At 62.4% G+C, this 114276-nt stretch carries 94 protein-coding genes and 1 other RNA gene (1 of these 95 cut by a window edge); 54 read left to right on the forward strand and 41 right to left on the reverse strand.

What is annotated here, in order from left to right:
• Both GWQ44_RS04045 and GWQ44_RS04050 read right to left on the reverse strand, forming a co-directional pair.
• Positions 1-580 carry the beginning of an inactive transglutaminase family protein gene (locus tag GWQ44_RS04045; RefSeq protein ID WP_047302878.1) on the reverse strand. 953 nt of this gene lie to the left of the window's left edge, so only the first 580 of its 1533 coding nucleotides appear in the window; its start codon is at positions 578-580; its stop codon lies beyond the left edge, outside the window.
• A gap of 5 nt (positions 581-585) precedes the next feature.
• Positions 586-1122: an ATP-dependent zinc protease gene (locus tag GWQ44_RS04050; RefSeq protein ID WP_047302880.1), complete on the reverse strand. Its 537-nt coding sequence runs from the start codon at positions 1120-1122 to the stop codon at positions 586-588.
• 267 nt (positions 1123-1389) lie between these two features.
• On the opposite strand from GWQ44_RS04050, the gene GWQ44_RS04055 reads away from it, so the two are divergent.
• The 6 genes from GWQ44_RS04055 (at position 1390) to prpD (ending at position 10107) form a co-directional block, all read left to right on the forward strand.
• On the forward strand, positions 1390-2112 hold the full coding sequence (locus tag GWQ44_RS04055) for a GntR family transcriptional regulator (RefSeq protein WP_016964348.1): 723 nt from the start codon (positions 1390-1392) through the stop codon (positions 2110-2112).
• Positions 2109-3002 (forward strand): methylisocitrate lyase, encoded by an 894-nt coding sequence (gene prpB, locus GWQ44_RS04060; RefSeq protein WP_011060181.1) that lies wholly within the window; start codon positions 2109-2111, stop codon positions 3000-3002. The genes GWQ44_RS04055 and prpB overlap by 4 nt, the downstream gene beginning before the upstream one ends.
• Positions 3003-3153: 151 nt before the next feature.
• On the forward strand, positions 3154-4281 hold the full coding sequence (prpC, locus tag GWQ44_RS04065) for a 2-methylcitrate synthase (RefSeq protein ID WP_199009532.1): 1128 nt from the start codon (positions 3154-3156) through the stop codon (positions 4279-4281).
• Positions 4282-4482: 201 nt separating this feature from the next.
• Positions 4483-7077, forward strand: coding sequence for a Fe/S-dependent 2-methylisocitrate dehydratase AcnD (gene acnD / locus GWQ44_RS04070; RefSeq protein ID WP_275926681.1), 2595 nt, complete (start codon positions 4483-4485; stop codon positions 7075-7077).
• A gap of 61 nt (positions 7078-7138) precedes the next feature.
• Positions 7139-8329, forward strand: coding sequence for a 2-methylaconitate cis-trans isomerase PrpF (prpF, locus tag GWQ44_RS04075; protein ID WP_275926682.1), 1191 nt, complete (start codon positions 7139-7141; stop codon positions 8327-8329).
• A 293-nt stretch (positions 8330-8622) separates the two neighbouring features.
• Positions 8623-10107 (forward strand): 2-methylcitrate dehydratase, encoded by a 1485-nt coding sequence (gene prpD / locus GWQ44_RS04080; protein ID WP_275926683.1) that lies wholly within the window; start codon positions 8623-8625, stop codon positions 10105-10107.
• 118 nt (positions 10108-10225) lie between these two features.
• Here prpD and GWQ44_RS04085 read toward each other — a convergent pair whose 3' ends face one another.
• Positions 10226-11182, reverse strand: a complete 957-nt coding sequence (locus GWQ44_RS04085; protein WP_275926684.1) for an EamA family transporter — start codon at positions 11180-11182, stop codon at positions 10226-10228.
• Positions 11183-11275: 93 nt separating this feature from the next.
• Here GWQ44_RS04085 and GWQ44_RS04090 point away from each other — a divergent pair, with 93 nt between their 5' ends.
• The gene (locus GWQ44_RS04090) at positions 11276-12700 is read left to right on the forward strand and encodes a PLP-dependent aminotransferase family protein (RefSeq protein WP_275926685.1); all 1425 of its coding nucleotides are present in this window, start codon (positions 11276-11278) and stop codon (positions 12698-12700) included.
• A gap of 83 nt (positions 12701-12783) precedes the next feature.
• On the opposite strand, the gene GWQ44_RS04095 is transcribed toward GWQ44_RS04090, so the two are convergent.
• Positions 12784-13602, reverse strand: coding sequence for a pyruvate, water dikinase regulatory protein (locus tag GWQ44_RS04095; protein ID WP_016964354.1), 819 nt, complete (start codon positions 13600-13602; stop codon positions 12784-12786).
• 173 nt (positions 13603-13775) lie between these two features.
• On the opposite strand from GWQ44_RS04095, the gene ppsA reads away from it, so the two are divergent.
• The 9 genes from ppsA to GWQ44_RS04140 all read left to right on the forward strand — a co-directional run bounded on the left by ppsA (position 13776) and on the right by GWQ44_RS04140 (position 23233).
• On the forward strand, positions 13776-16151 hold the full coding sequence (gene ppsA / locus GWQ44_RS04100; protein ID WP_275926686.1) for a phosphoenolpyruvate synthase: 2376 nt from the start codon (positions 13776-13778) through the stop codon (positions 16149-16151).
• Positions 16152-16252: 101 nt separating this feature from the next.
• Complete coding sequence (locus GWQ44_RS04105; protein WP_103741230.1) at positions 16253-17242, forward strand: alpha/beta fold hydrolase; 990 nt, start codon at positions 16253-16255, stop codon at positions 17240-17242.
• A gap of 253 nt (positions 17243-17495) precedes the next feature.
• Positions 17496-17987, forward strand: a complete 492-nt coding sequence (rraA, locus tag GWQ44_RS04110) for a ribonuclease E activity regulator RraA (protein ID WP_009042919.1) — start codon at positions 17496-17498, stop codon at positions 17985-17987.
• Positions 17988-18012: 25 nt separating this feature from the next.
• Positions 18013-19008, forward strand: a complete 996-nt coding sequence (locus tag GWQ44_RS04115) for a zinc transporter ZntB (protein WP_016964356.1) — start codon at positions 18013-18015, stop codon at positions 19006-19008.
• Between the two features lie 63 nt (positions 19009-19071).
• Positions 19072-19317, forward strand: a complete 246-nt coding sequence (locus tag GWQ44_RS04120) for a hypothetical protein (protein WP_011060193.1) — start codon at positions 19072-19074, stop codon at positions 19315-19317.
• A 2-nt stretch (positions 19318-19319) separates the two neighbouring features.
• A complete protein-coding gene (locus GWQ44_RS04125; protein ID WP_016964357.1) occupies positions 19320-20144 on the forward strand; it encodes a mechanosensitive ion channel domain-containing protein in 825 nt (274 codons plus the stop codon).
• Positions 20145-20231: 87 nt separating this feature from the next.
• On the forward strand, positions 20232-20822 hold the full coding sequence (sigX, locus tag GWQ44_RS04130) for an RNA polymerase sigma factor SigX (protein WP_011060195.1): 591 nt from the start codon (positions 20232-20234) through the stop codon (positions 20820-20822).
• 107 nt (positions 20823-20929) lie between these two features.
• A complete protein-coding gene (locus GWQ44_RS04135) occupies positions 20930-21910 on the forward strand; it encodes an OmpA family protein (RefSeq protein WP_047302895.1) in 981 nt (326 codons plus the stop codon).
• A 300-nt stretch (positions 21911-22210) separates the two neighbouring features.
• Complete coding sequence (locus tag GWQ44_RS04140) at positions 22211-23233, forward strand: quinone-dependent dihydroorotate dehydrogenase (RefSeq protein ID WP_179597372.1); 1023 nt, start codon at positions 22211-22213, stop codon at positions 23231-23233.
• Positions 23234-23364: 131 nt separating this feature from the next.
• On the opposite strand, the gene GWQ44_RS04145 is transcribed toward GWQ44_RS04140, so the two are convergent.
• On the reverse strand, positions 23365-23580 hold the full coding sequence (locus tag GWQ44_RS04145; protein WP_016965693.1) for a ribosome modulation factor: 216 nt from the start codon (positions 23578-23580) through the stop codon (positions 23365-23367).
• Positions 23581-24124: 544 nt separating this feature from the next.
• Between GWQ44_RS04145 and rlmKL the strand changes: the two genes are divergently transcribed.
• Together rlmKL and GWQ44_RS04155 are read left to right on the forward strand one after the other, a co-directional pair.
• Positions 24125-26389 (forward strand): bifunctional 23S rRNA (guanine(2069)-N(7))-methyltransferase RlmK/23S rRNA (guanine(2445)-N(2))-methyltransferase RlmL, encoded by a 2265-nt coding sequence (gene rlmKL, locus GWQ44_RS04150; RefSeq protein ID WP_047302899.1) that lies wholly within the window; start codon positions 24125-24127, stop codon positions 26387-26389.
• A gap of 136 nt (positions 26390-26525) precedes the next feature.
• Positions 26526-28925 (forward strand): diguanylate cyclase, encoded by a 2400-nt coding sequence (locus GWQ44_RS04155; protein ID WP_275926687.1) that lies wholly within the window; start codon positions 26526-26528, stop codon positions 28923-28925.
• 45 nt (positions 28926-28970) lie between these two features.
• Here the strand turns inward: GWQ44_RS04155 and dacB are convergent, their stop codons facing one another.
• Positions 28971-30431 (reverse strand): D-alanyl-D-alanine carboxypeptidase/D-alanyl-D-alanine-endopeptidase, encoded by a 1461-nt coding sequence (dacB, locus tag GWQ44_RS04160; RefSeq protein WP_016965691.1) that lies wholly within the window; start codon positions 30429-30431, stop codon positions 28971-28973.
• Positions 30432-30665: 234 nt separating this feature from the next.
• Between dacB and GWQ44_RS04165 the strand changes: the two genes are divergently transcribed.
• Positions 30666-31010 (forward strand): YggL family protein, encoded by a 345-nt coding sequence (locus GWQ44_RS04165; RefSeq protein WP_047302902.1) that lies wholly within the window; start codon positions 30666-30668, stop codon positions 31008-31010.
• 150 nt (positions 31011-31160) lie between these two features.
• On the opposite strand, the gene GWQ44_RS04170 is transcribed toward GWQ44_RS04165, so the two are convergent.
• On the reverse strand, positions 31161-32351 hold the full coding sequence (locus GWQ44_RS04170; RefSeq protein ID WP_016965711.1) for a benzoate/H(+) symporter BenE family transporter: 1191 nt from the start codon (positions 32349-32351) through the stop codon (positions 31161-31163).
• Between the two features lie 318 nt (positions 32352-32669).
• On the opposite strand from GWQ44_RS04170, the gene GWQ44_RS04175 reads away from it, so the two are divergent.
• The 3 genes from GWQ44_RS04175 (at position 32670) to GWQ44_RS04185 (ending at position 35545) form a co-directional block, all read left to right on the forward strand.
• Complete coding sequence (locus GWQ44_RS04175; RefSeq protein ID WP_011060203.1) at positions 32670-33434, forward strand: GntR family transcriptional regulator; 765 nt, start codon at positions 32670-32672, stop codon at positions 33432-33434.
• A 179-nt stretch (positions 33435-33613) separates the two neighbouring features.
• Complete coding sequence (locus GWQ44_RS04180; protein WP_275926688.1) at positions 33614-34564, forward strand: LysR family transcriptional regulator; 951 nt, start codon at positions 33614-33616, stop codon at positions 34562-34564.
• Between the two features lie 147 nt (positions 34565-34711).
• Positions 34712-35545, forward strand: a complete 834-nt coding sequence (locus tag GWQ44_RS04185; protein ID WP_016965709.1) for a hypothetical protein — start codon at positions 34712-34714, stop codon at positions 35543-35545.
• Positions 35546-35627: 82 nt separating this feature from the next.
• On the opposite strand, the gene guaD is transcribed toward GWQ44_RS04185, so the two are convergent.
• The 4 genes from guaD to xdhA are packed head-to-tail and all read right to left on the reverse strand — an operon-like array spanning position 35628 to position 41691.
• Positions 35628-36932 (reverse strand): guanine deaminase, encoded by a 1305-nt coding sequence (gene guaD, locus GWQ44_RS04190; RefSeq protein ID WP_275926689.1) that lies wholly within the window; start codon positions 36930-36932, stop codon positions 35628-35630.
• 23 nt (positions 36933-36955) lie between these two features.
• The gene (gene xdhC, locus GWQ44_RS04195; RefSeq protein ID WP_275926690.1) at positions 36956-37798 is read right to left on the reverse strand and encodes a xanthine dehydrogenase accessory protein XdhC; all 843 of its coding nucleotides are present in this window, start codon (positions 37796-37798) and stop codon (positions 36956-36958) included.
• A 46-nt stretch (positions 37799-37844) separates the two neighbouring features.
• Positions 37845-40244, reverse strand: a complete 2400-nt coding sequence (xdhB, locus tag GWQ44_RS04200) for a xanthine dehydrogenase molybdopterin binding subunit (RefSeq protein WP_047302908.1) — start codon at positions 40242-40244, stop codon at positions 37845-37847.
• Positions 40237-41691, reverse strand: coding sequence for a xanthine dehydrogenase small subunit (xdhA, locus tag GWQ44_RS04205; protein WP_275926691.1), 1455 nt, complete (start codon positions 41689-41691; stop codon positions 40237-40239). Before xdhA ends, xdhB begins: the two co-directional genes overlap by 8 nt.
• A 266-nt stretch (positions 41692-41957) precedes the next feature.
• Between xdhA and GWQ44_RS04210 the strand changes: the two genes are divergently transcribed.
• The 8 genes from GWQ44_RS04210 to GWQ44_RS04245 all read left to right on the forward strand — a co-directional run bounded on the left by GWQ44_RS04210 (position 41958) and on the right by GWQ44_RS04245 (position 53354).
• Entirely contained in the window at positions 41958-42617 is a 660-nt protein-coding gene (locus GWQ44_RS04210) for a GntR family transcriptional regulator (protein ID WP_016968380.1), read from the forward strand.
• A gap of 2 nt (positions 42618-42619) precedes the next feature.
• The gene (gene smc / locus GWQ44_RS04215) at positions 42620-46108 is read left to right on the forward strand and encodes a chromosome segregation protein SMC (RefSeq protein ID WP_016968381.1); all 3489 of its coding nucleotides are present in this window, start codon (positions 42620-42622) and stop codon (positions 46106-46108) included.
• 256 nt (positions 46109-46364) lie between these two features.
• A complete protein-coding gene (gene zipA, locus GWQ44_RS04220; protein WP_103741238.1) occupies positions 46365-47222 on the forward strand; it encodes a cell division protein ZipA in 858 nt (285 codons plus the stop codon).
• 126 nt (positions 47223-47348) lie between these two features.
• On the forward strand, positions 47349-49721 hold the full coding sequence (gene ligA / locus GWQ44_RS04225) for an NAD-dependent DNA ligase LigA (RefSeq protein ID WP_275926692.1): 2373 nt from the start codon (positions 47349-47351) through the stop codon (positions 49719-49721).
• A 117-nt stretch (positions 49722-49838) separates the two neighbouring features.
• On the forward strand, positions 49839-51008 hold the full coding sequence (locus GWQ44_RS04230) for a putative zinc-binding metallopeptidase (protein WP_016968385.1): 1170 nt from the start codon (positions 49839-49841) through the stop codon (positions 51006-51008).
• A gap of 249 nt (positions 51009-51257) precedes the next feature.
• Positions 51258-51354, forward strand: an RNA gene (gene ffs, locus GWQ44_RS04235) — signal recognition particle sRNA small type.
• 451 nt (positions 51355-51805) lie between these two features.
• Positions 51806-52747 (forward strand): class I SAM-dependent methyltransferase, encoded by a 942-nt coding sequence (locus GWQ44_RS04240; RefSeq protein ID WP_275926693.1) that lies wholly within the window; start codon positions 51806-51808, stop codon positions 52745-52747.
• 106 nt (positions 52748-52853) lie between these two features.
• On the forward strand, positions 52854-53354 hold the full coding sequence (locus GWQ44_RS04245; RefSeq protein ID WP_275926694.1) for a GrpB family protein: 501 nt from the start codon (positions 52854-52856) through the stop codon (positions 53352-53354).
• Here GWQ44_RS04245 and GWQ44_RS04250 read toward each other — a convergent pair.
• The 3 genes from GWQ44_RS04250 to GWQ44_RS04260 form a co-directional block, all read right to left on the reverse strand.
• A complete protein-coding gene (locus GWQ44_RS04250) occupies positions 53351-54169 on the reverse strand; it encodes a helix-turn-helix transcriptional regulator (protein ID WP_199010240.1) in 819 nt (272 codons plus the stop codon). The two genes, GWQ44_RS04245 and GWQ44_RS04250, sit on opposite strands and share 4 nt — an antisense overlap.
• Positions 54170-54171: 2 nt before the next feature.
• Positions 54172-54723, reverse strand: coding sequence for a kinase inhibitor (locus tag GWQ44_RS04255; protein WP_275926695.1), 552 nt, complete (start codon positions 54721-54723; stop codon positions 54172-54174).
• Positions 54724-54841: 118 nt separating this feature from the next.
• A complete protein-coding gene (locus GWQ44_RS04260) occupies positions 54842-55708 on the reverse strand; it encodes a LysR family transcriptional regulator (protein ID WP_275926696.1) in 867 nt (288 codons plus the stop codon).
• Positions 55709-55820: 112 nt separating this feature from the next.
• Between GWQ44_RS04260 and GWQ44_RS04265 the strand changes: the two genes are divergently transcribed.
• Entirely contained in the window at positions 55821-56768 is a 948-nt protein-coding gene (locus tag GWQ44_RS04265) for a DMT family transporter (protein ID WP_275926697.1), read from the forward strand.
• Between the two features lie 40 nt (positions 56769-56808).
• Here GWQ44_RS04265 and GWQ44_RS04270 read toward each other — a convergent pair whose 3' ends face one another.
• The 3 genes from GWQ44_RS04270 to GWQ44_RS04280 form a co-directional block, all read right to left on the reverse strand.
• Positions 56809-57702: a DUF2167 domain-containing protein gene (locus GWQ44_RS04270; RefSeq protein WP_016966458.1), complete on the reverse strand. Its 894-nt coding sequence runs from the start codon at positions 57700-57702 to the stop codon at positions 56809-56811.
• Between the two features lie 151 nt (positions 57703-57853).
• Entirely contained in the window at positions 57854-58225 is a 372-nt protein-coding gene (locus tag GWQ44_RS04275; protein ID WP_016966459.1) for a VOC family protein, read from the reverse strand.
• A 141-nt stretch (positions 58226-58366) separates the two neighbouring features.
• On the reverse strand, positions 58367-58681 hold the full coding sequence (locus GWQ44_RS04280; protein WP_011060220.1) for a helix-turn-helix transcriptional regulator: 315 nt from the start codon (positions 58679-58681) through the stop codon (positions 58367-58369).
• 444 nt (positions 58682-59125) lie between these two features.
• On the opposite strand from GWQ44_RS04280, the gene GWQ44_RS04285 reads away from it, so the two are divergent.
• Together GWQ44_RS04285 and GWQ44_RS04290 are read left to right on the forward strand one after the other, a co-directional pair.
• Entirely contained in the window at positions 59126-60691 is a 1566-nt protein-coding gene (locus tag GWQ44_RS04285; protein ID WP_047302929.1) for a PAS domain-containing methyl-accepting chemotaxis protein, read from the forward strand.
• 18 nt (positions 60692-60709) lie between these two features.
• Positions 60710-62452, forward strand: a complete 1743-nt coding sequence (locus tag GWQ44_RS04290; RefSeq protein WP_103741246.1) for an EAL domain-containing protein — start codon at positions 60710-60712, stop codon at positions 62450-62452.
• Here the strand turns inward: GWQ44_RS04290 and GWQ44_RS04295 are convergent.
• Positions 62401-63171, reverse strand: a complete 771-nt coding sequence (locus GWQ44_RS04295) for a transporter substrate-binding domain-containing protein (protein ID WP_275926698.1) — start codon at positions 63169-63171, stop codon at positions 62401-62403. The genes GWQ44_RS04290 and GWQ44_RS04295 overlap by 52 nt on opposite strands.
• Positions 63172-63311: 140 nt before the next feature.
• On the opposite strand from GWQ44_RS04295, the gene dnaX reads away from it, so the two are divergent.
• The 5 genes from dnaX (at position 63312) to GWQ44_RS04320 (ending at position 68940) form a co-directional block, all read left to right on the forward strand.
• Entirely contained in the window at positions 63312-65399 is a 2088-nt protein-coding gene (gene dnaX, locus GWQ44_RS04300) for a DNA polymerase III subunit gamma/tau (protein ID WP_275926699.1), read from the forward strand.
• Positions 65400-65465: 66 nt separating this feature from the next.
• Positions 65466-65804: a YbaB/EbfC family nucleoid-associated protein gene (locus tag GWQ44_RS04305; protein ID WP_015634779.1), complete on the forward strand. Its 339-nt coding sequence runs from the start codon at positions 65466-65468 to the stop codon at positions 65802-65804.
• Positions 65805-65980: 176 nt separating this feature from the next.
• Positions 65981-67024: an NADP-dependent oxidoreductase gene (locus GWQ44_RS04310; protein ID WP_179597338.1), complete on the forward strand. Its 1044-nt coding sequence runs from the start codon at positions 65981-65983 to the stop codon at positions 67022-67024.
• A 57-nt stretch (positions 67025-67081) separates the two neighbouring features.
• Positions 67082-67684, forward strand: a complete 603-nt coding sequence (gene recR, locus GWQ44_RS04315; protein ID WP_016966588.1) for a recombination mediator RecR — start codon at positions 67082-67084, stop codon at positions 67682-67684.
• 107 nt (positions 67685-67791) lie between these two features.
• A complete protein-coding gene (locus GWQ44_RS04320; RefSeq protein WP_275926700.1) occupies positions 67792-68940 on the forward strand; it encodes an acyl-CoA dehydrogenase family protein in 1149 nt (382 codons plus the stop codon).
• 95 nt (positions 68941-69035) lie between these two features.
• Here GWQ44_RS04320 and GWQ44_RS04325 read toward each other — a convergent pair whose 3' ends face one another.
• Positions 69036-69584 carry an adenine phosphoribosyltransferase gene (locus GWQ44_RS04325; protein WP_016966592.1) on the reverse strand — a complete coding sequence of 183 codons (549 nt, stop codon included), beginning with the start codon at positions 69582-69584 and terminating at the stop codon, positions 69036-69038.
• Positions 69585-69666: 82 nt separating this feature from the next.
• Entirely contained in the window at positions 69667-70401 is a 735-nt protein-coding gene (gene fnrA / locus GWQ44_RS04330; RefSeq protein ID WP_011060230.1) for a Crp/Fnr family transcriptional regulator FnrA, read from the reverse strand.
• Positions 70402-70554: 153 nt separating this feature from the next.
• Here fnrA and GWQ44_RS04335 point away from each other — a divergent pair, with 153 nt between their 5' ends.
• The gene (locus GWQ44_RS04335; protein ID WP_016966595.1) at positions 70555-71034 is read left to right on the forward strand and encodes a hypothetical protein; all 480 of its coding nucleotides are present in this window, start codon (positions 70555-70557) and stop codon (positions 71032-71034) included.
• Here the strand turns inward: GWQ44_RS04335 and hemN are convergent.
• From hemN to ccoN (GWQ44_RS04405), 14 genes are all read right to left on the reverse strand, one after another.
• Complete coding sequence (gene hemN / locus GWQ44_RS04340; RefSeq protein WP_016966597.1) at positions 71031-72413, reverse strand: oxygen-independent coproporphyrinogen III oxidase; 1383 nt, start codon at positions 72411-72413, stop codon at positions 71031-71033. The two genes, GWQ44_RS04335 and hemN, sit on opposite strands and share 4 nt — an antisense overlap.
• A 149-nt stretch (positions 72414-72562) precedes the next feature.
• A complete protein-coding gene (locus tag GWQ44_RS04345; protein WP_275926701.1) occupies positions 72563-73246 on the reverse strand; it encodes a sulfite exporter TauE/SafE family protein in 684 nt (227 codons plus the stop codon).
• Positions 73239-73469 carry a cbb3-type cytochrome oxidase assembly protein CcoS gene (ccoS, locus tag GWQ44_RS04350; RefSeq protein ID WP_016966600.1) on the reverse strand — a complete coding sequence of 77 codons (231 nt, stop codon included), beginning with the start codon at positions 73467-73469 and terminating at the stop codon, positions 73239-73241. Before ccoS ends, GWQ44_RS04345 begins: the two co-directional genes overlap by 8 nt.
• A 21-nt stretch (positions 73470-73490) precedes the next feature.
• The gene (locus GWQ44_RS04355; protein ID WP_275926702.1) at positions 73491-75941 is read right to left on the reverse strand and encodes a heavy metal translocating P-type ATPase; all 2451 of its coding nucleotides are present in this window, start codon (positions 75939-75941) and stop codon (positions 73491-73493) included.
• Positions 75942-76040: 99 nt separating this feature from the next.
• Positions 76041-76577, reverse strand: a complete 537-nt coding sequence (locus GWQ44_RS04360) for a FixH family protein (protein ID WP_016966603.1) — start codon at positions 76575-76577, stop codon at positions 76041-76043.
• 18 nt (positions 76578-76595) lie between these two features.
• Complete coding sequence (gene ccoG, locus GWQ44_RS04365) at positions 76596-78011, reverse strand: cytochrome c oxidase accessory protein CcoG (RefSeq protein WP_016966605.1); 1416 nt, start codon at positions 78009-78011, stop codon at positions 76596-76598.
• Between the two features lie 393 nt (positions 78012-78404).
• Positions 78405-79382, reverse strand: coding sequence for a cytochrome-c oxidase, cbb3-type subunit III (ccoP, locus tag GWQ44_RS04370; protein ID WP_016966607.1), 978 nt, complete (start codon positions 79380-79382; stop codon positions 78405-78407).
• Entirely contained in the window at positions 79379-79564 is a 186-nt protein-coding gene (locus GWQ44_RS04375) for a CcoQ/FixQ family Cbb3-type cytochrome c oxidase assembly chaperone (RefSeq protein ID WP_011060239.1), read from the reverse strand. Before GWQ44_RS04375 ends, ccoP (GWQ44_RS04370) begins: the two co-directional genes overlap by 4 nt.
• A gap of 5 nt (positions 79565-79569) precedes the next feature.
• Complete coding sequence (gene ccoO / locus GWQ44_RS04380; protein ID WP_016966609.1) at positions 79570-80178, reverse strand: cytochrome-c oxidase, cbb3-type subunit II; 609 nt, start codon at positions 80176-80178, stop codon at positions 79570-79572.
• Entirely contained in the window at positions 80178-81620 is a 1443-nt protein-coding gene (ccoN, locus tag GWQ44_RS04385) for a cytochrome-c oxidase, cbb3-type subunit I (protein WP_011060241.1), read from the reverse strand. Before ccoN (GWQ44_RS04385) ends, ccoO (GWQ44_RS04380) begins: the two co-directional genes overlap by 1 nt.
• A 495-nt stretch (positions 81621-82115) precedes the next feature.
• A complete protein-coding gene (gene ccoP, locus GWQ44_RS04390; protein WP_179597328.1) occupies positions 82116-83063 on the reverse strand; it encodes a cytochrome-c oxidase, cbb3-type subunit III in 948 nt (315 codons plus the stop codon).
• Positions 83060-83290, reverse strand: coding sequence for a cbb3-type cytochrome c oxidase subunit 3 (locus GWQ44_RS04395; RefSeq protein WP_016967269.1), 231 nt, complete (start codon positions 83288-83290; stop codon positions 83060-83062). The genes ccoP (GWQ44_RS04390) and GWQ44_RS04395 overlap by 4 nt, the downstream gene beginning before the upstream one ends.
• Before the next feature lie 3 nt (positions 83291-83293).
• Entirely contained in the window at positions 83294-83902 is a 609-nt protein-coding gene (ccoO, locus tag GWQ44_RS04400) for a cytochrome-c oxidase, cbb3-type subunit II (RefSeq protein ID WP_016967270.1), read from the reverse strand.
• Between the two features lie 10 nt (positions 83903-83912).
• Positions 83913-85337, reverse strand: coding sequence for a cytochrome-c oxidase, cbb3-type subunit I (gene ccoN, locus GWQ44_RS04405; protein ID WP_047302957.1), 1425 nt, complete (start codon positions 85335-85337; stop codon positions 83913-83915).
• A gap of 99 nt (positions 85338-85436) precedes the next feature.
• On the opposite strand from ccoN (GWQ44_RS04405), the gene GWQ44_RS04410 reads away from it, so the two are divergent.
• Positions 85437-86132 (forward strand): alpha/beta family hydrolase, encoded by a 696-nt coding sequence (locus tag GWQ44_RS04410; RefSeq protein ID WP_275926703.1) that lies wholly within the window; start codon positions 85437-85439, stop codon positions 86130-86132.
• Positions 86133-86299: 167 nt separating this feature from the next.
• On the opposite strand, the gene GWQ44_RS04415 is transcribed toward GWQ44_RS04410, so the two are convergent.
• From GWQ44_RS04415 to acnA, 3 genes are all read right to left on the reverse strand, one after another.
• Entirely contained in the window at positions 86300-87865 is a 1566-nt protein-coding gene (locus GWQ44_RS04415; protein WP_275926704.1) for a PAS domain-containing methyl-accepting chemotaxis protein, read from the reverse strand.
• A gap of 217 nt (positions 87866-88082) precedes the next feature.
• Positions 88083-88874, reverse strand: coding sequence for a CPBP family intramembrane glutamic endopeptidase (locus GWQ44_RS04420; RefSeq protein WP_275926705.1), 792 nt, complete (start codon positions 88872-88874; stop codon positions 88083-88085).
• A 176-nt stretch (positions 88875-89050) separates the two neighbouring features.
• A complete protein-coding gene (gene acnA / locus GWQ44_RS04425) occupies positions 89051-91792 on the reverse strand; it encodes an aconitate hydratase AcnA (RefSeq protein WP_275926706.1) in 2742 nt (913 codons plus the stop codon).
• A 208-nt stretch (positions 91793-92000) separates the two neighbouring features.
• Here acnA and rlmM point away from each other — a divergent pair, with 208 nt between their 5' ends.
• A complete protein-coding gene (rlmM, locus tag GWQ44_RS04430; RefSeq protein WP_103741347.1) occupies positions 92001-93074 on the forward strand; it encodes a 23S rRNA (cytidine(2498)-2'-O)-methyltransferase RlmM in 1074 nt (357 codons plus the stop codon).
• Positions 93075-93266: 192 nt separating this feature from the next.
• Positions 93267-93518 carry a sulfurtransferase TusA gene (gene tusA / locus GWQ44_RS04435; protein WP_047302965.1) on the forward strand — a complete coding sequence of 84 codons (252 nt, stop codon included), beginning with the start codon at positions 93267-93269 and terminating at the stop codon, positions 93516-93518.
• On the opposite strand, the gene GWQ44_RS04440 is transcribed toward tusA, so the two are convergent.
• Entirely contained in the window at positions 93515-94924 is a 1410-nt protein-coding gene (locus GWQ44_RS04440; protein WP_016963001.1) for an MATE family efflux transporter, read from the reverse strand. The genes tusA and GWQ44_RS04440 overlap by 4 nt on opposite strands.
• Before the next feature lie 188 nt (positions 94925-95112).
• Between GWQ44_RS04440 and pdxB the strand changes: the two genes are divergently transcribed.
• Positions 95113-96255 carry a 4-phosphoerythronate dehydrogenase PdxB gene (pdxB, locus tag GWQ44_RS04445; RefSeq protein WP_275926707.1) on the forward strand — a complete coding sequence of 381 codons (1143 nt, stop codon included), beginning with the start codon at positions 95113-95115 and terminating at the stop codon, positions 96253-96255.
• A 75-nt stretch (positions 96256-96330) separates the two neighbouring features.
• On the opposite strand, the gene GWQ44_RS04450 is transcribed toward pdxB, so the two are convergent.
• A complete protein-coding gene (locus tag GWQ44_RS04450; RefSeq protein ID WP_011060254.1) occupies positions 96331-96510 on the reverse strand; it encodes a PA1571 family protein in 180 nt (59 codons plus the stop codon).
• A 259-nt stretch (positions 96511-96769) separates the two neighbouring features.
• Between GWQ44_RS04450 and GWQ44_RS04455 the strand changes: the two genes are divergently transcribed.
• Positions 96770-98548, forward strand: a complete 1779-nt coding sequence (locus GWQ44_RS04455; RefSeq protein WP_275926708.1) for an ABC transporter transmembrane domain-containing protein — start codon at positions 96770-96772, stop codon at positions 98546-98548.
• Positions 98549-98684: 136 nt separating this feature from the next.
• Here the strand turns inward: GWQ44_RS04455 and GWQ44_RS04460 are convergent, their stop codons facing one another.
• Complete coding sequence (locus GWQ44_RS04460) at positions 98685-100613, reverse strand: transglycosylase SLT domain-containing protein (protein WP_275926709.1); 1929 nt, start codon at positions 100611-100613, stop codon at positions 98685-98687.
• Positions 100614-100826: 213 nt separating this feature from the next.
• On the opposite strand from GWQ44_RS04460, the gene GWQ44_RS04465 reads away from it, so the two are divergent.
• Positions 100827-102749, forward strand: coding sequence for an ATP-binding cassette domain-containing protein (locus GWQ44_RS04465; RefSeq protein WP_103741352.1), 1923 nt, complete (start codon positions 100827-100829; stop codon positions 102747-102749).
• Between the two features lie 86 nt (positions 102750-102835).
• Here the strand turns inward: GWQ44_RS04465 and GWQ44_RS04470 are convergent, their stop codons facing one another.
• Positions 102836-103273 carry a universal stress protein gene (locus GWQ44_RS04470; protein WP_016964862.1) on the reverse strand — a complete coding sequence of 146 codons (438 nt, stop codon included), beginning with the start codon at positions 103271-103273 and terminating at the stop codon, positions 102836-102838.
• A gap of 101 nt (positions 103274-103374) precedes the next feature.
• Here GWQ44_RS04470 and GWQ44_RS04475 point away from each other — a divergent pair, with 101 nt between their 5' ends.
• From GWQ44_RS04475 to GWQ44_RS04515, 9 genes are all read left to right on the forward strand, one after another.
• Positions 103375-103812 carry a hypothetical protein gene (locus GWQ44_RS04475; protein ID WP_047302977.1) on the forward strand — a complete coding sequence of 146 codons (438 nt, stop codon included), beginning with the start codon at positions 103375-103377 and terminating at the stop codon, positions 103810-103812.
• Between the two features lie 557 nt (positions 103813-104369).
• Positions 104370-106517: a fatty acid oxidation complex subunit alpha FadB gene (gene fadB / locus GWQ44_RS04480; protein WP_275926710.1), complete on the forward strand. Its 2148-nt coding sequence runs from the start codon at positions 104370-104372 to the stop codon at positions 106515-106517.
• A 28-nt stretch (positions 106518-106545) separates the two neighbouring features.
• Positions 106546-107721 (forward strand): acetyl-CoA C-acyltransferase FadA, encoded by a 1176-nt coding sequence (gene fadA / locus GWQ44_RS04485; RefSeq protein WP_275926711.1) that lies wholly within the window; start codon positions 106546-106548, stop codon positions 107719-107721.
• Positions 107722-107820: 99 nt separating this feature from the next.
• Positions 107821-108057, forward strand: a complete 237-nt coding sequence (locus GWQ44_RS04490) for a DUF1653 domain-containing protein (RefSeq protein ID WP_019093731.1) — start codon at positions 107821-107823, stop codon at positions 108055-108057.
• Positions 108058-108171: 114 nt separating this feature from the next.
• Positions 108172-110784 carry a type I DNA topoisomerase gene (gene topA, locus GWQ44_RS04495; RefSeq protein WP_275926712.1) on the forward strand — a complete coding sequence of 871 codons (2613 nt, stop codon included), beginning with the start codon at positions 108172-108174 and terminating at the stop codon, positions 110782-110784.
• 165 nt (positions 110785-110949) lie between these two features.
• Positions 110950-111474 carry a DUF6586 family protein gene (locus GWQ44_RS04500; protein ID WP_275926713.1) on the forward strand — a complete coding sequence of 175 codons (525 nt, stop codon included), beginning with the start codon at positions 110950-110952 and terminating at the stop codon, positions 111472-111474.
• A gap of 50 nt (positions 111475-111524) precedes the next feature.
• Positions 111525-112559, forward strand: coding sequence for a hypothetical protein (locus tag GWQ44_RS04505; RefSeq protein WP_275926714.1), 1035 nt, complete (start codon positions 111525-111527; stop codon positions 112557-112559).
• Positions 112559-113575 (forward strand): hypothetical protein, encoded by a 1017-nt coding sequence (locus tag GWQ44_RS04510; protein WP_275926715.1) that lies wholly within the window; start codon positions 112559-112561, stop codon positions 113573-113575. The genes GWQ44_RS04505 and GWQ44_RS04510 overlap by 1 nt, the downstream gene beginning before the upstream one ends.
• Positions 113576-113578: 3 nt before the next feature.
• On the forward strand, positions 113579-114136 hold the full coding sequence (locus GWQ44_RS04515) for a LemA family protein (protein WP_047302988.1): 558 nt from the start codon (positions 113579-113581) through the stop codon (positions 114134-114136).
• Positions 114137-114276 lie beyond the last annotated feature (140 nt).

Genomic DNA, 114276 nt, shown 5'->3' on the forward strand with positions numbered 1-114276 from the left:
TGGCCTTGTTGGCGCTGGACGGGTCGCCGGCCAGCAGCAGCTTGGCGTTGTCGTCACTGGCGTTGTTGACCCGTTTGATGGCCTCGCTGATGAAGGTCTCGACGTCCGCCGAGTGCTGGCGGATCGGCGCCAGCAGGGCTTCGGCGGCAATCTTCTCCGGGCCTTCCACGGCCATGCTGTCGCGGAAGGTCGGGCCCTTGATCTTGGATTTCTCGGCGCTGTAGCGCTTGGTCAGCACCAGGCGGTAGTACAGGGTCTGGTTGCCCTTGGCCCGGCGTGCCGACCAGGTGACCTTGCGGTTGCCGTCGACACGGTTCACCGACACCCCATAGTTGTTGGAAATGAAGCTCTCGTTGAGGCTCACGTAGTCGCGGCTCAGGGGCGGCACGAACATCTGGATCTTGATCGGGTCCTTGCCGTTGGCGACGAATTCGACCTTGGCGTCGATGTTCCACAGATCGTCGGTGGCGTCTTCGGTCACCGGAATGCCCAGCACGAAAATCTGATAGGCCGTGATCGAAATGCCCAGCACCACCAGGATGGCGATCAGGACTTTCAGATGAAGGGTAAGAGAACGCATGGGAATTACTCTGCGGTATGAGCGTCGGTGGCGCAGGCGGGTTTGCCAGCAGCGTATTTAAGACTGGGGTCGACCAGCGCATCGAAGCGTTTCAGGGCTTCGGAGCCGATCAGCAGCGGGAATTGGAAGGTGCTGCGGTCGGTCAAGTTCACTTCGATGCTGCGCAAGGCGCTGCCCATGCACACATCCAGGGCGATCACCGGCCGGGCGGTGTAGTTCTTGTCTTCATCGGGGTCATAGTCGCCGGCGCGGCGCTTGATCTTGCTGACCCGGGCCAGAGGCCGCTCGATGGGGTGGCTGTGGGCGGTGTCGATGGCCAGGTAGAAACGCACCCAGGATTCGCCATTGCGCTTGAAGCGCTTGATGTCGCGGGCACTCAGGGAAGCGGTCTTGGCGCCGGTGTCGAGCTTGGCCGCGACTTCCAGGTCAATGTCCGACAACCGTGCATATTCATTCAAACCGTAGACAGTCTTGCCGGCGGCGGCACTGATGCCGGGCAAGGCAAGCAGGCAGAGGAGGGGGGGGAGGGCCTTGAGTCTCATAGATCCTGATGGGCATGGGTTCTTCAATTCAAGGCGACCGGCATTGCTGCGCAAGCTCCCTCGTGTGCGTGCCATAAAAAGATGACAGGCCAATGCGGGCGGCATTCTAGCATGCTGGTTTTGCCGCGCCAGCGCTGGGGGCGGGCCTTTTGTCTCGTTCTGGTGCAACGGGTTATTAGACGATTGTCGACAATCTCAATTTTTCCTTTGACTGTCTTCCGGGTATTGGCTAGTTTTTGCCTCATTGATTTTCAAGGTGTCGACAATATGCTGGATCAACTGGAACATCCGCTGCCGGCGCAGGACGATTCTGAAACCCTGTCCGAAAACGTCTTCCGGCGCATCCAGGCCGCCATCGTCAAGGGCGAGATCGCCCCGGGCAGCAAGATCTCCGAACCGGAGCTGGCCCGAACCTACGGCATCAGTCGTGGCCCGTTGCGCGAGGCGATTCACCGCCTCGAAGGCCAGCGCCTGCTGGTGCGGGTGCCCCATGTCGGCGCCCGGGTGGTGTCCCTGAGCCACGCCGAACTGATCGAACTCTACGAAATCCGCGAATCCCTGGAAGGCATGGCCTGTCGCCTGGCGGCGCAGCGCATGACCACCGAGGAGATCGACGAGCTGCGCCGGGTGCTCGATACCCACGAGCGCGATGCAGCGTTCCAGGCCGGCGTCGGCTACTACCAGCAGGAAGGGGATTTCGACTTCCACTACCGGATCATCCAGGGCGCGGGCAATCGCACCCTTACGCAGATGCTCTGCGGCGAGCTGTACCAACTGGTGCGCATGTACCGCATCCAGTTCTCCGCGACCCCCAACCGCCCGCACCAGGCGTTTGCCGAACACCACCGGATTCTCGATGCCATTGCCGATCGCGACGGCGAACTGGCCGAGTTGTTGATGCGCCGCCACATCGGCGCCTCGAAACGCAATATTGCGCGTCACTACCAGGACAGCGCCCATCAGACAGCCACTCCACGAGGTGAGTCATGAGTTCCAACAAGAGCACTCCAGGCCAGCGTTTCCGCGATGCGGTCGCCAGCGAACAGCCGTTGCAAGTGGTCGGCGCGATCAACGCCAACCACGCCCTGCTGGCCAAGCGCGCCGGTTTCAAGGCCATCTACCTGTCTGGCGGCGGGGTCGCCGCCGGTTCCCTCGGCGTGCCTGACCTGGGCATCACCGGCCTCGACGACGTCCTCACCGACGTGCGTCGCATCACCGACGTCTGCGACCTGCCGCTGCTGGTGGACGTGGACACCGGCTTCGGTTCCTCGGCCTTCAACGTGGCGCGCACCGTCAAGTCGATGATCAAGTTCGGCGCCGCGGCGATCCATATCGAAGACCAGGTCGGCGCCAAGCGCTGCGGCCACCGCCCCAATAAAGAGATCGTTTCCCAGCAGGAAATGGTCGACCGCATCAAGGCCGCGGTGGACGCCCGCACCGACGACAGCTTCGTGATCATGGCGCGCACCGACGCCCTGGCGGTGGAAGGCCTGGAGTCGGCCCTGGAACGCGCCGCGGCGTGCATCGAGGCCGGCGCCGACATGGTGTTTCCAGAAGCCATCACCGAGCTTGAGATGTACAAGATCTTCGCCGATCGGGTGAAGGCGCCGATCCTGGCCAACATCACCGAATTCGGCGCGACTCCGCTGTACACCACCGAACAGTTGAAATCCGTGGATGTTTCCCTGGTGCTGTACCCGCTGTCGGCGTTCCGCGCCATGAACAAGGCGGCGGAAAACGTCTACACCGCAATCCGTCGCGACGGCACCCAGCAGAACGTGATCGACACCATGCAGACCCGCATGGAGCTCTACGAGCGCATCGATTACCACAGCTTCGAGCAGAAGCTCGATGCGCTGTTCGCCCAGAAGAAAGGCTGAATCAATCCTTGTGGGAGCGAGCTGGCTCGCGATGGCCGTCGACGCTAACGCGCGAGCCTGGATCGCGAGCAGGCTCGCTCCTACAGTGTCGGGGTGAGTCCCGACCAACGAAGTTGCCAAGTCCCTAACAAATTCAAGATTGGAGAGAGCAATGGCCGAAGCAAAAGTATTGAGTGGTGCAGGTCTGCGCGGCCAGGTCGCCGGGCAAACCGCGCTGTCCACCGTGGGCCAGGCCGGTGCCGGGCTGACCTACCGCGGCTATGACGTGCGCGAATTGGCGGCCGATGCGCAGTTCGAGGAAGTGGCCTACCTGCTGTTGTACGGCGACCTGCCAACCCAGGAACAACTGGCCGCCTACAGCGCCAAGCTGAGCAAGCTGCGGGATCTGCCACAGGCGCTGAAGGAAGTGCTGGAGCGGATTCCGGCCCAGGCCCATCCGATGGACGTGATGCGCACCGGTTGCTCGTTCCTCGGCAATATCGAGCCGGAGAAGGACTTCTCCCAGCAGCACGATGTCACCGACCGTCTGCTGGCGGCCTTCCCGGCGATCATGTGCTACTGGTACCGCTTCAGCCATGAAGGCGTGCGCATCAACTGCGTCAGCGACGAGCAGACCATCGGCGGCCACTTCCTGCACCTGCTGCACGGCAAGAAGCCCAGCGACTTGCACGTCAAGGTGATGAACGTGTCGCTGATCCTCTACGCCGAGCACGAGTTCAACGCCTCGACCTTCACCGCCCGGGTTTGTGCCTCGACCCTGTCGGACCTGTACTCGTGCATCACCGCCGCCATCGGTTCGCTGCGTGGCCCGCTGCACGGTGGCGCCAACGAAGCGGCCATGGAGCTGATCGAACGCTTCCACAACCCCGAAGAGGCGACCGCCGAACTGCTGCGGATGCTGGAGCGCAAGGACAAGATCATGGGCTTTGGCCACGCGATCTACAAAGACAGCGACCCGCGCAACGAGGTGATCAAGGGCTGGTCGAAGAAGCTGGCGGACGAAGTCGGTGACAAGGTGCTGTTCCCGGTGTCCGAAGCCATCGACAAGACCATGTGGGAGCAGAAGAAGCTGTTCCCCAACGCCGACTTCTACCACGCCTCGGCGTACCACTTCATGGGCATCCCGACCAAGCTGTTCACCCCGATTTTCGTCTGCTCGCGCCTGACCGGCTGGGCCGCCCACGTGTTCGAGCAGCGGGGCAACAACCGCATCATCCGTCCAAGCGCCGAGTACATCGGCGTTGAACAGCGCAAGTTCGTGCCAATCGAACGCCGCTGACCGGGAGGGCGCCAGCACTGTGGCTTGAATGCACCACACACCTGTAGGAGCGAGCTTGCTCGCGACAGCGATGGCTCAGCCGACGCGATGTCGGATCTGCTTCAGTCATCGCGAGCAAGCTCGCTCCTACAAGGGATAGAGGTCCATTCAACTCGGTGCCAGACGCTCCCTTTGAAACTACCGTGATCGAGTCCCCTGACCATGAACACTGAATTTCGCAAGACGCTGCCCGGCAGCCAGCTGGACTATTTCGACGCCCGTGCGGCGGTCGATGCGCTCCAGCCCGGCGCCTACGACAGCCTGCCCTACACCTCCCGCGTACTGGCGGAAAACCTGGTGCGGCGCTGTGATCCGGCGACCCTCAACGCCTCCCTTGGCCAGTTGATCGAACGTCGCGACGACCTGGACTTTCCCTGGTTCCCGGCCCGCGTGGTGTGCCACGACATCCTCGGCCAGACCGCGCTGGTGGACCTGGCCGGCCTGCGCGATGCCATTGCCGATCAGGGCGGTGACCCGGCCCTGGTCAACCCGGTGGTGCCGACCCAACTGATCGTCGACCACTCCCTGGCCGTGGAATGCGGCGGCTTCGACCCGGACGCTTTCGACAAGAACCGCGCGATTGAAGACCGGCGCAACGAAGACCGCTTCCACTTCATCAACTGGACCAAGAAGGCCTTCAAGAACGTCGATGTGATCCCGCCGGGCAACGGCATCATGCATCAGATCAACCTGGAGAAAATGTCCCCGGTGATCCAGGTGCGCGACGGTGTGGCTTTCCCTGATACCTGCGTCGGCACCGACAGCCACACCCCCCACGTGGACGCCCTGGGGGTGATCGCCATCGGTGTGGGCGGCCTGGAAGCCGAGAACGTCATGCTCGGCCGCGCTTCGTGGATGCGCCTGCCGGAAATCATCGGCGTCGAGCTCACCGGCAAGCTGCAACCCGGGATCACCGCCACCGACATGGTGCTGGCGCTGACCGAGTTCCTGCGCAAGCAGAAAGTGGTGGGTGCCTGGCTGGAGTTCTTCGGCGCAGGCGCTGCGGCACTGACCCTGGGCGACCGCGCCACCATTTCCAACATGGCCCCGGAATACGGCGCCACCGCGGCGATGTTCTACATCGACCAGCAGACCATCGACTACCTCAAGCTCACCGGCCGCGAAGACCAACAAGTGCGCCTGGTGGAGAGCTACGCCAAGCACACCGGCCTGTGGGCCGACAGCCTGAAGAGCGCGCGCTACGAGCGCGGTCTGCAGTTCGACCTGTCGTCGGTGGTGCGCAACATGGCCGGGCCGAGCAACCCGCACGCACGGGTCGCCACCAGCGAGCTGGCGGCCAAGGGCATTGCCGGGCAGTGGTCCGAAGTGCCGGGGCAGATGCCCGACGGCGCGGTGATCATTGCCGCCATCACCAGCTGCACCAACACCAGCAACCCGCGCAACGTGATCGCGGCGGGCCTTTTGGCGCGCAATGCCAACAAGCTGGGGTTGACCCGCAAGCCGTGGGTCAAGTCGTCCCTGGCCCCGGGTTCGAAAACCGTGGCCATGTACCTGGAAGAAGCCGGCCTGGGCCATGAATTGGAGCAGTTGGGCTTTGGCGTGGTGGCCTTTGCCTGCACCACCTGCAACGGCATGTCCGGCGCCCTGGACCCGGTGATCCAGAAAGAGATCATCGAGCGCGACCTGTACGCCACCGCCGTGCTCTCGGGTAACCGCAACTTCGACGGGCGCATCCACCCTTATGCCAAGCAGGCGTTCCTGGCTTCGCCGCCGCTGGTGGTGGCCTACGCGATTGCCGGCACCATCCGTTTCGATATCGAGAAGGATGTGCTGGGCCTGGACGCCGATGGCCGGGAAATCCGCCTCAAGGACATCTGGCCGAGCGACGAAGAAATCGACGCGGTGGTCAAGGCGGCGGTCAAGCCGGAGCAGTTCCGCAAGGTCTACATCCCGATGTTCGCCATCCACGAAGACACCGGCCCGAAAGTCGAGCCGCTGTACGACTGGCGTCCACAGAGCACCTACATCCGCCGTCCGCCGTACTGGGAAGGGGCCCTGGCCGGCGAGCGCAGCCTCAAGGGCATGCGCCCGCTGGCGGTGCTGCCGGACAACATCACCACCGACCACCTGTCGCCGTCCAACGCCATCATGCTCGACAGCGCGGCTGGCGAGTACCTGGCGAAAATGGGCCTGCCGGAAGAGGACTTCAACTCCTACGCGACCCACCGTGGCGACCACCTGACCGCCCAGCGCGCGACCTTCGCCAACCCGAAACTGTTCAACGAAATGGTTCAGGAAAACGGCAAGGTCAAGCAGGGCTCCCTGGCGCGGATCGAGCCGGAAGGCAAAGTCACGCGGATGTGGGAAGCCATCGAAACCTACATGCAGCGCAAGCAGCCGCTGATCATCATTGCCGGCGCCGACTACGGTCAGGGCTCGTCCCGCGACTGGGCGGCCAAGGGCGTGCGCCTGGCCGGTGTGGAAGCCATCGTCGCCGAAGGCTTCGAGCGCATCCATCGCACCAACCTGGTGGGCATGGGCGTGCTGCCCCTGGAGTTCCTCCCGGGCACCGACCGCAAGACCCTGGGCATCGACGGCACCGAAACCTATGACGTGATCGGCGAACGCACGCCGCGCGCGCAGTTGACCCTGGTGATCAACCGCCGCAACGGCGAGCGCTTGGAGGTGCCAGTGACCTGCCGCCTCGACACCGCCGAAGAGGTGTCGATCTACGAGGCGGGCGGCGTGCTGCAACGCTTCGCCCAGGACTTCCTGGAATCGGCAGTCGTCAGCTAAATGACTTACCGGGGGCGGGCCGCAAGGCACCGCCCCCGGTCTTTATCAGGACCTGAAATTCATGGCATTCGTAGCGCAAATCAAGATTCCCGCCACCTACATGCGTGGCGGCACCAGCAAGGGCGTGTTCTTCAATCTCAAGGACCTGCCCGAGGCGGCCCAACTGCCGGGCGCGGCCCGCGATGCCCTGCTGTTGCGGGTGATCGGCAGCCCCGATCCCTATGACAAGCAGATCGACGGCATGGGCGGCGCCACCTCCAGCACCAGCAAGACGGTGATTCTGTCCAAGAGCATCAAGGCCGATCACGACGTCGACTACCTGTTCGGTCAGGTGGCCATCGACAAGGCCTTCGTCGACTGGAGCGGCAACTGCGGCAACCTCTCGGCGGCGGTGGGCTCGTTCGCCATCAGCAGCGGCCTGGTGGACCCGGCGCGCATCCCGCAGAACGGTGTGGCGGTGGTGCGTATCTGGCAGGCCAATATCGGCAAGAGCATCATCGCCCACGTGCCGATCACCAACGGCGAGGTTCAGGAAACCGGTGATTTCGAGCTGGATGGGGTGACCTTCCCGGCGGCCGAAGTGCAGCTGGAGTTTCTCGATCCGGCGGCCGAGGAAGAGGGCGCCGGCGGTTCGATGTTCCCCACCGGCAACCTGGTGGACGACCTGGAAGTACCGGGTGTTGGCACCTTCAAGGCGACCCTGATCAACGCCGGGATTCCGACGATTTTCATCAACGCGGCGGACATCGGTTACCGCGGCACCGAGCTGCAGGGCGACATCAATGGCGACCCCAAGGCCCTGGCCATGTTCGAGAGCATCCGTGCCCACGGTGCCCTGCGCATGGGTCTGATTCAGCACCTGGAACAAGCCGCCCAGCGCCAGCACACGCCGAAAGTGGCCTTTGTCGCGCCGCCGGCGGATTACCAGGCTTCCAGCGGCAAGGCGATCAAGGCCGGGGATGTCGACCTGCTGGTGCGGGCCCTGTCCATGGGCAAGCTGCACCACGCGATGATGGGCACCGCGGCGGTGGCCATTGGCACCGCGGCGGCGATTCCCGGGACCCTGGTCAATCTGGCGGCCGGCGGCGGTGCGCGCAGCGCGGTGCGTTTTGGTCACCCTTCGGGCACCTTGCGCGTCGGCGCCGAAGCCACGCAAAACGGTGCTGACTGGACCGTGGTCAAGGCCATCATGAGCCGCAGCGCGCGGGTGCTGATGGAAGGCTGGGTGCGCGTGCCCGGCGACAGTTTCTAGGAACAGCAGCGCAGGCTTTGAGGGGGGGGCTTGCTGTGGCGAGGGAGCTTGCTCCCGCTCGGCCGGCCGGCGCGTAGCGGTCGTAAGCCTTGAACTTGCGATTGACCTGCTGCAACCCATGGGCCGCCTTTGGGGCGGCTGCGCCACCCAGCGCGAGCAAGCTCCCTCGCCACAACCGCCAGCAGTGCCGCTGTTATTGAATCGCTGAGCAGGCGCAGACCTGCGATGCCGTTATTGACCTGTACCTGAGGAATCACCGCTACCCACAACCTTGCAACAGGAGCAACGCCCCCATGAGCGCCAACGTAGACCTGAACAACCGTCCCGAGTACGACCAGGTCCTGCAGGACATCGCCGACTATGTCCTGAACTATTCCATCGACTCCCAAGAAGCCCTCGACACCGCCCGCCATTGCCTTATGGACACCCTGGGCTGCGGCCTGCTGGCCCTGCGTTTTCCCGAATGCACCAAGCACCTGGGGCCGATCGTCGAAGGCACCGTGGTGCCCTTCGGCGCCCGGGTGCCCGGCACCAGCTACCGCCTCGACCCGGTGAAGGCGGCCTGGGACATAGGCAGCATCGTGCGTTGGCTGGATTACAACGACACCTGGCTGGCGGCGGAGTGGGGGCATCCTTCGGACAACCTCGGCGGGATTCTGGCGGTGGCCGATCATCTGTCGCAAAAGCGCGTGGCCAATGGCGAGGCGCCGCTGACCCTGGGCGACGTGCTCAAGGCGATGGTCATGGCCCATGAGATCCAGGGCGTGATCGCCCTGGAAAATTCCTTCAACCGCGTCGGGCTCGATCATGTGCTGTTGGTAAAGGTTGCCTCCACAGCGGTCTGCGCCAAGTTGATGGGGGCCAATCGCGAGCAGCTGCTGGCGGCGCTGTCCCATGCCTTTGTCGACGGTCAGGCGCTGCGCACCTACCGTCATGCGCCGAATGCCGGTTCACGCAAATCCTGGGCGGCGGGGGATGCCAGCAGTCGCGGGGTGCGCCTGGCGGATATCGCAATGCGCGGCGAGATGGGCATTCCAGGGGTGCTCAGCGCGCCGCAGTGGGGCTTCTATGACGTGCTGTTCAGTCACACCAACAAGGACCTGGCGCTCAAGCCCGAGGGCCAGCGGCAGTTCAGCCTGACGCAGAAATACGCCAGCTACGTGATGGAAAACGTGCTGTTCAAGATCAGCTTCCCGGCGGAGTTCCATGCGCAGACCGCGTGTGAGGCGGCGGTGATCCTGCATCCGAAAGTGCGCAATCGCCTGCACGAAATCGACCGCATCCTGATCACCACCCATGAGTCGGCGATCCGCATCATTTCCAAGGTCGGGCCGCTGGCCAATGCCGCCGACCGCGATCACTGCCTGCAATACATGACCGCCGTGCCCCTGGCCTTCGGCACCCTGGTGGCCGAGCACTACGAGGACGACTTCCACGCCGCGCACCCGATCATCGATCAGTTGCGGGGCAAGATGCAGATCGTTGAAGACCCGCGCTATACCCGGGAATACCTGGAAGCCGACAAGCGCTCGATCGCCAACGCGATCCAGGTGTTCTTCAAGGACGGCTCCAGCACCGAACAGGTGGCGGTGGAGTACCCGATCGGCCACCGGCGGCGCCGCGCCGAAGGCATCCCGCTGCTGGAAGACAAGTTCAAGGCCAACCTGGCCACCCGCTTCAGCGCCCAGCGCTCGGCGCAGATTTTCCAGCTGTACAAGGACCCGGCGCGGTTGGAAGCAACGCCGGTGCACAGGTTCGTCGACCTGCTGGTGATCTGATACCCACCCTTGTAGGAGCGAGCTTGCTCGCGATGAACGTCAACGATGACGCGGGTTTGCCGGGCGAGCGTGGCGTTCCGAGAAGCTTCGCGAGCAAGCTCGCTCCTACCGCGTCTCTTTAGCGTCGGGCGGGCTTTCTGGTCAGCCATTTATCCAGCGGCAATTTGGTGATGGCGAAGCCGCCGAGCAGGGTCGAGGCATACAGCAGCAGGTCCCGGGACAGGCTCTGGCCTTCGTACCAGGCGCCGATGATCACCGCGAACACCGGGAAGATGATGAAAACGAAGGACAGGATCACCGGATTCAGGCGCTTGAGCAGGAAGAAGTAGACGATAAATCCGCCCACCGACGCAGCCAGCCCCAGGTACAGCAGGGCGCCCCAGGAGCGCGGGCTGATCGCGGCAAAGTCCGGGCTTTCCACGGCCAGCCCGGCCAGGCACAGCAGCAGGCCGGCGATGCCGATCGGCAGGGCGTTGTAGGTGATGACGCTGATGGCGCTGCCGTGTTTCTTGGTGACCACGTAGCACAGGGCATGCAGCAGCGCCGCGCCGAGAATCGCCAGCACCCCCGAGAGTTCGTTGTGATCGTTGAGCAGGCCCTGGCCGCGGATGATCTGGAACAGGCTGGCAAAGCCGACGGCGATGCCCAGCAGTTGCGCCAGATGAATCCTTTCTCGCAACAACAGGGCGGAAAAAATCAGGATGAACACCGGCATGCAACTGAACAGCAACGCGGTCAGCCCCGAGGACACGTGCACCTCGCCGTAGTTGAGCAGGGTATAGGGCAGGCTGAAGTAGCACAGGGTGACGAACACCAGGAAGCCCCGGCTGCCCCTGGGGAACATCAACGGCTCGCGGCGCAGCCAGGCAAAGCAGGCGAACAACGGGAAGGCAATCAGAAAGCGCAGCCCGGCGGCGGTCAGCGGGGGCACGCTTTCCACGGCGATCTTGATCCCCAGCCAGGTGGTGCCCCAGCTCAGGCAGACAATCAGGAACAGGGTGCAGGTCACCAGCGTGGCCAGCCAGTGGCGCGAAGGCACTGTTGTGGTGGGGGCTGCCGTGGTGGTCGTGGTCACGCTGACACTCCTTTCGTGATCGGTAATTGACCCCTATATTGAGCGAGTCATTTCCGGTGATTGAACCTGTAAAGCACGTTATTGGGGTAAATGATGGCTGTCAAAGTAAGTATTGACATGGTGTCAATGTTGCGTTCCGCCTTGCGCGAAGGGGCGGGGCCCAAGTACAAGCGCCTGGCCGACGCGCTGGATCAGGGCATTGACCAGGGGCTGCTGGCCCCTGGCAGCAAGTTGTTTCCCCATCGGCAACTGGCCGATCAACTGGGGGTGACCATTGGCACCATCAGTCGTGCCTATGCCGAGCTGGAGCGCGTGGGGCAGGTGGTGGCGCGGGTCGGGGATGGCACCTACGTGCGTCAGGACGGCTTGCAGCGCCCGCGCGACGCCGGGTTTCGCCACGTCGGCGATGAGTCGCCCGCGCTGTTCGACATGAGTCGCAATACCCATATTCCCGGGCCGGAGAGCCGCTTGATCGCTCAGGGCCTGCGGGCGCTGGCGGACGATCCCCAGGGGTTGCTGGACGTGGCTCGCTACAGTCCGGAGGCCGGGCTGGCGCGCTATCGCGAGGCCGGTGCCCGCTGGCTGACCCAGGAGGGGTTGCAGGTCGATGCCGCGCAGGTGCTTTGCGTCAACGGCGCCCAGCATGGCTTGCATATCGCCCTGCTGGCGCTGCTCAAGGCCGGGGATACCCTGGCCACCGAGCACCTGACTTATCCGGGCCTGATCAGTAGCGCTCGGATGCAAGGGATCAAGTTGCTGGGCTTGCCCATGGATGAGCAGGGGCTGTTGCCCGAGGCGCTGGAGGAGGCGTGCCGGCATCACCGGCTGGCGGCCCTGTATTGCACGCCGACCTTGCAGAACCCCAGCACCGCGGTGCAGTCCGCGGCGCGCCGCGAGGCGATCGCCGAGGTCTGCCGGCGGCACAACCTGTTGATTCTGGAGGATGAAACCCACGCCGTGCTGATGGCTCAGCGGCCGGCGCCGCTGGCTCATTTCGCCCCTGAGCGCACGGTGCTGATCAGCAGCCTGAGCAAGGCCGTGGCCGCGGGGTTGCGGGTCGGTTTCCTGTGCGCGCCGCCGCCACTGGTGGGACGATTGGCCGCAGCGCTGCGGGCAACCTGCTGGATGGCCACGCCGTTGGTCCTGGAGCTGGCTGCCGGTTGGATCGATAACGGCATTGCCGAACGCTTGCGTCAGCAGCAGATGGCCGAGATCATGCGGCGCAAGGGGCTGGTGGCGGGCTTGCTGCAGGGGTTGCACTGGCGCAGTCCAGAGGCCTGCCCGCATTTCTGGATCCGTGTTCCCGAGCCCTGGCGGGCTTCGGAGATCGAGGCGCACTTGAAGCAGCAGCACTATCTGGTGGCCACCGCCGAGACCTTCGCCGTGGGCCAGGCGGCGGTGCCGCAGTTCATTCGCGCCAGTGTCTGCAACACCACGGCCGATGATCGGAAACTGACCGAGGGCTTTGCTGCATTGGCGACGGCGTTACGCCAGGAGCGTGGATTGCCGGGATGGTGACGGGGGGCATGGGGTAATGCGGGCAAGCCTTGTGGCAGGGACGATTCCTTGCCACATCGGGCTGGCTGAAGCCTTGGTGCGACCTACTTGAAGCGGCGCTCCACGCCTTTTTCCACGAGGATCTTGGCGGAAATCTCTTCCACCGAGAAATGCGTGGAGTTGATATGGGGAATGTTTTCGCGGCGGAACAGGTTTTCCACTTCGCGCACTTCGAACTCGCACTGGGCGTAGCTGGAGTAGCGGCTGTTGGGCTTGCGCTCGTTGCGGATCGCGGTGAGGCGGTCCGGGTCGATGGTCAGGCCGAACAGCTTGTGCTTGTGGGCGCGCAGGGCATTGGGCAGTTGCAGGCGCTCCATGTCTTCTTCGGTCAGCGGGTAGTTGGCCGCGCGGATGCCGAATTGCATGGCCATGTACAGGCAGGTCGGGGTCTTGCCGCAGCGCGACACGCCCACCAGGATCAGGTCGGCCTTGTCGTAGTAGTGGGTGCGGGCGCCGTCGTCGTTGTCCAGGGCGAAGTTCACCGCCTCGATCCGCTCCATGTAGTTGGAGTTGTGGCCAATGGAGTGGGACTTGCCGACGGAGTAGGAGGAGTGCTCGCTGAGCTCCTGTTCCAGGGGCGCGAGGAAGGTCGAGAAGATGTCGATCATGAAACCATTGGAGGTCGCGAGAATCTCACGAATGTCCTGGTTGACGATGGTGTCGAAAATGATCGGGCGATGGCCGTCTTTTTCGGCGGCCATATTGATTTGTTGTACCATGGCCCGCGCTTTTTCCATGCTGTCGATGTACGGCCGCGTGAATTTGCTGAAGGTAATGTTTTCGAACTGCGCCAACAGGCTCTGGCCGAGGGTTTCCGCTGTGATACCGGTACCGTCGGAAATAAAGAAAGCAGATCGTTTCATTTGCGGCTTGGGCCTTAAGCTAGTGACGATTCTTGGATATGATAGGCGCGATTTGTCGGCCGGGAATGGCCCGCATTCTCACTTATTTTCCAGGTCCAGGCCATATAGCGGGCAAACGCTCCCCGAGCAGCCGGCTTCTGAGCTTTTCCAACACAGTTAGTGGAGAGATCACCTTGGTAGAGTACGTAGTTTCCCTCGATAAGCTCGGCAAACACGATGTTGAGCATGTGGGGGGCAAGAACGCATCCCTGGGCGAGATGATCAGCAACCTCGCAGGTGCGGGCGTATCGGTCCCTGGTGGCTTTGCCACGACAGCTCAGGCTTATCGTGATTTTCTTGAGTTGAGCGGTCTGAACGACCAGATCCATGCCGCCCTCGATGCGCTGGATGTCGATGACGTCAACGCCCTGGCCAAGACCGGCGCGCAGATCCGTCAATGGATCATGGAAGCCGAGTTCCCCGAGCGCCTCAACACCGAGATCCGTACCGCTTTCGCCGCCTTGTCGGCAGGCAACCCGGACATCGCGGTAGCCGTGCGTTCCTCGGCCACCGCCGAAGATTTGCCGGACGCCTCCTTCGCCGGCCAGCAGGAAACCTTCCTCAACATCCGTGGCGTGGACAACGTGATCCGTGCCGCCAAGGAAGTGTTTGCCTCTTTGTTCAACGATCGCGCCATTTCCTACCGCGTACACCAGGGTTTCGACCACAAGCTGGTGGCCCTGTCTGCCGGTGTGCAGCGCATGGTGCGTTCGGAAACCGGTACCGCCGGCGTGATGTTCACTCTCGACACCGAGTCGGGCTTCCGTGACGTGGTGTTCATCACCGGCGCCTACGGCCTGGGTGAAACCGTGGTCCAGGGCGCGGTCAATCCGGACGAGTTCTACGTCCACAAAAACACCCTTGAAGCCGGTCGTCCGGCCATCCTGCGCCGCAACCTGGGCAGCAAGGCCATCAAGATGATCTACGGCGACGAAGCCAAGGCCGGTCGTTCGGTGAAGACCGTGCACGTGGACGCAGCCGATCGCGCGCGTTTCTGCCTGACCGACGCCGAAGTCAGCGAGCTGGCCAAGCAGGCGATGATCATCGAGAAGCACTACCAGTGCCCGATGGACATCGAGTGGGCCAAAGACGGCGACGACGGCAAGCTGTACATCGTCCAGGCTCGTCCGGAAACCGTGAAGAGCCGTACCCAGGCCAACGTCATGGAGCGCTACCTGCTCAAGGAAACTGGCACCGTGCTGGTGGAAGGTCGCGCCATCGGTCAGCGCATCGGCGCCGGCAAGGTGCGGATCATCAAGGACGTTTCCGAGATGGACAAGGTCCAGGCCGGTGACGTGCTGGTGTCCGACATGACCGACCCGGACTGGGAACCGGTGATGAAGCGCGCCAGCGCCATCGTCACCAACCGTGGCGGTCGTACCTGCCACGCGGCGATCATCGCTCGCGAACTGGGGATTCCGGCGGTAGTGGGTTGCGGCAACGCCACCGAGCTGCTGAAGGATGGCCAGGGGGTGACCGTTTCCTGCGCCGAAGGCGACACCGGCTTGATCTTCGAAGGCGAACTGGGCTTCGACATCAAGCAGAACTCGGTAGACGCCATGCCGGAACTGCCGTTCAAGATCATGATGAACGTCGGTAACCCGGACCGCGCCTTCGACTTCGCCCAACTGCCAAACGCCGGCGTTGGCCTGGCCCGCCTGGAGTTCATCATCAACCGCATGATCGGCGTGCACCCCAAGGCGCTGCTGAACTACGCCGGGCTGCCGCAAGAGATCAAGGACAGCGTCGACAAGCGTATTGCCGGTTACCACGATCCTGTGGATTTCTACGTCGACAAGCTGGTTGAAGGCATCAGCACCCTGGCTGCGGCGTTCACTCCGAAGAAGGTCATCGTGCGCCTGTCGGACTTCAAGTCCAACGAATACGCCAACCTGATCGGCGGCAAGCTCTACGAGCCGGAAGAAGAGAACCCGATGCTGGGCTTCCGTGGCGCCTCGCGTTACATCAGCGAATCCTTCCGTGACTGCTTCGAGCTGGAATGCCGTGCGCTGAAACGCGTGCGCAACGAGATGGGCCTGACCAACGTCGAAATCATGGTGCCGTTCGTGCGCACCTTGGGCGAAGCCAGCCAAGTGGTTGATCTGCTGGCTGAAAATGGCCTCAAACGCGGCGAAAACGGCCTGCGCGTGATCATGATGTGCGAACTGCCGTCCAACGCCATCCTGGCCGAGGAGTTCCTCGAGTACTTCGATGGTTTCTCCATCGGCTCCAACGATCTGACCCAGCTGACCCTGGGCCTGGACCGTGACTCGGGGATCATCGCCCACCTGTTCGACGAGCGTAATCCTGCGGTCAAGAAGCTGCTGGCCAATGCCATCGCCGCCTGCAACAAGGCCGGCAAGTACATCGGCATCTGCGGCCAGGGGCCTTCGGACCACCCGGACCTGGCCAAGTGGCTGATGGAGCAGGGCATTGAAAGCGTTTCGCTGAACCCGGACTCGGTGCTGGAAACCTGGTTCTTCCTGGCCGAAGGTCAGGGCGCGGCGTAATCGGTGAACGAAGAGCCGGTTGCGCCTCGGCGGACCGGCTCTTGAAGATTCAAGCAGGGCGTGCTTCTTCTGGATGCCGCCCTTTTTTGTGCAAGAAGAATATGCAAAGCAGCAGCAACCTATTTCCCGTCGCCTTGATCAGTGCCGAGCGTCGAGGCGACCTCAGCGAAGATGTCTATCGCTTGAAACCCGGCAACAGCCCGGACCCTTCGGTCGAACTGGCAGTGACCCGGCTGGGGCTGGCGGATGAGCCGCAAGCCCGGGGCGTGCCTGTGGTTCTGCTCCACGGCAGCTTTTCCAACCGGCGCTTCTGGTATTCGCCCAAGGGCGTGGGCCTTGGCGCCTACCTGGCCCGTGCCGGTTTCGATGTATGGATTCCCGAGATGCGCGGCCATGGCTTGTCGAGGCGCAATGCCGACTACCGCAAGAACCGGGTAGCCGACTACGCGCGCTACGACCTCCCGGCGATTGCCGCCTTTGTCCGTGAGCAAAGCGCCCAGATTCCCCACTGGATCGGTCATTCACTGGGAGGCACCACGCTGGCGGCGGCGCTGGGCGGGCAGTACCTCGGGGAGGCCGGTGTGGCCTCGGCGGCGTTTTTCGGAACCCAGATCAGTCGTACCTACTGGCCGTTGAAAATCCCCATGGTGGAGTGGGGCGGGCGTCTGCTCATCAAGCGTTTTGCCCAGTTGTCCGGTTCCCGGCTCAAGCGCGGGCCGGAAGACGAGCCCATCGGCCTGGCCCTGGAAAGCATGCGCTGGCATGGCTTGTTCGGTCGCTTTGGCGATGCCGACAAGGACTGGTGGGCCGGGCTGACGGAGGTGACGGTGCCGGTGCTGGCGGTTAGTGCGGCAGGGGACCATCAGGATCCAACCTGGGCCTGTCGCAAGTTGTTCGATCAACTGGCCAGTGAGCAGAAACAATTTATCTGCCTGGGCCGTGAGCTAGGGTTCAGTAGCAATTTCGGCCATGTCGAGATGCTGGTAAGCAAGCCGGCGCAGGCCGAGGTCTGGCCGCTGGTGGCGCGCTGGCTGCACGATCAGCAGACGCCGTTGCTGGCTTCTGCTGCCGAGCAGGCGGCTGAGGTTTGAGGCGAGGGCTCTGACAAGGGCATTTCGTTGGATAGCGCTTGCGGCTAAGATATGACGCATTGCGCTGTTCTGGTCACATTCAGTTATTGAGTCGACTTTCCGTTCAGGTGGCATGGCTGCCGATTCGCGACAGGCTGACCGGTTCCTTTCAAGGGGCAGGTTAAACATCGGCTTGCCGGGCTCGTAGGTCCAGAATGGCCCCTGAAATGGCCGATACCTTCGATCGTGTTCTTTCTGCTACAGGAGTTTCTCGATGAACCATTACCTCACTCCCGACCTGTGCGACGCCTATCCCGACCTGGTGCAGGTGGTTGAACCCATGTTCAGCAACTTCGGCGGTCGCGATTCCTTTGGTGGTGAAATCGTCACCATCAAGTGCTTCGAGGACAACTCGCTGGTCAAGGAGCAAGTGGAACTCAAGGGACACGGCAAGGTGCTGGTGGTCGATGGCGGCGGCTCCCTGCGCCGCGCGCTGCTGGGTGACATGCTGGCCGAGAAGGCGGCAAAAAATGGCTGGGAAGGCCTGGTGATCTACGGCTGCATCCGGGATGTGGATGTCATTGCCCAGACCGATCTCGGGGTTCAGGCCCTGGCCAGTCATCCGATGAAGACCGACAAGCGCGGTATTGGCGATCTCAATGTGGCAGTGACCTTTGCCGGTGTGACTTTCCGTCCGGGTGAGTATGTCTACGCCGACAACAATGGCGTCATCGTGTCGCCAAGCCCACTGAAGATGCCTGAATAAACCATTGGCCTGACAAGGGATGAGGATGTTCGAGGAAGACAACGCGCAATGGGGGCTGGTGCATGCCCTGGTGCTGGATGGTGAAGGTGGTGCGCGTTCGATAGCCCGGACTGAGCTCGACGATCTGCAGCTGCAGGCCCATGAAAGCCTGTGGCTGCACTGGGATCGCAGTCATCCGCAGACCCAGACCTGGCTGCGTCGTTCCAGCGGCTTGAGCGAGTTCAGCTGTGATCTGCTGCTGGAGGAAAATACCCGGCCACGCCTGCTGTCCTTGCCCGACTCGGAGTTGCTGCTGTTTTTGCGCGGCATCAATCTCAATCCGGGGGCCGAACCTGAAGATATGGTGTCGGTGCGGATCTTCGCGTCTTCCCAGCGGGTGATTTCCCTGCGTCTGCGGCCTTTGCGCGCCACTGATGAGCTTTTGCTGCAACTGACCGAAGGCAAGGGGCCGAAAACCGCTGCCGAACTGCTTCTTTATATGGCTGAGTATCTGACGCACAAGGTGCAGCATCTGGTCAGCGACCTGTCTGAAGTGGTCGATGTCGAAGAAGAAAAACTGGATGCCGACGAACGGTATACCCCGGAGCACGGCAGCATTTTGCAGATCCGGCGCCGGGCTGCTGGCCTGAAGCGCTTCCTGGCTCCGCAACGGGATATTTTTGCCCAGTTGAGCCGGATAAAACTGCCCTGGTTCGCCGTCGACGATGGTGACTACTGGAACGAGTTACACAACAGTCTGACGCGCTACCTGGAAGAGCTGGAACTGACCCGAGAGCGCGTGGGGCTTGTGCTGGAGGCCGAAGACCGCCGCTTGAGCGTGCGCATGAATCGCACCATGTACCGCTTCGGGATCATCACCGGGATCTTCCTGCCCATGAGTTTTCTCACCGGTCTTCTGGGGATCAACGTCGGCGGGATTCCGTTCTCTGCGAGCCCCTACGGATTCATCATCGCCTGCCTGCTGCTGGTGGCGGTGGCCCTCGGACAATGGTGGTTGTTCCGCCGTTTGCGCTGGGTGTGATGATGCGTCATGTGACCCGAATAAATCTGATCGCGTCTTTTCCAGACATCACCAGAGGTGCGTATGCACGATCCGTTTGAACAGTCTTTGCGTGACATGCTCAAAGCCTCGCCATCGAGCCGCGATGATGATGCCTGCCTGGGCCGCGTACTGAAAACCGCCAACCGTCAGGTTGGGGCGGGGGATCTGTTCAGCCTGCTGGGCCGCTGGCTGCCTGCGCTGATGATCGCCTTGAATAATGGATCGGCCCATATCGCGCCGGTATCCCGTCGTAAATCTTCTGCTCGCACTGCTGATAAGGCTGATTGAATATGGAACTTGATCTCTGGACGCAGAGCCTCGTCACGGCGATGACTGCCTTGTGGACCAAGGTGGCGAACTTCATTCCGAACCTGTTCGGCGCGCTGGTGGTGCTGTTGCTGGGCTTCGTGGTGGCCAAGCTGCTCGATACCCTGTTGTCGAAATTGCTGGCCAAGCTGGGCCTGGACCGTCTGATGGGCGGTACCGGCTTGACCAAATTGCTGTCCCGCGCCGGCCTGCAAGTGCCGATCTCGACCTTGATCGGCAAGATTGTCTATTGGTTCGTGCTGCTTATTTTTCTGGTTTCTGCTGCTGAATCCCTGGGCCTTGAGCGAGTTTCGGCTACGCTCGACATGCTTGCGCTGTATTTGCCGAAGGTTTTCGGTGCTGCGCTGGTGCTGTTGGTCGGGGTCCTGCTGGCGCAACTGGCCAATGGCCTGGTGCGTGGAGCAGCAGAAGGCGTAGGTCTGGATTACGCCAGTGGCCTGGGGCGCATTGCCCAGGGGCTGGTGATCATCATCAGTATTTCGGTGGCGATCAGTCAGTTGGAGGTCAAAACCGACCTGCTCAACCATGTGATCGTGATCGTATTGATTACCGTTGGTCTGGCCGTTGCGCTGGCCATGGGTTTGGGAAGTCGGGAAATTGCCGGACAGATTCTTGCGGGAATCTATGTGCGTGAGTTGTACCAGGTTGGGCAACAAGTACGTGTTGGTGAGGTCGAAGGCCAGATCGAAGAGATCGGCACGGTTAAAACTACATTGCTGACCGAGGAGGGTGAGCTAGTCTCTCTGTCCAATCGGATCCTGCTGGAGCAGCATGTAAGTAGCCGCTAACCCGGCAAACCCTGCTAATGTATGCCGCCGCAAAATGCCCTCATCGGGCAGCGGCGGACATTGACCTGACTGTCGGCACGACTCGTTTTGAATAAAACCCAATCGCTATCCACGCGCTATGACCCCCGTGAGCTCTCTGATGAGGAGTTGGTTGCGCGCTCACATACGGAGCTGTTTCACGTAACACGCGCCTATGAAGAGTTGATGCGACGCTATCAGCGGACCCTATTTAATGTTTGTGCACGTTATCTGGGGAACGATCGTGATGCGGATGATGTCTGTCAGGAAGTGATGTTGAAGGTGCTCTATGGCCTTAAGAACTTTGAGGGTAAATCGAAGTTCAAGACATGGCTATATAGCATCACGTACAACGAATGCATCACGCAGTATCGCAAGGAGCGGCGCAAGCGTCGGTTGATGGACGCTTTAAGTCTTGACCCCCTCGAGGAGGCCTCTGAAGAGAAGGCGCCAAAACCAGAGGAAAAGGGCGGACTTGACCGCTGGTTAGTGCATGTGAACCCGATTGACCGGGAAATCCTGGTGCTACGATTTGTCGCAGAGCTGGAGTTCCAGGAGATCGCAGACATCATGCACATGGGGTTGAGTGCTACAAAAATGCGTTACAAACGTGCTCTTGATAAATTGCGTGAGAAATTTGCAGGCATTGCTGAAACTTAGTTCGGCGCAAATATCTCTTACGTCTAGGTGAGTTCTGATAGACTTACCGCCGAGTTGTCCCCCGGTATGTGGGACTGCTTTACAATCACCAGATGGGGATTTAACGGATGAAACTGAAAAACACCTTGGGCATTGCCATTGGTTCTATTGTTGCCGTGACTTCGTTCGGCGTTCTGGCGCAAGGCCAAGGCGCGGTCGAGGGTGAACTGTTTTACAAAAAACAGTACAACGACAGCGTTAAACACGTTGAAGATGGCTTCAACCCTGGCGCATCGATCGGTTACTTCCTGACCGACGATCTGTCGTTGAACGCTACCTACGACACGACCAACCACACCCGTTCTAACGACGGTACTGGTAACCAGAAGATCAAGGGCGACAACTTCGGCCTGAACGCTCAGTACCACTTTGGTACCGTGGGTGACGCTCTGCGTCCATACGTTTCCGGCGGTGTTGCTCACAAGAGCATGACCAACGTGATCGCTGACGGTCACAGCGGCCGCGACCAGTCGACTTTCCTGACTGCAGGCGCTGGTGTTAAGTACTACTTCACCGACAACCTGTTCGCCCGTGCCGGCGTTGAAGCTGACTACAAGCTGGACAACGGCAAGTGGGACTACGCTCCTACTATCGGCCTGGGTGTGAACTTCGGTGGCAGCGGCGGCAAAGTTGCTCCAGCACCTGCTCCAGCACCGGCTCCAGCTCCAGAACCAGCTCCAGAAGCTCCAGTTGCTGAAGTTGTTCGTGTTGAGCTGGACGTGAAGTTCGACTTCGACAAGTCGGTCGTCAAGCCTAACAGCTACGCTGACATTAAGAACCTCGCTGACTTCATGAAGCAGTACCCACAGACCACCACTGTTGTTGAAGGTCACACTGACTCCGTCGGTCCTGACGCTTACAACCAGAAGCTGTCTGAGCGTCGTGCAAACGCCGTTAAACAAGTTCTGGTCAACCAGTACGGCGTTGGCGCTAACCGCGTTCAATCCGTTGGTTACGGTGAGTCCCGCCCAGTTGCCGACAACGCAACTGAAGCTGGTCGCGCTATCAACCGTCGCGTAGAAGCCTCGGTTGAAGCTCAAGCTAAGTAATTAGCCTTGTAGCTTGGAAAAACCCGGCCTAGGCCGGGTTTTTCTTTGCCTGCGATTTGCCCTGCCAGAGTCCCGGCTCAGGCTTGGCCGGCATAGGCTTCAGGGCATGACGGGGCACCTTGCATAAAAAAGCGTCGCCGTTGCTCTTGAGCCCGGGACGCCATTGGCCCGGGTTTGATACCCAGAGGGGGGGCAAGGCATATGCCATTGCCGGGGATTTGCTTCTGCGCCTCGCCTGCAAGCCCCAGGCGCGGCTATAATCGGCGGCCAATTTCGCCGCCAACCGAGTTCATCCCGCCCATGTATACCCTGGCCCGCCAGCTGCTGTTCAAACTCTCCCCGGAAACCTCCCACGATCTGTCCCTGGACCTGATCGGTGCGGGCGGGCGTTTGGGGCTTAACGGTCTGCTGTGCAAGGCGCCGGCCCAGTTGCCGGTCAAGGTCATGGGCCTGGAGTTTGCCAACCCGGTGGGTCTGGCTGCCGGCCTGGACAAGAACGGCGCGGCCATCGACGGCTTTGCCCAGCTGGGCTTCGGTTTTGTCGAGATCGGCACCGTCACCCCGCGTCCGCAACCGGGCAACCCCAAGCCGCGGATCTTCCGCCTGCCCCAGGCCGAAGCCATCATCAACCGCATGGGCTTCAACAACCTGGGGGTCGACAACCTGCTGGCGCGGGTTGCGGCCTCGTCATACAAGGGCGTGCTGGGGATCAATATCGGCAAGAACTTCGACACGCCGGTGGAGCGGGCGGTGGACGACTACCTGATCTGCCTGGACAAGGTCTACGCCCATGCCAGCTATGTCACGGTCAACGTCAGTTCGCCCAACACTCCGGGCCTGCGCAGCCTGCAATTTGGCGAGTCCCTCAAGCAGCTGCTGTCGGCCCTGAGCCAGCGTCAGCAGGAGCTGGCGTCCATTCACGGCAAGCGGGTGCCGCTGGCGATCAAGATCGCGCCGGACATGAGCGACGAAGAAACCATGGAAGTGGCCCGGGCCTTGCTGGAAACCGGCATGGATGCGGTGATCGCCACCAACACCACCTTGAGCCGTGAAGGCGTCGAAGGCATGGAGCACGGTGATGAGGCTGGCGGCCTGTCCGGCGCGCCGGTGCGTGACAAGAGCACCCACACGGTCAAGGTCCTGGCCGCCGAACTGGCCGGTCGCTTGCCGATCATTGCCGTGGGCGGCATCACCGAAGGCAAGCACGCGGCTGAGAAGATCGCCGCGGGCGCCAGCCTGGTGCAGCTGTATTCGGGCTTTATCTACAAGGGGCCGGCGTTGATTCGCGAGTCGGTGGATGCTATCGCGGCCATGGGCCGGTAAGAACGGGCGCCAGCGCAGTCATAAAAAAGGGCTCCTCGAAGGAGCCCCTGGGCCGAAGCCCGCCGCCCGGATGGGGCGTGCGTGGTTAAGTCGTCATCTATTCAAGTTGTAGGTGTCGGAATGTGCCCTGATCAGCCGACAGCGCGAAGTTCGTTGAGTCTGTGGATGCCCGCAGTGCCTGTCATACCGTCCCAGTTGTCGCCGCGTCCTTCGCGCCAGCCGTTGATCCAGGCTTGGCGTACCGACGGTAGAGTAAATGGGCAAAGCTCACGGGATTTGCCATTAACGCCATACTGATATCCGCGTAAAAACGCTCTTTCCAACGGATCACGCTTTAGTCTTCTCATAGGGTGTTTCCCTCACTTGTTGACTGCTTTATGTCCCGTCGACCTTCTTCTGAGGTCGGGCAGAATGTCTCTGCCGTTGGTGCTCGCTGCCGGCGTGGCGAGCCTTGATGTTGACGCCGTTGCGGCGCCAACCTGTGGTGAGTTCTAACCAATAGGTCACAGCAAGTGAATGATCGTTTTGTCATAAGGACGTAACGATATTGCTGTCCAGGCCATAAGCCGGGGTGGTTTTGTATCCTGTTTGTCAGGCAAAGCCCGCTGTGATCAGCCTCTCACTAGATGATGGGGTTAATGCTTTAGTGAGAATGTCGAACGGTTGCACTCAACTACTATTCGACGAAGGGTCGACTTATGTCATTTTGTTGCCCTGACTTTTTATCTGTCCCGGCCTCCAAGCTCTTTTGCCCTGCAAGAAAGCCTGCCTGCCGGGGTGGGACGGCACAGTTTCGTGCCACACGAGCGCTCTTGAAGAAAAGCGCTTGACTGAAAACCGAGCGGGCGATGCGTTGCCCGTTCACTTATTGCTAAAGGCCTTGGTATTCCCATGTCGGATCGTTACGAACTCTTCCTCACCTGCCCCAAAGGCCTTGAAGGCCTGCTGATCGAGGAAGCCGTCGGGCTTGGCCTTGAGCAAGCGCGTGAGCACACTTCTGCCGTGCGCGGCATGGCCGACATGGAGACGGCCTATCGCCTGTGCCTGTGGTCGCGCCTGGCCAATCGGGTGCTGCTGGTGCTCAAGCGCTTCCCGATGAAGGATGCCGAGGACCTCTACCACGGCGTGCTGGATGTCGACTGGCAGGACCACATGCTGGCCGACGGCACCCTGGCGGTGGAATTCAGCGGCCACGGTTCGGGGATCGACAACACCCACTTCGGCGCCTTGAAGGTCAAGGACGCCATCGTCGACAAGCTGCGTACCCCGACCGGCGAGCGTCCTTCGGTGGACAAGCTCAACCCGGACCTGCGCATCCACCTGCGCCTGGATCGCGGCGAAGCCATTCTTTCCCTGGATCTGTCCGGCCACAGCCTGCACCAGCGTGGCTATCGCCTGCAGCAAGGCGCCGCGCCGCTCAAGGAAAACCTGGCGGCGGCGATCCTGATCCGTGCCGGCTGGCCGCGCATTGCCGCAGACGGCGGGGCCCTGGCCGACCCGATGTGCGGTGTCGGCACCTTCCTGGTGGAAGCGGCGATGATCGCCGCCGACATCGCGCCCAACCTCAAGCGCGAGCAGTGGGGCTTTACCGCCTGGCTCGGCCACGTACCGGCGCTGTGGCGCAAGCTGCATGATGAAGCGCTGGCCAGGGCTCAGGCCGGCCTGGCCAAGCCGCCGCTGTGGATCCGTGGTTATGAGGCCGATCCGCGCCTGATCCAGCCGGGCCGCAACAACGTCGAGCGTGCCGGGCTGAGCGATTGGATCAAGATCTACCAGGGCGAAGTCGGCACCTTCGAGCCGCGCCCGGACCAGAACCAGAAAGGCCTGGTGATCTGCAACCCACCCTACGGCGAGCGCCTGGGTGATGAGGCCAGCCTGCTGTACCTCTACCAGAATCTTGGTGAGCGCCTGCGTCAGGCCTGCCTCAACTGGGAGGCGGCGGTGTTCACCGGCGCTCCGGACCTGGGCAAGCGCATGGGCATCCGCAGCCACAAGCAGTACTCGTTCTGGAACGGCGCCTTGCCGTGCAAGCTGCTGCTGATCAAGGTGCTGCCGGATCAGTTCGTCACCGGCGAGCGGCGCACCGCCGAGCAGCGTCAGGTGGAGCGCGAGCAGGCCCAGGCCGCCGCGGACGAGGCACCCGTGCGCCAGTTCAACAAGAATGGCAACCCGATCAAGCCGGCACCGGCTCCGGCCCCGGTGGTCGAGCAGGCACGCCTGAGCGAAGGCGGGCAGATGTTCGCCAACCGCCTGCAGAAGAACCTCAAGCTGCTGGGCAAGTGGGCCAAGCGCGAAGGCGTCGAATGCTACCGCGTCTACGACGCCGACATGCCGGAATACTCCCTGGCCATCGATCTGTATCAGGACTGGGTGCATGTGCAGGAGTACGCCGCGCCCAAGTCGGTGGACCCGGAGAAGGCCCAGGCCCGTCTGTTCGATGCCCTGGCGGCGATTCCCCAGGCGCTGAACGTGGACAAGAGCCGGGTGGTGATCAAGCGTCGCGAGCGCCAGAGCGGCACCAAGCAGTACGAGCGCCAGAGTGCCCAGGGCCAGTTCACCGAAGTCCGCGAAGGCGGGGTCAAGCTGCTGGTGAACCTCACCGACTACCTGGATACCGGGCTGTTCCTCGATCACCGGCCGATGCGCATGCGGATTCAGAAAGAGGCCGCCGGCAAGCGCTTCCTCAACCTGTTCTGCTACACCGCCACCGCCAGCGTGCATGCGGCCAAGGGCGGCGCCCGCAGCACCACCAGTGTCGACCTGTCAAAGACCTACCTGGACTGGGCGCGACGCAACTTCTCCCTCAACGGTTTCTCCGACAAGAACCGCCTGGAGCAGGGCGACGTGATGGCCTGGCTGGACAGTTGCCGCGATGAGTTCGACCTGATCTTCATCGACCCGCCGACCTTCTCCAACTCCAAGCGCATGGAAGGGGTGTTCGACGTGCAGCGCGACCAGGTGCAGTTGCTGGACCTGGCCATGGCGCGCCTGGCTCCGGGCGGCGTGCTGTACTTCTCCAACAACTTCCGCAAGTTCCAGTTGGATGAGAACCTGGCGACGCGCTATCAGGTCGAGGAGATCACGGCAAAGACCATCGACCCGGATTTTGCCCGTAACAGCAAGATTCACCGGGCCTGGAAAATCACTGCCCGCTGATGGCCGGATAAGTCCCCAAGGCCCGATTATTCGGGCTTTGGGGCCTGTATAGCGCTGGTCAAATTAATGGCTAATGGCTATAACTCTCACTTGATCCGGATGACACCCAAACTCGCTGGCGTGATGAGTTCTACTTATGCCGTTGCATGTGGTACGCCCGAAAATCCTGGGTTTCATTAGTGAAGAGGTTTCGGCCTGGCTGGTGGCGGTGCTGGTGTTGCTCGCGGGCAGCATTCTCACCGGACTCTTGGCCTGGTCCACCTACAACCTGAACCAGCAGCAGTTGCGCCAGCGCTTTCAATTGCTGGCCAGCGAACGCTATAGCCGCATCGAAGAGCGCTTTCAAGACCAGGAGCAACGCCTGGACGGCTTGCGGCGTTTCTTTGTCAATTCCGATCATGTGACTCGCCACGACTTCGAGGGTTACGCCAAGCCGCTGCTGCGTCGTACCCAGGCCTATGCCTTTGCGCCGCTGATCAGTCGTGCCCAGCGGGCGGCCTTCGAGCAGGCGGTGCGCCGTGAGGGACAGCCCGGTTTCGCCATCGTGCAGTTGAACGCGGCGGGGCAGATGGAGCCGGCCGCTGACCAGGATGACTACGCGCCGGTGCTCTACAGCCAGACCCAGAGCCCGTTGGGCTCGCCCCTGGGGTATGACCTGCTGGCCCAGCCGCTGCGTCGGGCCACGCTGGAGCGTGCCCGGGCACTCAACGGCCTGGCGGTTTCGCCGCCCATGCATCTGGTGGCGGTAGACCCGGGTTATGCCCGCGGGGTGCTGCTAGCGGCGCCGGTCAGGCGCCCCCAGGATGGTTCTTCGCCAGAGGCCAGGCCTTATGGCTATGTGCTGGCGGTGATCAGCCTGCGGCAACTGGTGGCGGACGGCTTGCCGACCGCGGCCAGCGACAACCTGTCGGTGCGGATTCTCGATCTGTCCGTCGAGGGCCAGCATGAAGTGCTGTATGAATCGAGCAACCCGCCGGTCACCAGTCACCTGAGCGCCAGCCGTTTGCTGCGTCTGGCGGACCGGGATTATCAAGTGCAAATCCGCCCCAGCGCGGCGTTCCTGCATGCCAATCATTCTTCATTGACCAGCCTTGTGATCCTCGGCAGCTTGCTCAGCCTGCTGCTCAGCGCCTTGCTCTACGTGCTGGTGAGTCAGCGGCAACGGGCCCTGGCCCTGGTCGAACAGCGCACCCGTGAGCTGCGCAGTCGCGAGCAGGAGCTGCGCGGGACCCACAGCCAGTTGCGCAGCGTGCTCAATGCCGCGACCCAGGTGGCGATCATCGCCACCGACTTGCGCGGGGTCATCAGCACCTTCAACGCCGGCGCCGAGCAAATGCTGGGTTACCGCAGCAGCGAAGCGGTGGGCCACCTGACCCTGGAAAGCCTGCACCTGCCCCAGGAGCTGGAAAGTTGGGCCCACAGCCTCAGTCAGCGCTATGGCAAGCCCATCGAGGTGTCCCAGGCGATGCTGGTGGAAGAGGGCATGGCCGGTGGGCATGAGGCCCGGGAATGGACCCTGGTACGACGCGACGGCAGCCACCTGCAAGTGAACATGCTGGCCACCCCGGTGCTGGACGATCAGGGGCTGTGGATCGGCCACCTGGCCATCTGCATCGACATCACCGAGCGCAAGCGGGTGCATGAAGCCCTGGCGGCCAGGGACCGCTTGTTGAACAGGCTCAGTGCCCATGTTCCCGGTGGCATCTACCAGTTCAAGCTGGACGCCGATGGCCATGCCAGCTTTACCTACGCCAGCGATGGCATTCGCGAGATCTACGAGATCGAGCCGCAGTTGCTGCAGGAGGATGCCGGGGCGGTGTTCGAGCGCATCCATCCCGAGGACGTGCAGCGGGTACGCGAGTCGATCCGCATTTCCGCACAGCAATTGAGTCCATGGCGCGAGGAATACCGGGTCTGCCTGCCGCAACGCGGGTTGCGCTGGATGCGTGGGGCGGCGACCCCGGAAAGCCTGAGTGGCGGCGGTGTTCTATGGCACGGCTATATCTCGGACATCTCCGATCTCAAGCGGGTCGAGGAAGAACTGCGGGCCTTGTCGGTCACCGACTCGCTGACCGGGATCCACAACCGGCGCTATTTCCAGGAGCAGTTGCAGAGCGAAATGCAGCGCCTGGAGCGCGGCGGAGGCCAAATGGCGGTGATCATGCTGGATGTCGACCATTTCAAGCGGATCAACGACCAGCACGGTCACGGCGTGGGGGACCAGGTGCTGCGCGGGCTGTGCGAGCGCATTGGCCGGCGCTTGCGACGCACCGATGTGTTCTGCCGTCTGGGAGGCGAGGAGTTCATGGTCCTGTGTCCGGACACCAGTGCTGAACAGGCGCTGATCCTGGCCCAGGAGCTGTGGCAAGGCTTGCGCAGTTCGCCCATCGCGCCGGTGGGCAGGGTCACCGCCAGTTTCGGTATCGCCAGCTGGCGCGAGGGCGAGGGGGCGGATGGCCTGCTGCTGCGGGCCGACTCCGGGGTCTATGCGGCCAAGCAGGCCGGTCGCGACCGGGTCCAGGCCGAGTTCCCCTGAACGGCGACGGCGGCGCAGGGCATCCGCCGCCGTCGGGCCGGGGCGTTACAGCGGCGAAGCGCTGCTGGCCAGTTTGGGCTGGCGATACAGATCCAGTAGCACCTGATCCAGCACCGAAGAGGCACCGAACGGCCGTGGATCGTTGAGGATGGCGACCACTGCCCAGGTGTTGCCGTTGTCATCGCGGCTGTAGCCGGCGATGGCGCGGACGGTGTTCAGGGTGCCGGTCTTGATGTGGGCTTCACCGGACATGGCGGTGCGCTTGAGGCGCTTGCGCATGGTGCCGTCCATGCCGGCAATCGGCATCGAACTGATGAACTCGGCGGCGTAGGGGCTCTTCCACGCGGCTTGCAGCAGGCCGGCCATTTCCCGGGCGCTGACCCGTTCGGCGCGGGACAGGCCGGAGCCGTTCTCCATCACCAGGTGCGGCGCGGTGATGCCTTTCTTCGCCAGCCACTGGCGCACCACGCGCTGGGCGGCCTTGGCGTCATCGCCGTCGGCTTCATTGCGGTACTTGGCTCCCAGGCTCAGGAACAACTGCTGGGCCATGGTGTTGTTACTGTACTTGTTGATGTCGCGGATGATTTCCGCCAGGTCCGGAGAGAAGGCCCGGGCCAGGACCTTGGCGTCCTTGGGCACTGCCGCCAGGCGATCCTGGCCCTGGATGCTGCCGCCCAGTTCGCTCCAGATCGCCCGCACCGCGCCGGCGGTATAGGTGGCGTGGTCCAGCAGCGACAGGTAAGTCTGGGAGCTGCAGCCGTCACCCAGCTGGCCACCCACAGTGACGAGCACGCTGCCGTCGGCCTGGGGCACCGGGTTGTAGCGCACATCGCCGGTGCACTGCTTGGTGTTGACCGCCTTGACCTGATTGTCGATGCGGATCTTGGCGATCGGCGGTTCCACCGACACCAGCACGCGCCCGGAATCGTTGCGAGCGACGAAACGCAGGGCCTTGAGGTTGACCATCAGCGCATCGGGCTTGACCAGGAACGGTTTGTTCTCGTCGTTGCCGTCGTCGTTGAATTCCGGCAGTTGCGGTTGCACGAAGTAGTTGCGATCCAGCACCAGGTCGCCGGTGACTTGCTGTACGCCATTGGCTCGCAGGTCACGCATCAGCAGCCAGAGCTTTTCCATGTTCAGCTTGGGGTCGCCGCCGCCCTTGAGGTACAGGTTGCCATTGAGGATGCCGCCACTGAGGGTGCCGTCGGTGTAGAACTCGGTCTTCCACTGGTGGGTCGGGCCGAGCATTTCCAGGGCCGCGTAGGTGGTGACCAGCTTCATGGTGGAGGCCGGGTTGACGGATACATCGGCGTTGAAAATCGTCGGGGTGCCCGGGCCGTTCAGGGGAATCATCACCAGCGACAGGGCGTTGTCCGGCAGTTTGCTGGCTTTGAGGGCTTGTTGGACCTTGGGTGTCAGGGTGGTATTGACCGGGGCCGCGGAAGCAGGGAAGGCCAGGGGGAGGAAAACACTGGCCAGCAGAAGAGGACGCAACGATTTGATCATATGAAATGGAACCCTGCAGTCGAGGGGAAAAAAGACGAGGGCATGCAGATAAAATCCCTCAGTGGTCATGAAAGTGTCGGCATTATGCCCCAAGGTATAGCGGCTTGTGCCGTGCCACGGGCCGCCGGAGCGGTATTTTTTTTACCAATGGCACGACCGCGTCCTCATAGAGTCAGGCAATCGCTTGCCTAAACTGGTAAAGTGCCGCCCGTTATTACTTATGAGGATTGTTCCATGGCCACTAACCGTTCCCGCCGTCTGCGCAAAAAACTCTGCGTAGATGAATTTCAGGAGCTGGGTTTTGAGCTGAACCTGGATTTCAAAGAAGATCTGGCTGACGAAGCTATTGACGCTTTCCTCGACGCATTCCTCAAAGAAGCGATGGAAGCCAACGGCCTGGGCTATGTAGGCGGCGATGACTTCGGTCTGGTTTGCCTGAGCAAGCGCGGTTCCGTGAGCGAAGAGCAGCGTGCCAAGGTTGAAGCCTGGCTCAAGGCACGCACCGAGCTGACCAACGTTGAAGTCAGCCCGCTGCTGGACGTCTGGTACCCGGACAACGCGATCAACCCAGTCGCGTGATTTCATGCATGAGCGGCCCGTCCGGGCCGCTCATGCGTTGCTGCCCTGCTTGGGCGGCCTGTCGAATTTCCCTTGTGTTTTTTGCCTCTGCCACGGGCCAGCCCCGGGCTTTGTCGTGGGCGCTATTCGCCGGCTGGCCGGCGAAGCCCTTCAGGCACTGCGCCAATTCAGAATCATCAAGGTCACCACTCCCGCGACGATTCCCCAGAACGCCGAGCCAATGGAGAACAGCGTCAGCCCCGACGCCGTGACCATGAAGGTGATCAACGCAGCTTCGCGCTCCTTCACTTCACTCATGGCAATGCTCAAGCCGTTGATGATCGAGCCGAACAGCGCCAGGGCGGCGATGGACAGCACCAGCTCCTTGGGCAGGGCCGCGAACAGCGCGGCCAGGGTGGCGCCAAAGACCCCGGCAATGCCGTAGAAGATCCCGCACCACACTGCCGCGGTGTAACGCTTGGCGTGATCTTCATGGGCATGGGGCCCGGTGCAGATCGCGGCGCTGATGGCCGCCAGGTTGATGCCGTGGGAGCCGAATGGTGCCAGTAGCAGCGAGGCAAAACCGGTGGCGGTGATCAGCGGCGAGGCCGGAACCTGATAGCCGTCGGCCCGCAGCACGGCGATGCCGGGCATGTTCTGCGAAGTCATGGCCACCACGAACAGTGGGATGCCGATGCTGATGGTGGCGGCCAGGGAGAAGTGCGGCGTGGTCCAGACCGGGGTCGCCACCTCCAGGTGAAAGCCGCTGAAGTCCAGCAAGCCCATGGCGCCCGACAGGGCCGTGCCGATCAGCAGCGCCGCCAGTACCGCGTAGCGTGGCGACAGGCGCTTGACCACCAGGTAGGTGAAGAACATGCCCAGGACCAGCCCGGTGCGATGCTGGGCGGCGACGAAGATCTCGCTGCCAATCTTGAACAGGATTCCCGCCAGCAGCGCGGCCGCCAGGGAGGCGGGGATCTTTTTCACCAGGCGTTCGAAGCTGCCGGTGAGCCCGCACAGGGTGACCAGCACGGCGCAGGTGATGTAGGCGCCGATGGCTTCGCCGTAGGTGACGCCGGACAGGCTGGTGATCAGCAGGGCGGCGCCCGGTGTCGACCAGGCGATGGTGATCGGGGTGCGATAGCGCAGGGACAGGCCGATGCTGCAGATCGCCATGCCAATGGAGATGGCCCAGATCCACGAAGAAATCTGACCGCTGGTCAGGCCGGCGGCTTGTCCGGCCTGGAACATCAACACCAGGGAACTGGTGTAGCCGGTCATCATGGCGATGAAACCGGCCACGATGGCTGAGGGCGAAGTGTCCGCCAGGGGGCGTAATTGCGCGGGGGTGGCGTCGGACATTACTGCTATTCCTTGTTCTTGAAAGACACAAAACCCACGTCCAGCGAACATCGCTCGAATCATGCGCGAGCAATGGGCCGATCAAGGGGTTCAGGGTTCAAGCCTAAACTTAAAAGCAACTTTGCATTGCAATACAGCCGTGACTACAAATAGCCATACAGTCGCTGAAAGAGTGCGGGGATCATGAACACTTTTTACTAGTGATACCCGGTGGTTGTGTACAATGTGCCCCTGTTTTAACGCGATACTTGCCAGCGACCCACCGTGACGTATTACAGTCACGCCGAAATCGCCGCAGTCCTCCCGACCCGAGTGCCCATGAACGAACAGTTGCAACCTCTCAAGAAACAACCGCGAGCAGGCAAAGCCGGTCGCAGCGGAACCCAGGACGATATTGTCTACGCGCACATCTTTGAGGCCATCCTCGAGCAGCGCCTGGCGCCCGGCACCAAGTTGAGCGAGGAGGCGTTGGGAGAAATATTCGGAGTCAGTCGGACCATCATCCGTCGCGCCCTGTCGCGCCTGGCCCACGAAGGCGTGGTGCTGCTGCGGCCCAATCGTGGCGCGGTGGTTGCCAGCCCGAGTGTCGAGGAAGCCCGCCAGGTATTTCTCGCCCGGCGCCTGGTGGAGCGGGCCATCACCGAACTGGCGGTGCAGCACGCCACCGCCGAGCAACTGCTGGAGTTGCGGCAGATGGTCAACGAGGAACGCGACAGCTTTTCCCGGGGTGACCGTGGCGCCGGCATCCGCCTGTCCGGGGAGTTCCACCTGAAGTTGGCCGAGGCGGCGAAGAATGCACCGTTGATCAGCTTCCAGCGCAGCCTGGTGTCCCAGACCTCGCTGATCATCGCCCAGTATGAAAGTGGCAACCGTTCCCATTGTTCCTACGATGAGCACACGCAACTGATCGACGCCATCGAAGCCCGGGACGGCGAGCTGGCGGTGAACCTGATGATGCATCACATGGATCACATCGACAGCAAGCTCAATCTCGACGAGGAAAGCGCCTCGGACGACCTGCACGCGGTGTTCTCGCACCTGTTGCAGACCAAGAAGCCGGGGCGCCCGAGCGCCAAGCTGTAAGCCTCGATCCCGTCTGAAAATCCCCCGTTGCGCGGCTCGCGCAGCGGGGGATTTTTGTTTGGCCTCAGGTCCTTCGGCGGATTGTTTTAACTTTTATCAAGGATTGTATACAGTGCCTGCTTCAATGCGCATGGCCGGCGAGTCCGTGCGCCTATGGTCCTGCGCAAGGAGCCTGCGGCATGAGTGGCAGAACGCTACGTATTCATTCCTCCGCCATCCATTACTTCGACATGGTGCGTCGTTGCCATTCGATTCGTGAGGCGGCCCGGCGCCTGAACGTCGCGTCCTCGGCGGTGAACCGGCAGATTCTCAAGATCGAGGATGAAATCGGCGCGCCGCTGTTCGAGCGTTTGCCCGGTGGCCTGCGCCTGACCCTGGCCGGGGAGATCCTCAGTCGCCACGTCAATCTGGTGTTGCAGGACCTGGAACGGGTGCGCCTGGAGTTCGATGCCCTGCGTGGCTTGCGCAGCGGGCACGTGGAGATCGCCACCGTGGAAGGGGCCACCGTGGACCTGCTGCCCTCGGTGCTCAAGCGCATGCGCGAGCACTACCCGCAGGTGACCATCGGCGTCACGGTGCAGGGGTCGCAATCGATTCCCCTGGCCCTGATCAACAGTCGCGCCGACCTGGGCCTGGCTTTCGCCTTGCCCCGCGCACCGGAGATTCGCCAGTTGAGCGTCGGGCATTTTCGCCTCGGGGCCCTGGTCAGTCCCGATCATCCCCTGGCCGAGCGGGGCAGCGTCAACTTCGCCACCTGCGCCGAGCACGGCCTGATCCTGGCCAAGAGCGAGCTGTCGATCCATCACCTGCTGGCGCCGTTGCACAAGCGCCTGGGGCTGCTGGACAAGCCGCCGTTGCAGAGCAATTCCATGGAGCTGGCGCGGCAGATGGCCCGGCACAACATGGGCGTGGCGTTCCAGACCCGGGTCGGGATCGAGGCCGACCTGGGCAAGGGCGAGCTGGTGCACATTCCCCTGAGCGATCAGGGCGGGATCTACAGCGACCTTGGGCTCTACGCCCGCAGCGGGCGCGAACTGCCCAGCGTGGTGGAGGCCCTGGCTCATCTGCTCAGCGAGGAGATCGCCATTCGCGAACGGGCCGAACGGAGTTGCCGCCAGCCGGTGCTCTGAATCCACGGTTACAGGCGCTGTTGCCGTTTCGGCAGCACCCTGGTCGATATTCTGTTCTTTGGGCCCCGTGGCGCTTGTGCCGATACTGCGTGCGGTCGGCAGCCAGCGAAGCTGCCTAACGCCACACCGCCACAGGACATAATAAAAATGAAAAAGGCATTACAAGGCGCAACCCTGCTGATGACATTGATTGGAGCAGGGGAAGCGGCCGCCCTGGAGTGGATGAACAACAGCGTCGGCTTTCGGTACGGCAAGGAGTTCACCAACCCGAACAACCCGCACTACATCAGCAAGCGCATCTACAGCTTCACCCACGCCAGCGGTTACCAGTACGGCAGCAACTACCTGCACCTGGACGTGCTGCTCTCCGATAGCGACGATCCGCGCAAGGGCACCAACAAGGGCAGCAGCGAAGTCTACGGCGTCTACCGCCACCAGCTCTTCGCCTCCCGGGTCCTGGATACGCCCCTGGGCACCGGCCTGATCAAGGACTACGCGCTGACCCTGGGCTTTGATGCCAGTCGCAACAACAACCTGGGCTCGGCGAAGAAGCGCGCCCTGGTCTTCGGTCCGACCCTGAAGTTCAACACCGTCGGCGTTCTTGACCTGAGCTTGCTGTACTACAAGGAAAACAACCATTCCGGCATCCCCGGGGCCAAGGATCCGGACCACACCTTCGATGACACCTACCTGCTGAACCTGGCCTGGATGCGCCCCTTCGAAGTCGGCAGCCACGCGGCCAAGTTCCAGGGTTTCATCAACTACACCGGGGAAAAGGGCCACGACTACAACTACCGCGACACGGCTCCGGAAACCCTGCTGCGCAGTTCGCTGATGGTGGCCGTGCTGCCGGGCAAGAACGTCAAGCCCAACCTCTATCTGGGCGTCGGTTACGAGTACTGGCACAACAAGTTCGGGGTGGACGGCGGGCGTGGGACGCGCACCAGCGCGCCGACCCTGAACATGGAAGTGACCTTCTAGCCGACGCGGCATCGCGGTTCGGCCAGGCATGAAAAATCCCCCGTTCGCGGATTGGCGAGCGGGGGATTTTTTGTGCGCGGGCTTAGCGTTGGTGGACTTGGCGGCCTGCGGCGTAGGTTTGCAGCACGGTGCGGTCATCCCCCAGGGTCATCAGCACGAACAGGCTTTCGGCGATGCTCTTGGCCTGCTTCAGGCGGTAGCTGAGCAGCGGCGTGGCGTGGTAGTCGAGGACCACGAAGTCGGCGTCGGTGCCCGGGTGCAGGGTGCCGATCTTGTCCTCCAGACGCAGGGCCCGGGCGCCGCCCAGGGTCGCCAGGTACAGCGACTTGAACGGGCTCAGGCGGGCGCCTTGCAGTTGCATGACCTTGTAGGCTTCGTTGAGGGTCTGCAGCAGCGAGAAGCTGGTGCCGCCACCGACGTCGGTGCCCAGGCCGACGTTGAGCTTGTGCTTTTCCGCCATCGGCAGGTTGAACAGGCCGCTGCCGAGGAAGAAGTTCGAGGTCGGGCAGAAGGCCACGGCCGAGCCGGTCTGCGCCAGGCGCGCGCATTCTTCGTCGCACAGGTGCACGCCGTGGGCGAACACCGAGCGCTCGCCCAGCAGTTGGTAATGGTCGTACACGTCCAGGTAGCCCTTGCGCTCCGGGAACAGCGCCTTGACCCATTCGATTTCCTGCAGGTTTTCACTGATGTGGGTCTGCATGTAGAGGTCGGGGTACTCGGTCAGCAACTGGCCGGCCAGGGTCAGTTGCTCCGGGGTGCTGGTCGGCGCGAAGCGTGGAGTGACGGCGTAGTGCAGGCGGCCCTTGCCGTGCCAGCGCTCGATCAGCGCCTTGCTTTCCTGGTAGCCGGATTCGGCGGTGTCGGTCAGGTAGTCCGGGGCGTTGCGGTCCATCATCACCTTGCCGGCGATCATCCGCAGGTCGAGTTTCTCGGCGGCTTCGAAGAACGCATTGACCGACTGCGGGTGCACGCTGCCAAACACCAGGGCAGTGGTGGTGCCGTTGCGCAGCAGTTCCTTGATGAAAATGTCCGCCACTTCATCGGCGTGGGCCTGGTCGGCGAACTGGCTTTCGCAGGGGAAGGTGTAGGTGTTCAGCCAGTCCAGCAACTGTTCGCCGTAGGCACCGACCATGCCGGTCTGCGGCAGGTGGATATGGGTGTCGATGAAGCCGGGAGTGATCAGGGCATCCGGATAGTGTTCGACCTGCACCTCGGCGGGCAGCTTGGCCAGCAGTTCGCTGGCGTGGCCGAGGGCGCTGATCCGGCCGTCCTCGACCACCAGCAGGCCGTCTTCGAAATACTCGTAGGAGGCTTCGATGCCGACTTCGGCCGGGTCGGCGATGCTGTGCAGGATGGCGGCTCGGTAGGCTTTGCGCGTTAAAGGCATGGGGATTCTCGGTGTGTGGCGTTTCAGTTCGAAGCCTGACTGCGGCGCGAAGCCGGCAGCAGTTTGGCAATGGGTTCGGCGCTGGCGCTGGGCTGGCCGAAATGGGCGTTATAGGTGGCGATGATCTCACCGGCGATGGAAATGGCAATTTCCACGGGCAACTTGCCTTTGACTTCAGCGAGCCCCATCGGGCAACGCATGCGCTGCAAGGTGGCGGCGTCGAAACCGCGATCGCGCAGGCGGTGCTCGAACTTGACCCGTTTGGTCTTCGAGCCGATCAGGCCGAAATAGGCAAAGTCGTTGCGCTTGAGCAGGGCTGCGGTCAGCTCCAGGTCCAGTTGGTGATTATGGGTCATGACGATGCAGTAACTGCCAGGAGGCAGGTTGTCGATTTCTTCCACCGGCTCTTCGCTGACGATCTTGTGCACGCCCGGGGGCATCTGTTCCGGAAACTCCTGTTCCCGGGAGTCGATCCAGCGCACCCGACAGGGCAGGCTGGCCAGTAGCGGCACCAGGGCGCGGCCGACATGTCCGGCGCCGAACACGGAGATCTGCGCCTGCACCTGGCCCATGGGCTCGAACAGCAGCACCGTAGCGCCGCCGCAGCATTGGCCGAGGCTGGCGCCGAGGCTGAAGCGCTCCAGGTGGGTGCCCTGCTGGCCGCTGGCGAGCATGTCCCGGGCGAGCTGCATGGCCTTGTATTCCAGGTGGCCGCCGCCGATGGTGTCGAAGGCCCGGGTGGCGCTGACGACCATTTTCGAGCCGGCATTGCGCGGCGTCGAACCGAGCTCTTCGATGATGGTCACCAGCACGCAGGGCTCTCCCTGGTTCTGCAGGTCGGCGAGGGCGCTGATCCAGTTGTACATGTTCACCTCGACATCTTGGTGGTCTGTCCGGGACTCTCGCTGGCCATTACAGCGGCGCCAGCTCGGCTGGCTGCTGCGCGGTGCTGGTTGCCCGCAGGCGGCGCATCTGCTCGCAGCCCCACAACACCCGTTCCGGAGTCGCCGGCGCATCGATCTGCGGCTGGTGACGGTAGTCGCCGAGGCTGGCCACCGCGTCCTTGATCGCGCACCAGGCGGCGATGCCAAGCATGAACGGCGGTTCGCCCACGGCCTTGGAATGGAACACCGTGTCTTCCGGGTTCTTGCGGTTTTCCACCAGCTTGACCCGCAGGTCCAGGGGCATGTCCGCCACCGCCGGGATCTTGTAGCTGGCCGGACCGTTGGTCATCAGCTTGCCCTTGGCGTTCCACACCAGTTCCTCGGTGGTCAGCCAGCCCATGCCCTGGATGTAGCCGCCTTCCACCTGGCCGATGTCGATGGCCGGGTTCAGCGAGGCGCCGACGTCATGCAGGATGTCGGTGCGCAGCATCTTGTACTCGCCGGTCAGGGTATCGACGATCACCTCGGCGCAGGCCGCGCCGAAGGCGAAGTAGTAGAACGGCCGGCCCCGGGCCTGGGCGCGGTCGTAGTAGATTTTCGGGGTCTTGTAGAAGCCGGTGCTGGACAGCGACACCTGGGCGAAATAGGCCTGCTGGATCAGTTCCTCGAAGGTCAGGATGTGCTCGCGGACCCGCACATGGCCGTTGTGGAACGCCACGTCTTCCTCGCTGACCTGATACTTGCGCGCGGCGAATTCCACCAGGCGGTTCTTGATGGTCTGCGCGGCATTCTGCGCCGCCTTGCCGTTGAGGTCGGCGCCACTGGAAGCAGCGGTGGGCGAGGTGTTGGGCACCTTGTCGGTGTTGGTGGCGGTGATCTGTACCCGCCCGATGTCGACTTGGAACACCTCGGCCACCACTTGCGCCACCTTGGTGTTCAGGCCCTGGCCCATTTCCGTGCCGCCGTGATTCAGGTGGATGCTGCCGTCGGTGTAGACGTGGATCAGCGCGCCGGCCTGGTTGAGGAAACTGGCGGTGAAGGAGATGCCGAATTTCACCGGGGTCAGCGCCAGGCCCTTTTTCAGGATCGGACTGTTGGCGTTGTACAGGCGGATGGCTTCGCGGCGTTCGGCGTATTGGCTGCTGGCCTCCAGTTCGGCGGTCATTTCTTCGAGCATGTTGTGCTCGACGGTCTGGTAGTAGTGGGTGACGTTGCGCTCGGTCTTGCCGTAGTAGTTGGCCTTGCGTACCGCCAGTGGGTCCAGGTGCAGGTGACGGGCAATGGCGTCCATCACCTCCTCGATGGCGACCATGCCTTGCGGGCCGCCGAAGCCGCGGTAAGCGGTGTTCGACGCGGTGTTGGTCTTGCAGCGATGGCCGTTGATGGTGGCGTCGCCCAGGTAGTAGGCGTTGTCGGCGTGAAACATCGCCCGGTCGACGATGGACGCCGAGAGGTCCGGTGAACAGCCGCAGTTGCCCGCCAGTTCCAGCTGGATGCCGTGCAGGCGCCCGTTGCTGTCAAAACCCACGTCGTACTCGATGTAGAAGGGGTGGCGTTTGCCGGTCATCAGCATGTCTTCGACCCGTGGCAGGCGCATCTTGGTCGGCTGTCCGGTGAGGCGGGCGATCACCGCGCACAGGCAGGCGGGGCTCGCCGCCTGGGTTTCCTTGCCGCCGAAACCGCCGCCCATGCGGCGCATGTCGACCACGATCTTGTTCATCGACACGTCGAGCACTTCCGCCACCAGCTTCTGCACTTCGGTGGGGTTCTGGGTCGAACAGTAGACGATCATGCCGCCGTCTTCGGTGGGCATTACCGAGGAAATCTGGGTTTCCAGGTAGAAGTGTTCCTGGCCGCCGATATGCAGCGTGCCCTGGATGCGGTGTTCGGCGCTGGCCAGGGCGCCGGCCGAATCGCCGCGTTGATGGGTGTGGCTGTCCAGCACGAAGTGGCGCTTGCGCAGGGCTTCGACCACATCCAGTACCGGCTCCAGGTCCTCGTACTCGATGATCGCGGCCATGGCCGCCTTGCGCGCGGTTTCCAGGTCGCGGGCGGCCACTGCCAGCACCGGCTGGCCGACGAACTGCACGGTATCGATGGCCAGCAGCGGGTCGCCGGGCAGCAGCGGGCCGATGTCCTTCAGGCCCGGAATGTCTTCGTGGGTAATGGCGATACGCACGCCCTCGAAGGCGTAGCAGGGGCCGGTGTCGATGCTGATGACCTTGGCGTGGGCCCGGTCCGACAGCCGCGCGTAGACGTGCAGCTGATTGGGGAATTCCAGGCGGTCATCGATGTACACGGCTTCACCGGACACATGTTTGTCGGCGCTGTCGTGCTTGACGCTGCGGCCGACGCCGCTGGTCAGGTCCTGTTGAAACAGGGCGCTCAGTTCGGCTTGAGTCTTTTCGACCTTGTGATGGTTAGACATAAGCGGTCACCCGAGTCTCGATGTGCGGTGTTTGCAGTTCGATGAAGTATTTGCGCAGCAGGTTCTGCGCGCTCAGCAGGCGGTATTCCTTGCTCGCGCGAAAGTCCGAGAGCGGGGTGAAATCTTCTGCCAGCGCGGCACAGGCGCGCTCGATGCTGGACTGATTCCAGGGGGCGCCGATCAGCGCGGCTTCACAGCTCTTGGCGCGCTTGGGGATCGCCGCCATGCCGCCGAAGGCGATGCGCGCCTCGCTGACCACGCCGTTGTCGATGCGCAGGTTGAAGGCGGCGCAGACCGCGGAAATGTCGTCGTCCAGGCGCTTGGACACCTTGTAGGCGCGGAACAGCCGCTCGGCGCTGGCCCGGGGCACGATGATCTTCTCGATGAACTCGCTGTCCTGGCGCGCGGTGACCCGGTAATCGATGAAATAGTCTTCCAGGGCCAGGGTGCGGCGTACTTCACCCTTGCACAGGACGATCTGTGCACCCAGGGCAATCAGCAGTGGCGGCGAGTCGCCGATGGGCGAGGCGTTGCCGATGTTGCCGCCCAGAGTGCCCTGGTTGCGGATCTGCAGCGAGGCGAAGCGTAGCAGCAATTCGCCGAAGTCCGGGTACTCGGCGCGCAGGGCGTCGTAGCAGTCGGTGAGGGCGGTGGCGGCACCGATTTCCAGGCGATCGTCGAAGCGTTCGATGCGTTTCATCTCGGCAATGTTGCCGACGTAGATCATCACCGGCAGGGTGCGGTGGAACTGGGTCACTTCCAGGGCCAGGTCGGTGCCGCCGGCCAGCAACCGCGCTTGTGGATAGGCGTCATAGAGGTCGGCCAGGTCGGCCACGGTCAAGGGCACCAGGCAGCGCTTGTCACCGCTGTTGAGCTCGCCGGTGTCCTTGGGGGCGATGGCCTTGAGGCGGCTGATGGTTTCGGCCTGGCGCGCGTCGAACTGGTCGCTCTGTCCGCCGCAGCAAGCCTGTTCGGCGGCGGCGAGGATCGGCCGGTAGCCGGTGCAGCGGCAGAGGTTGCCGGCCAGGGCTTCATGGGCCTGGTGGGCGTCGGGCTGGCTGCTGTTTTTTTGCAGGGCGAACAGCGACATGACGAAGCCCGGGGTGCAGAAGCCGCATTGCGAGCCGTGGCAGTCGACCATGGCCTGCTGCACGCTGTGCAGTTGCCCCTGGTGCTTGAGGCCCTCGACGCTGATCAGTTGCTTGCCGTGCAGGGCGGAGACGAAGGTCAGGCACGAGTTGAGGCTGCGGTAGCGAATGCTTTCGCGGCCTTGCGCATCCGTCTGCAACTCGCCCACCACCACGGTGCAGGCGCCGCAGTCGCCGCTGGCGCAGCCTTCCTTGGTACCGGATTTGCCCAGGTGCTCGCGCAGGTAATTGAGCACGGTCAGGTTCGGGTCCAGGGCGTGCTCGCTACGGAGTTCCTGGTTGAATAAAAACTGGATCACGGAAGGCCTCGCAGACTCTTTATTGTTGTTAAGCGAACTGAGCCGAATTTAGTCATGTCTGACTTTTCGGTCAATGATTTTCTGACTTTCAGGTCAGGAATTTTCCATGCTCAACATTGCAAGTATGAACGGCATTCGAGAAACCCCTTGATCGGTACTTATCTGCTGGTTTCATGCCAAATTCCCCTGTCGGGGCACTCCGCGATGATGTAGCAATTGCGCTACACTGCGCCGCTTGTGCCGTTTAAAGATTTTGAAGGAAAACCATGACGTTCAAGGCGCCGGACAGCCTCGCCGAGCAGATTGCTCACCACCTCGCCGAACGTATCATTCGCGGGGATCTCAAGCCTGGGGAGCGTATCCAGGAACAGAAGGTCACCTTGGCCCTCAATGTCAGCCGTGGTTCGGTCCGCGAGGCCTTGCTGATTCTCGAGCGCCGCCATCTGATCGCCATCCTGCCGCGTCGCGGCGCGCATGTGACCGAGCTCACCGAGCACAAGGTCCGCAGCCTGTGCACCCTGATGAGCGAGTTGTACATCCTGCTGGGCAACTCCGTGGCCAGCGGCTGGGTGCAGCAGAGCGACATGGCGCCGTTCCTGCAGATCCAGCAGCGTCTGGAGAGTGCCTACGAGCGCCAGGACATCCGCGCCTTCGTCGAAGACAGCTTCAGCGTGATGCGGGCGGCCTATCCCTTTGCCAACAACCCGTACCTGCAGGAAACCGTCGAGAACCTGCAGCCGGCCATGAGCCGTGCCTATTACCTGGCACTGGAGCAGCGCAAGGCGTCGATGAGCGAGTACCTGGCGCTGTTCGAGCAATTGCTGGCTGCGGTACTGGCTCGTGATCTGCAGGAGATCCGCCAGGTGTTGACGGCCTACGCCCAGCGCAGCAGCGATCTGGTGGTGTCTGCGTTGGCGGATGCGTAAACGTGCGACTCAAGTGCATCAAGCTGGCGGGGTTCAAGTCCTTCGTCGATCCGACCACGGTGAACTTCCCCAGTAACATGGCGGCAGTGGTCGGGCCCAATGGCTGCGGCAAGTCGAACATCATCGACGCCGTGCGCTGGGTGATGGGCGAAAGCTCGGCGAAGAACCTGCGCGGCGAGTCGATGACCGACGTCATCTTCAACGGCTCCACCAGCCGCAAGCCGGTGAGCCAGGCCAGCATCGAACTGGTGTTCGACAACTCCGACGGCACCCTGGTGGGCGAGTACGCGGCCTATGCGGAGATCTCCATCCGCCGCAAGGTGACCCGCGACAGCCAGAACAGTTACTTCCTCAACGGCGCCAAGTGCCGCCGTCGCGATATCACCGATATCTTCCTTGGCACCGGCCTGGGGCCGCGCAGCTACTCGATCATCGAGCAGGGCATGATCTCCAAGCTGATCGAGGCCAAGCCCGAGGACCTGCGCAATTTCATCGAAGAAGCCGCGGGCATCTCCAAGTACAAGGAGCGCCGGCGCGAAACGGAAAACCGCATCCGCCGCACCCACGAAAACCTCGCCCGTCTGACCGACCTGCGCGAAGAGCTGGAGCGCCAGCTCGAACGCTTGCATCGCCAGGCCCAGGCCGCTGAGAAGTACCAGGAATACAAGGCCGAGGAGCGTCAGCTCAAGGCGCAACTGTCGGCCCTGCGCTGGCAGGCCTTGAATGAACAGGTGGGGCAGCGCGAGTCGGTGATCGGCAGTCAGGAGGTCAGCTTCGAGGCCCTGGTGGCCGAGCAGCGCAACGCCGATGCCGCCATCGAACGCTTTCGCGATGGGCACCACGAACTGTCCGAACGCTTCAATCTGGTGCAGGGGCGCTTCTATTCGGTGGGCGGTGATATCGCTCGGGTCGAGCAGAGCATCCAGCACGGGCAGCAGCGTCTGCGGCAGTTGCAGGACGACCTCAAGGAAGCCGAGCGCGCGCGCCTGGAGACCGAATCCCATCTGGGCCACGACCGCACCTTGCTGGCGACCCTGGGGGAAGAGCTGGCCATGCTCGAACCCGAGCAGGAAGTCACCGCCGCCGCGGCCGAGGAGGCTGCCGCGACCCTGGAAGAAGCCGAAGCCACCATGCACGGCTGGCAGGAGCAGTGGGATGCCTTCAACCTGAGTTCCGCCGAGCCGCGGCGCCAGGCTGAGGTGCAGCAGTCGCGCATTCAGCAGCTCGAAAGCAGCATGGAGCGTTTGTCCGAGCGTCAGCGGCGTCTGGCCGAGGAGCGTGAGCTGCTCTCGGCGGATCCGGAAGACGCGGCGATTCTTGAACTCAACGAACAACTGGCCGCCAGCGAAGCGACCCTGGAAGACCTGCAGGCCAGCGAAGAGTCCCAGGTCGAGCGCCTGGAACAACTGCGTCAGCAATTGCAGCAGGCCACCCAGGCCCAGCAGCAGGCCCAGGGTGAACTGCAGCGGCTCAATGGTCGGCTGGCGTCCCTGGAAGCCTTGCAGCAAGCGGCGCTCGACCCGGGCACCGGTACCGCGCAATGGCTGCGTGAGCAGCAACTGGCGGAGCGTCCGCGGCTGGCCGATGGCATGCACGTGGAGGCCGGTTGGGAACTGGCGGTGGAAACCGTGCTGGGCGCCGATCTGCAAGCGGTGTTGGTGGACGATTTTTCCGGTATCGATCTGGCCGGTTTTCAGCAGGGCGATCTGCGTTTGCTGAGCCTGCAAGGGGATGTTTCGCGCATGCCCGGCAGCCTGCTGGACAAGGTGGAGTCACAGGTCGATCTGGCGCCCTGGCTGGGCCAGGTCAAGCCGGTGGATAGCCTGGAGCAGGCCTTGGCCTTGCGCGGGCAACTGAGTGCCGGGCAGAGCCTGATCAGTCGTGACGGTTACTGGGTCGGTCGGCATTTCCTGCGGGTGCGTCGCGCCAGCGAAGCGGAAAGTGGCGTACTGGCGCGGGGCCAGGAAATCCAGCAACTGACCCTGGAGCGCGATGAGCGCGAAGCCAGTGTCGAGGCCCTGGAAAGCCAGTTGCTCAACCTGCGGGCCCAGCAGCGCCAGCAGGAGAACGGTCGTGAACATTTGCGTCGCCTGTTGCAGGACGAGGCTCGCCAGCAGGGTGAACTGAAAGCCAAGCTGTCCGCCGGCAAGGCCAAGGCCGAGCAATTGAACCTGCGACGTACCCGTCTCGATGAAGAGCTGGTAGAGCTCGGCGAGCAGCGTGAGCTGGAGCACGAACAGATCGGCGAGGCGCGCCTGCAGTTGCAGGAAGCCCTCGACAGCATGGCCCTGGATACCGAGCAGCGCGAGCTGCTGCTGGCCCAGCGTGACAGCCTGCGCGAGCGCCTTGATCGGGTGCGTCAGGAAGCGCGCCAGCACAAGGATCACGCTCATCAACTGGCGGTGCGCATGGGCTCGCTCAAGGCCCAGCACGATTCCACTCGTCAGGCGCTGGAGCGTCTGGAGCTGCAATCGGAGCGCCTGACCGAAAAGCGCGAGCAGCTCAGTTTGAATCTGGAGGAGGGGGAGGCGCCTCTGGAGGAGTTGCGCCTCAAGCTCGAAGAGTTGCTGGAAAAGCGCATGACCGTGGATGTCGAGCTCAAGACCGCGCAAATCGCCCTGGAAGATGCCGACCGCGAGCTGCGCGATGCCGAGAAGCGTCGCAACCAGGCCGAGCAGCAATCGCAACTGATTCGCGGCCAGCTGGAACAGCAGCGCATGGAATGGCAGGCCCTGACCGTACGCCGCAAGACCTTGCAAGAGCAGTTGCTGGCCGATGGCTACGACCTGGACGGTGTGCTGGCGACCCTGACTGCAGAAGCCAGCGAGCAGGCGGCTGAAGAGGAGCTGGAGCGGATTGCTGCGCGGATCCAGCGCCTGGGCGCGATCAACCTCGCGGCCATCGACGAGTACCAGCAGCAGTCCGAGCGCAAGCGCTATCTGGATGCTCAGGATGCCGATCTGGTGGAAGCCCTGGAAACCCTGGAAAACGTGATCCGCAAGATCGACAAGGAAACCCGTAATCGCTTCAAGGATACCTTTGATCAGATCAACGGCGGTTTGCAGGCACTCTTTCCAAAAGTTTTCGGTGGCGGCAGCGCTTATTTGGAACTGACGGGCGAAGATCTACTCGATACAGGGGTAACGATCATGGCCCGTCCTCCGGGGAAGAAGAACAGCACCATTCATTTGCTCTCGGGTGGCGAAAAGGCGCTGACCGCGTTGGCCCTGGTATTTGCCATCTTCAAGTTGAATCCGGCGCCGTTCTGCATGCTTGACGAAGTTGACGCGCCGCTGGACGACGCTAACGTTGGACGCTATGCAAGATTGGTTAAAGAGATGTCGCAGACAGTGCAGTTCATCTATATCACCCACAACAAGATCGCAATGGAAATGGCTGATCAGTTAATGGGCGTGACGATGCACGAACCCGGATGTTCGCGCCTGGTAGCCGTGGATGTCGAGGAGGCGATGGCGATGGTGGACGCTTGAGTCCATGCGACTGAGGCGCTAGTTGGGGGCAAGTCGGGGAATTTTTCCTGTTACCTACCTGGCCAGTCGGCATATTGGCCGTAACCGTTGCGACAGACGGTGTAAAGTTGCCTTTGGTCGTGCTAGTTTAATGTCAATTTTTCCTATGCGTGGGCAAAAGGCCATTCAGAACATAGAGTTGGCGCCACGTTTTAAAGCGGTTTGCAGATTGTAAGCCCCTTATTTTTCAGCATTTTTCATAGAGGCACGGGATTACATGGAAATCGGTCTGCGCGAGTGGCTGATCGTCATCGGCATTATTGTTATCGCCGGTATTCTTTTTGATGGCTGGCGGCGTATGCGCGGCGGCAAGGGGAAGTTGAAGTTCCGTCTTGATCGAAGTCTGTCCAACCTGCCGGATGACGAAGGCAGTGCCGAACTCCTGGGGCCGCCCAGGGTGCTGGATACTCATAAAGAGCCTCAGCTGGACGAGCATGATCTGCCATCGGTGAGCATGCCGGCCCGCGAGCCTCGGGAAGGTTCCTCTTCCAAACGCGGCAAGCGTGGCGGCGAGCCTCATCAGGGCGACCTCAACCTGGATCTGGACCTGGACAACGGCCCGAGCTTCAGCAGCCGCGACGATGACTTCCCGGCTGAGGAAGGCAACAAGGCGGCCAGTCACGGCGACAAAGAGCAGCCGCAAGCCGAAGAGGTGCTGGTGATCAGTGTGATCTGCCGCGATGCCGCCGGCTTCAAGGGCCCTGCATTGCTGCAGAACATCCTCGAAAGCGGCCTGCGTTTTGGCGAGATGGATATTTTCCACCGCCACGAAAGCATGGCCGGCAACGGCGAAGTGCTGTTCTCCATGGCCAACGCCGTCAAGCCGGGGGTGTTCGATCTGGACGATATCGACCACTTCAGCACTCCGGCAGTGAGCTTCTTCCTTGGCCTGCCGGGTCCGCGTCACCCGAAACAGGCGTTCGATGTGATGGTGGCCGCAGCGCGCAAGCTGTCCCAGGAACTCAATGGCGAGCTCAAGGATGACCAGCGCAGCGTTCTGACTGCCCAGACCATCGAGCACTACCGTCAGCGCATCGTCGAGTTCGAACGTCGCGCCCTGACCCAAAAGCGCTAAGCTTCCACAGCCAGCTCCTCCCAGAGGAGCTGGCTTGCGTAGGCGCTGGCTTGCCAGCGAATCTCACGCCCCTCCAATTTCGGATCGAGCAGCCTAGGCTGCTCTTTTGCTTTATGAGAGAACCCCATGACCGCCGCTGAAACCCGCATTCTTGAGCTGCGCGCCGAGCTGGATCAACACAACTACCGCTACCACGTACTGGACGAGCCGAGCATTCCGGACGCCGAGTACGACCGCCTGTACCACGAGCTCAAGGCCCTGGAGGCCGAGCATCCTGAGCTGGTCACCAGCGACTCGCCCACCCAGCGGGTCGGGAGTGCGGCGCTCTCGGCCTTCACCCAGGTACGCCACGAGATCCCCATGCTCAGCCTGGGCAACGCTTTCGAAGAAGTCGACATGCGCGAGTTCGACCGTCGAGTCGTCGAGGGGCTGGACCTGCCGGCGGGAGACTTGTTCGGTGCTGGCGCGGCGGTGGAGTACAGCTGTGAGCCCAAGCTCGATGGCCTGGCGGTGAGCCTGTTGTACCAGGACGGCGTGCTGGTCCGCGGCGCGACCCGCGGCGACGGCACCACGGGCGAAGACATCAGTGTCAACGTGCGTACCGTGCGCAACATTCCGCTCAAGCTGCAGGGCAGCGGTTGGCCGGCGACCCTGGAAGTGCGGGGAGAAGTCTTCATGTCCAAGGCCGGCTTCGAGCGATTGAACGAGGCGCAGCTGGCGGCGGGCGGCAAGACCTTCGCCAACCCGCGCAACGCCGCTGCGGGCAGTCTGCGTCAGCTGGACTCGAAGATCACCGCCAGCCGGCCCCTGGAGTTCTGCTGCTACGGTCTGGGCCAGGTCAGCGCCGACATCGCCGACACCCACATCGGCAATCTGCAGCAGCTCAAGCAGTGGGGGCTGCCCATCAGTCGCGAGTTGCGTCTGGCCAAGGGCATCGATGAGTGCCTGGATTACTACCGCGAAATCGGCGAGCGCCGGAACGCGCTGGCCTATGAAATCGACGGCGTGGTGTTCAAGGTCAACAGCATTGCCTCCCAGCGCGAGCTGGGCTTCCGGGCCCGCGAGCCGCGTTGGGCCATCGCCCACAAGTTTCCGGCCATGGAAGAGCTGACCGAGCTGCTGGATGTGGAGTTCCAGGTCGGACGCACCGGTGCGGTAACTCCGGTTGCCCGTCTGAAGCCGGTGAAGGTGGCGGGCGTCACGGTGTCCAATGCCACCTTGCACAACATGGATGAAGTGGCGCGCTTGGGGCTGATGATCGGCGATACGGTGATCATCCGTCGTGCCGGCGATGTGATCCCGCAAGTGGTGCAGGTGGTTGTCGAGCGCCGTCCGCAAGATGCCCGGCCGGTAGCGATTCCGGAAAGCTGCCCGGTCTGTGGTTCACATGTCGAGCGCACCCAATTGGTCAAGCGCAGCAAGGGCCGGGAAACCGTCAGCGAGGGCGCGGTGTATCGCTGTGTCGGCCGCCTGGCCTGCGGTGCCCAGCTCAAGCAGGCGATCATTCACTTTGTCTCCCGTCGCGCCATGGACATCGAAGGCCTGGGGGACAAGACCATCGAGCAGCTGGTGGACGAGCAACTGATCGCTTCGCCCGCGGATCTCTACCAGCTCAAGTACGAACAGATCATCGACCTGGAAGGCTTTGCCGAAGTCTCCAGCAACAAACTGCTCAAGGCCATCGAGGACAGCAAGCGTCCGGCCCTGGCGCGGTTCATCTATGCCCTGGGCATTCCCGATGTCGGCGAGGAAACGGCCAAGGTTCTGGCACGCTCCCTGGGCACCCTGGAGCGTGTCCAGCAGGCCTTGCCGCAGGTTCTGACCTACCTGCCGGATGTGGGGCTGGAGGTGGCGCATGAGATCCACAGCTTTTTCCAGGACAGCCACAACCGCCAGGTGATCGGTGCTTTGCTGGCCGCGGACCAATGCGGCCTGCAACTGCAGGATCAGGGTGAACTCGGGGCCGAGTTCGCCGCCAGTACCACCCTGGGCGGCATGCTCGACAAGCTCAATATCCCCTCGGTGGGCCCCGGGGCAGCGCAGAAGCTGGCGGACAAGTTCGGCTCCCTGCAAGGCGTGATCGACGCGGACTGGCTGGACATGCGCCAGGCCCTGCCGGAGAAGCAGGCCAAGGCGGTGCGCGAGTTCTTCGACAACCCGGCCAATGCCCAGTTGGCTCGGGCCATCGAGGAGCAGCTCTCGGCGTTCGGCATGCACTGGCTGAGTGAGAAGAAAGTGGTCGAAGGCCTGCCCCTGGCTGGCAAGACCTGGGTGCTTACCGGCTCGCTGGAACTGATGAGTCGCGATGTGGCCAAGGAAAAACTGGAAAGCCTGGGGGCCAAGGTGGCGGGGTCGGTGTCGGCGAAAACCCACTGCGTGGTGGCAGGTCCCGGCGCCGGTTCCAAGCTGGCCAAGGCCAATGAGCTGGGGCTCAAGGTGCTGGACGAAGCTGCCTTCGTCGCCTTTCTCAGTGAGCACGGCATCTCTATTCCTGCGTGATCCGTGGCCGCCGGCTGGCCCGCGATGGCAAGCCGGTCGGTTGGCTCCTGGCGGGCCGAGGGAACGATGGGGCAGTCAGGATGATCTAGTCTTGGCAGGCCCCACGGAGGATGCGCCATGTACCGTTTCTTCGAGCAACTCAGTTCCCGCATCGCCGCACCCTTTGTCGGTGATCGTTCACGCAGCGGCAAGCTCTGGGCCTGTCGTTGCGGGCAGTCGCTGTTCTTTCGCAACAGCCAGTGCCTGGCCTGCGCGGCCGTGCTCGGTTACGCGCCGCAACTGGGCAGCTTGTCTTCCCTGCGGCCGGGGCCTGTCGGGCAAACCTGGGTGCTCGATGCCAGTCCCGAGGCCGGCGCTTTCAAGCGCTGCGCCAATCTGGATACGGCGGCGGCCTGTAACTGGCTGCTGCCCGCGCACCTGACCGGCAGCCTGTGCATAGCCTGTCGCCTGAACCGCACCATTCCCGACTTGTCCGTGCCTGAGAACCCCGAGCGCTGGCGCAAGGTGGAAGTTGCCAAGCGCCGTTTGGTGGCGCAGCTGCTTGCCCTGGGGCTGCAACTGATTCCCAAGAGTGACGATGAAGAGCGGGGTCTGGCCTTCGATTTTATCGGTGTCGATCTTGAGGGCAGGGCGCCCATGACCGGGCACGCCGGTGGCCTGATCACCCTGGATATCAAGGAGGCCGACGATGCCCATCGCGAACAGGTGCGCACGCAGATGCGCGAGCCATATCGCACCCTGCTCGGGCACTTTCGTCATGAAGTGGGGCACTACTATTGGGATCGGCTGATTGCCGACAGCCCCTGGCTACAGCCGTTTCGCCACCTGTTCGGCGACGAGCGCGACAGTTATGCCCAGGCCCTGGAACGTCACTATCAGCAAGGCCCGCCGAGCGATTGGCAGCAAAGCCACATCAGCGCCTACGCCACCATGCATCCCTGGGAAGACTGGGCGGAAACCTGGGCTCACTACCTGCACATGATGGACGCGGTGGACACGGCCCTGGGCTTTGGCATGAGTGCCCGAGACGTCGATCTCGATTACCAGCCGTTTCCCCTGAGCAGTCTTTACGACCCGCAGCATCCTGGCGGTCCGGCGTTCCTGGCCTTCGTCAATGCCTGGATCGAACTGGCGGGCATGCTTAACGAACTGTCTCGCAGCATGGGGCAGGCGGATTTCTACCCCTTCATCCTGCCGCCGGCGGTGATCGGCAAATTGCACTTCATCCATCTGGTGATCCAGCAGGAAGGCGGTCGTGCCGAAGCAGTGCTGTCCCTGGATGGATGATCCCTCCGCCCTGTAGGCGCGAGCTTGCTCGCGGCGGCGGGGGCGATTTCCCCGATCCGGCGCGGCGTCTGCCCCGTGAACACACAGGCTTCAGCGGTAGCGGATGGCTGGGTCGGGCTTGCACTCAGGAGCACCTCCAAGTGCTTGAAGCTCATCGAATTTTTTAATCTGCAACGAGCGGTTGTAAGTTCAACTCAGATAGGTACAATGGCGCGGCTCGCCGACAGGCGAACGTCGTTATGGTGACCCCATCGGTCCCCCCGCAACGATTACCCGTGAACCTGGTCAGATCCGGAAGGAAGCAGCCACAGCGGGAACATTGTGTGCCGGGGTGTGGCTGGTGGGGTTGCCTCCAATCTTTCAAGCAATTGATTCTTAACGGTTTTTCACCCTTTGCCAGCAAGTGGTACAAGGAGTGATACATCCGTGTCGAGTACCCCGCCTTATCTTTTTTGTCCCGCCACTCGGTCTGTCAGGTCCGATTTGTGGTGCCGGATGTCATTCGCCCGTTGTTCCCCCAAAGAGACTTCATCGCTCCCTGCAAACCTGTTGCAAGCGGGGCCTGAATCATCGGTGGCATGCCCGTCGAGCAGATGATCCGCAAGGATGCTCGGCTGTTTCGGGAGGCGATCACTGTCATCAGTGTCACCAGATTGAGGCACCTTGCGACGTTACCCAAACAGCAACCTGCGCTGCTGCCTGGCTGGAACGGTCTACGCTATTGTTCCGAACGGCAGAGGGGGCCGTAGCCCTTGTTCTGCTTTGTCCAGCGTCGCGTGAATAAGGAAGTCGACGAGATGGCACGCATAACGGATAAGGAATTCAATGCGGCTTTGCCGGTGATGCAAAAGCTGTTGTGGGCTGATCCCCAGGACAGAGAGCGCTTGCAGGGGCATGGACTCAACCTGATCCCTGTGAATTTCTATTCGAACACGCCTTCGATCGCCGAGACATTCAACTCCTACGAATACAGCGAAGCAGAGCCGCCGTATTTGCACTGTGGACTATTCGACCAGGACAAATTGCGCGCAGAGCTGGCTGAGCTGATTCGATATGGGATCGACTTCACCCCGGCGCAGACCGGAGATATGGATAACGCGCGTTCGTACTTCTGGAAAAACGGTCAATTCACAGGCAGTGATGCCATGGCCTACTACGCCTATATACGGCGAATCCGCCCGAGGAACATTGTCGAGATCGGCAGTGGTTTTTCTTCGCTGATTGCTCTGGAGGCATTGGCCAGGAATGCGGGCGGACGCTTGCATTGCATCGAGCCCTTTCCACGGCCGTTCATTACTGCGCTGGCGGCCGAAGGGGCGCTTGAGTTGCAGGCGCGGCCGGCTCAGGAACTGATGGTCGAATGCCTGAATTCCATTCTGCAAGATGGCGATATCCTGTTTATCGACTCCACGCACACGGTCAAGACCGGCAGCGATTGCCTGCATATCTACTTGCGCCTGCTACCGAAGATAACCAAGAAAATATTTGTCCATGTCCATGACGTGTTTCTTCCCTTTGCCCTTCCGCAGCGCTGGGTGATTGATCATCAGATCTATTGGACGGAGCAGTATCTTCTGTTGGCCTTATTGATTGATAACCCGCGTACGCAACTGTTGTATGGCAGTGCCTATCACAAACACTTCAATGACGACCTGTTGACCGAACTCATGTATGGCCGCTCCGTCAGTGGCGGCGCCAGCTTCTGGTTTGAGTTTGATGGGCGCAAAGAAGGCGCATAGCGCCATCTGGTGATTCCTGACTGGCCGCTGGTGCGATCTTGAAGATTCCACCGGTGTTCCATCGCGGTTAAGCTCTCGCGTTTTTTCGACCAGGGACGGAGTACCGATGGCGCTGACCAGTAATATCTGCGCTTATGACAAGCGCTGGCCTGCGGCCTTCAGTGCCGAGCAGGCGCGGATTATCCAGGGCTTCGGTGCCGAGCTGATGGATATTCATCATGTGGGCAGCACCGCTGTGCCCGGTCTGGCGGCCAAGCCGGAAATCGATCTTTTGCTGGTGGTCGTGGAGCACCGGGATGAGGCGGCGCGCAATGCCTTCATGGCGAGCCTGGGTTATGTCCGAGGCAGCAATCTGTCCCCGGGGCATCACTTTTACCGCCGCGATGTCGAGGGCGTGCGCACCCATAAAGTGCATGTCTGCAGCTGTGGACATGGGCAGATCGGGCGCATGCTGGGTTTTCGCGATCTGCTGCGGCAAGACAGCGATCTGCGCCAGCAATACCAGGATCTGAAGCTGGGGCTTGAAGCCAGCAATCGCGGGGGGATTGGCGAGTATCTCGCGCAAAAGGCTCCCTTCATCGATGCGGTGATGGCCCGCCAGGGCTAGATCGCCGCGCGCAACTCCCGGGGCGACAGACCGTAGTGCTTGCGAAAGCGCACGGCAAAGCGGGAGGCCGAGGCGTAGCCGCTGGCGGCGGCGATTTCGCCGATCGGGCGTGGCGTGGTTTGCAGCCATTGCAGGGCCATGCCCAGCCTGACGTTTTCGAGAATGTTGCTGAAGCTGTCGTTCTCGTTCGCCAGCTGGCGGCGCAAGGTTGAAGCCCCGAGGTTCAAGCGCTTGGCGACGCAGGCGACGGTCCAGTCCCGCGCCGGGTTGCTCATGAGGAGTTGCTGCACCCGTTCGCACAGCGGGTCGTGACGGTCCAGCAGCAAAGGGCCGGCCCAGCCGCCAAGGGCCAGGGCCAGCAACACCGCCTCGCCGTAGTGGTTGCGCAGGGCATCCGGCGCATCGCTGGCGATGCATTGCAGGAGGTGGTCCCAGGCCAGGGCCGTGTGTCGCTCCAGGGGGATGCACAGGTCTGCGCCGCTGCGTCCGGGGCGGGCGACGATCTGCGGCGGGTAGCGCAGGCTGAAGGCGCGCAAGGCCGGGGCGGGAAAGGTCACGACATCGGCAATGTAGTGACCCTGCGCCCCTGGAGCGTTGCTGATGGCCACTTCGCGCCCGGCCGGCAGCAGGATCAGGTGCTGGCCGCCCACGCGCATTTCGCGGTCGTCCCAGGCCATGCGTTTTTCGCCCTGGCGCACCCGGCACAGGGCGCTGACGAAAATCGGTACTCGTTGCAGGGCGTGGGCTTGCCTGGCACGGATGACACAGGCGTCGATGCGGCTTTGGTGATGCTGCAGGCTGGCCGGTGCGTTCATCGTCAGCGTCCGTAGGTGGCGGTCAGTGTGGCCTTGGCCAGGGCGTTGGCGTTGAGCATGTAGCCCACCATCGCCCCGCTGGCCTGGGCGTCGAGGGGCAGTTTATCCACCTTCAGCGCCCAGACGGTGAACTGGTAGCGATGAGGTTTGTCGCCCGGTGGCGGGCAGGCGCCGCCAAAGCCGGATTGGCCGTAGTCGGTGCGTCCCTGGACGGCTCCCGGCGGCAGCTGTTCGCCACTGGGGCTGCCGGCGCCCCTGGGCAGGCCCTGGGTGGTGCTGGGGAGGTTGACCAGGGTCCAGTGCCACCAGCCGCTGCCGGTGGGAGCGTCCGGATCATAGACGGTGACGGCAAAGCTGCGGGTGCCCGGCGGGGCATTTTTCCACGACAGTTCAGGTGAGGTGTTGTCTCCTTCGCAGCCGAAGCCGCGGAATACTTCCCGCTGACTCAAGGGCTGGCCATCGCGGATGTCGTCACTGCTGACGCTGAACTCGGCGGCGTGGGCGCCAAGGCTCAGGCCCCAGCAAAGTGCACTAAGAAGAAGTCGGTTGTTCATGTCGGGCGCGTCCGGCGGGTGGGGATGAAAGGCCAGTCTAGGGGCGGGCGGATCCGGGTGCTGTGCCGTGGCGCTCGTGGATTGTGCCGAAACGCTCGCTGGCTCGACGAGGCGGCCGTCATGCGCCCAGATGCTCCTGCAGCAGCCGGGCAAATGCATCCCGCGGTTTGTGTCGCTGTACCTCCTGATGCCAGACGAAGCGGTTGTCCACCGGTAGCAGGTCACTGAAGCGTTGGATGTTCAGGGTCGCCGACTGTGAATAGCGTTCCAGCACGCCTTGCGGAATCAGCGAGACGCCGGCGCCGACACTGACGCAGCCGATGATGGTGCCCCAACTGGCGTACCCGGTAATGGGCAGGTTCAGGCCGTGCCTGGCCAACCAGTTTTCCAGGGCGCGGCGATAGGGGCAGCCCTGCGGCCACATGAACAGGTGCTGCCCTTGCAGATCGCTGGCGCTGTGGATCGGAGCGCTGCCAGCACTGGAAATCAGTACCAGGGGCTCGTGGTAGAGCACTGTCTGCTTGAGCCAGGGTGGCAGGGTGTCGATGGCCACCAGGGCGCCGTCGATGCGCTGGTGTTGCAGCTCCGTAAAGAGCTGCGACCAGGTGCCGGTCACCAGCTCCACGCTCACTTGGGGGTAGCGTCGGTGGTATTGCGCCAGCAGCGGTGGCAGGCGCCCGCCCGCGCAGGACTCGATGGCGCCCAGGCGCAGCACGCCGCTGGGCTCCGCCTGGTCGTCCACCGCGCGCTTGGCTTCATCGACCAGGGCCAGAATACGTTCGCTGTAGCCGAGGAATACTTCTCCTGCGGCGCTGATCTTCAGGCCGCGTCCTACCCGGTTGAACAGTGGGGTGCCGAGTTCGCTTTCCAGCTGCTTGAGGCGGTTGGTGATGTTGGAGGGCACGCAATGCAGTTGCTCGGCGGCGCGGGCAATGCTGCCGGTGCGGGCCACGGCGTTCAGCATTTTCAGTTGGCTCAGCTCCATTGCTCGGCTCCATTGCTCATTTACAGTGAGGAATGGCCTCAGTATCGGTTAGTTGTGGTGAGTTGGGGAGGGCGAGAGACTGGGTTTCCTCTCTCTGTCTGGGCGCTGTGCCGTGAAACATTCACCTGGATTCAAGCTGTTGCTGGCTACCGCTGCGGTAATTCTGTGCTGGGCCTATTCGCCGGTGGGCATTCATATAGGCCTTGAGGGCTACAGTCCCGGGCATCTGGCGCTGTTGCGTTTCCTGGTTGCCTCGCTGTTGATGGCCGCGATGGCTGTGGTGCTGAAAATATCCCTGCCGTGTTGGCATGATCTGCCCTGGCTGCTGGTGCTGGGGTTCTTTGCCATCGCCCTGCACCACGTCAGCCTCAATTATGGTCAGCAAGGCTTGAGCGCCGGCGCGTCCAGCGTGCTGGCGCAGACGGCGCCGCTATTTGGCACGCTGATCGCGTTCTTCTGGCTCAAGGAAGCGGTCAGTGCCTGGCGCTGGGGCTGCGTGGTGCTGGGGTTGTTTGGCGTGGTGCTGGTGGTTGTGGCCGACAAGGGGCTGGGGTCGATCGAGCCTCGCGGCTTGCTGGTGTTGCTGGCGGCTTTTTCCTGGGGGCTGTACTTCGTCTTGCAGCGGCGTTTGTCCGGGCGTTACGGGGTGCTGACCACGGTGTGCTACATGGTCTGGGGCGGCACCCTGCTGTTGTTGGTGTATGCGCCCGGATTGACCCGGGAGGTCGTCCAGGCGCCGTGGCGGGTGAATCTGGCGGTGCTGTTGCTGGGGCTGTTTCCCAGTGCGTTGGCGTATCTGGCCTGGGCTTATGTGCTGGCGCGGGTGGAGGTCAGTCGGGCATCGATGGCCATGTACCTGATACCGCCCGTGGCGATGCTGCTGGCGGCAACCGTGCTGGGGGAGGCGGTGCAATCGGCCGTGCTGCTGGGGGCGGCGGTGGTGCTGGGTAGTGTGATGGCGATGCAGTTGGAGGGGCGCTGGCGGCAATGGCGTCTCGGGCGAGCGCCGATCCTGCCTGGGCTGAAGCGGGGCGGGCGGGTGAAGCTGGGGGACTCGTGAGGTGCAACGCCCCGTCAGGCAGGGGCGTTGCGCTCGGGGATCAGCCTTTTTTCTTGAACAGCCGGCCGACGAATGCGGCCAGGGCGAGGACGCCGATGACAATGAACTTCTTGCCGGCCAGGAGCAGTACCCCGAGCTTGGCAAACAGCCCGGCCTTGCTGGCCAGGCCACCGGCCACCAGCGCGGCCAGGCCGTAGGACGCCAGCTTGTCGGTGCTTGGGTTGTAGTCGGCGTAGCGGTTGCCGTCGGTGAAGTTGGTGAAGGCCAGCACTTTGGGGATCTCGCGCTTGATGGTGGCCAGGTCGTCCATGGAGGCGACCGCATTGAGTTCCAGCACGCCTTCGCGACCCAGCACGCGGATGCTGTAGTTCAGGGTGTTGCTCTCGGCGCCTTCGGCCTTGAGCTCGCGGGCCCAGTACATCTTGTGGGTCTGGGCGTCATAGCTGGGCTGCTCGGCCCAACCCAGCAGATGGATGGCGCCATAGCCCTGTTCCTTGCGCTGCTTGTTGTCTTGCTCGTCGGCTTCCTGCATTTGCTTGAGCAGGTCCTGATAGTCGATCTTCGCCGCGTCGTCGTCGGAGATATGACCATCATTCTTGTAGCTGATGATCACGCCCCAGCCTTCGGCGGACAGCGGGCTGACCGCGCTGGGCACGATCATGCCCAGGGTGGTGAAGCCGGGCGGGTTGCCCCAGCCTTCAGTGAGCAGCTTCTCGGTGTCCTTGGGGTTGAGGTAGTAAAACTCCTGGCTCAGATCGAGGCTGGCGATATCACCGGGCAGCTTGACCTGGCCATGGCGTGGCGAAAGCGAGGCGAGAAATTGCTCGGCAGTCTGGGGTTCGCTGTCCGGGCTTTGGCTCGGTGCGGCGGCGCAGGCAAAGAGTGGCGTGGCGCAGAGGACGGCCATCGCCAGAAGGAGGCGCAGGTACTTCATCGTATTCCCTTACAAATTGTGACAAGTCGGCGGGGAGGATAGCGATGAGCGCCCGGGGGCTCAATGAGACGTTTCTATTTATTTCAATGCAAGGGCTAAGAGGGCGCCGGTGACGACGCCCTCTTCGCTGTGGGGGGCGGTGGAGGCGAGTTCAGTCGACGCTCAGATAGAGCACGCGCAGGCGGTGTCCGTCCGGATCGAGGGCCAGCAGGGTGTAGCCGAAATCCATCTGGGTGGGGGGCTGGGCGATGGTCAGGCCCAGGTCTTGCCAGTGGCGATGCAGGTCGTCCACGGCTTCGCGGCTGCCCAAGGCCCAGCCCAGTTCGCCACCACCGCCGGTCGCCTGGGGGCTGGGTTCGACCGTGTGGCGCGACCACAGGCCGAGTTTGATCCCCGAGTCGAGGATGAACAGCGCGAAGGTGGGGGATGATTCCACCGGTGGCTTGTCTAGCAGGCGGCTGTAGAACTGCGCGCTGATGGCCGGGCTGTCCACATAAAGCAGAAAGTAGGTGTTGCTGGTCATGACGACTCCAAGGGGCTGTGTGCTGTGGGCACAAGCTTATGTGCCGGGTCTGTCAGATCCTGTCAGGAGTCGTGAATGAACAAAGAGGCCTGTTTGTCGGGTTCGATAAGCAGGCCTCTTTCGATTGATTTGTTGCGGGGCTCAAGGCTTGGACAAGGCCTGGTCTACCGCTGCTATCAGCTTTCCCAGATCCTTAGGGGTGGCTTTGTGAATGACACCGAACAAATAAGCCCGCTGTTCCTCTTCATCGCCCAGATCGGCGAAGAAGGCTTTCAGCTTCACTCCCAGTACTTCGGCTAGCAGAAATAGAGCTTCAACGCTGGGGGTGTAGGTGCCGGTTTCGAAGCGGCTGATGGTTTTTGGGTCAAAACCGGTTTTTTCACCTAGTTCAGCCTGAGTAAGCCCCGCTACCTTTCGATAACGCTTGATGGCTGCACCCAAACTTGAAATTTGCATCGCTCAATTCCCATTTAGAATCAAGAACTTAACGATAAATATTGGCATTAGACAACACCATGGTTCATCACCTTGCTTTGCAAAATGTGATGCATTTCGTAGAATCGGCGCTTCGGACAGGTATTTGGTGATCTAGTTTCAGCAGGCAGGTTTATGAAACAAGAAATCATTGCATTTCCCTTGTTCACCTAAACCGAGGGCTTGGCAGAGGCTCGAACGTCTCGTAAATCCCGCCAACGCTCCGTCCGCCGTCCCCACCTGACGCCTTATCTGATCCTAGTTGATCCTCGTCGAATCGACGGTCATCTGCCGCGCAAACCGCTGTACGGCTGCAATCAGGGCGAACCTTCCGATTGAGTCGTACCGCCAGGAAAGTACATCGCGAATCAGCCTGCTGCCGAACTACCGGCACGGTTGATCGCAGGCTGTCTATGGAGTTCTAAAGTGCGTCTCAATTTGCCGGTCAACTCTGTTGAGCAGACCTTTCCCGACCAGCAGCGGCTCATATCCGCCACCGATACCAGCAGCCATATCACCTATTGCAATGCCGAGTTCGCTGCGATGAGCGGTTTCAGCCAGGCCGAGCTGATCGGCAGCACCCATAACCTGGTGCGCCACCCGGACATGCCGGCGGCGGTGTTCGAGTCGATGTGGCGGTATCTGAAGGCCGGCCAGAGCTGGATGGGGGTGGTGAAGAACCGCTGCAAGAACGGCAATTTCTATTGGGTCAGCGCCTATGTCACGCCGATTCTCGAAGACGGGCGACTGGTGGGCTACGAGTCGGTCCGGGTCAAGCCGACGCGGGAGCAGGTCAGTCGCGCCGAAGTCTTGTATGCCCGCATGCGCGCCAACAAGTCGCCGGTCAGCGCTTGGCGTCGACTGGAGGCCGCAGCCCGGCCATTGCTGTTGCCGGCGGCGCTGGCCGTGGCGTGCCTGGGCGCGTTTAACTGGTTGCCGACGCTGGCGGCCCAGGGCCTGACCGTCGCCGGTTTTGTTGCCGTCGGATTGTCGGCCCAGCGTCGTTTGCGACAGCAGCTCAAGCACATTGTCAGCAGCACCCCGCATACCTTCGCCGATCCGATCTGCGCCTTGGCCTACAGCGAAGCGCTGGGGCCGGCGGGGCAATTGCAGATGATCCTGATCAGTGAGGAGGCGCGGCTGAAAACTGCCCTGACGCGCCTCAGCGATCTGGCCCGGCAGATGGCCACGGCGGCCGCCGACTCCAGCCAGCTGTCCAGCCGCACCGAGACGGCCCTGCTGGAGCAGCGAGCCGAGACCGACATGACGGCCGCCGCCATGACCCAGATGGCCGCCTCGATCACCGAGGTTGCCGAGCACGTGCAGCACACCGCCAGCGAGGCTCATACCGCCAACCTCCTGGCCCGGGAGGGCAGTCAGGTGGCGGGTTCTTCCCGGGACGCCATCCAGTTGCTGGCCCGCACGGTGACCCAGATCAACCAGGCAGTGGGCGACCTGGCCGGGCAGACTCAGGACATCATGGTGGCGGCGAGCATGATCCAGGCGATTGCCGACCAGACCAACCTGCTGGCCCTGAACGCCGCCATCGAAGCCGCCCGGGCCGGCGAGCAGGGACGCGGGTTCGCCGTGGTTGCCGATGAAGTGCGGGCCCTGGCGGGCAAGACCCGGCAGTCGACCCAGCAGATCCAGGGCATCATCCAGAGCCTGCGCGCCGGTGCCGACGAGGCGGTGCAGATCGCCAATCTCGGCATCGAAGAGGCGGAGCAAGGGGTGCAACAGGTGTTGCAGGCGCAACAGGCCTTGCATGGCATCGGCGCCGCGGTGGAGCGCATCACCGACATGAGCCAGCAGATGGCGGCGGCCTCCCAGGAGCAATCCCATGTGGCCGAGTCGGTGTCCGAACAGATCAACCGTGTGGCCGCCACGGTACAACGCACCGCCGATAACGCCAGCGCCGGGGTGGTTCGCGGCGCCGAGCTGGAAAACATCTCTTCCGGGCTGCGTGCCCTGGTCGAGCGGTTCAACCGCTAGCGACAGTGATCTCGACTCATGGATGAGAAATACCGCAGGGCCGTCGATGCCGCCGCCATCTTCTCCGAGACTGATCTCGGCGGTTGCATCACCTATGTCAACGACCTGTTCTGCCAGGTCTCGGGCTACAGCCGGGAAGAACTGATCGGGGCCAACCACCGGATGCTCAGTTCGGGGCTGCACCCGCCGGAGTTCTTCAGCGAGCTGTGGCAGACCATCTCCCAGGGCCGGGTGTGGAAGGGCGAGATCTGTAACCGGGCCAAGGATGGCAGCCTGTACTGGGTCGACAGCACCATGGTGCCCCTGATAGACCAGCGTTCCGGCAAGGTGATGCGCTACGTGTCGATTCGCTTCGATGTCAGCGAAAAGCGCCAGTTGCTGCATTCGCTGCAATGGCGGGTCGGGCATGACGTGCTCACCGGTCTGCCCAACCGGGCCTTTCTTTCCGACTTGCTGCATCAGGCCCTGGAGTTCTCTCGCAGCGAGGACATCCCCCTGGCGGTGTGCATGCTCGACCTCGACGGCTTCAAGGCCGTCAACGACGGCTACGGCCATGCCTGTGGCGATTTGCTGCTGGTGGAAGTGGCGGCGCGCCTGCGCTCGATCATTCGCGGTGAGGATGTGGTGGCGCGCCTGGCCGGCGACGAGTTCGTGCTGATCCTGCGCTATGTGCGGGATATGCTGGAACTGCGTGCGGCCCTGCAACGGGTGCTGGCCACCATCTCCCAGCCCTATTCGATCCAGGGCAAGGACATCAATGTCTTTGCCAGCATTGGCGTGACCCTGTTTCCCACCGATAACCACGACGCCGACACCCTGCTGCGCCATGCCGATCAGGCCATGTACGTGGCCAAGCAGAGCGGGCGCAACCGTTTCCATCTGTTCGACGTGTTGCGTGATCGTGAGGTCATGGTCACCTACCAGACCGTCGAGCAGGTGCGCCAGGCGCTGAACGCCGGTGAGTTGCAGCTGTACTTCCAGCCCAAGGTCAACCTGCGCAGCGGCGCGGTGCTGGGCTTCGAGGCGATGCTGCGTTGGCAGCACCCGCAACGGGGAATGCTTGGCTCCCACGAGTTTCTGCCGCAGGTGGAGGAAACCGACCTGATCGTCGACATCGGCGAATGGGTCATGGATCAGGTGATGACTCGCCTGCAGGACTGGCAGGCGGCAGGCCATGGCTGGACGGTGAGCCTGAACGTCGCGGCCCGGCATTTTCAGCGCCCGGACTTTGTCGAGCGGCTCAAGGAGAGGCTCGAACGATACCCGCAGGTTTCGCCGGCGCTGCTGGAGCTGGAGATCGTCGAGTCGGTGGCCATCGAGAACATCCAGCGGGTCAGCGATTGTCTCGATGCCTGTCAGGCGCTGGGCGTGCAGTTCTCCCTGGGGCATTTCGGCACCGGGCATTCGTCCCTGAGTTACCTCAAACGCCTGCGCACCCAGACCATCAAGATCGATCGTCTGTTTGTCCGCGACATGCTGCATGACCAGGATGATCAGGCGCTGATCCAGGCCCTGATAGGGCTGGCCCGGGCCTTTGGTCGGCAAGTGGTGGCCGAGGGCCTGGAAAGCCTGGCCCACGCAGAGCGCTTGATGGATCTGGGGTGCGAGGTGGCTCAGGGCGACTTCATTGCCGTGCCCATGCCGGCTGACGCGGTGCTGCAGTGGGTGTGCGCTTTCCAGCCACCGCAGGCATGGCGCCAGGGCGACGTTCAGGGGGCGTCGGCGTCGGAGGTGCTGGCGTTGGATGGCGGTTCGACGTAGCGCTGGACGATGGCGTCGATTTCGCCGGACATTTTCATCTGCAGCAGGGCGCGCAGAATGCGCCGGGCCGGCACTGTCGGGTCGTTACGCACGTAGCAGCCCACGGCCTGCTCCTGCAGCCGCGCGACGCGGTACAGCGGTTTGCCGGAGGCCTGGGTCTTGTTGAACCAGTCCAGGGTCCACTGGCTGGCGATTGCGTAGTGATAGCGCCCGACCTGGAGCTTTTGCAGGACCTGCTCCTCGTTGCGCGCATCGTCACGAATCAGCCGGGCACTGTCGAACAGCGGTTGCAGGGCGGTGTAGGTGTAGCTCAGCACGGTGCCGACGTGCTGCGTGGGCAAATCCTGAGGGTTGAGCGGTGCCGGATAGGGGCGGTCGCTCACCAGCAGGTTGCGTTGCACGAACAGAGGCACGCTCCACAGGTAGTCCCCTGACAGGTTCGGCAGCCAGGCCTGGGCGGCGAAGCAGCGGATGTCGACCTCGCCCTGATCCATGGCGTTCTGCACCCGGGCCCGGGCCAGGACGTGAAACTCGGCGCGAGTGTCCAGGTGTCGGGCCAGGCTGTTCATGGTGTCGTAAAGGATGCCGGCGGTGGGTTGCTCGCCCTCAATCTCGATGGTTGGCATGGCCCAGCTATCGGCTATGACAAAGCGTAAAGGCGCTTCGGCGGCTTCCAGACTGGCGCTCAACAGCAGCAGGGCGCCCCAAGTCAAACGCATACGCTCTCCCACGGTTCCAAACGGCCGAGCCATCCTTGGCAAAATGCAGCTTAGACAGATTAGACAAGCGCGCCGGATGCAATTTCGCCCTTGCTCCGCTAGCATTACCGGCTTCCGCTTTCCAGTTGCGACGGTTTTCGATGAGTTATCAGGTTCTTGCACGTAAATGGCGTCCGCGCTCGTTCCGCGAAATGGTCGGCCAGACCCATGTGCTCAAGGCTCTGATCAATGCCTTGGACAGCCAGCGGCTGCACCACGCCTATCTGTTTACCGGCACCCGCGGGGTGGGCAAGACCACCATCGCGCGGATCATTGCCAAATGCCTGAACTGTGAAACAGGCATCACTTCCACGCCGTGCGGCACCTGCTCGGTGTGCTGCGAGATCGATGAGGGGCGCTTCGTCGACCTGATCGAGATCGACGCCGCGAGCCGGACCAAGGTCGAGGACACCCGCGAACTGCTGGACAACGTGCAGTACGCACCGAGCCGCGGGCGCTTCAAGGTCTATCTGATCGACGAAGTGCACATGCTTTCCAGTCACTCGTTCAACGCCCTGCTCAAGACCCTCGAAGAGCCGCCGCCCTACGTCAAGTTCATCCTGGCGACCACCGACCCGCAGAAGCTGCCGGCGACCATTCTGTCGCGTTGCCTGCAGTTCTCCCTGAAAAACATGACCCCCGAGCGAGTGGTCGAGCACCTCAGCCATGTGCTGGGTGTGGAGAACGTGCCGTTCGAGGACGATGCGCTGTGGCTGCTGGGCCGCGCCGCCGATGGCTCGATGCGCGACGCCATGAGCCTGACCGACCAGGCCATCGCCTTCGGTGAGGGCAAGGTCATGGCCGCCGATGTGCGGGCCATGCTCGGCACCCTCGATCACGGCCAGGTCTACGACGTGCTGCATGCCTTGATCAACGGCGATGCCAAGGCGCTGCTGGAAGCGGTACGGCATCTGGCGGAGCAAGGCCCGGACTGGAACGGCGTGCTTTCGGAAATTCTCAATGTGCTGCACCGGGTAGCGATCGCCCAGGCCTTGCCGGAAGGCGTCGATAACGGGCATGGCGACCGCGATCGGGTGTTGGCCCTGGCCCAGGCGCTGCCGGCCGAAGACGTGCAGTTCTATTACCAGATGGGCCTGATCGGTCGCCGCGACCTGCCTTTGGCGCCGGACCCGCGCGGGGGCTTCGAGATGGTCCTGCTGCGGATGCTGGCCTTCCGCCCGGCGGATACGGCGGATGCGCCGAGACAGCCGCTAAAGCCAGTGGGGATCAACCAGGCCACAGTTGATTCCGCCCAAGCCGTGGCGGCACCCGCTCCTGCTGTGCCTGTGGCTGCCGTTGCTCCGATGGCCAGCACGCCGGTTGCGGCTGGTGCGCCAACTCCTGCGCCAGTGGCCACTCCCGCGCCTGTCGTGCCGGCGGTGGCCGAAGCGCTGGTGGTTGAACCAGAGCCGGCGGTTGCTGAAGAAGTGATCGACCTGCCCTGGAATGATCCGGTAGAACCGCCGGCCGAGCAGCAGGCGGCTGTGGAGCCGTTGCTGGACGTGGTGGCCGAACAGCCGGAGCTGACGCCGATGCCGACTCCCGCGCCGGACAGCGTGGTGCCGGACGCGCCGGAGTGGGTCAGTGCGCCGGTGCCCGAGCCGAGTGTGGCCGAAGTCGATGCCGCCACGCCCGGAATCGACCTGGACGACGAGCCGCCGCTGGACGAGGACTACATCGAGCCGGACATGGATTCGGCCTACAGCTACCTCGACGAACTGGCCAGTGAGCACGCTGCCGAACCGGCCCCGGAACCCGAGCCGGAGCCCGCCGCCAAGCCGGCCACCGGCCTGGCCCTGGAGTGGCTGGAACTGTTTCCGAAGCTGCCGATTTCCGGCATGACCGGTAGCATCGCCGCCAACTGCACCTTGATGGCTGTGGACGGCGACAACTGGCTGCTGCACCTGGACCCGGCCCACAGTGCCTTGTTCAACGCCACGCAGCAGCGTCGCCTCAACGATGCGTTGAACCAGTACCATGGCCGCACCCTGACCCTGGCCATCGAGCTGATCAAGCCCGAGCAGGAAACCCCGGCCCAGGCGGCTTCGCGGCGTCGCGCCGACCGTCAGCGCGAGGCGGAGGAGTCGATTCACGGCGATCCGTTCATCCAGCAGATGGTCCAGGAGTTCGGCGCACTGGTGCGCCACGATACTATTGAACCTGTCGAGGCCCCGGCCGCGCAGGGTTGATTGCTTAAAGGGCGCCGGGCCGCGGGCCGGGCGCTGTTTCCATCCCCGTACTTTGAGGTAATTCCCATGATGAAAGGTGGCATGGCCGGCCTGATGAAGCAGGCACAGCAGATGCAGGAAAAAATGGCCAAGATGCAGGAAGAACTGGCCAACGCTGAAGTCACCGGCAAGGCCGGCGGCGACATGGTCACTGTGGTCATGACCGGTCGTCACGACATCAAGCGCGTGAGCATCGATCCGAGCCTGCTCGAAGGCGTCAGCGAAGATGACCGTGAAGTGCTGGAAGACCTGTTTGCCGCGGCGGTCAACGATGCCGTGCGCAAGATCGAGTCCAACAGCCAGGAAAAAATGTCCGGCATGACCGCCGGCATGCAACTGCCTCCAGGCATGAAGCTGCCGTTCTGAGTCGCCCAGGCGCTTCGGATGGACGCACACAAGCCAGGCCTAGAGCCTGGCTTTTTTGTGCCCTCGATCAGCCCCGTTTGGCTGGTATACCCGGTTGGAAAGATCGAACGTCGTTGCCCCTTCGGGGTCTGCACCCTATACCGTCCTCTTCAATCCTTGAAACAGGAGTGTCTGTGATGCCGCAAACATTGACCCTCAACCAGCGTGTGGTGCTGGTTTCCCGCCCTCAGGGCGCGCCGGTCCCGGAGAACTTTCGCCTGGAGCGAGTCGCCTTGCCGGAGCTGGCCGATGGCCAAGTCCTGCTGAAGACCCTCTACCTGTCCCTGGATCCCTACATGCGTGGACGCATGAGCGACGCGCCGTCCTATGCCGCACCGGTGGAAATCGATGAGGTCATGACCGGTGGCGCGGTGAGTCGGGTCGAACGCTCGCTGAATCCGAAGTTTCAGGAAGGCGATCTGGTGCTGGGCGCCACCGGCTGGCAGAGCCACTGCATCAGCGATGGCCGCAACCTGATACCCGTGCCTTCCGGCCTGCCCAGCCCCTCCATGGCCCTGGGCGTGCTGGGAATGCCCGGCATGACCGCCTACATGGGGCTGATGGACATCGGCCAGCCCCAGGCCGGGGAAACCCTGGTGGTGGCTGCGGCCTCCGGCGCCGTGGGCTCGGTGGTGGGGCAGGTGGCCAAGCTCAAGGGGCTGCGGGTGGTGGGCGTGGCAGGTGGCGCCGAGAAATGCCGGTATGTGGTTGAGGAGCTGGGCTTTGATGCCTGCATCGATCACAAGAGTCCGGACTTTGCCGACGAACTGGCCCAGGCTTGCTTCAAGGGCGTGGACATCTATTTCGAGAACGTCGGCGGCCAGGTATTCGATGCCGTGCTGCCCCTGCTCAATCCCAGGGCCCGCATTCCCCTGTGCGGGCTGATTGCCCAGTACAACGCTCGGGAGCTGCCACCGGGGCCGGACCGCCTGCCGCTGTTGCAGCGCACCTTGTTGACCAAGCGGGTGCGGATGCAGGGCTTTATCGTCTTCGACGACTACGGTGACCGTCATCCGGAATTCATCAAGGCCATGGCGCCCTGGGTGCTTGAAGGCAAGGTCAAGTTCAAGGAAGACGTGGTGCAGGGCCTGGAACAAGCTCCCGAAGCCTTTATCGGACTGTTGGAGGGGCGCAACTTCGGCAAGCTGGTGGTCCAGGTTGCGCCGGACGCGAGCATTTGACGCTACCCCGAGGCGCGGGTATAAACCGCGTCTCGTCGTTTTGTCGGACCTTTGCCCATGAGCTTCAGCCCCCTGATTCGCCAACTGATCGACGCCCTGCGCACTTTGCCGGGCGTGGGTCAGAAAACCGCCCAGCGCATGGCCCTGCAACTGCTCGAACGTGATCGCAGCGGCGGCTTGCGTCTGGCCCAGGCCCTGAGCCAGGCCATGGAAGGGGTCGGGCACTGCCGTCAATGCCGGACCCTGACCGAGGACGAACTGTGCCCGCAGTGCGCCGATCCACGCCGTGATGACACGCTGCTGTGCGTGGTGGAGGGGCCGATGGATGTCTACGCGGTGGAGCAGACCGGCTATCGCGGGCGTTACTTCGTGCTCAAAGGCCACTTGTCGCCTTTGGATGGCCTGGGCCCGGAAGCCATCGGCATTCCGCAGTTGCTGGCGCGGATCGAGGAGCAGGGCAGCTTTACCGAGGTCATCCTGGCCACCAATCCCACGGTGGAGGGCGAGGCCACGGCTCACTACATTGCCCAACTGCTGACCAACAAAGGCCTGATCACCTCGCGCATCGCCCATGGCGTGCCGCTGGGGGGCGAGCTGGAGCTGGTGGATGGCGGCACCCTGGCGCACTCCTTTGCCGGTCGCAAACCCATAGCCTTGTAGCGTTCGTTCGCGCCAGCCGTTGTACCGGCTGGCGCGACGATACGGATCGCCTTGAAAACCAAGCAAGCGCTTGGTAAGTTCCCTCGACCCTTCAGAGGAGCTTGCCGATGTCTGCCTGCCAGGAATACTTCGACCCCAGCCACCAGTTGGTCCGCGACAGCGTGCGACGTTTCGTCGAGCGCGAAATTCTCCCCGAGATCCAGCAGTGGGAGGAGGCCGAAAGCTTTCCCCGCGAGTTGTATCTCAAGACCGGTGCCGCCGGGATTCTCGGCATCGGCTATCCCGAAGCCCTGGGCGGCAGTCACGAGGGCGATCTGTTCGCCAAGATCGCCGCCAGCGAAGAGTTGATGCGCAGCGGTTCCGGCGGCCTGGTGGCAGGGCTGGGGTCGCTGGATATCGGCCTGCCGCCCATCGTCAAATGGGCCCGCCCCGAAGTGCGCGAGCGCGTGGTGCCCCAGGTGCTGTCCGGAGAGAAGATCTGTGCGCTGGCGGTGACCGAGCCCAGTGGCGGATCGGACGTGGCCAATCTGCAGACCCGCGCCGTGCGCGACGGTGACCACTATCGGGTCAGCGGCAGCAAGACCTTCATCACCAGCGGCGTGCGCGCCGATTACTACACCGTCGCGGTGCGTACCGGGGATCCGGGCTATGGCGGCATCAGCCTGCTGTTGATCGAGAAGGGCAGCCCCGGTTTCACGGTGGGCCGGCAGCTGAAAAAGATGGGCTGGTGGGCCTCGGACACCGCCGAGCTGTTTTTTGACGATTGCCGGGTGCCGGTGGGCAACCTGATCGGTGCCCAGAACATGGGCTTCGCCTGCATCATGGGCAACTTCCAGAGTGAGCGCCTGGCCCTGGCGCTGATGGCCAACATGACCGCACAGATGGCGCTGGAGGAGAGCCTGAAGTGGGCCCGGGAGCGCGAGGCGTTCGGCAAGCCCATCGCCAAATTCCAGGTGCTCAAGCATCGTCTGGCGGAGATGGCCACGGCCCTGGAAGTGTCCCGGGAATTCACCTATCGCCAGGCAGCACAGATGGCGGCCGGCAAAAGTGTGATCAAGGAGATTTCCATGGCCAAGAACTTCGCCACCGACACCGCCGACCGCATCACCCACGATGCGGTGCAGATACTCGGTGGCATGGGCTACATGCGCGACAGTCTGGTGGAGCGCCTGTATCGGGATAACCGCATCCTGTCCATTGGCGGCGGCACCCGCGAAGTGATGAACGAAATCATCAGCAAGCAGATGGGACTCTAGTCAGGTTCCGCAATCCGCAGCGCTCTGCCGTTCTTCTGGCAGGCAATCAGGGGCCGGCCCCGGCAAGTTGCTGGGGACGACTGTCGATGTTGGCTTCAGCGTTCGCTCAGGGAGAACTGGGTCAGGCAGAAAGTCGGGATGCCCATGTCTTCCAGCTTTTGCGAGCCGCCCAGTTCCGGCAGGTCGATGATGGCGGCGGCCTCGTAGATCTTCGCGCCCATGCGGCGTACCAGGTTGGCGGCGGCGATCAGGGTGCCGCCGGTGGCAATCAGGTCATCGAACATCAACACCGAGTCGCCTTCGCACAGGCTGTCGGCATGCACTTCGAGGAAGGCTTCGCCGTATTCGGTCTGGTAGCCCTCGGCCAGCACATCGGCCGGCAGCTTGCCCTGCTTGCGGAACAGGATCAGTGGCTTGTTCAACTGGTAGGCGATGATCGAACCGATCAGGAAGCCTCGGGCATCCATGGCGCCGATGTGGCTGAAGTCTTCTTCGACATAACGCTGGGCGAAACTGTCGGCCACCAGGCGCAGGGCCCGGGGAGACTGAAACAGGGGAGTGATGTCACGGAAGATCACCCCGGGTTTCGGGAAGTCGATGACGGGGCGGATCAGGGATTTGATGTCAAAGGAGTCGAAGGCCATCTTCAGGTGTCCTGGCGGGCAATTTAGGCCGCGCCAGTATAGCCGCGACCGAGCGGCTTGGCTCAGTCGCGAACGCCGTGGATCAGCCTTCTACAGAGCCCCCGGCCAGGGCGCACAGCTGGATCGGATCGAGGATGTGCACTTCCTTGCCTTCGGCGGCAATCAGTTCGTTCTGCTGGAAGCGGGTGAACACCCGGGACACGGTTTCCACCGCCAGGCCCAGGTAGTTGCCGATTTCGTTGCGCGACATGCTCAGGCGGAACTGGTTGGCCGAGAAGCCGCGGGCGCGGAACCGGGCCGACAGGTTGACCAGGAAGGTGGCAATGCGTTCGTCGGCGGTCTTTTTCGACAGCAGCAGCATCATTTGCTGGTCGTCACGGATTTCCCGGCTCATGACGCGCATCAACTGGCGGCGCAGTTGCGGCAGTTGCAGGGCCAGTTCGTCGAGACGTTCGAAGGGGATTTCACACACCGAAGTGGTTTCCAGAGCCTGGGCCGAAACCGGATGGCTTTCGGTGTCCATGCCGGACAGCCCCACCAACTCGCTGGGCAGGTGGAAACCGGTGATCTGCTCTTCACCGCTGTCGCTGAGGCTGAAGGTTTTCAGGGCGCCCGAACGCACGGCATACACCGAGTCGAAGCCGTCACCCTGACGGAACAGAAATTCGCCTTTTTTCAATGGGCGGCCACGTTTGACGATTTCGTCCAGCGCGTCCATGTCTTCCAAATTCAAGGAAAGTGGCAGGCACAGAGGGGCCAGGCTGCAATCCTTGCAATGGGCCTGGTTATGAGCGCGCAGTTTAACTGGCTCGGACATTCTAGAATCCTTGTGGGAAAACACACATAAGCCGTAAGGGTAACTCACGGGAGGAGGTTCCGGCCAGTCCGTGCCGTATTAACTGTGAGTCGTAAAGCAATCCTTTTGTGGGTCGATAACCTGTTGACGAAAACAACTTGGAGCGCCGCAACTATGTCCTTTGTTGGCGGTATTACTAATGGCAGCAATAACTTGCAGCCACTTTCTGAATCCTCGAAAAGCGATCAGGCTGATGAACTAAGGGCGTCGCCGTTAGTTGCAGAACCTGTGGTAGGAGAGGGCGTCAAAGTGTCGCTGTCGGGGGCCGGACTGAAGAAATCCTCCAGTGCTGCGGGCGATGACAGTGACATCGAGGAAAGCGGCCTGCCCGAAAATATTCAACAACTCCTCAAAATGATCAGAAAATTGCAACAACAGATTGCTGAAAAGCTGGCCCAGCTTCAGGCCGTCATGGCCGACAAGCGCCTGAGTCCGGAAGAGGCCAAGGCCAGGGTCGGCAGCCTGCAATCGGCCCTGGCGGCCCTCAACAGCGGATTGCTGACCGCCAATGCCGCATTGGCCAAGGCGATGAGGGATGCCGGCTTGAGTGCCGAGCAGGTGGCGAAGGCCTCTGCACTGCTCATGAAATCCTAGATGACCCGGGAAAAACGCTGGCGATTCTGCTGCCCGAGATAGGCATCAAAGATCATGCATACCGAACGTACCAACAGGCGTCCCGCCGGAAGTACGGTGATGGCCTCGGGGCTTAGTTGAATCAGTCCATCGTCGTCCATCTCCTGCAAGTCTGGCCATAGTTCATTGAAGTAGCCGCGAAAGTCGATATTGAAGGCTTGCTCTATATCTTCGAACTTAAGACTAAAGTTGCAGATCAGTTGTTGAATAACTTCACGGCGCAGACGGTCGTCGGCATTGCAGACCAGGCCGCGACTAGTGGCCAGTTGCGCGCCTGCCAGGGCATTTTGGTAGTGCGTAAGATCGCTGCTGTTCTGGCAATACAGATCACCGATCTGGCTGATCGCGGAAACGCCCAAGCCGATCAGATCGCAATGACCATGAGTGGTGTAACCCTGGAAGTTGCGCTGCAGGGTCGACTCTTCCTGGGCGATCGCCAATTCATCATCGGGAAGGGCGAAATGGTCCATGCCGATGTAGCGATAACCGGCGGCGGTCAGTTGTTCGATGGTGCGTTGCAGCATTTCCAGTTTCTCCGCCGGGGCCGGCAGTTCACTGCCGTTGATCCGTCGTTGCGGCATGAAGCGCTCGGGCAGATGGGCGTAGTTGAACACCGAGAGCCGATCGGGCTGCAGGCTGATGACTTCTTCCACGGTGCGGGCGAAGTGTTCCGGAGTCTGCTTGGGCAGGCCGTAGATCAGGTCGATGTTGATGGAGCGAAATTGCAGGGTGCGCGCCGCCTCGATCACCGCCCGGGTTTCCTCCAGGCTTTGCAGGCGGTTGACCGCGCGCTGCACCGCCGGATCCAGGTCCTGCAGGCCGATGCTGACCCGGTTGAAGCCCAGCTCTCGCAGCAGGCCCATGGTCGACCAGTCGGCTTCGCGAGGATCGATCTCGATGCCGTAGTCGCCGGAGTCATCCTCCAGCAGGTTGAAATGCTTGCGCAGCAACGCCATCAGCTGGCGCAACTCGTCGTGATTGAGAAAAGTCGGGGTGCCGCCGCCGAAATGCAGTTGCTCGACCCGCTGGCTGGGCGCCAGGTGGCAGGCGATCAGTTGCATCTCCTGTTCCAGGCGTTGCAGGTAGGGCAGGGCCCGGCTGCGATCCTTGGTGATGACCTTGTTGCAGGCGCAGTAGTAGCAGATGTTGGCGCAGAACGGGATGTGCACGTACAGCGACAGCGGGCGCTGGGCCTTGCGGCTGTCACGCAGGGCGTGCAGCAGATCGAAGGCGCCGACCTGGCTGTTGAATTGCACGGCGGTCGGGTATGAGGTGTAGCGCGGTCCCGCCAGGTCATAGCGGCGGATCAGATCTGTGTCCCAACGAATGGCGTCGAGCATGCGGGAATTCCCCCGGATAGGCTGGCAGTGTTCGCGAGTCTAGGAGGTTAGGCGCGCGGCCATCTTGACTTGTATCAAGGGTGTTCGGGAGCTGCCGGGGTAGCGCTGGCGGGGCTTGGGGCTGCGGTTGCCGGGCACAGCCCCCGGGGTCAGTGGCCCATCAGCCAGTGCTGGTGAGGGCCGGGCAGGGTCCAGAGGCCGAAGAGGATGACCAGCAGGCCTCCGGTCAGGCGCACGCTGCGTCGCCGCAACAGGGCCGTGACCCGTTCCGCCGCCAGGCCGGTGGCCAGCAGGACCGGCCAGGTGCCCAGGCCGAAGGCCAGCATCAACAGGGCGCTGTCCAAGGCATTGCCCTGGCTCGCCGACCACAGCAGGGTGCTGTACACCAGGCCGCAGGGCAGCCAGCCCCAGAGTGCCCCCAGGAGCAAGGCGCGGGGCAGGCTGGAAACCGGTAACAGACGATTGGCCACTGGCTGGATATGTCGCCATAGCCCTTTGCCAAGCCCTTCGACGCGGGTCAGGCCGCTCCACCACCCGGCGAGGTACAAGCCCATGGCAATCAGCAGCAGCCCGGCCAGTATGCGCATGAACAGCGCCACCGGGCTGTTGGCCACCGCCCAGCCGGCCAGGCCCAGCAACAGGCCGGCCAGGGCGTAGCTGAGGATGCGGCCCAGGTTGTAGGCCAGCAACAGGCGAAATCGCCGGCTGCGCTGTTCCCGGGGGATCGCCAGGGTCAGGGCGCCCATCAGGCCGCCGCACATGCCCAGGCAGTGGCTGCCGCCCAGCAGACCGAGTATCACTGCCGACACCAGCAGGGGAGCCAGCTCAAGCATGGGGTGGTTCCGTTTTGCGGGTGGCTTCGCTCGGGGTCTCGGGTTGGCCCTTGGCTTCGTCCACCGCGGCGGTGTGGCTGGGGTCCTGATCGTCGAACAGGATGCTGTGGGCCGGGCCGTCGAGGTCGTCGTACTGACCGCTGTCCACGGCCCAGAAGAAGATGTAGATGGCGATGGCCACGATCAGCAGTGCGGCCGGGATCATCACATAAAGAGCTGGCATCTGGACTCCAGGCCCGGCGGCTCAGGCCGGCAACGGGCGGGGTTCGGGGGTGCTGGCACTGGCGGCCGGCCGCGGCATGCGGGTCAGGCGCAGGGCATTGAGCACCACGGTCAGGGAACTGATGGACATGCCGATTGCGGCCCACACCGGGGTGATCCAGCCGAGGGCGGCGAACGGCAGCATCAGGCCATTGTACAGTCCGGCCCAGAGCAGGTTCTCGATAATCACCCGGCGGGTCCGGCGCGCCAGGCTGAAGGCCTGTACCAGGGCGTCCAGGCGATTGGACAGCAGCACCGCATCGGCGCTGGTCTTGGCCAGGTCGGTGGCCGAACCCATGGCGACGCTGATATCGGCGGCAGCCAGCACCGGGACGTCGTTGACGCCATCGCCGAGCATCAGCACTTTGCGGCCCTGTTGATGCAGTTGTTGCAATACCTGCAGTTTGTCGTCCGGACGCAGACCGCCCCGAGCCTCGTCGATCTGCAGTTCGGCGGCGACGCTGGCGACCATCGGCGAGCTGTCCCCGGACAGCAGCAGGGTATGCCAGCCGCGAGCCTTGCAGGCGGCCAGGAGTGCCGGGGCGTCGCTGCGCAGCCGGTCATCGAGTACCAGCCAGGCGAGGGCACCCTGACTGTCCCCCAGCAACAGCCACTGGCCGGCTTCATCGGGCATGGGCGGAACCTTGCAGCCGCTGAGTTCGCAGACGTAGGCGGGTTGGCCGATCCGCAGGCGCCGTTCGCCCACCAGGCCTTCCAGGCCCAGGCCCGGGCTGCTGGTGACATCCTCGGCGGCCACCGGGGCACGGCCGAAGGCTCGAGCGATCGGGTGCTCGGAACGGTTCTCCAGGGCGGCGGCGAGACTCAGGCAGTCATCGCTGGACAAGCTGCCCAGGGGGCGGATGGAGCGCAGCGCCAGGCGCCCTTCGGTGAGGGTGCCGGTCTTGTCGAAAATCACCGTATCGATCTGGTTCAAGCCTTCCAGCACATGGCCGCGGGTCAGCAGCAGGCCAAGCTTGTGCAGGGTGCCGGTGGCGGCGGTCAGGGCGGTCGGGGTTGCCAGGGACAGCGCGCAAGGACAGGTGGCGACCAGCATGGCCAGGACGATCCAGAAAGCGCGCGAGGCGTCCAGTTGCCACCACAGCAGGCCGATGGCGGCGGCCGCGATCAGCGAGAACAGCAGGAACCACTGGGCCGCCCGGTCGGCAACTTCGGCCAGCCGCGGTTTCTCCGCCTGGGCGCGGTCCAGCAGGCGGACGATGGCAGACAGCCGGGTGTCCTGGCCCAGGGCCTGGACTTCCACCGTCAGCGCGCCTTCGACGTTCAGGGTGCCGGCCGTGACGCTATCGCCCAGGCCGCGGGGTTGCGGCAGGTACTCGCCGGTGAGCAGGGATTCGTCGATGCTCGACTGCCCATCGAGGATCTTGCCATCGGCTGGCAGCACCGCGCCGGGGTGCACCAGCACCCGGTCGCCCAGGCGCAGTTCGGTGAGCAGGATGCGTTCGCTCTGGCCGTCCTGGCCCAGGCGCAGGCAGGAGGCTGGCAGCAGGTTGACCAGTTGCGCGGTGGCCGCCGCGGTGCGTTCCCGGGCCCGACGTTCCAGGTAGCGGCCGGCGAGAAGGAACAGGGCGAACATGCCCACCGCGTCGAAGTAGAGTTCGCCGACACCGCTGATGGCGGTCCAGATTCCCGCCAGGTAGGCGCCGCCGATGGCCAGGGATACCGAGACATCCATGGTCAGGTGACGGGTGCGCAAGTCGCGCATGGCGCCCTTGAAGAAGGGCGCGCAGCTGTAGAAGACGATGGGGGTGGTGAGGAACAGCGCGACCCAGCGCAGGATGGTGTGCAGCTCCGGACTCAGGTCGATATTGAATTCCGGCCAGGTGGCCATGGTCGCCATCATGGCCTGGAACCACAGCAGTCCGGCGACCCCCAGCTGGCGCAGGGCCAGGCGGTTCTCGCTGGCCAGTTGCTCGGAGGCGCGATCCGGCTGGTAGGGGTGGGCTGCGTAGCCGATGTGGCGCAGCTCGCTGAGCACCTGGCTCAGGGGCAGTTGACTGTCGGCCCAGCGCACATGCAGGCGATGGTTGGACAGGTTGAGTCGGGCCTCGGCCACTGCCGGCAGGCTGCGCAGGTGTTTTTCGATCAGCCAGCCGCAGGCGGCGCAACTGATGCCTTCCATGAGTAGAGTGGTTTCGGCCAGTTCGCCTTGGTGACGGACGAAGGGCTGCTGCACGTCGGCACGGTCGTACAGTGCCAGTTCGTCAACCAACTGCACGGGCAGGGCTTCGGGGTTGGCCGAGGCTTCACTGCGGTGGCTGTAGTAGTGCTCCAGGCCGCCAGCGACGATGGCCTCGGCCACTGCCTGGCAGCCAGGACAGCAGAACTCCCGGGATTCGCCGAGCACGACGGCGGTGAACCGGCTGCCGGCGGGAACCGGCAGGGCGCAATGGTAGCAGGGCAGTGGCGTGGTCATCGGCGATCTTTGTGGTCGGGGAAAAACTCATCGCCGGCCGCTCGACTCCAGTCCTGAAAAAGGGGGGAGGCGGCGCACCGGCGATGGACGACGGGGCGATCAGTTCAGGTCTTCCGCCCCTTGCAGCGGCTCGTCACCCAGCAACAGGTCCTTGTCGTGGCTGACCTGTTCCTCTTCGAACATGCGCCAGGTCTTGTCGCCTTCGACGCCCAGCAACTCGACGAAGCGTCGGCCTTCGACCTGATCGCTCAACTGGCCGATGTAGCGGCCGTGTTCGGTTTCGCTGCGGGCCAGGGTGATCTTGCGGTCTTTCTCCGGCTGGGTCGGCGAAATCAGGTTCAGTTCCAGGGTCTTGGGCTGGCTGTCGCCGCTCAGGCGCAGTTCCACTTCGCCGGTCAGTTCGTCGAGGTGCACGCTGGCGCGCATCTTCAGGGTCTGGGCCAGCAGTTCGCGGTCCAGGGAGCGGTTGATACCCTTGCCGGCCTCGTAGTAGTTGTCGTTGACCAGGTTGTCCGGGTTGTTCACGGCAATGGTCACCATGGACAGGGTCAGGGTCACCGAACAGGCGAGAATGCCAATGATGATCCAGGGCCAGAGGTGTTTGTACCAGGGGCTGGTGGCGGTGGCTGCGGGCATGATCACTTCTCTTGGCTCTTAACGGATTTGTGGGCCGATGAATCGGCTCTTGGCTTCAATGTGGACGCTGCTGTCGTCGGCATCCTCAAGGATGAACTTCACCTCGTTGGTGGTCGAGGGCAGGTGTTCCGGAGCAATCGACAGCTCCACCGGCATGCTGACGATATCGCCGGCCACCACGTGGATCTCGCGCTTGCCCTGCAGCTTCAGGTCCGGCAGGCCGGCGGCGTCCAGCACGTAGGTGTGATCGCGCTGGTCCTTGTTCATGATCTTCAGGCTGTAGACGTTCTCGATCCGTCCTTCGGCGTTCTCGCGGTACAGCACGCGGTCCTTGCTGACATCGAAACCCACCAGCGAACGCATGAAGAACGCGGTGATCAGCAGGCTGATCATGGCCAGCAGCACCAGGGCGTAGCCAATCAGGCGTGGGCGCAGTTTATGGGTTTTCTGTCCGGAGAGGTTGTGCTCGGTGGTGTAGCTGATGAGCCCGCGCGGATACTCCATCTTGTCCATGATGCTGTCGCAGGCGTCGATGCAGGCAGCGCAGCCGATGCATTCGATCTGCAGGCCGTCGCGGATGTCGATGCCGGTCGGGCAGACCTGGACGCACATGGTGCAGTCGATGCAGTCGCCCAGGCCCTGGGCCTTGTAGTCGGCGCCTTTCTTGCGCGGACCACGGCTTTCGCCACGGCGCGGGTCGTAGGAGACGATCAGGGTGTCTTTGTCGAACATCACGCTCTGGAAGCGCGCGTAGGGGCACATGTAGATGCACACTTGCTCGCGCAGCCAACCGGCGTTGCCGTAGGTGGCCAGGGTGAAGAAACCAACCCAGAAATACGACCAGCCATCGGCCTGGCCGGTGAAGAAGTCGATGACCAGTTCACGGATCGGCGAGAAGTAGCCGACGAAGGTCATGCCGGTGACGAAACCGATCAGCAGCCAGAGGCTGTGCTTGCTCAGCTTGCGCAGGAACTTGTTGGCGCTCATGGGCGCCTTGTCCAGCTTGATGCGCTGGTTGCGGTCGCCTTCGGTGACCTTTTCGCACCACATGAAGATCCAGGTCCAGACGCTCTGCGGGCAGGTGTAGCCGCACCAGATACGTCCGGCATAGACGGTGATGAAGAACAGGCCGAAGGCGGCAATGATCAACAGGCCCGAGAGCAGGATGAAATCCTGGGGCCAGAACGTGGCGCCAAAGATGAAGAACTTGCGCTCCGGCAGGTTCCACCAGACCGCCTGGTGGCCGCCCCAGTTGAGCCACACGGTGCCGAAGTACAGGAGGAACAATCCGGCGCCGCCAAGCATGCGCAGATTGCGGAACAGGCCGGTGAAGGCGCGGGTGTAGATTTTTTCCCTGGAGGCGTAGAGATCGACGCTGTTGGTCGCGTTTTTGGCAGGCGGGGTAACGTCTTGTACGGGAATCTGGTTGCTCATCATTGCATCCCACGGCAGTGGAAAAATGCCTCGGTCAGTACGTGCCGACCGCGGTCAAAAGGGGTGTTGCAGTGGCGCAATGATACGCCTGTAGCTCTAGCGCAAGGGTGCGACCTTTGGTCGCGTTGGGGGAAATCAACTGATGGTGTAATGACTTGAATCAATTGACTTGTGGATTATGGACCCTTTTGCCCGTCGCGCCGTTCAATTCTTCCGAGGGGCGGGCAGGTGTACGCCGCAGGTTTTGACGTCCGCCATATTGTCGAAATCTGGCGACCGGGTTGCCGGAAAGGCTGATCCGCCGTCGCGCATCACTCGATGCCAGGCGCAAACAAAACGGCCCCGCCAAGGTTGATTGGCGGGGCCGTCGGGTGTTGCTTTCAGGCGTCGGTCTTACTCGGCGTCGGCCTGCTTGTCACCGTGGGACAGGCTGTAGACATAAGCCGCCAGCAGGTGAACCTTGTCGTTGCCTTGCAGTTGTTCCTGCGCAGGCATCACGCCCTGACGGCCGTAACGAATGGTCTGCTGCAGTTGCGCAAAGCTCGAACCGTAGATGAAGGCTGCCGGGTGGGTCAGGTTGGGCGCGCCCATGGCTGGGGTGCCTTTGCCCTCCGGACCGTGGCAGACCGCGCAGTTGGCGGCGAACAGTTTCTGGCCATTGACCGGGTCAGCCTTGATGCCTTCCGGCAGCTTGCGACCGTCCAGGTTGGTCAGGACATAAGCGGCAACGTCGCTGACGCCTTGTTCCTTGATCACGTCCAGCCAGGCCGGCATCACCGCGTGGCGACCGCCCATGATGGTGGCCTTGATGGTTTCCGGCTCGCCGCCCCAGCGCCAGTCGGCGTCGGTCAGGTTGGGGAAGCCATAGGCGCCCTTGGCGTCGGAGCCGTGGCAGACCGAGCAGTTGGAAGCGAACAGGCGACCGCCCATTTTCAGGGCTTGCGGGTCCTTGGCCACTTCTTCGATAGGCATCGCAGCGTATTTGGCGAAGATCGGACCAAACTTGGCATCCGATTTGGCCATTTCCTTTTCCCACTCGTGCACGCCGGTCCAGCCGGACTGGCCGTTGGCGAATGGGGTCTGCTTCTCGTTATCCAGGTAGTTGTAGCCCGGCAGGACGCCTTTCCAGTTGCCCAGGCCCGGGTACAGCACCAGGTAACCCAGGGCGAAGACGATGGTGCCGACGAACAGCATGAACCACCATTTCGGCAGTGGGTTGTCGTACTCCTCGATCCCGTCGAAGGAGTGGCCGACCGTCTCGTCGGTCTGCTCGGCGCGCTGGCCCTTGCGGGTCGACAGCAGCAGCCAGGTCAGGGCGAAGATGGTACCCAGACTGAGGACTGTGACGTACAGACTCCAGAACGTAGTCATTCTTTGTTACTCCTAGAAGCTTGCTCGACGTGCTTGATGGCGTCGGGATCATCCGCGAACGGCAGCAAGGTTGCGTCTTCAAACTCGGACTTGCGCTTGGGGCTGAACACCCAGAGCGCCAAACCGATGAAGGCCACCATCACAACAAGGGTGCCCAGGCCACGAATCATCCCGATATCCATCTAGATCACCGTTTGCTTTTGATGATGGTGCCCAGGCCTTGCAGATAGGCCACCAGCGCGTCCATTTCGGTTTTGCCCTTCACAGCATCCTTGGCGCCGGCGATGTCTTCGTCGGTGTAAGGGACGCCGAGCTTGCGCAAGACTTCCATTTTCTTCGCGGTGTCTTTGCCGTCGAGCTTGTTTTCTACGAGGAACGGATAAGCCGGCATCTTCGACTCGGGGACCACGTTGCGCGGGTTGTACAGGTGCGCACGCTGCCAGTCATCGGAGTAGCGACCGCCCACTCGGGCCAGGTCCGGACCGGTACGCTTGGAACCCCACAGGAACGGGTGATCCCAGACGCTTTCACCGGCCACCGAGTAGTGGCCATAACGTTCGGTTTCAGCACGGAACGGACGGATCATCTGCGAGTGGCAGCCGACACAGCCGTTGGCGATGTACACGTCGCGGCCTTCCAGTTCCAGGGCGGTGCGCGGCTTCATGCCTTCCACCGGCTTGTTGGTGACGTCCTGGAAGAACAGCGGGACGATCTGGGTCAGGCCGCCGATGCTGACGGCGATGACCATGAAGAAGGCCAGCAGGCCAATGTTCTTCTCGACTACTTCGTGCTTCATCAGTGAGCTCCAACTACAGCGATCTGAGCGGCGGCTTCAGCTTCAGCCGGGTTCGAGGCGCGAACGGTGCGGAACACGTTGTACGCCATGATCAGCATGCCGGTGGCGAAGAACGCACCGCCCAGGGCGCGGACGATAAAGCCCGGGTGACTGGCTTGCAGCGCTTCGACGAAGGAGTAGGTGAGGGTGCCGTCATCGTTGATTGCACGCCACATCAGGCCCTGAGTGATGCCGTTGACCCACATCGAGGCGATGTACAGCACGGTACCGATGGTCGCCAGCCAGAAGTGGGTGTTGATCAGGCCGATGCTGTGCATCTGCTGACGGCCGAAGACTTTCGGGATCAGGTGGTACAGGGCGCCGATGGAGATCATCGCTACCCAGCCCAGAGCGCCGGCGTGTACGTGGCCGATGGTCCAGTCGGTGTAGTGCGACAGCGAGTTGACGGTCTTGATCGCCATCATCGGACCTTCGAAGGTCGACATGCCGTAGAACGCCAGGGACACCACCAGGAACCGCAGGATCGGGTCGGTGCGCAGCTTATGCCAGGCGCCCGACAGGGTCATCATGCCGTTGATCATGCCGCCCCAGCTCGGAGCCAGCAGGATGATCGACATGGCCATGCCCAGGGACTGCGCCCAGTCCGGCAGCGCGGTGTAGTGCAGGTGGTGCGGACCGGCCCAGATGTACAGGGTGATCAGCGCCCAGAAGTGCACGATGGACAGGCGATAGGAGTAGATCGGACGCTCGGCCTGCTTGGGTACGAAGTAGTACATCATCCCCAGGAAGCCGGTGGTCAGGAAGAAACCCACGGCGTTGTGGCCGTACCACCACTGGATCATCGCGTCAGTCGCACCGGCGTAGGCCGAGTAGGACTTGAAGAAGCTGACCGGCAGGGAGGCGTGGTTGACGATGTGCAGCATCGCGGTGACCACGATGAAGGCACCGTAGAACCAGTTGCCGACGTAGATGTGCTTGGTCTTGCGCTTGGTGATGGTGCCAAAGAACACCAGGCCGTAGGTGACCCAGACGATCGCCAGCAGGATAGCCAGGGGCCATTCCAGTTCGGCGTATTCCTTGGTGGTGGTGTAACCCAGTGGCAGGGTCACGATCGCGCCGACGATCACCGCTTGCCAGCCCCAGAAGGTGAAGGCCGCGAGGCTGTCGGAAATCAGTCGCGTCTGGCAGGTTCGCTGCACGACATAGTAGGAGGTGGCAAACAATGCACATCCACCGAAGGCGAAGATCACCAGGTTGGTGTGCAGCGGGCGCAGGCGTCCAAAGGTCGTCCATGGCAGACCGAAGTTCAACTCCGGCCAGACCAGTTGCGACGCGATGAAGACACCGAGCCCCATGCCAAGGATCCCCCAGACCACCGTCATGATGGCGAACTGGCGGACTACCTTATAGTTATAAGCAGTCGGACTGATTGCTGTGCTCATTCTAAGGTTCCACGGTTTGGGTGTTTTATTAGGGATAAAAATCGGTCGCAAGTATGGAGAAAGCAGGGGGTCATTGCAACGCGCTATGACCTGGGTCAATGCGTTCCATGCCTGATTCTGCGGCCTTTCCCTATGCCGAGTAGGGACAAATATTGTCCTCGGGCAAACTGTCGCAGTGGACAAAAAATCGTGGGGGTCAGGTCAGTTGTAACCGGGTGTGTGGAAGCTCGTGGATCAGCTGACAGGCGGTAAGTCAGTCGACAGCCGGTATAAACCAGCCTTTGCGGCCTGTCATTGAGGAAAGCTCCGAACGTCAGGGATACCGATGGCCTGTGACCAGCCATTGCCAGTCCACTTCGGGGCAAGCTTAGACCTGATTGGGATCAGTGCAAACGCGGCGGGGGAGAGGGGTGCGACACTTGGTCGCAAAGCGGCAGGGGGGAAAGCTTCAAGCGGCAAGCTGCAAGTGAAATCTCGCAGCTTGCCGTTGATTTTTTACTTGTCGCCTTCAGCTTGTGGCTTGTCGCTGTTGTGGTGGGACAGGCTGTACACGTAGGCGGCCAGCAGTTGCACCTTGTCATTGCCAAGCAGTTCGCTCTGCGCTGGCATGTGGCCCTGGCGACCATGACGGATGGTCTGTTGCAGTTGCGCCAGGCTGGTGCCGTAGATGAAGCCGGCCGGCTGGGTCAGGTCGGGCGCGCCCATGATCTGGGTGCCCTTACCGTCGGCGCCATGACAGGCCACGCAGGTGGTGCTGAACGCTTGCTGCCCTGCTACCAGATCGGCGTCGCTGTCGGCTGGCAGAGGCAGGCCGGCCAGTTCGTGACGGACATAAGCCGCTACGTTCTTCACGCCTGCTTCCTTGAGCACTTCGCCCCAGGCCGGCATGGCCGCCATGCGGCCGCCCATGATGGTGGCCTTGATGGTGTCGGCACTGCCGCCCCAGCGCCAGTTGTCGTCCGCCAGGTTAGGGAAGCCGAAGGCACCCTTGGCGTCCGAGCCGTGGCACACCGAGCAGTTGGAGGCGAACAGGCGTCCGCCCATCTTCAGTGCTTGCGGGTCCTTGGCTACTTCTTCCACGGGCATGGCTGCGAATTTGGCGAAGATCGGACCAAACTTCACGTCCGCCTTGGCCATTTCCTTTTCCCATTCCTTGGTCTGGGTCCAGCCGTCTTCATAGCCCGGCAGGATGCCTTTCCAGTTGCCCAGACCCGGGTAGAGGATCAGGTAGCCCACGGAAAACACCAGGGTCCCGGCGAACAGCAGGAACCACCATTGCGGCAGGGGGTTGTCGTACTCCTCGATGCCATCGAAGGCGTGGCCCATGGTCTGGTCCACGCTGCCCTTGGTTTCACCCTTGCGGGTGCCAACCAGCAGCCAGGTCAGGCCGATCAGGCTGCCGATGGTCAGTACGCAGATCCACGTACTCCAGAAGGTGGTCATGGCCGAATGCTCCTTGTTGCAGGCTCTTGAGGTTGAGCGTCATCAGTTGTGTTGCCGGCCGGTGCCGCACCCGGCATCGGGTCGTCGGCGAAGGGCAGCAGGCGTGCCTGGGCAAACTCGGGATTGCGTTTGGAGTTGAACACCCAGATCGACAGGCCGACGAAGGCGATCATCACCACCAGGGTCCCGAGCCCGCGGATCATGCCGCTATCGAGTTCAAAACCCATGGCTCACCTCTTGCTCTTGATCGCAGTGCCAAGCACTTGCAGGTAGGACACCAGGGCGTCCATCTCGGTCTTGCCCTTGAGCGTGGCGGTAGCGCCGGCGATATCTTCGTCGGTGTACGGCACACCCAGGGTGCGCATGACCTTGAGCTTGGTTTCGGTATGGCTGCTATCCACCGGTGCGTTCACCAGCCACGGATAGGCCGGCATCTTCGACTCGGGCACGACGTTGCGCGGGTTGTACAGGTGCGCGCGGTGCCAGTCATCGGAGTAGCGGCCGCCCACCCGGGCCAGGTCCGGACCGGTACGCTTGGAGCCCCACAGGAACGGATGGTCCCAGACGCTCTCACCGGCTACCGAGTAGTGGCCATAGCGTTCGGTTTCGGCGCGGAACGGACGGATCATCTGCGAGTGGCACTGTACGCAGCCTTCGCGGATGTAGATGTCGCGGCCTTCCAGTTGCAGCGCGGTGTAGGGCTTCATGCCTTCCACCGGCTTGTTGGTGACGTCCTGGAAGAACAGCGGGACGATCTGGGTCAGACCGCCGATGCTCACCGCGAAGACCATCAGCAGCATCAGCAGGCCGACGTTTTTTTCAATCGTTTCGTGTTTCATGGCGAACTCCTCAGGCCATCTGCGCAGCGGCGTTGACTTCGGCTGGCACTGCGGCACGCACCGTGCGCCAGGTGTTGTAAGCCATCAGGAACATGCCGCTGAGGAAGATCGCACCACCGACCAGTCGCACGATGAAGCCTGGGTGGCTGGCCACCAGGGTTTCGACGAAGGAGTAGGTGAGGGTGCCGTCTTCGTTGACCGCACGCCACATCAGGCCCTGGGCGATGCCGTTGACCCACATCGAAGCGATGTAGAGCACGGTGCCGATGGTGGCGAGCCAGAAGTGGGTGTTGATCAGGCCGACGCTGTACATCTGCTCGCGACCAAAGACTTTCGGGATCAGGTGGTACAGCGCGCCGATGGAGATCATCGCCACCCAGCCCAGAGCGCCGGCGTGTACGTGGCCGATGGTCCAGTCGGTGTAGTGGGACAGGGCGTTGACGGTCTTGATCGCCATCATCGGACCTTCGAAGGTCGACATGCCGTAGAACGCCAGGGACACCACCAAGAAGCGCAGGATCGGGTCGCTGCGCAGCTTATGCCAGGCACCCGAGAGGGTCATCATGCCGTTGATCATGCCGCCCCAGCTTGGAGCCAGCAGTACCAGGGACATCACCATGCCCAGAGACTGAGCCCAGTCCGGCAGCGCGGTGTAGTGCAGGTGGTGCGGACCGGCCCAGATGTACAGGGTGATCAATGCCCAGAAGTGCACGATGGACAAGCGGTAGGAGTACACCGGACGCTCGGCCTGCTTGGGTACGAAGTAGTACATCATCCCCAGGAAGCCCGCGGTCAGGAAGAAGCCCACGGCGTTGTGGCCGTACCACCATTGCACCATCGCATCGGTCGCACCGGCATACACCGAGTAGGACTTGGTGAAGCTCACCGGCAGTTCCAGGTTGTTGACGATGTGCAGGATGGCCACGGTGATGATGAACGCGCCGAAGAACCAGTTGCCCACATAGATGTGCTTGGTCTTGCGCTGCATCAGGGTGCCGAAGAACACGATGGCGTAGGCCACCCAGACAATGGTGATCAGGATATCGATCGGCCATTCCAGTTCGGCGTATTCCTTGGAGCTGGTGTAGCCCAATGGCAGGCTGATGGCCGCCAGGAGGATGACCAACTGCCAGCCCCAGAAGCAGAACGCGGCGATTTTCGGCGCGAACAACTGAGTCTGGCAGGTGCGTTGCACCGAGTAGAACGAGCTGGCAAACAGCGCGCAGCCGCCGAAGGCGAAGATTACGGCGTTGGTGTGCAATGGACGTAGACGGCCGAAGCTGGTCCACGGTAAGTCAAAGTTGAGTTCAGGCCAGACCAACTGGGCAGCGAGAAAAACCCCGAGCCCCATGCCGACGATGCCCCACACCACCGTCATAATGGCGAATTGGCGGACCACCTTGTAGTTGTAGGCGGTACTGATAGAAGTGTTCATGGTTCCCCATCCACGGTTCAGCTGAAGTGAAAGCGACTGCGCACGGCAAGGCGCGCTCACTTCGTCTGGAGTTATAGGCAGACTAAAAGCGAGGCAAGCATGAGCAATGAGCACAAGGCCAGTATTGACGGGGATCAATGGGCGCAGTGCGTGCAGGAACGCGGCTGGTTATGGGAGGTCGCCGCTGTTGCCGACCCGTTGCAAGCACCGACGCTGATCCTGGCCCACGGGGCCGGCGCGCCGATGGACAGCGGGTTCATGAACGACATCGCTGCACGCCTTGCCAGGCATGGGGTGAACGTCTTGCGCTTCGAGTTTCCCTACATGGCCCAGCGGCGCCTGGACGGCGGCAAGCGGCCGCCCAACCCGGCGGCCAAACTCCTGCAATGCTGGCGTGAGGTGCAGGCAGCGGTGCGACCTTATGTCACTGGGGTTCTGGCGCTGGGCGGCAAGTCCATGGGCGGGCGCATGGCCAGTCTGCTGGCCGACGAACTGGCGGCCGATGCCCTGGTGTGCCTGGGTTATCCCTTCTATGCGGCCGGCAAGCCGGAGAAACCGCGGGTGGCGCACCTGGCCGAACTGGCGACGCCGAGCCTGATCGTACAGGGCGAGCGCGACGCCCTGGGCAATCGCCAGGCGGTCGAGGCCTACTCACTGGCGCCCAGTATCGAGCTGTACTGGCTGACCGCCGCTGATCACGATCTCAAGCCCCTGAAGGCTTCCGGTTACACCCATGAGCAGCATCTGGAGTCAGCGGCGGCCAAGGTCGCGGCGTTCCTGCAAACACTGGCCTGATCCTGTAGGAGCGAGCTTGCTCGCGAAGCGTTCACCCGGCTTTCGAATTTGTAGCGCGGTGAAGATTTATCGCGAGCAAGCTCGCTCCTACGTTTGTTGGGTGGGTTTGCGGGCATAAAAAAACCGCAAGCCGATGCTTGCGGTTTTTTGGTCGCCGGCCCGGGGGCTTAGCGGTTGAAACGCTCCACCAGCGAGTACTGGGTGTGGGCGGTGCGGGTCAGGGCTTCGCTGAGTTCGGCCGAGTGCTGGGCCTGCTCCGACGTCTGGTCCGCCAGTTGCGCGATGGTGCTGATGTTGCGGCTGATCTCTTCGGCCACCGAGCTTTGCTCTTCGGTGGCGGCGGCGATCTGGGTGGTCATGTCGGTGATATTGGCCACCGCTTCGCTGATGCCCACCAGCGCCTGGTCGGCTTCCAGCACCCGCGCCACGCCTTCTTCGGCCTGACGATGACCGGCGTCCATGGTTTGCACCGCAGTGGCGGCGGTTTGCTGCAGCTTGGCGATCAGGGTGTGGATCTGCCCGGTGGACTCGCTGGTGCGTTGCGCCAGCTGGCGCACTTCATCGGCGACCACGGCAAAGCCGCGGCCCATTTCCCCGGCGCGTGCCGCCTCGATGGCCGCGTTCAACGCCAGCAGGTTGGTCTGGTCGGCGATGCCCTTGATCACATCGACCACGCCGCCGATCTCATCGCTGTCCTTGGCCAGCTGGGTCACGGTCAGGCCGGTCTCGCCCACCACCACCGACAGGCGCTGGATGGCTTCGCGGGTTTCCCCGGCGATGTCCCGGCCGCGGCCGGTGAGACGGTTGGCTTCCTGGGTAGCATCGGCGGTGCGTTGTACGTGGCTGGCCACTTCCTGGGTGGTGGCGGCCATCTGGTTGACCGCGGTGGCCACCTGCTCGGTCTCGACCCGCTGGCGTTCCAGGCCGCTGGAGCTGTTGTGGGCCAGGGTGTCGGACTGCCGGGCCTGCTCGTTGAGGTGCTCGGCGGTGTCCTGCAGGCGGGTCAGGCAGGTCTTCAGGCGGGCTTCCTGGCTCAGGATCGACATTTCCAGGCGCGCCTGGGCGCCGCGGCTGTCGGTGTACATCTGGGCGATCAGCGGGTCGGAGGTGGTCTGCTCGGCCAGGCGCAGCAGGCGCTTGAGGCCGCGTTGCTGCCAGCTCAGGCCCAGCAGGCCCAGGGGCACCGAGAGCGTCGCCGCCAGGGCGAAGCCCCAATGGGAGTTGAGCCAGGCGCCGATCATGAAGCTCAGTTGGCTGACCAGAATGAACGGCAGCCAGTCCTGCAGTATCGGTAGCCACTTGTCACGCTTGGGAATGGCCGACTTGCCGGAGTTGATCCGCTGGTAGAGTGCTTCGGCGCGGCGTACCTGCTCGGCGGTGGGCTTGACCCGTACCGACTCGTAGCCCACCACCTGGCTGCCTTCGAACACCGGCGTGACATAGGCGTTGACCCAGTAGTGGTCGCCGGTCTTGCAGCGGTTCTTGACGATGCCCATCCATGGCAAGCCTTGTTTCAAGGTGCCCCACATGTGCGCGAACACCGCCGCCGGTACATCGGGGTGGCGGACCAGGTTGTGCGGTGCGCGAACCAGTTCTTCACGGGAGAACCCACTGATCTCGACAAAGGCGTCGTTGCAGTAGGTGATCACGCCTTTGGCGTCGGTGGTGGAAATCAACCGTTGTTGAGCCGGGAAGGTACGTTCGCGCTGAGTGACAGGCTGGTTATTACGCATGGTTTTTCAATCCGCAAGGCTTTGATGGGTTGTCGGCCGCTTCAACCGATTATTGAAATTATTTTTCAATAATCGGCTCTGGGTCTTATTGGCAGAATGTGTCGCTTGCAAAAAACGCCTGCGGGTTTCAGCCGGCGTTGGCGAGGGGCTAATCATTGACCTTCTTCCTTGGCAGTCAATACTTCTGAAGTACTGGTTTGGCTAAATGACGGGCCGCTTAACCGGCCAGCATCGGGTAGGTGAACAAGCCGAAATGCAGCAGATTGAGGCCGAAGTGAGTGGCAATCGCCGCGCTCAGGCCGCCAAAACGATAAGCCAGACCGTAGCCGACCCCGGCGATGCCCGCCAGTAGGGTCCATTGCCACCCCGCGCCCAGGTGCACCAGGCCGAACAGCAGGGCCGCGCACAGCAGCGCCAGGTTCTCGCCGTAGGGCAGCGCCTTGAAGCGTCGGCTCAGGCCGCCCTGGATGTAGCCACGGAACAGCGCTTCCTCCACCAGGGTCACCAGCAGCAGGTTGTTCAGCACCCACAGCCAGGCCTGATCCGGCCATTTCGGGGCCCAGCTGATGATCCCCAGCAGCAGCGCGCCACCTAGCGCCGCCACTGCACACAGGGTCAGGGCCACGGCGCTGGCATACAGCGACAGGCGCAACGAGCGCCGGCCGACGATCCATGGGCACGCCAGCAGCAACCAGAAACCGATCAGCGGCTTGTCCTGGTTCAGGTACATGGAAAACGGCACGGCATCATCGGTAAAACGTTGCGGGTCGATGGCCCGGCCGTTGTAGAAACCAGGCAACCAGTGCATGGCCAGGGCCAGGGCCAGCACCACGAACAGGCCGTGGCCCAGGTACTGGCCGACCCGACTGCGTTTCTGGCGCACGGCAAAGCCGGCACACAGCAGGAGGAGGATCGAAAGGGCAGCCAGCAGCCCCAGTTGGCCATAGCTCAGGGCCAGTGCGTAGCCAATGGAAAGGAGTGCCAGATACATCCATGGCAGAGCGGTCATGTGGAATCCTTGTTGCGAAGAATGGGTATTGCAGAGACGTGGTACAGCGCCGGATCTGTAGTCGTTTTTGCGACCGATGGGTCAGTTTCGGCGGGCGGCAAGTATAACCAGCTGAGTCTTGTTCGACAGCCCGACGAAAAACACCGCCCGGAGGCGGTGTTTGTTTTCGTGGCGGATCAGGATGCAATCAATTGCCGCAACACGTAGTGCAGGATCCCTCCGGACTTGAAGTACTCCACTTCATTCAAGGTGTCGATGCGGCACAGCACCTCGATCTTCTCCTGGCTGCCATCTTCGCGGGTGATGACCAGGGGCAGGTTCATCCGCGGTGTCAGTTCCACATCGCTCAGGCCGAGGATGTCCAGGGTTTCCTTGCCGGTGAGCTTCAGGCTCTTGCGGTTCTGATCCAGCTTGAACTGCAAGGGCAAGACCCCCATGCCCACCAGGTTGGAGCGGTGGATGCGCTCGAAGCTTTCGGCGATCACCGCCTTGACCCCCAGCAGGTTGGTGCCCTTGGCGGCCCAGTCGCGGCTGGAGCCGGTGCCGTATTCCTGGCCGGCGATCACCACCAGCGGCGTGCCGTCGGCCTGGTAACGCATGGCCGCGTCATAGATCGCCAGCTTCTCTCCGGTGGGGATGTACAGGGTGTTGCCACCTTCCTCGCCGCCGAGCATTTCATTGCGGATGCGGATGTTGGCGAAGGTGCCGCGCATCATCACTTCGTGGTTGCCACGTCGTGAGCCGTAGGAGTTGAAGTCCCGCGGTTCTACGCCCTTGTCCCGCAGGTAGCGGCCGGCCGGGCTGTCGGCCTTGATATTGCCGGCGGGGGAGATGTGGTCGGTGGTCACCGAATCTCCCAGCAGGGCCAGGACCCGGGCGCCGTTGACATCCTTGATCTGCGGCAGCGGGCCGGCGATGTCATCGAAGAAGGGCGGGTGCTGGATATAGGTGGAGTCGTCCTGCCAGACATAGGTGGCAGCCTGCGGCACTTCGATGGCTTGCCACTGTGCATCCCCGGCAAACACTTCGGCGTATTCCTTGTGGAACATCCGGGTGTTGACCTGGGCCACGGCCTCGGCGATCTCCTGGCTGCTGGGCCAGATGTCCCGCAGGTACACCGGCTGGCCATCCTTGCCCTGGCTCAGGGGTTCGCTGCTGAGGTCGATGCGCACCGTACCGGCCAGGGCATAGGCCACCACCAGGGGCGGCGAGGCCAGCCAGTTGGTTTTCACCAGCGGGTGCACCCGGCCCTCGAAGTTGCGGTTGCCCGACAGCACCGAAGCCACGGTGAGATCGGCTTGCTGGATGGCTTTTTCGATCGGCTCCTGTAGCGGGCCGGAGTTGCCGATGCAGGTGGTGCAGCCGTAACCCACCAGGTCGAAGCCCAACTGATCCAGGTATTGCGTCAGGCCGGCGGCCTTGTAGTAGTCGGTCACCACCTTGGAGCCAGGAGCCAGGGAGCTCTTGACCCAGGGCTTGCGCTGCAGGCCCTGTTCCACGGCTTTCTTGGCCACCAGTCCGGCGGCCATCATCACGCTGGGGTTGGAGGTGTTGGTGCAGGAGGTGATGGCGGCGATCACCACCGCGCCGTTTTTCAGGCGATAGGTCTGGCCGTCGTATTGGTAGTCGGCTTCGCCCACCAGATCGGCATTGCCGACGGCAACACCACCGCCGCCTTCGCTTTCCAGGCGGCCTTCTTCCTTGCTGGTGGGCTTGAACTGCAAGTCGAGAAAGTCAGTGAACGCCTGGGCCACGTTGGGCAATGCAACCCGGTCCTGTGGCCGTTTGGGGCCGGCGAGACTGGCTTCGACGCCGCCCATGTCCAGGGCCAGACTGTCGGTGAATACCGGCTCCTTGCCCGGCAGGCGCCACAGGCCCTGGGCCTTGCTGTAGGCCTCCACCAGCTTCACCAGCTCGGCAGGGCGCCCGGACAGGCGCAGGTAATCCAGGGTGATGTCGTCCACCGGGAAGAAGCCGCAGGTGGCGCCGTATTCCGGGGCCATGTTGGCGATGGTGGCGCGGTCTGCCAGGGGCAGGTCGGCCAGGCCGTCGCCATAGAACTCGACGAACTTGCCCACTACGCCCTTCTTGCGCAGCATCTGGGTCACCGTCAGCACCAGGTCGGTGGCGGTGATGCCTTCCTTGAGCTTGCCGGTGAGCTTGAAGCCGATGACTTCCGGAATCAGCATCGACACCGGCTGGCCGAGCATGGCCGCCTCGGCCTCGATCCCGCCCACGCCCCAGCCGAGCACGCCGAGGCCGTTGATCATGGTGGTGTGGGAGTCGGTGCCCACCAGGGTGTCGGGGAAGGCGTAGGTGCGGCCATCCTCGTCCTTGGTCCAGACCGTGCGTCCCAGGTATTCCAGGTTGACCTGGTGGCAGATGCCGGTGCCCGGCGGCACCACGCTGAAGTTGTCGAAGGCGCTCTGGCCCCAGCGCAGGAAGGCGTAGCGTTCGCCGTTGCGCTGCATCTCGATGTCGACGTTCTGTTCGAAGGCGCTGCTGCTGGCGAACTTGTCCACCATCACCGAGTGGTCGATCACCAGGTCCACCGGCGACAGCGGGTTGATCCGCTGCGGATCGCCGCCGGCCTTGGCCATGGCGGCGCGCATGGCGGCCAGGTCGACCACCGCCGGCACTCCGGTGAAGTCCTGCATCAGCACCCGCGCGGGGCGGTACTGGATCTCGCGGTCGGAGCGGCGTTCCTTGAGCCAGGCCGCGAGGGCCTTGAGGTCGGCGCCGGTGACGGTCTTGTCGTCTTCCCAGCGCAGCAGGTTTTCCAGCAGGACTTTCAGCGACATCGGCAGGGCGTCGATGTCACCCAGGCTCTTGGCAGCGTCCGGCAGGCTGAAATAGTGATAGGTCTTGTCATCGACCTTCAGGGTTTTAAGGGTTTTCAGGCTATCGAGGGATGGCATTGAATGACTCCTTGTGGCCCGCACGGCTACGGACCTGTGATACGGACAGAGAGTTAACCTAGCTCTGTTTGCGGCCTATGGCTAATCACTGGACTGCTGGCGCAAGTCCAAGGTTCCGAACTCGGTTATGATGCGCCGGTTTTCGTGACAGGCTTTGCTACAGGGCAGGTTTGCGCATCGATTCGTCGCCATTTGCCCAGGAGATTCAATGAACACCCTGTTTATCCACTGCCGGCCCGGTTTCGAGGGCGAAGTCTGCTCCGAGATCGCCGATCACGCGGCCCGCTTGAATGTCGCCGGCTACGCCAAGGCCAAGCCCAGCAGCGCCTGCGCCGAGTTCATCTGCACCGAGGACGACGGCGCCCAGCGCCTGATGCAGGGCTTGCGCTTCTCGGAACTGATCTTTCCCCGGCAGTGGGCCCGTGGCGGCTTCATCGAGTTGCCGGAAACCGACCGCATCAGCGTGATCCTGGCCTACCTGGCCCACTTTCCCCAGTGCGGCAGCCTGTGGCTGGAGGTGGTGGATACCAATGACGGCAAGGAACTGTCGAACTTCTGCAAGAAATTCGAAGGTCCGTTGCGCAAGGCCCTGAGCGCTGCCGGCAAGCTGGTGGACGACGCCGCCAAGCCGCGCTTGCTGCTGACCTTCAAGAGCGGCCGTGAAGTGTTCGTCGGACTGGCGGATGCCGGCAACTCGGCCATGTGGCCCATGGGCATTCCACGGCTGAAGTTCCCCCGGGAAGCGCCGAGCCGTTCGACCCTGAAGCTGGAAGAGGCCTGGCACCACTTCATCCCCCGCGATCAATGGGACGAGCGCCTGCACAGCGACATGACCGGGGTTGACCTGGGCGCGGCGCCGGGAGGCTGGACCTGGCAACTGGTCAATCGCGGCATGCTGGTGACCGCCGTCGATAACGGCCCGATGGCCGAAAGCCTGATGGACACCGGTCTGGTGCAGCACTTGATGGCCGACGGTTTTACCTTCAAGCCGCGGCAGCCGGTGGACTGGATGGTCTGCGATATCGTCGAGAAGCCGGCGCGCAACGCGGCGCTCCTGGAAACCTGGATCGGCGAGGGCCATTGCCGCGAAGCGGTGGTCAACCTGAAGCTGCCGATGAAGCAGCGTTATGCCGAAGTGAAGCGCTTGCTGGAGCGGATTGAAGACGGCTTCAAGGCCCGGGGGATTCGCGTGGCGATTGGCTGCAAGCAGCTGTATCACGACCGCGAGGAAGTGACCTGCCACCTGCGGCGCCTGGATGTGAAAAAGCCCAAATCGGCGTAGTCCCCGCAACACCACGCGCTTCCTGGTAGGAGCCGGCTTGCCGGCGAAAAAGGCCCCACACCCGTGCAAGGCGTGAGGATGCCTTCGCTGGCAAGCCAGCTCCTACGGGAGGGCGGGGGGCGTGGAACGACGGCAACAGATGACCCGATGGCGGCATTGCGTGACAATGCCCGCCTGTTTCAGGAGTGAACCATGAGTCAAATCATCGATACGCCGGTCGACGGCACCCTTGACGCCACCGGCCTCAATTGCCCCGAGCCGGTGATGATGCTGCACCAGCACATCCGCGACCTGCCGGCAGGCGGGCTGTTGAAAGTGATTGCCACCGACCCTTCCACCCGCCGCGACATTCCCAAGTTCTGTGTGTTTCTCGACCACGAACTGGTGGCGCAGCAGGAAGAGGCCGGAACCTATCTCTACTGGATTCGCAAGAAGCTCGATTAACCGGCCGAACGGCTGATGCGGATCTGCTTGCGCGCGCTGCGGGTCAAGCGGATCAGCAGCATCAGCGCGGCGCAGGTCAAGCCGGCAATCAAGCCCTCCCACAGGCCGCTCGGGCCACGCGCCGGACCGAACCAGTCGGTCAGGCCCAGGACGTAGCCGACCGGCAGGCCAATCCCCCAATAAGCGAACAGGGTCAGGATCATGGTCACCCGGGTGTCCTGATACCCCCGCAGTGCGCCGGCGGCGGTGACCTGGATGCCGTCGGAGAACTGGAACAGCGCCGAGTAGACGATGAGCATCGAAGCGACCTGGATCACCAGTGGGTCGTTGGTGTAGATCGAGGCGATGGGTTCGCGCAGCAGGAACATCAGGCTCGCCGACAGGCAGGCATAAGCCAGGGCCGCGCCCATGCCGACACCGGCGCTGAAGCGTGCGTTGCGCGGCTGCTGGCGTCCCAGGGACTGGCCGACCCGCACGGTCACGGCCATGGCCAGGGAGTAGGGAATCATGAACATCAGGGCGCTGACGTTGAGGGCGATCTGGTGTCCGGCCACCACCGTGGCTCCCAGGCTGCCGATCAACAGGGCGATCACCGCGAAGATGCTCGACTCGGCGAATACCGCGATGCCGATGGGCAGGCCGACGCTGAGCAAGCGCCCGATCACGGCCCCTTGCGGCCAGTCGAACTGGCAGAACAACTGGATCTTGCGATAGGCCGGTGCCCAGGCAATCCAGCCCGCCATGCCCAGCATCATGGCCCACATGACGATGGCGGTAGCCCAGCCACAGCCCACGCCACCCATGGCCGGCACGCCGAAGTGGCCATAGATGAAGACGTAGTTGATGGGGATGTTCAGGGCCAGGCCACACAGGCCGATGACCATGCTTGGCACCGTGCGTCCCAGGCCGTCGCTCAGGCAGCGCAGCACGTAGTACAGCGCCACCGCCGGCAGGCCGCTGGCGATGCCATGCAGATAGCCCATGCAGGGCTTGATCAGTTCAGGATCGACGTTCATCAGGTGCAGGATCGGTTCGGCGCTGACCAGCATCAGTGTCGCCGAGATCCCGGCGACCAGGGCCAGCCACAGGGCCTGGCGTACCACCGGGCCGATCTCGTGCAGCTTGCCGGCGCCAAAGCGCTGGGCGACCTTGGGCGTGGTGGCCAGCAGGGTGCCGGTCATCAGCAGGAACACCGGAATCCAGATCGAGTTGCCCAGGGCCACGGCCGCCAGGTCCCGCGAGCTGACCCGGCCGGCCATCACCGCGTCGACAAAGCCCATGGCGGTGGTGGCCACCTGGGCAATCATGATGGGCAGGGCCAATTGCAGCAGGTCCCGCAGTTCGCGGCCGACCCGGGCAGGGCGGCTGATGGCTGTGTTGGAGGGGGTGTCGGTCACGGAATTCACGGGGCGGAGCGTCCATAGGTGTGTTGCGCAGGACGCGACAGTCTACGCGTTGACATCGAGGTCAGGAAAACATCCAGTGTTGTGGATTTGTAAGGGCGCCCGCGCTGCATCTGGGCTCTGGGCTTCAAGCGGTGCTGGCTCGCCCTGGCATCTGCGCCTACACTGCGGCTCCGCACGAGGAGCCTGCCATGTTGATTGTTGCCGACGAAAATATTCCCCTGATTGAAGAGTTCTTTGCCGGCTTCGGGGAGATCCGGCGTTTCCCCGGGCGCGCCATCGATCGGGCGACTGTGGAGCAGGCGGACGTGCTGCTGGTGCGCTCGGTGACCCAGGTTGATCGCCAATTGCTCGAAGGCAGCCCCGTGCGTTTTGTCGGCACCTGCACCATTGGTACCGATCACCTGGACCTGGACTACTTTCAGCAAGCGGGAATCAGTTGGTCCAGCGCCCCGGGCTGCAATGCCCGTGGCGTGGTGGACTATGTGCTGGGCAGCCTGTTGACCCTGGCCGAGATCGAAGGGGCGGACCTGACTCAACGCTGTTACGGCGTGGTGGGGGCCGGCGAGGTCGGTGGGCGCTTGATCAAGGTCCTGCGTGGCCTGGGCTGGCAGGTACTGGTCTGCGACCCGCAACGCCAGGCGGCGGAAGGCGGCGACTACGTCAGCCTGGAGCAGTTGATCGAGCGTTGCGACGTCATCAGCCTGCACACGCCACTGACCCGGCACGGCGAGCATGCCACCTGGCACCTGCTGGATCGGCAGCGCCTGAACCGGCTCAAGCAGGGCACCTGGCTGATCAACGCGGCCCGTGGCCCAGTGGTGGATAACCAGGCGCTGCGTGAAGTGCTGCTGCAGCGTGAGGATTTGCAGGCGGTGCTGGATGTCTGGGAAGAGGAGCCGACCGTGGACCGCGAGCTGGCGGACCTGTGCGTGTTGGCCACGCCGCATATCGCCGGTTACAGCCTGGACGGCAAGCAGCGTGGCACGGCACAGATCTACCAGGCCTATTGCCGTTTTCTCGGGCAGGCGGAACAGGTCAGCCTGGCCAGCTTGCTGCCGGCGCCCTGGGTGCCGCAAGTGAGCCTCAATGCCAATGCCGACCCGGCCTGGGCCCTGGCGATGATCTGCCGGGCGGTGTACGACCCGCGTCGTGATGATGCGGATTTTCGCCGCAGTCTGGTGGATGATGTCGCTCAGCAGCGCGCCGCCTTCGATGGCCTGCGCAAGCATTACCCGGAGCGCCGCGAAATTGATGGCCTGCAAGTGCGGATTCAAGGCGAGTCGCCGGTGCTGAGCCGGATCGTCCGGGCCCTGGGGGCCAGCCAAGTCTGAGCCCGTTCAACCTATAAGGTGCGGGCATAAAAAACCCGGCCGCAAGGCCGGGTCAAGAGGACGTGAGGCTGTGTGTCAATCTTGCCGAGCAGGCTTGACCAGTCGCTTTTCCAGTTCGCGGCAGGCGTTCTGGATCATGTCTTCAGTAATAGGTACTTCGCGACCCTGAGCGTCGATGATGGCACACCCTAGAGACTGGTTTGGCTGGGTACGGATCACTTGAATCTTGTCATTGCTGCTGTGTTGCAAGGACATGGCCTGTCTCCTCATCAGGTTGTGTGCTTACTTTAGAATGGCCGGGTGACCAAGCTGTTACAGACCGCTGCAGGGACTGGCCCGGCCACTTCACTCCACCAGAAATGTCCAGGGAGTGCCAGCCACAGATTAGACCGATAATCTCTAGGCTCTAGTGTCAGCGGTCATAATCAACCTGACTCATTGTGATTTAGCAAAGTTCCTGCGAATTCATCTCGTTGCCGCCGCTGCAGCGGATCAGTCGCCGGTGCGTCAATGGATGAACTGCATGCTCTCTTCTCGTCACCGCCGGGCGCTGCATCTGGCCAGCCGCTTTATCGCTCCCTACCGTTGGCAGGCGCTGGGCGCCTTGCTGGCGTTGATCGTCACTGCCGGCATTACCCTGTCCATGGGGCAGGGCATCCGCCTGCTGGTGGACCAGGGGTTCATGACCCAGTCGCCGCACTTGCTGAATCAGTCCATTGGCCTGTTCCTGCTGCTGGTCCTGGCCCTGGCGGTGGGCACCTTTGTGCGTTTCTACCTGGTGTCGTGGATCGGCGAGCGCTGTGTGGCGGACATCCGGCGCCAGGTGTTCAATCACTTGATCTACCTGCACCCCGGGTTCTACGAGAACAACCGCAGTTCGGAGATCCAGTCGCGGCTGACGGCGGACACCACTTTGCTGCAGTCGGTGATCGGCTCCTCGCTGTCGTTGTTCCTGCGCAATGCGCTGATGGTGCTGGGAGGCATTGTCTTGCTGTTTGTCACCAACCCCAAGCTCACCAGCATCGTGGTCATCGCCCTGCCTCTGGTGCTGGCGCCGATTCTGATCTTCGGTCGCCGGGTCCGCAGCCTGTCGCGCCTGAGCCAGGACCGGATCGCCGATGTCGGCAGCTACGTCTCGGAAACCCTGGGCCAGATCAAGACGGTCCAGGCCTATAACCACCAGGCCCAGGACGAGCGGCGTTTCGCCGTGACGGTGGAAGAAGCCTTCGATACGGCGCGCAAGCGCATCGTCCAGCGTGCCTGGCTGATTACCCTGGTGATCGTCCTGGTCCTGGGAGCGGTGGGGGTAATGCTCTGGGTGGGTGGCATGGATGTCATTGCCGGGCGCATTTCCGGCGGTGAGCTGGCAGCGTTCGTCTTCTACAGCCTGATCGTCGGCAGTGCCTTCGGCACCTTGAGTGAAGTGATTGGCGAGTTGCAGCGGGCCGCGGGGGCGGCGGAACGCATTGCCGAATTGCTGCGGGCGGACAGCAGCATCCAGCCGCCTAGCAGCGGCCTGGTGAGCCTGCCGGCGCGGGTGCGTGGCGATCTGCAACTGGAGGATCTGGGGTTTGCCTACCCGTCGCGGCCGGATCGCTATGCCGTCGACGGTTTGACTCTGACGGTGCGGGCCGGGGAAACCCTGGCGCTGGTGGGGCCTTCGGGAGCGGGAAAATCCACGCTCTACGACCTGTTGCTGCGTTTCTATGATCCCCAGCGGGGGCGGATACTGCTGGACGGCGTCCCCCTGACCCAGCTCGATCCGCAGGATCTGCGCCGCTGTTTTGCCCTGGTGTCGCAGAACCCGGCGCTGTTCTACGGCAGCATCGAAGAGAACATCCGCTACGGCAAGCCTGACGCGACCCTGGCCGAGGTTCAGGATGCGGCGAAGATCGCCTACGCCCACGAGTTCATCGAGCAGATGCCCGATGGCTACCGGACCCATCTGGGAGACGGCGGTATGGGGCTTTCCGGCGGCCAGCGGCAACGCCTGGCAATAGCCCGGGCGTTGTTGGTGGACGCGCCGATCCTGTTGCTGGACGAGGCCACCAGCGCCCTGGATGCGCAGAGTGAACATCTGATTCAGCAGGCGTTGCCCAGTCTGATGAAGGACCGCACCACCCTGGTGATTGCCCATCGCCTGGCCACGGTGAAGAATGCCGACCGCATCGCGGTCATGGATCAGGGCAAGCTGGTGGCGGTGGGGACTCATCAGCAACTGATCGCCAACAGTCCGCTGTATGCGCGATTGGCGGCCCTGCAATTCAACGAGGGCCCGCCGGCCTCTGTGTAGGAGCCGGCTTGCCGGCGAAAGCGTCCATCAACCTGGCGCCGAGTGCGAAGGCTTGGTCGCTGGCAAGCCAGCTTCTGCCCTAGGTGAGGGCCCAATAAAAAGCCCGCATCGCTGCGGGCTTGTGGAGGGCCGGGTTTCACTGATCGTCGAAGTAGCGCTCATGCCAGTCCACCAGCGGTTGCGGTGAGTTGAGCTTCTGGCCATAGATCACCGAGTAAGACAGCACGTTCTGCACATACTGGCGGGTTTCGTCGAAAGGAATGCTTTCCACCCAGACATCGAAACTCAGGTGGTCGGCGCCCTTGAGCCATTGGCGCACCCGTCCGGGACCGGCGTTGTAGGCCGCCGAGGCCAGCACCCGGTTGCCGTTGAACTGGCTGTGCACCTGGCTCAGGTAGGCGGCGCCCAGTTGGATGTTCTTGTCCGGGTCCAGCACTTGCTGGGGCGAGGCCAGGGGGATGCTGAACTTGCGCGCGGTTTCCTTGGCGGTGCCGGGCATCAGTTGCATCAGGCCGCTGGCGCCGACGTGGGAGCGGGCGTCGTCCATGAAGGCGCTTTCCTGGCGGGTGATGGCGAACACCCAGCTCGAATGCAGGCCGCGGACCTTGGCTTCGCGCACCAGGGTGTCGCGGTGAGCCATGGGGAAGCGGATGTCCAGGTCATCCCAGTATTGGGCCTGGCTGATGGTGCGGATGGCCGGGAAGTACCACTTCAGGTCGTAGGCCAGCCTGGCCTGGGCCACCATTTCGTCACGGTTGAAGTGCCGGCTGACGTGGTACCACTCGCGGCGACCGTCGACGATCTGGCCCCGGGCATGAAATTCCAGGGCGCGACGCACGCCCGGGGTATTGCGGACTTTGTTGATCACCGCCTGGCTCAGCATCAGCGGTTGGTTGTTCAACTGATAGGGTGCCTTGGCGTGATCGGCGGCAAGAAAGCCATAGAAGTCCCGCTCCCGGGCCAGCCCCTTGAACAGCACCTGGGCCTGAGGGTTTTGCGGCTGGGCCAGTTCCAGGCTGCGAGCCTGCCAGTAGCGCCAGCGGTTGGTACTGGCCAGGTCCTGAGGCAGCTTGCGGGTCAACTGATAGGCATCCTCCCAGCGTGCCAGGCGCAACAGCAGGCGCAGGCGCCATTCGGAGACGGTGTTGTCGCGCAGCTCCGGGTCGTACTTGGTCATCACGTCCAGGGCGCGGCTGTCGAAGCGGCGGGCCAGGGTCAGGCCGATTTCGCGGGCAATCGCCACTTTTTCGTCACGGGAGAAGTGCATGCTGCTGGCATAGCCGTCCAGCAGGGCCATGGCCTTGTCCGGATCCTGGCGTGCCAGTCGGCGCAGACCCAGGCCGACCACGTCGGACATGGCCTCGTCGGCCGGCTGGAAGCGCGAGGGCTGGCCCAGCAGTTCGGGTTTTTGCGCCACGTCCACCAGCAAACGGCCCTGGGGCGCCAGGGTGGTCATGCTCTTCACCAGGCTGTTGGCCAGAGGATAGTTGCGGGCTTCGGCCGCCAGTTTGGCCCGTTGCCAGCGTTTTTGTTCGGTCAGCTGGCCTTCAGCGGCCCATTGCGCGAACAAGGCGTCACAAGCGGCCGGTTGGGATTTGCCGGTCAGCCAGAGCTTTTCGGTGGCGGCGTAGCCTTCGGCCTTGAGATTGTGTCCCAGCTGGTACTGGCCGTTGAGGCAGTCCAGCTCGGTGAAATTGAGTTTTGGGTCGTAGTACTGGGTGAAGGTCGCCCAATCGCCGCGTTCGGCCAGCCAGCGCAACCAGCGCAGTTTCATCCAGTTGGCCTGGGGCAGATCGCCATGTTCGGCGAGGAATTTCTCGATCTCGGCGTTGCTGGCGGATTTCAGCCGGGCGGTCAGTTCGTCGTAGGCCAGGTAGGGTTCCAACGGGTAGTCGCGCAGTGCATCGGCGTAACGGAAGTAGGGGCCGGAATCACCCTTGGCCAGGGCGCGCTTGGCTTCATCGTAATACTGGCGTTGTAGAGTCAGGTCTGCCGCCTGGGCGGATTGGACGGCTGCGGCGGTGAGAAGCAGGCAAGATAAAACACTGAAAAGGCGACTGCGCATGAGACATCCGGGCAGAGAAATCATGACAAGTGCCGACAAGGCCAACACTGATTGCTCACTAGCTTAGCCTTTTGCCAGCAACCGGTGAAAGCTTTGCCGAACCCTCGGCATCAGTTGGCAACAAAAGTGCCTCGGGGGTGGCCGGCGGCGAAATAGCCGGCCTTCTGCGGGCTCAAGTCAGGTAGAATGCGCGCCCGGTTTTTGGAGAAGAACATGACCCTGCTCAAATTCAGCGATGTGTCCCTTGCTTTCGGCGCCATGCCGTTGTTGGACAAGGTGTCCTGGCAGATCGCCCGTGGTGAGCGGGTGTGCATCATCGGCCGTAACGGTACTGGCAAATCCAGCATGATGAAGCTGGTCAAGGGCGATCAGAAGCCCGATGACGGCTCCGTATGGCGCGCACCCGGTCTGAAGATCGGCGAGTTGCCCCAGGAATTGCCGGTGGCCGACGAGCGGACCGTGTTCGACGTGGTTGCCCAGGGCCTGGACGGTGTCGGTGAGCTGCTGGCCCAGTACCACCACCTGAGCCAGAACATCGTCACCGACGCTGATCTGGAAAAGCTGATGCACGTCCAGCACGACCTCGAAGCCCGTGACGGCTGGCGCCTGCAGCAACTGGTGGACAGCACCCTGAGCCGTCTGCAGCTGCCGGCCGACAAGACCCTCGCCGAGTTGTCCGGCGGCTGGCGTCGGCGCGTACTGCTGGCCCAGGCCCTGGTGTCCGAGCCGGATCTGCTGCTGCTCGACGAACCGACCAACCACCTGGACATCGGCGCCATTGCCTGGCTGGAAGAGGCGCTGAAGGATTTCCAGGGCGCGGTGCTCTTTATTACCCACGACCGTTCCTTCCTGCAGAACCTGGCCACGCGCATCCTCGAACTGGACCGCGGCGGCCTGATCGACTGGAACGGCGACTACGCCAGCTTCCTGGTGCACAAGGAAGCCATGCTGGCGGCGGAAGAAACCGCCAACGCGCTGTTCGACAAGCGCCTGGCCCAGGAAGAAGTGTGGATTCGCCAGGGCATCAAGGCCCGGCGCACCCGTAACGAAGGCCGCGTGCGGGCGCTCAAGGCGCTGCGCGTGGAGCGCAGCGAGCGTCGCGAGCGTACCGGCAAGGCCAATATCCAGCTGGAAACCGCCGACAAGTCCGGCAAGCAGGTGATGGTGCTGGAGAACGTCAGCTTCGCTCACCCGGGTGGTCCGTTCCTGGTCAAGGACTTCTCCATGGTCCTGCAGCGCGGCGACCGCATCGGCCTCTTGGGCGCCAACGGCACCGGCAAGACCACCTTGCTCAAGCTGATGCTCGGTGGCCTGGTGCCCAGCAGCGGCAAGGTGGAAGAGGGCACACGGATCGACGTGGCCTACTTCGACCAGTTGCGCCACCAGTTGGACCTGGAAAAGACCGTGATCGACAACGTCGCCGAGGGTCGCGACTTTATCGAGATCGATGGCCAGAGCCGTCACGTGCTGAGCTACCTCGGTGACTTCCTGTTCAGCCCGCAACGTGCTCGCACGCCGGTCAAGGCGTTGTCTGGCGGTGAGCGTGCCCGTCTGTTGCTGGCCAAGCTGTTCAGCAAGCCGGCCAACCTGCTGGTCCTCGACGAACCGACCAACGACCTGGATGTGGAAACCCTCGAACTGCTGGAAGAAGTGCTGCTGACCTTCCAGGGCACGGTACTGATGGTCAGCCACGACCGGGCTTTCCTCGACAACGTGGTGACCAGCACCCTGGTGTTTGAAGGCGAAGGCAAGGTTCGCGAATACGTTGGCGGTTATCAGGATTGGTTGCGTCAGGGCGGTTCGCCACGGTTGCTGGGCGTGACCGAGAACAAGTCCGGCAAGGCCGAGCTGAATTCCGCCGTGGTTGCGCCGGTGCAAGCCGCGGCCCCGGCCCCGGTGCAGGAGGCTCCGGCGGCGAAGAAGAAGCTCAGCTACAAGCTGCAGCGCGAGCTTGAGGCGTTGCCGGGACAGATCGAAGCGATGGAACAGCAGATTGCCGGGGTCGAGGCGGAAATGGCCGATGCCGGTTTCTATCAGCGTCCGGTGGCGGAAACCGCCGCGGTCATCGCCCGGCTGGAGCAGTTGAATGCCGAGCTGGAGCAGATGGTCGAGCGCTGGGCCGAGCTGGATGCCTGAATGATCGCTGAGTAATGAAAAAGCCCGACTTCAGAGTCGGGCTTTTTGTCGAGGCCGCTGGCGTGCTGGCGGCCGGAGGGGTGTATTCAGCGCTTGACCAGGTGCACCGCCAGCACGTCACAAGGCGCGCCGTGGAGAACGTCATTGGCGGTGGAGCCCAGCAACAGCGCCAGGCCGTGGCGGCCATGGCTGCCGACCACGATCAGGTCGCATTCCTGTTCCTTGGCCAGATGGTGAATTTCCTGGCGCGGTTGTCCATAGGTCAGGTGACTGTATTCCTTGGTCAGCTCCGGATACTTGTGGATCAGCCGGTCCAGGCGCTCCCTGGCCTGGTCGAACTGTTGCTGTTGCAGTTGCGAAAGATCCATGGGGACATCACCGCCGAAGGCCATGGCCATGGGCTCGACGATATGCACCAGGGACAGCTTGGCCCCATTGCTCACCGACAGCTCGCGAGCGCGGTGGATAACAGGATCGCACTCTTCGGTTAGATCTACGGCGACCAGAATATGGTGGTAGGACATGAGGTGCTCCTCCTGAGGATTGCAATAGCTTCAAGTATGGCTGCTTTCAAGCGGGTTGGTTTCGCCCAGGCCCCGCTCATCAAAAAATCGAGAGTACTGATATGACGGTCTGGATAGTGGTGTCAATCCTTGCGGTGGTTCTGAGCCCGCTGGCGTGGTTGCGTCCTTCGCGCCGCCAGAGCGGCCTGATTGCCTTGCGCATGGAGGCGCGACGCATGGGCCTGGCCATGCAGCTGGCGCCTCAGGAGTGGCCGCACTGGCTGGGTCAGGAACCTCCCAATCCGTGCCCGCAGTACCACCGCCCGCGGCGCAGCGCGCAATCGGCCTGCTGGAGCTACTGGCAGACAGCCCCCGGTTGCTGGGTCAACCAGTGGCGCGAGCCCTGTGTCGACGAGTCGCTGCTCAAGCACCTGCAAACATTGCCGTCCGGGGTGTTCAAGGTTGAGGCGGACAAGCAGTTGATAGCGCTGTACTGGAACGAGCGTGGCGAGGTCAGTGTCCTGGAAAGTATCGCCTCGGTGCTCAAGGCCTTGGCCTGAAGCCTTGGAAGAGAGCGCCCAGGGTGGGCCTGTGCGCTGGGCAATAAAAAGCCCGACTCAGCATCGGGCGGGATGGCCAGGCAGGCCGGTAATCGGGTTGGAGCCACCTTCGGGTGGCTTTTTGCTGTCTGGGCGGTGGCGATATTCGATAAATGTTTTCTGGTCATTTCTTCAGATATATCCCCAGCTTAGTCGTGCTTGCTCTTGGAGGCCGGGGGATTTAGGGCGATTTTTCTAAATATTGATCCTATGAATGGCCTTGAATGCAGTGCCGTGTTGATCGTCCGGGGAGCAGTGCAGTGACCGCAAAGTCGCGTTTCAAACCGTGTTTTGTACGATTGACAATTGTCGGATTTTCCCTGAATGTGGCGTACCCAAATCAAACGGGCGTATGAAATGAGCGTTTGCATCGCAGGCAGCTCTATACAGAATCCCGACTATCGCGTTGGCGGGTGTGCCTGGCGGATTGGCGTTAGCATCGACGGAGACGTTAGTGCCAAGCCAGAAGTCAGCGTCCGACGTGTACTGTTCAGCTTCCATATCGTGGAGATCAGTTGATGATTTACGAAGGTAAAGCCATCACGGTTAAGGCTCTTGAAAGTGGCATCGTCGAATTGAATTTCGACCTCAAGGGTGAGTCCGTCAACAAGTTCAACCGTCTAACCCTGAATGAATTGCGTCAGGCTGTTGACACCATCAAGGCAGATGCTTCGATCAAGGGCGTGATCGTCAGCAGTGGCAAGGACGTGTTCATCGTCGGCGCCGACATCACCGAGTTTGTCGATAACTTCAAGCTGCCGGATGCCGAACTGGTGGCTGGCAACCTCGAAGCCAACAAGATCTTCAGCGATTTCGAAGACCTCAATGTGCCGACCGTTGCCGCGATCAATGGCATCGCCCTGGGTGGCGGTCTGGAAATGTGCCTGGCAGCGGATTACCGCGTCATGGCCGCCAGCGCCAAGATCGGCCTGCCGGAAGTCAAGCTGGGTATCTACCCGGGCTTCGGCGGCACCGTGCGCCTGCCGCGCCTGATCGGTGCCGACAACGCCATCGAGTGGATTGCCGCCGGCAAGGAAAACCGTGCTGAAGACGCGCTGAAAGTCGGTGCCGTGGACGCTGTGGTTGCTCCCGAGAAGCTCAAGGATGCCGCTCTGGCCCTGGTCAAGCGCGCCATTTCCGGCGAGTTCGACTACAAGGCCAAGCGTCAGCCGAAGCTGGAAAAGCTCAAGCTCAACGCCATTGAGCAGATGATGGCTTTCGAAACCGCCAAGGGTTTCGTGGCCGGCCAGGCCGGCCCGAACTACCCGGCACCGGTCGAGGCGATCAAGACCATCCAGAAGGCCGCCAACTTTGGTCGCGACAAAGCCCTGGAAGTGGAAGCTGCAGGCTTCGTCAAACTGGCCAAGACTTCGGCCGCACAAAGCCTGATCGGCTTGTTCCTCAACGATCAGGAACTGAAGAGAAAGGCCAAGGCCTACGACGAGATCGCCAAGGACGTGAAGCAGGCCGCCGTACTCGGCGCCGGCATCATGGGTGGCGGCATTGCCTACCAGTCGGCGTCCAAGGGCACGCCGATCCTGATGAAGGACATCAACGAGCACGGCATCGAGCAGGGGCTGGCGGAAGCCGCGAAACTGCTGGTAGGCCGCGTTGATAAAGGCCGCATGACCGCCGCGAAGATGGCTGAAGTGCTCAACGGCATTCGTCCGACCCTGTCCTACGGTGACTTCGGCAACGTCGACCTGGTGGTCGAAGCCGTGGTCGAAAACCCCAAGGTCAAGCAGATCGTGCTGGCCGAAGTGGAAGGCCAGGTCAAGGAGGACACCATCCTGGCGTCCAACACCTCGACCATTTCCATCAGCCTGCTGGCCAAGGCCCTCAAGCGTCCGGAAAACTTCGTCGGCATGCACTTCTTCAACCCGGTGCACATGATGCCGCTGGTGGAAGTGATCCGTGGCGAGAAGTCCAGCGAGCTGGCCGTTGCCACCACCGTTGCCTACGCCAAGAAAATGGGCAAGAACCCGATTGTGGTCAACGACTGCCCGGGCTTTTTGGTCAACCGCGTGCTGTTCCCGTACTTCGGCGGCTTCGCCAAGCTGGTCAGCGCCGGTGTGGATTTCGTGCGCATCGACAAGATCATGGAGAAATTCGGCTGGCCCATGGGCCCGGCGTACCTGATGGACGTGGTCGGCATCGACACCGGTCACCACGGTCGCGACGTCATGGCTGAAGGCTTCCCGGATCGCATGAAGGACGACCGTCGCTCGGCCGTGGACGTGCTTTACGAGGCCAAGCGCCTGGGTCAGAAGAACGGCAAGGGCTTCTACGCCTACGAAACCGACAAGAAGGGCAAGCAGAAGAAGGTCGCCGATCCGTCGGTGCTGGAAGTGCTCAAGCCGATTGTCTACGAGCAGCGTGAAGTCACCGACGAAGACATCATCAACTGGATGATGATCCCGCTGTGCCTGGAAACCGTTCGTTGCCTGGAAGACGGCATCGTCGAAACCGCTGCCGAAGCGGACATGGGCCTGGTCTACGGTATTGGTTTCCCTCCATTCCGTGGCGGTGCACTGCGCTACATCGATTCCATCGGTGTTGCCGAGTTCGTTGCCCTGGCCGACCAGTACGCCGATCTGGGCGCGCTGTACCACCCGACCGCGAAGCTGCGTGAAATGGCCAAGAACGGCCAGAGCTTCTTCGGTTAAGCGCCCACACTAGAGCGAGAGTGAACATATGAGCTTGAATCCTAGAGACGTCGTGATTGTCGACTTCGGTCGTACTCCGATGGGCCGCTCCAAGGGCGGCATGCACCGCAACACCCGCGCCGAAGACATGTCGGCGCGCCTGATCAGCAAACTGCTGGAGCGCAACACCAAGGTCGACCCGGCGGAAGTCGAGGACGTGATCTGGGGCTGCGTCAACCAGACCCTGGAGCAAGGCTGGAACATCGCGCGCATGGCGTCGCTGATGACCCAGATCCCCCACACTTCGGCTGGCCAGACTGTCAGCCGTCTGTGCGGTTCGTCCATGAGCGCCCTGCACACTGCAGCGCAGGCGATCATGACCGGCAACGGTGACGTATTCGTCGTGGGCGGCGTCGAGCACATGGGCCACGTAAGCATGATGCACGGTGTCGATCCGAACCCGCACATGTCCCTGTACGCGGCCAAAGCCTCGGGCATGATGGGCCTGACTGCCGAAATGCTGGGCAAGATGCACGGCATCACCCGCGAACAGCAGGACGCCTTTGGCTTGCGTTCCCACCAGCTCGCCCACAAGGCGACCGTGGAAGGCAAGTTCAAGGACGAAATCATCCCGATGCAGGGCTACGACGAGAACGGTTTCCTGAAACTGTTCGACTACGACGAAACCATTCGTCCCGAAACCACCCTGGAAAGCCTGGCGGCCTTGAAGCCGGCGTTCAACCCCAAGGGTGGCACCGTGACTGCCGGTACTTCGTCGCAGATCACCGATGGCGCCTCGTGCATGATCGTGATGTCGGCCCAGCGGGCTCAGGATCTGGGCATCCAGCCGATGGCGGTGATCCGTTCCATGGCCGTGGCGGGTGTGGACCCTGCGATCATGGGCTATGGTCCAGTACCGGCCACGCAGAAAGCCCTGAAGCGTGCGGGCCTGGGCATCAACGACATCGACTTCTTCGAGCTCAACGAAGCTTTCGCCGCACAGGCCCTGCCAGTGCTGAAAGATCTGAAAGTGCTCGACAAGATGAATGAGAAGGTTAACCTGCACGGCGGCGCGATCGCCTTGGGTCACCCGTTCGGTTGCTCCGGTGCGCGTATCTCCGGGACCCTGCTCAACGTCATGAAGCAGAATGGCGGCACCTTCGGTGTGTCCACCATGTGCATCGGCCTTGGCCAGGGCATCTCGACCGTCTTCGAACGCGTTTAAGCGTTGGGTGGATGGAAGCCGGGGCCCTGTGCCCCGGTTTTTGTTTTTCTGAAGATGTGTTTGTTTTTATTTTGAAAAGAATTGCACGAGGGCCAGAGCATGCAGTTACAACCCGGGCTCTATCAGCATTACAAGGGGCCGCAGTACCGCGTTTTCAGCGTGGCGCGGCACTCGGAAACGGAAGAAGAAGTGGTGTTCTACCAAGCCCTGTATGGGGATTACGGTTTTTGGGTGCGCCCCTTGAGCATGTTCCTGGAGTCGGTCGAAGTTGACGGCGAGCAGGTCCCACGCTTTGCTTTGGTGCAGGCCGAACCCAGTCTTTTTTCACCGGCATAAGTGCCGGTCGCGCAGTACCCTGCGCTTGACCTCACCTTGTTGCCACTATATATAGCGGGGCCGCGTCAGGCGCCAACCGCCTTTCTCTTCTCGAATTCAGGAATTTTCCGATCCATGGGCAAATCGCTGGTCATTGTGGAATCCCCGGCTAAGGCCAAGACCATCAACAAGTACTTGGGCAACCAATACGTGGTGAAGTCGAGTATCGGCCATATCCGAGACCTGCCCACCAGCGGTTCGGCCAGTGCCGCCAAAGAGCCAGCCGCCAAGCGTGGCACGGCCGCTGCGGGTGAAGCTCCGGCCCTGTCGCCGAAGGAAAAAGCGCGCAAGCAGCTGGTGTCGCGCATGGGCGTCGACCCCGAGCACGGCTGGAAGGCCAAGTACGAAATCCTGCCTGGCAAGGAAAAGGTCATCGAAGAGCTGCGCCGCCTTGCCAAGGATGCCGACACCATCTATCTGGCAACGGACTTGGACCGCGAAGGGGAAGCCATCGCCTGGCACCTGCGCGAAGCCATCGGCGGTGACGACAGCCGCTACAAGCGCGTGGTGTTCAACGAAATCACCAAGAAGGCGATCCAGGAAGCCTTCTCCCAGCCCGGCGAGCTGGACATTCATCGGGTCAACGCGCAGCAGGCCCGGCGCTTTCTTGACCGCGTGGTGGGCTACATGGTCTCGCCGCTGCTGTGGGCGAAGATTGCCCGTGGCCTGTCCGCCGGTCGTGTGCAGTCGGTAGCGGTGAAGCTGGTGGTGGAGCGCGAGCGTGAGATTCGCGCCTTCATTCCGGAAGAGTACTGGGAAGTCCACGCGGACCTGGGCACCGCCAAGGGCTCGAAGGTGCGCTTTGAAGTGGCTCGCGAGAACGGTGAAGCCTTCAAGCCGCTCAATGAAACCCAGGCCATGGCTGCCCTGGAAAAGCTCAAGGCCTCGGCCTACAGCGTCGCCAAGCGTGAAGACAAGCCCACCAGCAGCAAGCCGTCGGCGCCATTTATTACCTCCACCCTGCAGCAGGCCGCGAGCAACCGCCTGGGCTTCGGGGTGAAGAAGACCATGATGATGGCCCAGCGTCTGTATGAAGCCGGCTACATCACCTACATGCGTACCGACTCCACCAACCTCTCGGCTGATGCCGTGGCGATGGCGCGGACCTATATCGAAGACGAGTTCGGCAACAAGTACCTGCCGGCCTCGCCCAACGTCTACAGCAGCAAGGAAGGGGCCCAGGAGGCGCACGAAGCGATTCGTCCGTCCGACGTGAACACCCATCCAAGCAAGCTGTCGGGCATGGAACGTGACGCTGAGCGGCTCTACGAGCTGATCTGGCGCCAGTTCGTTGCCTGCCAGATGCTGCCGGCGCAATACCTGTCCACTACCGTCAGCGTGGCCGCTGGCGACTTCGAGCTGCGTGCCAAGGGCCGTATCCTCAAGTTCGACGGCTACACCCGGGTCATGCCGCAGATCAGCAAGCCAGGTGATGACGATGTGCTGCCAGACATGGCGCAGGGCGAAGTGCTGAAGCTGATCAAGCTCGACCCAAGCCAGCACTTCACCAAGCCGCCGGCGCGCTACTCCGAAGCCAGCCTGGTGAAGGAAATGGAAAAACGCGGCATCGGTCGTCCTTCGACCTATGCGGCGATCATTTCCACCATTCAGGATCGCGGCTACGTAACCCTGCACAACCGTCGCTTCTATTCGGAAAAGATGGGTGACATCGTCACCGAGCGTCTCTCCGAAAGCTTCTCCAACCTCATGGACTACGGCTTCACCGCCGGCATGGAAGAGAACCTCGATGACGTGGCCCAGGGCGAGCGCGACTGGAAGAACGTCCTCGACGAGTTCTACGGCGACTTCAAGAAGAAGCTCGAAGTGGCCGAAGGCGCCGAAAGCGGCATGCGTGCCAACCAGCCGGTGATGACCGACATTCCGTGCCTGACCTGCGGTCGGCCGATGCAGATTCGTACCGCTTCCACCGGCGTGTTCCTGGGTTGTTCGGGCTACAGCCTGCCTCCGAAGGAACGCTGCAAGGCCACCGTCAACCTGGTGCCGGGCGACGAGATCGCCGCCGATGACGAGGGCGAATCGGAATCCCTGGTCCTGCGCGGCAAGCACCGTTGCCCGATCTGCAGCACGGCAATGGATGCGTACCTGCTGGATGAAAAGCGCAAGCTGCACATCTGCGGCAACAACCCGGATTGCGCCGGCTACGAGATCGAAGAAGGCAGCTACCGGATCAAGGGCTATGAGGGTCCGAGCCTGGAGTGCGACAAGTGCGGCAGCGAGATGCAGCTCAAGACCGGCCGTTTCGGCAAGTTCTTCGGTTGCACCAACGCCACTTGCAAGAACACCCGCAAGCTGCTGAAAAGCGGTGATGCGGCGCCGCCGAAGATGGATCCGGTGAAGATGCCTGAGCTCAAGTGCGAAAAGGTCAACGACACTTACATCCTGCGCGATGGTGCTTCGGGTCTGTTCCTGGCCGCCAGTCAGTTCCCGAAAAACCGTGAAACCCGGGCGCCGCTGGTGCTGGAGCTGATCCCGCACAAGGACGAAATTGATCCGAAGTACCACTTCCTTTGCGAAGCGCCGAAAAAGGACCCGGACGGTCGTCCGGCCGTGGTGCGCTATAGCCGCAAGACCAAGGAGCAGTACGTGCAGACCGAGGTTGATGGCAAGCCGACCGGCTGGCGCGCGTTCTACGACGGTGGCACCTGGAAGGTCGAAGACAAGCGCTAAGCACTGTCTGTGTCGAGGGGCTTGCTCCTCGATATGGCGCGGTACAGGGCCGCATGATTCCGTTGGGAGTCATGCGGCCTTTCTTTTGCCTTGCGGTGCGCGGGAGTGATCCTTGAAACTGTGCCACCCGCATCCGGTTCTGTTCTTGTAGTGGAGGCTGCCTACATGGCCCACGAGCTCTATACCCGCACCAATCAGAAAATCTACTTTGCCGGCCTGGCGCTCGAGACCCTGGCTCGGGCCGAAGAGGGGCGGGCGATGAATGCCCAGGCGCAGGTCCAGGCGGGGCGCGAGTCGGTGCTTTTCCACCTGTACGGTGCCTTGCTGGGGCTATGCCATGAAATTGCCGGGTTCTATCGGCTGCCGCAGGCCAATGCTGCGCGGGTCGAGCAGATCCTCAGCCGTGAAGTACTGGACAGCATTGCCATTCCCGAGCTGGCGGAGCTGGTGGAATTGGCGCAGAGCCCGCAGACCTGGCTCGCGCAACTGCTGCTTGCTTACAGCGAGCTGTTTCAACCGCCACGAGCGCCGCACAAACCCAAGGGCGACGTGACCCAGCCGCTGATCATGGCGGTCAATCTGGACGAGCAGGAGCCGGAGCCGGAACTGAGTCGAGAAGAGCTGGAAAGCTGGCGGCAGAACCTCAAGTCCCTGGCCATTCGTTTTCGAGATGGCTTGAACGAGTGTTGAGCCTGAGCGTCGCTTGATGCGCGGCGCGTTTAATTGATCAAGGAAGATGCATGTTGTTCTTCTTGCGTGACCAGGCGCTGGTTCGCCTGCTCAGCGATTGCCAGATGCGAGTCATCAATGCCCGGTCCAGGGCGGATCTGCTGGCGGTGCTCGACCGGCTGGAGATATTCCCTGGCGGCCTGGAGTTTGACCATGTGCAGTCAATAACGCTGCTGGTGCTGGCGTTTGCCGCACTCGCGACTGCGCTGTTGATGGATGGCATGGGCGGCATGTTCTGGGTGTTTGTGGCTTTGTGTTTCTTAAGCTATCGGGTCCGCAAAGGCGTCTCTGGGGCGTTGACGGATCTGGCGGCGAGTATCACCCGCAAGTGCATGATGTTTTGCAACGACTTGAGTGAATCCGACAGTAGTGCCGATTGGCGCCTGAAGAGACTGGACAGCGAGTTCACCGATTACCGGCGGGGCAGTGAGAGTGAGCGGCGCCGTATCCTGGACTCGCTCCAGGGGGTGTATCGAGGAAAGCGACATTCGCTGGCATTCGAGTATCACCAGCTGCGATATGTGATCTCCAGTTGCGAGCGCGGGGCCGGTGGAGACCTCAAGACGGTTTACACCAACTACCAGCGCTACAGTCTGGTGGTGGATTTTCCCTGGGTGACAGAGATTGCGCTTCGATCCAGCCCCTTGGAAGTAGCGCTGTCGGGACAGCCTTTCAAGACCGAACGCGAGGATTTCAATCAGATCTTTGTGCTGCGCGGCATTGACCCCGCCAGTTGTGAGCATTTTGCCACGCCTGCGACGCTGGACTTGCTGATGGACCTTTCGCGCCAGCTCCATGGGGTCAATCTGGAGTTCTCCAGCCAGAGACGACTCTGCCTGAGCTTCAATAACGAAGACATCATGGCCCACGTCGATCCGGGGTTGCTGAGTGATCTGGCGGTCTTTCGCGCGCGGATCGAGGCTGGCATCGAGTTGCCCAAGTTATATCCGCTGTTGGAGCTGATAGAGCAGCTGGCCCAGGAGCACGACGGTCATGCTGTCGTTCCGCAGGTTTTGGAATCCAGCGAGTTGATCAAGGAAGAATGATGCAGTTTCTCAAGCACGATGCCGAGTTGGTCCAATTACTGGCCACTTGCAACGCCGAGGTGGCGCGGGCCAAGACCAACGAGGATCTGTTGCAGGTCATCGGCCGGCTCCAATCCTTCAAGGGCGGGTTGCAGTTCGATCATGCCCAGCCCCTGATGCTGGTGATGCTGGCGATTGTTTCGGCGATCCCGGCCATGGCAGGCGTGGTGGTGATGTGGTTCATCGCGGCATGCTTCGGCTTTGCCAGTCTGATGATCTGGATGAGTCGTAAAGCCGCTTTTGATGAGTTGCCAAAGAAGATCGCCCGTAAATGTTCATTCCTCAGTAACGGTCTTTGCGATCCCGGTGGAACCGCCGAAGAGCGTTTCACCCAACTGAGCGGCGAGTTCGAGGACTATGAGCGCGGTAACGACAGCCGCCGCATCGTCGACTCCGCCGGGGGAACCTACCAGGGCGCGCGGCATCAGTTGCCTTTTGTCTTCCACCACTTGCGTTATGTGAATTCCCACTACAAATCCAAATCCGATGGCGAAAGTGAGCGGGTTTACGAGAGCTTCGATCGCTTCAGCCTGGTGGTGGACTTTCCCTGGGTCACCGGTGTGATGGTGTGCAGTGATCGGCCGAATAAAAAGCGCACAAAACGTAAAGTCTTCGAGACCACTTCTGATGATTTCAACAGAGCCTTCAATTTCACCGGTGACAGCGAGCTGGCCTGTGCCAAGTTCGCGACCCCCACTACCCTGGCTTTTTTACTGAGGCTTTGCCGGCAGTTGAAGAAGGTGAACCTGGAGTTTTCCAATGAGGGGCGTCTGTGCCTGAGCTTCGACGATGCCGAGGTCATGGCCTACAAGGATCCGGGAACCTTTGAGGACTTATCGGGCTTCTACGCCAATATCGAGCGGGGGCTGGAGTTGCCTGGTCTGTTTCCGGTGCTGGCCCTGGTGCATGAGCTGGCGGAATTGCACGACAACAATTTCGACCTTCCGATGAAGGTCGCTGATGAAATGGAGCAATAGGGTATGGAGTTGTTGTTGGTCATTGCGATTGCCTTGGGCGTTCTGGCCTATGTGCACTACAACAAGATTGTCAGCGCATACAACCGCGCCCAGCGAGCCTGGTCGGACGTGCTTGCCTACCAGCGGCAGCGCATCAAGGTACTGGATCTGCTGGAGCCGCAAGTGGCCGGTTTTCAGGCTTATGAAAGCCAACTGCTGGAGAGGATCGTTGGGTTGCGTAGCGCGATTGGCAGCTTGCCATCTGCTGCAGATGGCGATGCGTTGAAGTCGGTCGACGAGGGCAGCAAAGCCCTGCTGGGGGGCTTGAACCTGGCGTTTGAGGCCTATCCGGACCTCAAGTCCGTTACGTTGTTGAGCAACCTGATGCGTGAGGTTGCGGAGCAGGAAGGCAATATCGGCGGAGCCATTACCCTGTTCAACCTGAATGTGGAGCAGTTCAACAACTCCATTCAGATGTTTCCCGGTTCCTTGATTAATCGATTGAGCTTGAACAAGTCGCTGATCACCCCTTTTTCCGACAGCCAGGCTTCGGCGGGTTTTGAATACAAACCGAATTTCTGAGCTGGGCTGGCACGGAGTTTTGAGGGCTGGAGCGCCGCAATTCTTAAGCAGGGCAGGGGCTCATGCCTGTTGAAGAGCGCCAGGTCGGGTGCAAGATCCTGAGCGAGGCGGGAGTGATGACTGATATAATCCCGGCCTTT

Origin of the sequence: Pseudomonas sp. 3MA1 (assembly GCF_029237275.1) — a bacterium.
Lineage (GTDB): Bacteria > Pseudomonadota > Gammaproteobacteria > Pseudomonadales > Pseudomonadaceae > Aquipseudomonas > Aquipseudomonas fluorescens_AP.

Bases quoted from the DNA above. Each gene is read 5' to 3' on its own strand.
- GWQ44_RS04050 (WP_047302880.1), bottom strand. From the start codon at position 1,122: ATGAGACTCAAGGCCCTCCCCCCCCTCCTCTGCCTGCTTGCCTTGCCC.
- GWQ44_RS04055 (WP_016964348.1), top strand. From the start codon at position 1,390: ATGCTGGATCAACTGGAACATCCGCTGCCGGCGCAGGACGATTCTGAA.
- prpB (WP_011060181.1), top strand. From the start codon at position 2,109: ATGAGTTCCAACAAGAGCACTCCAGGCCAGCGTTTCCGCGATGCGGTC.
- prpC (WP_199009532.1), top strand. From the start codon at position 3,154: ATGGCCGAAGCAAAAGTATTGAGTGGTGCAGGTCTGCGCGGCCAGGTC.
- acnD (WP_275926681.1), top strand. From the start codon at position 4,483: ATGAACACTGAATTTCGCAAGACGCTGCCCGGCAGCCAGCTGGACTAT.
- prpF (WP_275926682.1), top strand. From the start codon at position 7,139: ATGGCATTCGTAGCGCAAATCAAGATTCCCGCCACCTACATGCGTGGC.
- prpD (WP_275926683.1), top strand. From the start codon at position 8,623: ATGAGCGCCAACGTAGACCTGAACAACCGTCCCGAGTACGACCAGGTC.
- GWQ44_RS04090 (WP_275926685.1), top strand. From the start codon at position 11,276: ATGGCTGTCAAAGTAAGTATTGACATGGTGTCAATGTTGCGTTCCGCC.
- GWQ44_RS04095 (WP_016964354.1), bottom strand. From the start codon at position 13,602: ATGAAACGATCTGCTTTCTTTATTTCCGACGGTACCGGTATCACAGCG.
- GWQ44_RS04105 (WP_103741230.1), top strand. From the start codon at position 16,253: ATGCAAAGCAGCAGCAACCTATTTCCCGTCGCCTTGATCAGTGCCGAG.
- rraA (WP_009042919.1), top strand. From the start codon at position 17,496: ATGAACCATTACCTCACTCCCGACCTGTGCGACGCCTATCCCGACCTG.
- GWQ44_RS04115 (WP_016964356.1), top strand. From the start codon at position 18,013: ATGTTCGAGGAAGACAACGCGCAATGGGGGCTGGTGCATGCCCTGGTG.
- GWQ44_RS04120 (WP_011060193.1), top strand. From the start codon at position 19,072: ATGCACGATCCGTTTGAACAGTCTTTGCGTGACATGCTCAAAGCCTCG.
- GWQ44_RS04125 (WP_016964357.1), top strand. From the start codon at position 19,320: ATGGAACTTGATCTCTGGACGCAGAGCCTCGTCACGGCGATGACTGCC.
- GWQ44_RS04135 (WP_047302895.1), top strand. From the start codon at position 20,930: ATGAAACTGAAAAACACCTTGGGCATTGCCATTGGTTCTATTGTTGCC.
- GWQ44_RS04140 (WP_179597372.1), top strand. From the start codon at position 22,211: ATGTATACCCTGGCCCGCCAGCTGCTGTTCAAACTCTCCCCGGAAACC.
- GWQ44_RS04145 (WP_016965693.1), bottom strand. From the start codon at position 23,580: ATGAGAAGACTAAAGCGTGATCCGTTGGAAAGAGCGTTTTTACGCGGA.
- rlmKL (WP_047302899.1), top strand. From the start codon at position 24,125: ATGTCGGATCGTTACGAACTCTTCCTCACCTGCCCCAAAGGCCTTGAA.
- GWQ44_RS04155 (WP_275926687.1), top strand. From the start codon at position 26,526: ATGCCGTTGCATGTGGTACGCCCGAAAATCCTGGGTTTCATTAGTGAA.
- dacB (WP_016965691.1), bottom strand. From the start codon at position 30,431: ATGATCAAATCGTTGCGTCCTCTTCTGCTGGCCAGTGTTTTCCTCCCC.
- GWQ44_RS04165 (WP_047302902.1), top strand. From the start codon at position 30,666: ATGGCCACTAACCGTTCCCGCCGTCTGCGCAAAAAACTCTGCGTAGAT.
- GWQ44_RS04170 (WP_016965711.1), bottom strand. From the start codon at position 32,351: ATGTCCGACGCCACCCCCGCGCAATTACGCCCCCTGGCGGACACTTCG.
- GWQ44_RS04175 (WP_011060203.1), top strand. From the start codon at position 32,670: ATGAACGAACAGTTGCAACCTCTCAAGAAACAACCGCGAGCAGGCAAA.
- GWQ44_RS04180 (WP_275926688.1), top strand. From the start codon at position 33,614: ATGAGTGGCAGAACGCTACGTATTCATTCCTCCGCCATCCATTACTTC.
- GWQ44_RS04185 (WP_016965709.1), top strand. From the start codon at position 34,712: ATGAAAAAGGCATTACAAGGCGCAACCCTGCTGATGACATTGATTGGA.
- guaD (WP_275926689.1), bottom strand. From the start codon at position 36,932: ATGCCTTTAACGCGCAAAGCCTACCGAGCCGCCATCCTGCACAGCATC.
- xdhC (WP_275926690.1), bottom strand. From the start codon at position 37,798: ATGTACAACTGGATCAGCGCCCTCGCCGACCTGCAGAACCAGGGAGAG.
- xdhB (WP_047302908.1), bottom strand. From the start codon at position 40,244: ATGTCTAACCATCACAAGGTCGAAAAGACTCAAGCCGAACTGAGCGCC.
- GWQ44_RS04210 (WP_016968380.1), top strand. From the start codon at position 41,958: ATGACGTTCAAGGCGCCGGACAGCCTCGCCGAGCAGATTGCTCACCAC.
- zipA (WP_103741238.1), top strand. From the start codon at position 46,365: ATGGAAATCGGTCTGCGCGAGTGGCTGATCGTCATCGGCATTATTGTT.
- ligA (WP_275926692.1), top strand. From the start codon at position 47,349: ATGACCGCCGCTGAAACCCGCATTCTTGAGCTGCGCGCCGAGCTGGAT.
- GWQ44_RS04230 (WP_016968385.1), top strand. From the start codon at position 49,839: ATGTACCGTTTCTTCGAGCAACTCAGTTCCCGCATCGCCGCACCCTTT.
- GWQ44_RS04240 (WP_275926693.1), top strand. From the start codon at position 51,806: ATGGCACGCATAACGGATAAGGAATTCAATGCGGCTTTGCCGGTGATG.
- GWQ44_RS04245 (WP_275926694.1), top strand. From the start codon at position 52,854: ATGGCGCTGACCAGTAATATCTGCGCTTATGACAAGCGCTGGCCTGCG.
- GWQ44_RS04250 (WP_199010240.1), bottom strand. From the start codon at position 54,169: ATGAACGCACCGGCCAGCCTGCAGCATCACCAAAGCCGCATCGACGCC.
- GWQ44_RS04255 (WP_275926695.1), bottom strand. From the start codon at position 54,723: ATGAACAACCGACTTCTTCTTAGTGCACTTTGCTGGGGCCTGAGCCTT.
- GWQ44_RS04260 (WP_275926696.1), bottom strand. From the start codon at position 55,708: ATGGAGCTGAGCCAACTGAAAATGCTGAACGCCGTGGCCCGCACCGGC.
- GWQ44_RS04270 (WP_016966458.1), bottom strand. From the start codon at position 57,702: ATGAAGTACCTGCGCCTCCTTCTGGCGATGGCCGTCCTCTGCGCCACG.
- GWQ44_RS04275 (WP_016966459.1), bottom strand. From the start codon at position 58,225: ATGACCAGCAACACCTACTTTCTGCTTTATGTGGACAGCCCGGCCATC.
- GWQ44_RS04280 (WP_011060220.1), bottom strand. From the start codon at position 58,681: ATGCAAATTTCAAGTTTGGGTGCAGCCATCAAGCGTTATCGAAAGGTA.
- GWQ44_RS04290 (WP_103741246.1), top strand. From the start codon at position 60,710: ATGGATGAGAAATACCGCAGGGCCGTCGATGCCGCCGCCATCTTCTCC.
- GWQ44_RS04295 (WP_275926698.1), bottom strand. From the start codon at position 63,171: ATGCGTTTGACTTGGGGCGCCCTGCTGCTGTTGAGCGCCAGTCTGGAA.
- dnaX (WP_275926699.1), top strand. From the start codon at position 63,312: ATGAGTTATCAGGTTCTTGCACGTAAATGGCGTCCGCGCTCGTTCCGC.
- GWQ44_RS04305 (WP_015634779.1), top strand. From the start codon at position 65,466: ATGATGAAAGGTGGCATGGCCGGCCTGATGAAGCAGGCACAGCAGATG.
- GWQ44_RS04310 (WP_179597338.1), top strand. From the start codon at position 65,981: ATGCCGCAAACATTGACCCTCAACCAGCGTGTGGTGCTGGTTTCCCGC.
- recR (WP_016966588.1), top strand. From the start codon at position 67,082: ATGAGCTTCAGCCCCCTGATTCGCCAACTGATCGACGCCCTGCGCACT.
- GWQ44_RS04320 (WP_275926700.1), top strand. From the start codon at position 67,792: ATGTCTGCCTGCCAGGAATACTTCGACCCCAGCCACCAGTTGGTCCGC.
- GWQ44_RS04325 (WP_016966592.1), bottom strand. From the start codon at position 69,584: ATGGCCTTCGACTCCTTTGACATCAAATCCCTGATCCGCCCCGTCATC.
- fnrA (WP_011060230.1), bottom strand. From the start codon at position 70,401: ATGTCCGAGCCAGTTAAACTGCGCGCTCATAACCAGGCCCATTGCAAG.
- GWQ44_RS04335 (WP_016966595.1), top strand. From the start codon at position 70,555: ATGTCCTTTGTTGGCGGTATTACTAATGGCAGCAATAACTTGCAGCCA.
- hemN (WP_016966597.1), bottom strand. From the start codon at position 72,413: ATGCTCGACGCCATTCGTTGGGACACAGATCTGATCCGCCGCTATGAC.
- GWQ44_RS04345 (WP_275926701.1), bottom strand. From the start codon at position 73,246: ATGCTTGAGCTGGCTCCCCTGCTGGTGTCGGCAGTGATACTCGGTCTG.
- ccoS (WP_016966600.1), bottom strand. From the start codon at position 73,469: ATGCCAGCTCTTTATGTGATGATCCCGGCCGCACTGCTGATCGTGGCC.
- GWQ44_RS04355 (WP_275926702.1), bottom strand. From the start codon at position 75,941: ATGACCACGCCACTGCCCTGCTACCATTGCGCCCTGCCGGTTCCCGCC.
- GWQ44_RS04360 (WP_016966603.1), bottom strand. From the start codon at position 76,577: ATGCCCGCAGCCACCGCCACCAGCCCCTGGTACAAACACCTCTGGCCC.
- ccoG (WP_016966605.1), bottom strand. From the start codon at position 78,011: ATGAGCAACCAGATTCCCGTACAAGACGTTACCCCGCCTGCCAAAAAC.
- ccoP (WP_016966607.1), bottom strand. From the start codon at position 79,382: ATGACTACGTTCTGGAGTCTGTACGTCACAGTCCTCAGTCTGGGTACC.
- GWQ44_RS04375 (WP_011060239.1), bottom strand. From the start codon at position 79,564: ATGGATATCGGGATGATTCGTGGCCTGGGCACCCTTGTTGTGATGGTG.
- ccoO (WP_016966609.1), bottom strand. From the start codon at position 80,178: ATGAAGCACGAAGTAGTCGAGAAGAACATTGGCCTGCTGGCCTTCTTC.
- ccoN (WP_011060241.1), bottom strand. From the start codon at position 81,620: ATGAGCACAGCAATCAGTCCGACTGCTTATAACTATAAGGTAGTCCGC.
- ccoP (WP_179597328.1), bottom strand. From the start codon at position 83,063: ATGACCACCTTCTGGAGTACGTGGATCTGCGTACTGACCATCGGCAGC.
- GWQ44_RS04395 (WP_016967269.1), bottom strand. From the start codon at position 83,290: ATGGGTTTTGAACTCGATAGCGGCATGATCCGCGGGCTCGGGACCCTG.
- ccoO (WP_016967270.1), bottom strand. From the start codon at position 83,902: ATGAAACACGAAACGATTGAAAAAAACGTCGGCCTGCTGATGCTGCTG.
- ccoN (WP_047302957.1), bottom strand. From the start codon at position 85,337: ATGAACACTTCTATCAGTACCGCCTACAACTACAAGGTGGTCCGCCAA.
- GWQ44_RS04410 (WP_275926703.1), top strand. From the start codon at position 85,437: ATGAGCAATGAGCACAAGGCCAGTATTGACGGGGATCAATGGGCGCAG.
- GWQ44_RS04415 (WP_275926704.1), bottom strand. From the start codon at position 87,865: ATGCGTAATAACCAGCCTGTCACTCAGCGCGAACGTACCTTCCCGGCT.
- GWQ44_RS04420 (WP_275926705.1), bottom strand. From the start codon at position 88,874: ATGACCGCTCTGCCATGGATGTATCTGGCACTCCTTTCCATTGGCTAC.
- acnA (WP_275926706.1), bottom strand. From the start codon at position 91,792: ATGCCATCCCTCGATAGCCTGAAAACCCTTAAAACCCTGAAGGTCGAT.
- rlmM (WP_103741347.1), top strand. From the start codon at position 92,001: ATGAACACCCTGTTTATCCACTGCCGGCCCGGTTTCGAGGGCGAAGTC.
- tusA (WP_047302965.1), top strand. From the start codon at position 93,267: ATGAGTCAAATCATCGATACGCCGGTCGACGGCACCCTTGACGCCACC.
- pdxB (WP_275926707.1), top strand. From the start codon at position 95,113: ATGTTGATTGTTGCCGACGAAAATATTCCCCTGATTGAAGAGTTCTTT.
- GWQ44_RS04450 (WP_011060254.1), bottom strand. From the start codon at position 96,510: ATGTCCTTGCAACACAGCAGCAATGACAAGATTCAAGTGATCCGTACC.
- GWQ44_RS04455 (WP_275926708.1), top strand. From the start codon at position 96,770: ATGAACTGCATGCTCTCTTCTCGTCACCGCCGGGCGCTGCATCTGGCC.
- GWQ44_RS04460 (WP_275926709.1), bottom strand. From the start codon at position 100,613: ATGCGCAGTCGCCTTTTCAGTGTTTTATCTTGCCTGCTTCTCACCGCC.
- GWQ44_RS04465 (WP_103741352.1), top strand. From the start codon at position 100,827: ATGACCCTGCTCAAATTCAGCGATGTGTCCCTTGCTTTCGGCGCCATG.
- GWQ44_RS04470 (WP_016964862.1), bottom strand. From the start codon at position 103,273: ATGTCCTACCACCATATTCTGGTCGCCGTAGATCTAACCGAAGAGTGC.
- GWQ44_RS04475 (WP_047302977.1), top strand. From the start codon at position 103,375: ATGACGGTCTGGATAGTGGTGTCAATCCTTGCGGTGGTTCTGAGCCCG.
- fadB (WP_275926710.1), top strand. From the start codon at position 104,370: ATGATTTACGAAGGTAAAGCCATCACGGTTAAGGCTCTTGAAAGTGGC.
- fadA (WP_275926711.1), top strand. From the start codon at position 106,546: ATGAGCTTGAATCCTAGAGACGTCGTGATTGTCGACTTCGGTCGTACT.
- GWQ44_RS04490 (WP_019093731.1), top strand. From the start codon at position 107,821: ATGCAGTTACAACCCGGGCTCTATCAGCATTACAAGGGGCCGCAGTAC.
- topA (WP_275926712.1), top strand. From the start codon at position 108,172: ATGGGCAAATCGCTGGTCATTGTGGAATCCCCGGCTAAGGCCAAGACC.
- GWQ44_RS04500 (WP_275926713.1), top strand. From the start codon at position 110,950: ATGGCCCACGAGCTCTATACCCGCACCAATCAGAAAATCTACTTTGCC.
- GWQ44_RS04505 (WP_275926714.1), top strand. From the start codon at position 111,525: ATGTTGTTCTTCTTGCGTGACCAGGCGCTGGTTCGCCTGCTCAGCGAT.
- GWQ44_RS04510 (WP_275926715.1), top strand. From the start codon at position 112,559: ATGCAGTTTCTCAAGCACGATGCCGAGTTGGTCCAATTACTGGCCACT.
- GWQ44_RS04515 (WP_047302988.1), top strand. From the start codon at position 113,579: ATGGAGTTGTTGTTGGTCATTGCGATTGCCTTGGGCGTTCTGGCCTAT.